Source organism: Psychrobacter sp. YGAH215 (assembly GCF_007280595.1).
GTDB lineage: Bacteria > Pseudomonadota > Gammaproteobacteria > Pseudomonadales > Moraxellaceae > Psychrobacter > Psychrobacter faecalis.
On record NZ_VKLR01000016.1, the window covers coordinates 1 to 97,863 of the forward strand.

Consider the following 97,863-nt stretch of genomic DNA (forward strand, 5'->3'; position numbering starts at 1 on the left):
TGTATTCTTGGTCGAAAACAATAGATTAGTGAGGTGCTCTTCTTTTTTCAATCACTTTCGAAGTTGAGAGTGGGGTTTAATAGGGTTTGCATTAAATATATAAATCAAGATATCTAAGTATTGGTTTTGTTTAAGTAGCCTTATTATAATATTAATAAATATTCAATAAATTTCATATAATATTATAAAAGAGTGTTTTTTCTTCCACAGCGCTATAAATATCCAATATTTTATAAAACCTTGAATTTACACTATAAATAAAATGAACTTTTGTAAAAATATTTCTTTTAGGTCGATAAAAGTATTGAATTTCATTAAATATTGCTTTATTGTACCCGTATCAATTTTACTGAAAATGACAATGCTATAATGTTATAGTCTGACTATTGCACTATAGAATTTTACGTTGACATAAAGGATACGGTTTGGTAATCTGACCGTTAAGCTGATCTCTTGCTACGAGCTGTAGTTGATAGCGAAACACACTATATTGTCTACACCTGAGTAGTTCTTACATTGATACAAGGATATGAACATGAAACAAAAGTATTTAGCAGTAGCTCTGAGTGCTGTTTTTGCAGCAACGGCTCTAACTGGTTGTGGTAGCGATAGCGATAATAGCTACAATAACACTCCTACACCGACTCCAACACCAGCTCCAACTCCAGAGCCTACGCCTGAACCAACTCCAGAGCCTACGCCTGAACCAACTCCAGAGCCTACGCCTGAACCAACTCCAACTCCAGAAGAGCCACCTGTTGTAGGTGATCCAGAAGACAACGTTGGTGAAGCAGCAACTGATCCACAAGCTAATGTACCAACTGTTGGTGGTCAGCAATACGTTCGCGGCGAAACTGCAAAATTTGACCGTGAATTAAACCCTGATAATGCTAACAGTGGTAACGCTACTGTACTAAACAGTAAAACCCTCCAAAACGAAAAGATGGACAACATTGTTGTTGGTCGTGAGACAGTTGAACGTCTAGGCGTAAAAGAATCATTATTACGTTATGTTGGTAAATCAGTTGATGGTTTCTCTGACAAAACAGAAGCTGAAACTACTTCACTACAAGTAACTAATGCTGCTAACGGTATCAATGTTGAGAGTGGTAACTTTACGACTAATGGCTTGGTTAGTATCGATAAAATCGGTGCTACTAATCAGTTTGCAGTAACTGGTCAAGAAGACAGAGTAACTGGTATGCAAACTGCTATTGCTGATGGTTCAACTCTAAGCACGCGTATCTTCGGTAACAAATCTGTTGACCTTAACAATGCTGCTGACAAAAACAGTGCTCGTTTCTTAGGTAAAGCTGATGCAAACGGTAACCTAGATATTACCGGCCTAGACTTAACTCCTGCACAAAATGGAACACGTAATAAGTTTGAAACTACCAAGCTTAACAACGTACAGTATGGTCGTGTAACTTCTAGCATCGATAAACTAGCAGATTCTGAACTTACTGCAGGTACTAAGTACTATCAGTCTGTACTTGTAGACGAAAGAAATCCGGTTAAAGCAGGAAACGGTACTGTAGATACATATTTCTACCGTGGTACCGGTGAGACTACTGTTGCTCAGATGGATGCTTTACAAGCCAAAGGCGGTAAAGTTGAATATGCTGGCCATGCACTAATGTATGGTATCGACAATGCATATCACGGCAACCTAGGTGACCCAGATAGTAACTCATTCGGTGGTACTGATAAGCCTGTAGCAGGTAAAGGTAACTTCGTACAAGCTACGGTTGATATGGGTAACAGAACTGTAGAAGGTAACATCTTTAACGTTTGGGAAGTTACTCCAGCTGAAGGTGCTAACGTCTTTAAACAAGATAAACTTGTAAACTTCAATGGTCAGATCTTTGGTAACACTGCTAAAGGTGAATCACAATTAGCCTATGGTGACAAAGATAAAGGTGCCTTTAAAGGTAGCTTCTACGGTAACCAAGCGCAAGAGTTCGGTGGTTCTGTAAACTCTGTTGAAACAAAGTATGGTGATGCAGCATGGGGCGGTGTATTTGGCGCTAACCAAGTAGTAGCACCAACCATTAATCCAGAAGACGGTAATGCTAACCAAACTGAGTAATAGTTAATTTGTTATACATTAGCTAACAAACAAACGACCACCTAGCGTGGTCGTTTGTGTATCTAAGGATTGACAAATTACCAATTGGAGCATTTATGCAATATTTCCGACACTCTAGTGTTACCAGCACTTTGGCTTTAGTGATAGGGTGTATTTCTATAAACACTCAAGCTGCTGAAGCTCCTTTATCTCCTCAAGACAATTCAATAGAATCTATTAATAAAGAAATTGGCGAAGTGCGTCCTGACGATTTTGAGCGGCTTTCTACTGAGCTACCTTCAGAGGATGGCGGCCCAAAAATGAGTAAAGAAGAAACCATTATTTACCTAAAAGCCCACCCAGATGAGTTTGAAAATTTGTTAGGTAATTTACTAAAACAAGCTAACGCTGATTCTTTAGAAGAGCTATTGCCGTATTATAAGCAAGTACCTAATTACGATCCCTCAGTTGTAGAATGGGGTACTGCAATTATTGAAGCAAAAAAAGGCAATCTAGATGAAGCGGTTAGTATTTATCGCAAAATCAATGCTCAATTACCCGAAGTCAAAGTATTAAGATTTCAGCTTGCTATGGCGTTATTCTACAATCGCCAGTTTGATGCTGCTCAATCTGAATTTGAAAGGTTGCGTGGTGATGCTACTACAGATGCCGATGTTAAGGTAATCAATAAATACTTGGACGCTATCAGTTCACAAGATCGTTGGAGCTTTAATGCTTCAGTTTCTTACCTAAATGATAGTAATATTACTAACTCACCAAAGCCTGGTACAAGTATAGTTAGAGAAGATGGTTCAGTCCTTACTTATACTTCTCCTAGAGAAACGGGTAAAGGTTTGGACTTTAGTGTCTCTGGTGATAGAAAGTGGCTTTATGATAATAAAATGTATACCGCTTTACATCTGAATAGCTATGGCAAGTATTATTGGGATAATAAAGACTATAATGACATTACGGCAGGTGTCGGTGTTGGAGTAGGTTATCAGAATGCGACTACTGAAGTAGAGTTAGTACCATTTTATAACAAACGTTGGTATGCTCAAGGGAAAAGTGGTGATGGTGAATTAAGTAGTTACGCAGATACTACAGGTATAAGGGCGAGTGTTAATCAATGGATTAGTCCAAAAGTACGTTATCAAGCTCTGGCGCGTTATGCGAAATCAGATTATATTGATAAGTATGATTATAATGACGGTGAAGATTGGTTATTAGCTAATACCGCTATTTACTTTCCAAATGGCCAACAATTCTGGACATTTGGGGTAGATTATTCTACTCGCGATTCTGAAGATGATTCATTAGCGTACGATCGTCCAGGTGTTAGAGTAGGCTGGGGACAAACGTGGCCAAAAGGTTATACTACAAGATTAGATCTTGGTTATGCTGAACGTAATTACGATGGGGAAGATTTCTTCGGCATTCAGCGTGAGAACAAAGAGTATACAGCTGGTATTACAGCTTGGAATAGAGGTTTTTCTTTCTTAGGACTGACACCAAGATTAAGTTGGAACTATAGTAAAGTAACCAGTAATTCACCTTTTGAAGAATATGATAAGAACGACGTATCAGTCGAATTGACCAAAGCGTTCTGATTTTTGCTATTAATAGATATAAGAGATATTAACTTATGCGCCGTTCGCTACCCATTTTTATAGGATTGCGCTTCACTCGTTCAGAAAATGCTAATAAGTTTTTATCTTTTATATCATCAGTTTCTATGGCAGGTTTAATACTTGGCGTTGCTGCTTTAATTGTGGTGACGTCAGTCTTAAATGGCTTTGAAGAAGCGCTATCTAAAAAAATATTAGGAATGGTGCCACAAGCTGCCGTTTACTCGTCCTTTCCTTTAGATGACTGGAAGCCGTTTGCGCAAGTGATAGAAAATAATGACAGCAATGTCATAGCCACGGCGCCTTTTGTGCAGGCTCGAGGTATGTTGTCTTTAAATGGAGAAGTCAATAGCACCATCATAAATGGCATTGAGCCAACTTCTCATGCGAACGTATCTATTCTTGAACAAAGTATGGTAGCAGGCGATTTTGACAGTTTAGATTCTGGTGCTAACAGCATTATCTTAGGCAAATATGTCGTTGATAAGTATGCTTTAAAGCTCGGTGATGAAGTCGGTATTATAATCTCTAAACCTTCTAATTCTACAGTCGGTATGACACCTAGCTTTCATACTTATACGCTGACGGGCGTCTTTCATGTCAGTCAAGAGATAGATAAATGGATGAGTTATATCGCCATGGATGATGCTTCCGATGCGGTAGGTTTAAATCATGGTGCAACTGGTGTTCGTCTAAATTTAAAAGATGTTTTCACTTCTCAGAACTCAGCTAAGCAAGCATTAGCTAGTGTCTCTAGTCACGCTTCTACGCTCGAAGGTGTCGAAAAGAGTCTTAGATTTTCTAGTGGAGACTGGACACAAACTCATGGTAGTTTATACACCTCAATCCGTATGCAAAAAACAATGATGTCGTTACTTCTGTTTCTCATCATTTTAGTTGCCGCATTTAATGTTATTTCAACATTAGTCATGAGCGTTACAGAAAAAAGAGCTGATGTGGCGATATTAAAAACTTTTGGCGCGTCATCAAGTCTGATTTCCCGTATATTTATCGTTCAGGGGGCTGTTATTGGCGTATTGGGGGTAATTATTGGTTTAGCCTTAGGTATTGGTCTTTCGCTTATTATTCCTAGTGTATCAGCTTGGATCAATGTCACTTTTGATTTAGGGCTTTTTGATAATTACTTTGTGGAGTCATTACCTTCCAAAATTAAACTCATAGATATACTGCTTATCTTGATATTTTCTTTAGTTGTCGTTTTATTATCTACTCTATATCCGGCATACAGTGCTGCTAAAGTTGAACCTGTACAAGCATTAAAAGGTGAATAATTACCTATAACATTATCTGCTTCTGAATTTAGTTAATATAGTATATGAAAACATTCAGTCTCATACTTTTGCCATCTTCTTTGTCACTTGTAGTTCGAATTCTACATGATATTCGACTTTAATTTACGATAGTAAAATGCGAATCAGTTGCTAAACCTGCTCCATTATTCTCTTCAATCCTCTAAGATTCTTTCAATGCTTTATAAGTCTCACCTCCCGTAAAATCCTCCTTCAAAATCCCCGCTTTTCAGTCATTTTCTCATGACACAATTCTATTATCATGAATTTAACTCATCTTAGATTTAAATAGTATCATTTTTATTCATGATCGCGTTCGGGTATGATTTATCTCATATACAAATTTGGTTTTATCTCACACAATGAGAATAGGGTAGCGGATTATCATGAGTAAACAATTTACATATTCGATCTCGAGCATTCGTTTTGATGAAAACTATCATCCGGCAGATAGCACGCGTCTGACCACGAACTTTGCCAATTTGGCGCGCGGTGAGCAGCGTGAAGAAAATCTGCGTAAAACACTAAGAATGATTAATAATCGTTTTAACGCTTTGGCGCATTGGGATAACCCAACCGCCGACCGTTACTCTGTTGAAGTTGATATTATTTCAGCAGATTTAGATATTGAAGGTAATGGCGATACTTTTCCGGTCATCGAAACGCTAAAAACCACGATCGTCGACCATAAAGACAATACCCGTATCGACGGTATGATTGGTAATAGCTTTTCCTCTTATGTACGCGATTATGACTTTAGCGTTGTCCTATTAGAGCATTTCGATAAAAACCCGTCATCGCCACCGCCGGCAGATTTTGGTGACTTACATGGCAAACTGTTTCAGTATTTATTGAATTCAGAAGCCTATCAAGCCAACTTTACCAAACAGCCGGTCATTTGCCTGAGTGTATCAACCAGTAAGACCTATCATCGTACGATTAACCAGCATCCGGTGTTAGGGGTTGAATACCGACAAGACGAATATTCTTTAACTGACGATTATTTTCATAAAATGGGCTTAACCGTGCGCTATTTTATGCCGGCCGGTAGTGTCGCACCTTTAGCGTTTTATTTTGCTGGTGACTTATTGACTGATTACACTGACCTTGAGCTCATCAGTGCGATTGCAACTATGGAAACTTTCCAAAAGATTTATCGTCCTGAAATCTATAATGCCAACTCGACGGCGGGACAGGTATATCAGCCCAGTTTAAAATATCAAGATTATTCACTGACGCAAATCGTTTATGACCGTGAAGAGCGTAGCCAGATGGCAGTGAAGCAAGGTAAGTTTACGCAAGAGCAGTTTATCAAGCCTTACCAAGCGATTCTTGAAGAATGGGCGGCAAGCTATGAGGTGAATGAGCACGCGGCAGAAGCATGTGCGGATAAAGAGTACGCTGCCTAACTATTTTCAACCTAGATACGTTCAATTTAAATACTATCAATCTAGCCGAAATGAGAACACCAAAAAATAAGAAGACAAATGTTATGACACTGCTATTACCAACACAAAAGTTATTACCGACACAAAGATTATTACCAACCTCAACCGCTGGCAGCTTGCCAAAACCGTCTTGGCTAGCTGAACCGGAAAAAATTTGGTCACCTTGGGCTTTAGAGGGCGAGCAACTGCTCGAAGCCAAACAAGATGCGCTACGGGTGTCATTACAAGAGCAATTGCAGGCAGGGATTGATATTGTCAGTGATGGCGAGCAGACACGTCAGCATTTTGTGACTACCTTTATTGAACATCTTGATGGTGTCGATTTCGAAAAGCGTGAAACGGTTAAAATTCGCAATCGTTATGAGGCAAGTGTTCCGTCAGTTGTGGGTAGCGTAAGTCGTCAAAAAGCTGTGTTTGTTGACGATGCCAAATTTTTACGCTCGCAAACCGATCAACCTATCAAATGGGCGTTGCCCGGCCCAATGACGATGATTGATACCTTATATGATGGTCATTATAAAAGCCGTGAAAAACTGGCTTGGGAATTTGCCAAAATTTTAAATCAAGAAGCGAAAGATTTAGAAGCGGCTGGTGTGGACATCATTCAATTCGATGAACCAGCGTTTAACGTGTTTTTTGATGATGTTAACGACTGGGGTATTGCCACTTTAGAGCGTGCTATCGAAGGGTTAAAGTGTGAGACGGCGGTGCATATTTGCTACGGCTACGGTATCAAAGCCAATACCGATTGGAAAAAAACTTTAGGGACAGAGTGGCGTCAATATGAGCAAGCCTTTCCAAAATTGCAGCAGTCAAATATCGATATTGTCTCGCTGGAGTGTCAAAACTCGCATGTACCGATGGATTTGATTGAACTGATTCGCGGTAAAAAGGTAATGGTCGGCGCCATTGATGTGGCAACCAATAATATCGAAACACCGGAAGAAGTAGCAGATACGTTACGTAAAGCGCTGCAATTTGTCGATGCAGATAAGCTTTATCCTTCGACCAACTGCGGCATGGCACCGTTATCTCGCCAAGTTGCACGCGGCAAATTACAAGCCTTGAGCGCAGGTGCAGCTATTGTACGTAAAGAGCTTAGCGTTTAGCATTTCTTAACAAAGCTTACCTTGTTTAAACCCATGAGTGACCTCAGTTATCAATGTACTTAAAGATTAAAGTACTTAAAGATTAAAATTTAGGAGTTAAGTCATGATTGAAGCAACTGATTTTAGAGATGCCATGTCTCTATTACCGACAGCGGTCAATGTGATCACCACAAAAGGTGACTCTGGCTGTCATGGGTTTACCGCCTCGGCGGTCTGTAGCGTGACCGATACACCGCCAACCTTGCTTGTCTGTATGAATCAGAGCTCGCGCTCACACGAACATTTTCTTGAAAACAAAACGTTAAGTGTCAATGTCTTAGGTACGCAGCACGAACCCATATCTAATGCCTTTGCCTCCAAACTATGCTCAGAAGAGCGTTTTTGTCACGGTGCTTGGACGACATTAACCACAGGTGCCCCTGTTTTAGAGGATGCGCTGGTCAGTTTTGATTGTGAAATTGATGACATTCAACAAGTCGGTACACACAGTATTTTTATGTGCCGCGTGGTCGCTATCAAACAAGGTGTGAGCGATGAAAGTTTGGTGTATTTCAATCGCTCGTACCATCAAGTGGGTCAAACAGAAATCGTTTAACCTACTTTTAAAGCCCTTGTTATTTAACTAAAACTATAGCTAACTGAGAAGTAACTATCCTGTGGAAATACTCATTTTTTTAATAATAGGCGCGCTAGCAGGATTTGCTGCCGGGCTTTTTGGTGTGGGCGGTGGCACGATTATTGTGCCTTTATTGTTTGTCGTTTTTACCCAAATGGATTACAGCCCTGACAGCATTATGCATTTAGCATTAGGGACGTCATTGGCGACTATTATTGTCACCTCTATCAGCTCGCTTATGGCACACAATAAAAAAGGCGCTGTGATGTGGCCGGTGTTTAAAAATCTGGCACCAGGTTTAGCGCTAGGTTGTTTCTTAGGCGCGGGAATCGCAGGGCAGATATCTGGGTTGTATCTTCAGCTGATTGTTGGGGTTTTTTTACTGTGGGTTGCTTATAAGATGTTTTTTGCCGGTAAAAAACCTGTTGCTAATCATTCTAGTGGCGCTAATGATGTCAGTAGCGCCAACTACGCCAATCCAGTACTACCCTCAAAACCTAAGCAATTAGCAGCAGGCGGGGTTATTGGTGTCGCTTCTGCTATCTTTGGTATTGGCGGTGGCAGCTTAACCGTGCCTTATCTCACGCGTTATAATGTGGTGATGCAAAAAGCGGTTGGGACTTCAGCGGCGTGCGGGTTGCCGATTGCTATAGCCGGTGCATTAGGGTTTATGTTTTTTGGCATGCAGCAGCAAGTCGATGTGCCTAATACCATTGGCTTTGTACATATTTATGCCTTTTTAGGCATTAGTATTATGAGCTTTTTTACCGCAAAATTAGGCGCAAAAGTCGCTCATATACTATCGCCAGAACTATTAAAAAAATGCTTTGCGGTATTATTAACGGTGGTGGGATTTTATTTTCTGTATAAAGGGCTGGTTTAATTATTCATGTTTGTATAATAGGGCGTGTTTTCATTTAGAATGAGGATGCGCCCTAATCATATTATTTTGGCTAATTAGGTTCAACAAAGATAATTATGTTCAATAAACTTAAAGCATTGATTCTACTTTTATCTTTTCTCACAGTCATTGCCTGTTCGAATGATAATTCGGTTTTAGCTCGTGATGAAAAGGTTACCACAGCTAGCAATCACGAGCGCGATGTACAGGAGATGTATCATAATATTGATACATTAAAAAGAGAGCTGCCAAGCGTAATTGATGAAGTCACTACGTTAGAAAAGATTGATTTTGATGGAACAACGGTTACTTTCGGTTATCGGCTAAAGATATCTGATTATAATGTTTCTAAAAGAAAAGAGCTTGAAACGGCAATGCGTAATGAACATACTAAGTTAGCCTGTGCAGAAGCAGAAGTTATGCAAGGGATAAATAAGGGATTTGATTATCAGTATAGTTATTACGATTTAGATGATAGTAAGGTGGCTAGTTTTGAGGTCACAAAAGACATTTGCGACAACCTAAATAAGGCTGACTCTGAAATTGAAATAGGGACATAATCAACTCTGGGTTACTTTGCTGCTGCATATAATATTTATACTGAAATATATCCAAATTGTTGAAATTTTTTATGTCCATTATAAAAAAATGCTTTGCTATCTATATGGTACTAGACAGCAAAGCATTTAGTGTTATACAATATTAAGCTAAAAAAGCCTTTAGAATCAAATACTTATCCTACTCGACTGTTACGCTTTTGGCCAAATTTCTAGGCTGATCGACATCCGTACCACGCATCACCGCGACATGATACGACAACAACTGCACCGGTACGCTATAAACGATAGGAGCAAGCGTCTCGCAAACCTCAGGGACATAAACCACGTGCATTCTATCTTCTGCGACCATCTTACTTTCTTCACTAGCAAATACAAACAGCTCACCATGACGCGCATGTACTTCTTGCATGTTTGCTTTTAGCTTATCAAACATACTGTCTTTTGGCGCAAGTACCACGATAGGCATGTCTTTATCGACCAACGCTAATGGGCCGTGTTTTAGCTCACCGGCGGCATAGCCTTCTGCGTGAATATAAGAGATTTCTTTTAGCTTCAATGCGCCTTCTAAGGCGATTGGGAATTGTAAACCGCGACCTAAGAATAAGCAGCTTTTCTTATATTCAAAGTGCTCACTCATGACTTTGATAGGCGCATCGAGTTGTAAGCTGGCATGTAGTTGCCCGCGTAGCGCTTGTAATTTGCCCAGCAAGGTGGTTAATTTTTCACCTGTCATACGCGTTTGTACAACACCCACTTTTAATACCAGTAACATCAACGCGGCAAGCTGAGTGGTAAAGGCTTTGGTAGAAGCAACGCCAATCTCAGGGCCGGCAAGCGTTGGTAAAAAGATATCGGTTTCACGTACCAAAGATGAGGTCGGTACATTACATAAAGCCAAGCTGACGAGGCCTGCTGGCGTATGTTTTTGGATATCGCGTAGCGCCGATAAGGTATCCGCGGTTTCGCCTGATTGCGAGATGCAAATGACCAAGGTGTCATCGACGACCACTGGATTGCGGTAGCGGAACTCACTAGCCACTTCAACCGAACACGGCACGCGAATCAGGCTCTCAAACCAATATTTTGCGACCAAACCTGAATGATAACTGGTGCCACAAGCGATGACTTGAACATTCTTGATACCTTTTAACTGCGCTTCATGACGCTGCAAAAAGTCATCACGCAGCTTAGACGGCTCATCAAAGTCTAACGCCATCTCAATCGTACGGGCAACCGCATCTGGCTGCTCATAGATTTCTTTGAGCATATAATGTTTGAACTCGCCTTTATCAGCATTATGCTGGGCGGCATCAATCTCGTGTATCTGGCGTTTTACTTTTACGCCGTCTGCATAAACTTCAATACTATTACGGGTTAATTTGGCGATATCGCCTTCTTCTAGGTACATAAAGCGATTGGTCACAGGCAAAAGCGCCAATTGATCAGAGGCAATAAAGTTCTCACCGATACCTACACCGATGACCAAAGGCGACCCTAAACGGACGGTAATCAGCTCGTCTGGGCAATCAATATGCACAATGCCAAGGGCAAACGCGCCATGTAATAACGGAATAACTGCGCGTACCGCTTCTAGTAAATCAGGCTTATTTTTGTAGATATCATTGATTAGATGAGCGACGACTTCGGTATCAGTTTGCGAGGTAAACTCGTAGCCTTTAGCAATCAGCTCTTCTTTTAGCTCAGCATAGTTCTCAACGATACCATTGTGTACCACGGCGATTTTGCCAGATACATGTGGATGGGCGTTACGCTGTGCAGGTTCGCCATGCGTGGCCCAGCGCGTATGTGCAATACCGATATGACCGTCGAAAAATTCAGGATTGACGGCGACGGCATCGACCAACGCTTGTACTTTGCCCACTTGGCGCTCGCGATGTAGCTCGCCATTACGGATAACAGTCAGACCAGCAGAGTCATAACCACGGTATTCTAGGCGTTTAAGGCCTTCAAGTAAGATATTGGCAATATTCCGCTCAGCAACTGCTCCAACGATTCCACACATAATTATTCCTTAAATTTTATGTTCTCATACCATGTGATTTTGAAAGTTGCCAACACATGGATAATCATTAATCTGTAAATATAAATAAGCAGCACCACAAATTATTGTCGTACTGCTTTAGTGGTTTTACCATCATTTTATCGAGTCAACTATCAGCGCCGCCTTTATTTTTTAGTTGGACGCTGAAAGTCATTTTTTTGTGTTTGGCGCGCACGGCCAAAGGCTAAGGCGCTATCATCGACGTTTTTGGTAATCACTGAGCCTGCCGCAACCGTAGCGGTATCACCAATGGTAACTGGCGCAACCAAGCTGGCGTTAGAGCCGATAAAGGCATTGTCTTCGATGATGGTTTGCGATTTATTGACGCCGTCGTAATTACAGGTAATCACGCCCGCACCGATATTGACATTTGTTCCAACCGTCGCATCACCCACATAACTTAAATGATTGACCTTGCTACCTTGACCGATAATCGATTTTTTAATCTCGACAAAATTACCTACTTTACTGTTATTAGACAAAATAGTATCAGGGCGCAAATGGGCGAAAGGTCCAATATCGACGCCGTTTCCAATGTGCGCACTGTCAATGACGCAGTACGGCTTTAGGTGACAGGCATTGCCAATGTGCGCATTTTTAATCACACAGCCAGCTTCGATATAAACGTTGTCACCTAAGACACAATCACCCTCAAACACAACGCCCACATCGACGAATACATCTTGGCCTGCGATCAAGCTGCCACGAATATCAACGCGCGTCGGATCGGCAAACTGGACGCCAGCTTCTTGCAGGTCAGCAACCAACTTACCTTGCCACGTACGCTCCAAGCTGGCAAGCTGTTGGCGGTTATTGACGCCTTCAATCTCAAAGCTATGTTCAGGCTCGATGGCGACAATATTAATCCCTTCAGCAACCGCCATCTTAACAATATCGGTGAGATAGTATTCTTGCTGCGCATTGTCGTTAGACAGCTTCGGTAGATATTTATGCAATAATGCATTATCAACGCAGTAAATACCGCTATTAATCTCTTGGATCTTTTGTTCATCGGCGTTGGCATCTTTTTGCTCAACGATGGCTTCAATATTGCCCTCTTTATCGCGTTTGATACGACCAAGACCAAATGGGTTGTCTACTGTTAGCGTCAACATCGACATACCATCAGTATTGGCAGATTTTAAAGCTGTTAACGTCTGGCAGCTGACCAATGGCACATCACCATATAAAATCAGACTTTGGCCTTCTTTTGGTAACTCAGATAGGGTGACTTTTACTGCATGGCCCGTACCTAACTGCTCAGTCTGGGCAATCCACGTAATCGGCAAATGAGCATATTGCTCATTAATGTCTGCTTGCACTTGCTCGCCGCCAAAACCATGGACAATAATGGTGTCATCAACGGTCAATTGATGACAAGTATCAAGCACATGACCCAATAATGACTTGCCAGCCAGTGTCTGTAGCACTTTTGGCTTGGCTGATTGCATACGCGTGCCTTTACCAGCCGCGAGGATAATTACTGAAAGAGGAGCTGTCATAGTATTCCTAAAAAAGAGCCTACAAATGTAACAAAATATAATTCTGAATTATAACGCAAATTACGACTTAACTAAAACGCTATGTCGTGACATCTTTGTAAACTGATTATGACATTAGCTGTCTATAGATATAAATTAAACAGCAGGCGTTCAGAAAATCTAACCGCTAAATAGGTGAGCGATATAAAAGGCGATAAAGTAGAATTATTTATGGTAAAAACATTTATTTGAGGTTTAAAGGACAAACTTAAGATTAAAAGCTAAAAGAGAAGATAAAGGTATAAATAATCACCCAAACGGCTGCCGCCATCACTCCCGCAATAATATCGTCGAGCATAATACCCAGACCGCCCGCGACTTTTTTATCTGCCCAGCCAATCGGCGGCGGCTTAATAATGTCAAAAAAGCGAAATAATATAAAGGCGATAATAATCGCTACGATAGTAGGTATTTGGATGATATTTTGCCAAAAACTGCCGTTAGCGATACCCATATAAGACAGCGGCAGTAGGGTAAGCCACATACCAGCCCACTCATCCCAAACGATGTGCGGATTATCGTGACCGCCCATCAGCTCTGAGGTACGACCGCATATCGCATTACCAAGTAAGCAAGCTAAAATAGTAATCATCAAAAACGGCACAAAGCCTAGGCTTAATAATGGTATCGCAACGATTAAAGCGCCAACCGTACCCCAAGTGCCGGGTGCACGGCGCGGCAGACCGCTACCTAGACCGATACCAAGCCAATAAACCAAACGATCAAACGCGCTGGCATTGGCGGGTAGAGGCGGGCAATCATTGGCTTGTCGGATATCAGGCTTAGATAGGTTGTGATCAATCATGGGTTAACCTGCAAAATGTTGGTAACCCGTCAGATTGGGCCAAGTAGGAAATGGGGCGGGATGCGTCGGTGTGACTGGCTGTCCTTGATAAAAAATCTCGGGTCGTACATTTTTAGCAGCATCTGCCTTATTTACGGCTATGACTTCACCGATACAGGTCACAGGCGTGTCGCTATTATTATCAATCGGTGGCTCGATATGGGCAGGCAAGGTAAAAGCCAGCTCATAATCATCGCCGCCCGCCAACTGACATAATAAGCGTTCAGATAGACCAACGCTTGATAATGCTTTACTGGTAGGCAGCTGCTCAAGGTGAATGCGCATACCAACGGCGCTTTGCTCACAGATATGCCCAAGGTCTTGATACAGACCATCAGAGATATCTATCATCGAAGTTGCGCCAATTGTTGCCACTGCTGCCCCTAAGGCAATACGCGGCGTTGGCATATGCAACCGATGGGCAAGCTCAATACCGATAGCAGTATTAGGATGCTGTAGCGCATAAGCAGCATCGCCAAGCGACCCTGAGACATAGATTTTATCGCCGACTTGCGCGCCTGAGCGGTAGACAGCCGGAATGTTTGCAGCCAGTAATCCTTGCGCGCTGACACTAAGCACTAATCTATCACTGCGCGTGGTATCACCGCCAATAAGCGTGACACTAAATAGCTGGCAGGCGTGAAATAAACCTTTGGCAAATTCAGTCAGCCATTGCTCATTCGCCAAATGCTCAGGTAAGGCCAAGGCCAATAGAATACTATGCGGCGTTGCGCCCATCGCAGCAATGTCTGAGACATTCACTGCGACCGCTTTATAGCCGATTTGAAAGGCTAATTCGTTTACGTCATTCCAATCAGCGCTAAAGTGCCGCCCTTGAACGAGGGTATCAATACAGCTAACCAAGTGTGCACCTGCAGGCAAGCTCATTACCGCCGCATCATCACCAATGCCTTTTTCGATATTGTGTGCTTCGGCAGTGCTGGACAATGACGGTGCAGCTTGTATTTGCGCAAATATACGCTCAATCAGCTCAAATTCGTTCATGGCTAGTCTTTATTGTTTTCATTAGGAGTAACAAGGTTTGAATCATGTAAGCCTACGTCAGCTGCGTCACTATTCTCATCTTTGCTAACCCCATTAGTAGCCCCATTTTTTTCTAAAGAGTTTTCTTCTACAGCGCTTTCTTCTGCAGATTTGTCATTAACGATATTATTTGGCGTTTCATTTTTTGCGGCGTCGTTTTTCTTATTGATCTTATAGTCCATAATATTTGCTAGAGCTTTACTCGCGCTATTGCGTTTAACACTGGCATTATTGGCACTGATACGCGGTTTGTTTGAGGCGGTAGACGTACTATCGACATCAGATTCAGCAGTGCTTTCGCTAGCTTCTTCAACAGCAGTAGATTGAGCTTCAGTCTGCTTAGTATTTGCTTGAGTCGCCGCTTTTTGTGAGGTGCGTAGATTGGCTTTGCTGTCGGCTTCGACTTCAAGCGCGCGCAATTCAATCGCCATTTTATCAAGGACGGCATTAATCAATTTATGCGCGTCAGTAGCGCCGAAATGATTGTTTAGCTTCATCGCTTCATCAAGCACGACTTTATACGGAATCTCTAAGCGGTTTTGTAGCTCATACGCCCCAATCAATAAAATGGCATGTTCGACGGTATCGAGTTTGTCGATGTCACGATCAAGGTGCTGACTGATTAGCGCATCGAGAGCGTCAATCTGCTCTGGAATATCGCGCATCATTTCATGATAGTAGCCGATATGAACGGTATGCATGGCATTGGTCGCGCGCGTACGGGCAGCGATATCATGCGGCGCATTGTCCTTCCAGCCAAGCTTGCCATCGATATCAAAACGGCGATCGGTAACCAACCACTCATATAGGCCTTGCATCGCAAAGCGACGAGCCTTACGCACAGCAGTGTGGCTAGTCTTATAAGTCGTTTCACTCATATCAAAGGTTTGCTCACCCGCGCTGCTGCTCGCGATACGAGTAGCTTCAGCTTGTGCATCATTGGCTTGGGCGGTTTTTGCAGCGCTAATGGCGCGCTTGAGTTGGTCAGTCATAGGGGGTCAATACCTAAATTTTAAATAACTATTATTTTAAACAACTATCTTGGCGCAAATAACAAGCTTGGCAAAGACAGCAAGTTGTAAGAAATAGTATAAAAGTTGTTAAATAGTAGACGACTGGCAGGCTGTGACAGTCAGATATTAAAACGGTGCTTTATAGAACTGTTTATAGTACTTTGTACTATCATATTGGCGCTGCGGTCTATATCAAAAGTGACATCAGTCGCAGCGCCAATTAAATAACGAATAAAGCTTTATAAAATGAAGATTTAATTATGCGTCATCATTATTATCATAGTCATCAGCAATGTCTAACTGTGATAGAACCGCTAGCATCTCAAGCACAACCATCGCTGCTTCTGAGCCTTTATTACCGGCTTTGGTACCAGAGCGCTCAATCGCTTGCTCGATGCTGTCAGTGGTCAATACACCGTTGGCAACAGGGATATTATAATCAATTGCAACGCTGCTTAAACCTTTGGCAGATTCGCTAGCGACAAAGTCAAAATGCGGCGTGCTACCACGGATAATCGCACCTAGAGCAATGATGGCATCAAAGCGATCAGACTCAGCGGCGCGCTGAGCAACGAGTGGCAACTCAAAAGCACCCGGCACGCGAATCACGGTAATGTTGCTACCCAAAACGCCATGGCGAAGTAGGGCATCGATTGCGCCATCTACCAATGACTCAACGACAAAACCGTTAAAACGACCGACGACGATACCAATGCGGGCATCTTCATTTTGATGTAAATTGCCATCGATATGGGTAATATCATTGCGCTGCTGTTGTAAATTTGACATAAGAAAATCCTTTGGGTAAGTAGCGTTTAAAACAAAATTTTTATGTAAAATCTCGATTGTTTTCAATAGTTAACTGAAAAAAATAAATAAGTAGCGCTATGATACCATTTTTTGCATAGGCATTGATATTTTAGCAATCTTAAAGACGCATCTGTATGCCTTGCGCGGCCATATATGCTTTGGCCTCTTGCACGGTATATTCGCCAAAGTGAAAAATGCTGGCCGCAAGTACGGCATCGACGCCGCCTTCTAATACGCCTTCGGCCAAATGTTGCAAGTTACCAACGCCGCCCGAAGCAATGACGGGCACATTCACGCGGCTGGTTATTTGCTGCATTAGAGCCAAATCATAGCCTTTTTTGGTACCGTCACCATCCATTGAGGTGACCAATAATTCGCCAGCGCCGAGAGCAGCCATTTTACTTGCCCAAGCCACGGCATCAATACCGGTTGGCTTACGACCACCGTGGGTGAAAATCTCCCAACGCGGCATGATGATGCCATCAACTTCAATATCTTCAACGCGTTTGGCATCGATAGCCACGACGATACATTGATTACCAAATTTCTGTGCCGCCTCCCCAACGAACTCAGGGGTAAATACCGCCGCAGAATTGATTGCCACTTTATCCGCGCCTGCATTGAGCAAATTACGAATATCAGCGATTTTACGCACACCGCCACCAACTGTTAGTGGTACAAACACGGTTTCAGCCATACGCTCAACGGTATGATAAGTGGTGTCGCGCTCATCATTGGTCGCGGTAATGTCTAAAAAAGTAATCTCATCGGCGCCTTGCTCGTTATAGCGCTTGGCGACTTCAACGGGGTCGCCGGCGTCTTTGATATCGACAAACTGTACGCCTTTGACCACGCGTCCATTATCAACGTCCAAACAAGGGATGATACGCTTTGCTAACATAGGGGTTTTCGCCTTATAATCAATTCATTCTTTTACGCACTAGTCTAGCAAAATCACCGCCATATCAGGCAGCTTTTCGCAAGATTATTATGCTTTTAACCAAAGTTTGCTCATGCGCGGTACAATCACTGTCATTACCGTCGATATTTATCCTATTTACCTTCTTTTAATTGCCATAAGTGAGATGTCATGTCCGTCTATACCCAGTTAACCGATGACCAGTTTGCCGCTTTTTGCCAGCGTTTTGGCGTGTCATTTGCGCGTGCCATTCCGATTACCCAAGGTATCAAAAACTCTAACTGGTTTATTCAGACGACTGACGATGTAGATGGCGCGCACTCTTATGTATTTACTTTATTTGAAGAGCGTCCACCAGAAGACATCGAAAAAATGGCGGTTATCCTTAATCAACTGGATGGTAAATTGCCAGTCGCTGCGCCATTAGCATTGCTTGATTTAGGCGCTGATAGCGCAGAAAAAGGCTATGTCATACGCTATGATAATAAAGCGATTACCCTAGTGCCTTGTTTGGCAGGCGCGCATCCACAGCAAACCACACAAGCGATGTGTTATGAGATTGGCGCCGCTTTGGCCATGCTGCATGAGACTTTGCAAGCACTGCAACCTGCGGAAGAATATGGCGTACCTTTATACCCATGGGCGGAAGTACGCGACCGTGAAATGCAGTTTATGCCCGGTGACGAAGCCAAACTCATGAGCGATATTTGGCGCGCTTACTCAGATTTGCCGCTTGCGACGTTGCCAAGAGGCTTATGCCATTTAGACATGTTCGCCGATAATACCTTATGGGACTTATCGTTAAGTAATAGCCAAAAAGGCGCAGCGCGCTTAACGGGATTATTGGACTTTACCGAAGTCAGCGTCGAGCATTATGTGATGGATATTGCCATTACCATTAATGATTTTTGCACAACGTGGGGCGATGCTGAGCAGGGCGAAACCGTCAATTTTGACCGCAGTAAAATGGCAGCATTTTTGCAAGGCTATGAATCCAAACGTCAGCTTGGCGAGGATGAAAAACGCGCCTTACCAGTGATGCTAGCCAAAGCGGCGGTGATTTTTTGGCTATTGCGTTTAAACGTTATCCACTATAACCGTACCGAAGGTCGCACTGGCGATAATATCATGGTCAAAAACCCTGACCTGATGAAACGCTTAGCGGCTTATCATTGGTCACATGTTGAAAAAGAACAAAATACGGTATTCGTGCTTGAACACGCACGCTGTAAAGACGATGATAAAAACAACGATGTCGAAGACTTTAAATTAATCGGCGTATTTGCGACTGAGCAACAAGCGCAAGCCGCTATCAACCAATTAAAATCACAACCCGGTTTTAAAGAGTACCCAAACGGTTTCCATATTGATGCTTATCCGTTAAATCAAATTAACTGGTCATCAGGTTTTGACTTCTATTAAGTTCATCTGTATTAACAAGATATTTAACTGTTTAAAAGGAATTTACCATGACCGATCAAGTTGATAACTGGCACAAACTGGCACGCTACGATACCAATATGCAAGGCGAGCTGCATGCCAATCTGCTGCGTAACAACGGCATTACGGTGTCACTGCAACCGCTGAGTGCCATGCCCGGTATGAATTCTGGGATTGTGCTGTGGATACAAGATACAGATTTGGCGCATGCGCAGCGTATTTTGGCGAATATCGATACCGATGGGGCAACGCCTTATGAGATGTTTGATGAAATGTCAGAAGCTACTCTAAACCCTACTTTAAATTCTGCAAAAGACAATAACGGCGGTGAAGTATAAATGTGTCAACTCTTAGGAATGAACTGTAATACCCCAACTGATATTGGTTTTAGTTTTGCAGGCTTTCGTCGTCGCGGCGGCATGACCGACAGTCATGAAGATGGCTTTGGTATTGCGTTTTTTGAGCGCAGTGAATGTACCAATAATGATAAAACCGCCAATGCTTCGACTGGTTTGCGACTGTTTCATGACAATCATCCGAGCCATCTATCGCCCGTGGCTGATTTGGTGAATAATTATCCGATTAAAGCCATGAACGTCATCGCCCACATTCGTAAAGCGACCCAAGGGCAGAATTGCTTGGCCAATACCCATCCTTTCGTCCGCGAAGTCTGGGGCGAGCAGTGGGTTTTTGCCCATAACGGACAGATGAATAGCGAATTTATCAAACGCTGTCAGCGCCTGCAAGACAATGGCAATGCCTCACATTGCCAGCCAGTCGGTAATACCGATTCTGAAATGGCGTTTTGTTATCTCGTTAATCGTCTGAAAAGCAGCTTTAAAACCCGCCCAGATGATCAAACGCTGTTTAATTTTTTAACCACCCAATGTCGCTACCTTTCTGCTAATGGTTTGTTTAATTGCCTGATATCAAATGGTCAATGGCAATTGGCGTATGCGGGCAGTTTATTGTTTTATCTCACGCGTAAAGCACCGTTTGGCGAAGCAAAGCTTGCTGATGATGATTTGGCCATTAACTTTGGTGATGTGACTACCGACAGCGATAAAGTTACGATATTGGTCACCGTGCCATTGACTGAAAATGAAAAATGGCAACAGTTGGCAGTCAATGAATGCCTGATATTCCAAGATGGTGATGTCATTTATAAAGACAGCCCAAGTCAGCGTAAGTTTTTAACCATTGAGGAAGGCATTGCGGTAGCACGCGCGGTTGGAGCGAGTGTTTAGGTACCCCAAAGCTATTTTAACTACATAATAATTGAGTGAAAGCTATGTCGATTCCAAAGTTTTTAGAAATGATGCAAAAATATAGTGCTGACAATGTGTTTAACCCGTACCAAGATGTTTGCAATCATTATGATAATATTAATAGTCCAAAATACAGACTTAAAGTATTGAAAGATATGTTACAAGCAGCTGAAAAAAAAGGGGTTGATACAATTTGGTTGGGACGAGACTTAGGTCATAAAGGAGGTAGAAGAACAGGCTTGGCTTTTACGGATGATTTAAATGTTAATAATCATCTCAAAAGGTGGAGTATATTAGATAATCCGTTTTCTAATATAGAGAACCCTATTAAAGAACAGACGGCAACTGTCATTTGGAGTAAGCTACAAGATATACAAGAAAATATATTTCTTTGGAATATATTTCCGTTTCATCCATATATAGAAAATCAGCATTTGACAAATAGATGTCACAATAGAGTAGAGAATTTGGTTGGTAAAAACATTCTATTAGAACTGATAGGAATTTTAAAGCCTAGAAAAATTTTAGCTATAGGTAATGATGCCTATAATTCAGTTGAGCAACTTGATTTAAATATGGAATTAAAGAAAGCAAGGCATCCTAGCTATGGTGGTAAAAAAGACTTTCTAAAAGCTATATATAATGAGTATGGCATATAAAAAGCTAAATAAATCGCCCACAACAGCGCTTAAATTTCTCACCCGAGCCACAAATACAGGGCTGTTTTTGTGTAACGGACATAGAAACAGTCGGGTCGAGGAAATACCAACGCGCATCGTTGTTCGCTTTGTCTATTACTTTTACAAAGGCAGATAGCTCATGATGCGCTTGTAATCCTTCAGGCGTCTTGAAGTAAGCTTTAAACTCAACTTGCGCATGGCGTTTACCTAGCTTTGGCATGTGCGTGACAATTTCTAATCCTGCCCAGTTCGTCTCTTTTGCCCAACTCTCAATAGCCTTTATTTCTAGCAAGTTTTGCTGCGCGGGTAGCGTAGTCTTGACGATGTATTCTGGTTTAATCAAGACAAAGGCGCTATAGCGCGACCGCATAAGACGTTCAGCAGAGTCTGGCTTTACGCCGTCAATTTTATCAGCTTCGTTATTTAAAAGCCCGTCATGATAAGGCTGACAGCAATCTTGATAAAGTAGCGGTGCGCCAATAGCTTCTGAGATTGGGTTAACTTGGCAAGGACAAATTGGTAGGGAAATTGGCATTATTTACTCGAATTATTATTCATTTTTTAACGGTACTATAGCTTTCAATTGAGCCAGTTTTTTATCAATTCTGGCCATAGACCAAGTTTAAGCTTTGCCCAAGGTTCGGGGTCACGCAGCTGCTGCCAAAACTCAGCAAATGGCGGCGCAAAATAGACCAAGAGTGCAAGGATGACGTACAGCAGCAGATACCACCATTTATCTTTATGCTGATAAAACTTCATCGCTGTACCCGATGAGCGCTTCATTTTCATATTGGACAAATTCACACTATATAGCTCATCCAATGCCAAATGTACCATGGCGCCGCCGAATAAAAATAAGCCATAAAACCAACTAACCGTCAACGGTAAGTTTAAAATATCGTAGCTGACGTAGGTCATTCCAAGCCCCATTATCGCCATATAGGGCACCGAATGTATGACGCCACGATGTACGGTCATGTTGGTAAAAATAGAGAATACCACATAACGCATAAAGCCGTAGCCCGCCAGCCATAAAGCTATCAGCGCCAGTAAACTCAGCTCACTGCGCCAATGCATGACCAGACCAAAGGCAAAAATAAACGAGGTAATATTAAACCCAAGCTTAATCGGCGTCGAGTTATCAGAATCCAAATCAGGCAGCAGCCCACCGATAGTGCCGAGTGCCACGCACATCAAAAACCCTGAATCATCAATCAAGCCTGCTTTATAAACCGCAAGACTCATCGTACCACTTGCCATAAATGCAACATTTAAGTGGGTGTTAAAATTTGCCATAAAAACTCATCAATAAATAGCGCGCGAAATCTGTATTTCGAGCGGCTTGTCTAGCCGTAAAAAAGCGCTCCATGATACCATAGCCACGCCAGTCGTCTAATAGAGATAATGAACATGACCGCCACCGATTTACCTGCCAAGCCTTATCGAAATGCTACTTCTGATGCATCTATTAATAAACCATTTGCATGCGCCAGCAAGCTTGATGACAGCTTTGCTGCTATTGACTGGCAAGCGCCATGGCTATATCACTTAAACCAGTTAGGCTATATAAGTAAGTCCATTACACCGCTAAGCGGCTTAAAAAATGACCCTGCTCAGACAGATAAACTCGAACAGACGCCTGATATCATCGCTAAGGTTTTGAATAGCGCATTACAGAAGCATGCTGATGATTTACAACAGCCATTACCGCAAACCAAACCTGCGCTAAACAATCAAGCCCAAACCTTACAATTCGTTTCACAAAAGGCGCTGCCAGAAGGCGAAGCGTACGAGCGCTTTATCGGCACTACCGGTAATATTCCGACCCGTGATAATTTGCATGATTTATTTAACGGTAGTATTTGGCTCACCTTTCCCAAGACTAAAGCCCTGCTGAATTATTATCATATGCTTGAGATTAAGGAGCAAGGTATTGGCGCCAGTCGCGGCCGTGTCCGCGATACCATTACCGTCTTTGATGAAAATGGCGCGATATTGGTCACCGCTGAGTCTAGTATCGGTAAGGCGTTGATTGATTTTAATTGGCAGGAAAGTTTGGTTGCACCGCGTGACAAATGGGACGAGCCAAAGCAACTTAATAAACAAGCTCAAGCAGCAGTTTATATTTTTGGTCATGCACTGTTAGAAAAGCTACTGTACCCACGCAAAGCATTATGCGCCCATAGTATCGTGATAAATGTCACGCAAGAATTTTTTGCCCTATCTCTATCTGAGCGTATCAATCATTTGGATCAAAAAGTGGCCGATTATATGGATGCGCTATTATCAGAGCCAGATGTGTCCCCGCGCAAACTGTCGCCATTGCCCATTTTGGGTGTGCCACACTATTGGGCAGAAAATGCTAATTCGAGCTTTTATGATGATAGCCACGTCTTTCGGAGCGGTCGTCGTAGTCAAAGTTAAAAGATATGGGCACACCTTGTCCGGTAAACGTTGAATTTTAACTGCTAAAGCATTGTCGTGGTTACGATTGTGCCACGATTCAACACCATCTAGTCGTTAACAAAGTGCTGCTTATTTGTTATGGTAAAAAGACGTTACAGTTAAACGCTAAACAGATGCATATATCTTTTGTTAATGGCGATTTTGTTCACCTCACCGTTATCAATAAACATTTATTCAAATAAAAGCACCGTTAACTATTGTACTTAGCACTTGTTAAAAACGAGCGCTTATTAAAAAATAGGTGTCGCCATTCGATTTAAGCACATTCATTTAAATTAAGAAGAAATAAGCCACCAGTTATCAGCATAAATTGCCATGCATTCACAGTCGTATTAATGGCATAAGGATTTATGCTTAGGATCTATAACAACGATAAGGAAGCTACCATGAGTGATATTTTTAATGTAAAAGATACGATTGAAGTCGCTGGCAAGGAGCACGTTTATTATAGCTTGCCAAAGCTGACTGACACTTACGAGAACATCAGCAAATTGCCGTTTTGTATGAAAATCGTCTTAGAAAACCTATTACGTAATGAAGACGACGGTCAATCTGTCGGCAAAAACCACATCGAAGCCGTTGCCAATTGGGACGCTGGCGCAGAAGCGTCAAAAGAAATCGCCTTTATGCCTGCGCGTGTGGTCTTGCAAGATTTCACTGGTGTACCGTCAGTGGTGGATTTGGCAGCGATGCGTGATGCGGTCGTTGAGCTTGGCGGTCGTGCCGAGCAAATTAACCCCTTTATCCCAAGTGAGTTGGTCGTTGACCACTCAGTACAGGTCGACGCTTATGGCCGTGAAGATGCACTAGACTTAAACGAGAAAATTGAATTTAAGCGCAATAACGAGCGTTATGAGTTTTTACATTGGGGCAAAAACGCCTTTAAAAACTTTGTCGTTGTGCCACCAGCAACCGGTATCGTGCATCAGGTTAACTTAGAATATTTAGCGCGTGTAGTAATGGCTGCTGAAGTAGACGGAGAGCTGACCGCGTATCCAGATACGGTATTTGGTACAGACAGTCACACGACGATGATTAATGGTATCGGCGTACTCGGTTGGGGTGTTGGTGGTATCGAAGCGGAAGCGGCGATGCTTGGTCAGCCATCCTCAATGCTCATTCCACAAGTGGTCGGTTTTGAGCTCAAAGGCAAATTGACCGAAGGCGTGACCGCAACGGATTTGGTACTACGCGTGGTTGAGATGTTACGTGCTCACGGTGTGGTAGGTAAATTCGTCGAATTTTACGGCGAAGGTTTACACAGTATGCCACTCGCTGACCGTGCAACCATTGCTAATATGTCACCAGAATACGGTGCGACTTGCGGTATTTTCCCGATTGACCAAATGGCGATTGATTATCTGCGTCTGTCAGGTCGTGAAGAAAGCCAGATTGAGCTGGTTGAAAAATATGCCAAAGCACAAGGTTTATGGCATGATGCCGATACGCCAGCGGCGACGTATTCAAGTAAGCTTGAGCTGGACTTATCATCGGTGAAACCAGCCCTTGCCGGTCCTAACTTGCCACAGCAGCGTATCAATTTATCTGATATGCATGAAAAATTTGGCGAAACGCTAGAGAAAATGACCAAAGACCGTAAGTCAGAAATCGATGGTAAGGTGCGCTTTGACCAAGAAGGTGCGCAGCAAGAGCAAGCCGATAGACTATATGCCAAGCCTAATGTCTTCTCTGACGTTAATATCGATGATAAGAGCCACAAACTGCGTGATGGTTCGGTGGTTATCGCCGCGATTACCTCTTGTACCAACACCTCAAACCCGGCGGTGATGATTGGCGCTGGTTTGGTGGCGAAAAAAGCCGCTGCCAAAGGTTTAAAAGCCAAGCCTTGGGTAAAAACCTCATTGGCACCAGGCTCAAAAGTTGTTACCGATTATCTTGAAAAAACCAAACTGATGGATGAGCTAGAGAAAACAGGCTTCTATTTGGTTGGTTATGGTTGTACCACCTGTATCGGTAACTCAGGCCCACTCTTAGAGTCGATTGAACAAGGTATCAAAGAAAACGATTTGGTTGCCGCTGCGGTGTTATCGGGTAACCGTAACTTTGAAGGGCGTATTCACTCGCACGTCAAGGCCAGTTACTTGGCGTCGCCACCGCTGGTGGTTGCTTATGCGCTGGCAGGGACGGTTGATATTGACTTGACCACCCATCCGCTAGGACAAGACCAAGACGGCAACGATGTGTTCTTAAAAGACATTTGGCCAACGTCCGATGAAATTAATGAACTAATTGCCAATAATATCGACGCCGATATGTTCCGTAAAAACTACGGCGAAGTATTTGACGGTAGTGCTGCATGGAACGCCATTAGCTCAGCCGATAGTCAGCTGTATCCATGGAGCGAAAAGTCTACTTATATCAAAAACCCACCGTTCTTTGATGGCATGACCATGGAGCCAGAAGGTATCCCTGATATCGAAGGCGCGCGTATCTTGGGTTTATTTGGCGATTCAATCACCACTGACCATATCTCGCCAGCTGGTAATATCGATGCTAATTCTCCTGCGGGTAAGTACTTGCAAGAGCGTGGTGTGATGCCAGCCGACTTTAATAGTTATGGCTCACGTCGTGGTAACGATGCGGTCATGACCCGCGGTACTTTTGCCAATATCCGTATCAAAAACCAGATGATGGGCGGTAAAGAAGGCGGCTATACTTACTACTTTAAAGGCGACAACGCGACGTTAAAAGACGGCGAAGAAATGGCCATCTATGACGCGGCAATGAAGTATAAAGAAGATCAGCGCCCACTTGTGGTACTTGGCGGTGCAGAATATGGGTCTGGATCAAGCCGTGACTGGGCAGCGAAGGGTACGATTTTGCTCGGGGTAAAAGCGGTATTGACCAGCTCGTTTGAGCGTATTCACCGCTCAAACTTAGTTGGTATGGGCGTGTTGCCATTAACCTTTAAAGATGGTGAAAACGCCGATACTTATCACCTAGACGGTTCTGAAGTGCTAAGTATCACAGGCCTTGATAATGGTGAGAGTAAAACCGCAACAGTGACGGCGACCCGTGCTGATGGTTCAACTGAAACCTTTGAGGTAAACGTCATGCTACAGACGCCAAAAGAGCGCGAATACGTGCGTCATGGCGGCGTATTGCACTATGTACTACGTCAATTAGCAGCTGAAAGTAAAAACGCAGCGTAATATTTAATTAAAGTGAGAATAAGAAAAGCCCGGTCGTGATGATTGGGCTTTTTTATGCGCAATACTTTTTAATTCGTTATTTTTACCTTTAACCCTTCTCAGTCAATAGCTTAATACCTAAGCCAATAAACACCACTCCACTAATTTTATTTAAAATAGATTCGATAGCTGGATTCTCTCGCAGCTTTTCACTGAATTTTGACGCCAGTAATGCCAAACATAAACACCATATAAAACCAGTGACGGCAAAGGTTAGTCCCAAAAGTAAAAAGGACAAGGTGCTATTCGCATAGTTAGGATTGATAAATTGCGGAAAGAAAGCCAAAAAGAATAGCGCGACTTTTGGATTAAAGGTATTGGTGAGCATACCTTGCTTATATATTTGCCAATAATCTAAAGTCTTAGCAGAAGAAGGTTTTCCGTTTTCTTGTAAACTCGCGCCTATCAAAGGCTGCTGTTTACTCATAAGTATTTTGACGCCTAGATAGCACAAATAGCTAGCACCTATATATTTAACAATCATAAATGCGGTAGGAGAGTTGGCCAGTAAAACGGATAAGCCCAGCGCCGCCAATAACGTATGTACTAAAATCCCTGAGATAATACCAAGCACGGAATAAAACCCCGCCGTTTGCCCCTGTGAAATACTGCGGGTAACGATATACATGCTATCGCTGCCAGGGGTCAGGTTTAACAAGATAGCCGCCAAGACAAACCCTAGGTAATTCTCGATACCAAACATAGCCAATATTTCCTTGTGATAGCATTAAACGTCTATAATAAATCACAGACATAAAAAATCCCAATCACCGTATGATGACTGGGATTTTTTATTGTGCGCTTATTAGTCTAATCTGATGCTTAAAGGCGCTAAGCAAAAGTGCTAATCATTGACGCCGAATAGTGGCGTCCCCAGGGGGATTCGAACCCCCGTTACCGCCGTGAAAGGGCGGTGTCCTAGGCCTCTAGACGATGGGGACGCATAGAGTGTCATAACCACTATTTTACAATAGCATTACAACGGTACTTCACAATATCAGAGTGCTTATCTATTAATAGAGCAAGCCTTGCCTAGGTGCTGATATCGTCCCACTAGCGAGTATTTATCAAAGTGTCAGTAAACTGAACGTTGCGATAAATAGTATGGTGGAGCTAAACGGAGTCGAACCGTTGACCCCTTGCATGCCATGCAAGTGCTCTACCAACTGAGCTATAGCCCCTCGCTAAGAGTGTGCGTATTTTAGGTAAGACCAGCAGTCTTGTCAACCGCTATTTTAAAAATAATGCAAAATAATGCAAAAAAAGTTAGTAAAAGTATTTAAATGGCTAATTATGGGCACTTTAGTACGGAGATGAATATAAAAAAAGGCCAGTAGTAGCCTGACCCTTTTTTATTACTTATGCATTCTACTCTTAATTAACCAGTACAAGGTTATTTAGCAGCCAAACTATTCAGCCGCCAAGAAGTCTGGCAATTCTGCCGCTTGTTTCTCAAGTTTTTTCAGCTTCTTTTTACCAAGGCCACCTAGGACATCAACCGCATGGCGCAAGCGTGTCAGCGTCATATCAGCGCCAATAATCGCCATAGAGTTCATGACAGGCGTCGATGAGGTGCTACCAGCGATAGCGATAAAGAACGGCGCCATAAAGTCACGCATCTTGATATCAAGATGCGCGGCAAGACCTTTTAGGGTGGCATAGATGTTTTCTTCCGTCCACGTCGGCAAGGTTTCTAGCTGCCAAAGCGCCAGTTGTAGCATCTCGGTAATTTGCTCAGGCGTCAGCGATTTATGGGTAAAGCTCTCAGCGGTGATAGCAGGCAGATTTTGGAAATAAAAGCCGCCCCAGTTAACCGCATCAGACAGCAGTTCAATACGTGGTTGAATCGCCGCGGCAATCGCGGTCAGTTTATCGCTGTCACTTGCCCACTCAAGGATTTTGTTTTTAAGCTGTTCAGGGGTAAGCGCACGTAGCCATTCCGCATTTAGCCAGTTGAGTTTTTCGATATCGAAAATAGGGCCACCAAGCGATACACGTTGAATATCAAAGCTGGTAATCATTTCCTCTAAGGTGAATTTCTCCGCTTCATCTGGCATTGAGTAGCCCATACGACCGAGATAATTTAGCAGGGCTCCAGGTAGCACGCCAGCATCACGATAGTAAGTGATAGAGGTTGGGTTTTTACGTTTTGACAGCTTTGATTTATCAGGGTTACGCAGTAGCGGCATATGGCAAAGAACGGGCATCTCCCAACCAAAATACTCATAAAGCAGCTGATGCTTCGGTGCCGAGTTGAGCCATTCTTCACCGCGCATAACATGACTGATTTCCATCAAATGGTCGTCGACGACGTTGGCGAGATGATAAGTTGGCATGCCATCAGTTTTTAGCAGCACTTGCATATCGACTTGCGTCCAAGGAATCTCAACCGTACCGCGTAGCATGTCATGTATCTGGCAGACGCCTTCGGTTGGCACGCGCATACGAATGACGTGTGGTAAGCCTGATGCAGCAAGCGCAGTAGTTTTTTCAGGAGCAAGGTGTGCGCAGCGACCGTCATAGCGCGGCGTTTCGCCATTGGCCATTTGCTCAGCGCGCATGGTATCAAGCTCTTCAGGGGTACAAAAACAGCGGAACGCATGGTCATTTTCTATCAGCTGCTCGGCATGTTTTTTATAAATATCACTACGTTCACTCTGACGATAAGGTGCGTGCGGACCGCCGATATCTGGTCCTTCCGCCCAGTCAAGACCGACCCAACGCAGCGCATCCAAAATCATTTGTTCAGATTGCTCGGTTGAGCGTGTTTGATCGGTGTCCTCAATACGCAAAATAAACTCGCCGCCATGGGCTTTGGCAAAGGCTAAATTAAATAGGGCGATATAAGCGGTGCCGACATGCGGAAAACCAGTTGGAGATGGCGCAATACGCGTACGAATAGGGCGCTTGCTATCAAGGTTGGCTTGGGATAATGTTTGGGTCATAAAAATCTCAGAATATGCTGGTGAATGAATAAAATGGCGAGAAAAGTTAAAGTTCAAGGCGAATAGAGAAATTGAGTCAAAATACGGGTGAAACAGTCGCCGTCACGGTAGAAAAATAGCGTAAAATATAGCGCTAGTATAACAGAGAGCTGAGATATTTTTAACGAAAAGCCTCTCTAGCGCTTGACTCGCCGTATATCCTTGCGATAATAATGCTAGGTGAGTCATAACTTGTTTATTTTCATCTGATTTTTTACTATTACTGGCCAAAAAGGTCATCATCTACTGAGTCGTTTGTGTCCATATCGAATCCAAAGTCAAAAAACACGTTAAATTCTAAAGAACCCCCTTCTTCAGTCATTGATAGTTCTGAGTCAGAGGTCAATTCGTCTATTGTTGAAAACGATTCTGCTCAAGAGCCCGTCATACAGCAAGCGGGTTCTAATGAATTAAGTTTTGTCCATGACGCCGTGCTACTACAAGAAACGGTGTCGGCGGTATTGGGTGTCAAAACGCTGCCCAAACAAACAGATGACAGCCGTCAAAACAGCTTACAAAAAAGTGGCATTTATGTGGATGCAACTTTTGGGCGCGGTGGGCATAGCCGCCTGCTATTAAGTCAGCTTGCTGATGATGCAACCTTAATTGTGTTTGATAAAGACCCAACAGCCATTAGCGTTGCGCAAGAATTGGCAAAATCTGATAGCCGCGTCAAAGTGGTGCATGATAGCTTTGCAACCTTGACCGATAGCCTAGCGGCGATGGGTATCACGAAAGTGGACGGTCTGATGGCGGATTTGGGTATTTCCTCGCCGCAGATTGATGACGGTAGGCGTGGTTTTAGTTTTATGCGCGATGGCGCGGTCGATATGCGCATGGATACCAGTCGCGGGCAGTCGGTTGCCGAGTGGCTCGAGACAGTCGACGATGAAACCTTGGCCGATGTGCTTTATGAGTTTGGCGAAGAGCGTCACAGCCGCCGTATTGCCCGTGCGATTAAGCAGATGGACAGCTATGAGTCCACGCTTGCGCTGGCAGAAGTGATAAAAGCAGCGCATCCAAATTGGCAGCGTGGTAAGCACCCAGCGACGCAAAGTTTTCAGGCCATGCGTATTTTTATCAATAATGAGCTTGGCGATGTCGATGACTTTTTGGAACAAAGTATTCCGATTTTAAAGTCGGGCGGTCAGCTGGCAGTGATTAGCTTTCATTCGTTAGAAGATCGCCGTATCAAGCAATTTTTGCAGCGCCATAGTAAAGGTCAGTATCCAGAAGATGAAAGCTTACCGATGCCGCCCAAGCGTCCGCGTTATTTTAGTAAGCCAAAACGCGTCGGCCCCAGTCAGGCTGAAATAAGCAATAATCCGCGCGCGCGTAGTGCGTGGCTGCGTATGGCGACCCGGAGCGATACGGATTATAAAGCAGATGATAATTCTTAAGCTAAGTCTTAAAACTTGCTATTCAGTTATGTGGGTAAAATATGACTGAATGTTTTAATGATTACGCGGCTGTTAAAAAGCTGTAAACATTCTCTGCTAGGCTCAGCAGTTACTTTTTGCTTGGTTATGTGTTTATTGATAGTTATTTTTATTGATGGTGCTGATGGCTCATGAGGGTGTGTTCACTCGCAAATCTTAGCGCTTTTTTTATTTTGAAGTTCACTTTTTTGAGATCGTCATGGCAATATCTGACAAACCTGTAAACCGCCGCGCCGCAATGCCTCCTAATCCTGATGTTGGCGAATTATTCGTGCGCCGATTTAACGTGGTCAGTATTTACGTGGTCATATTAGTGTTACTGGCAGCGGCTATTGTCTGGAGCGGCATCAAGACGGCAGAAGGCGTGCAGCAATATCATCAGGATTATAAAACCTTGCAAGATATGAAAAAACAAGAGCGCAAGCTACAGGTAGAACACCAGCGTTTGCTTATCGAGCAGCAAACCTTTAGTGCGACCCCGCAAATTGCCAGTCGCGCCGTTGCTGAATTGGGTATGTTTTCGCCAACCCTTAAAGACAAGCTGATTATTCAGCCGGGAGCGGCAGTTGCCGTCGCGCCAGTGCTCGAGGACGATGGCACAGATGCTGCCGCTGCCAATGAAACAGATTTTTTTGAGGCGGATGCTAACGCTGCGGAGGCAGGACGATGACTGATAAAAAGCCCACCGCCAAAAACGATAAAGCCGCCAAAAATAACAGCAAAAAATCCGCCAGCGGCAAAGTCACTAAGCCGCTACGCCGTGCCAGTGTTGCCAAATCTGGACAAACAAGCGGCAAAGCTGACATTAAAGCGGCCGATAACCGCAAAGCTAAGCTATTTAGCCGCCTAAAAAAGAACGAAGAGCAGGGCGCTTATACCAGTGTAAAAACCCAAAAAAGCAAAAGAGCCTTTTTGGGTAAAGCCTCTGGGGCGTCGTCGCGCGGCGGTGTTGAGCTGGACAAAAACCGCTTTCGCACGATTTGGGCAATATCGTTAGTCATTTTAGGCTTATTAATTGGCCGTGCTTATTATATACAAGTCGCCAATGCGCAGTTTTATCAAGATAAAGGCAATGAGCTGATTACCAGCGTGCGTACGCAAAAATCCTATCGCGGTATGATTACCGATCGTAATGATTTGCCTTTAGCTGTCAGTGCGCCGCTTGCGACCGTGTCGTTTAGCCCGCACGATTATGCGCGCGAATATTATGAGCTGAAGCGTATTATCTTGACCAACCCTGATAGTCCTCAGCTTGTCGCGCGTATGCAAAAGCGTTTAGATAATATGGATTTAACCACGCTTGCAGCAGCGGCCAACATCTCAGTCACTGAGCTGAAAAAAGTCACGGCTATCGATGACAGTATTGATGTCACCGATGAAGAAGCGGTGAAAGCGGCGCTACCATCGGGCGCAGGTTCACATTATCTGCCGCTTCTTAATAAAGTCACGCCTGAGATCGCCCAAAGTGTCAGCTCGCTTGATTTTCCGGGTGTCTATGAGAAAAACTTCTTTCAGCGCTATTATCCGCAGCCGCAACCAAACTCACAGTTATTAGGGTTCATGGGGCAAAACGCCAATGATCCTGAAGGCGGTTATGAAGGCCGTGCTGGTATTGAGCGTCAGTATGAAACGGCGCTGGCGGGTGAAGACGGTAAGGTGCTGGTATTAAAAGATGCCAAGCAAAATAGCTTAAAAGAAATCAAGCAAGTCGAGCCAGAAGTACCGGGTAAAGATGTCGCTTTAACGATTGATTCGCGCTTACAGTATCTGCTCTATAAAGAGCTTGAAAAAGCCGGTCGCCTGCAAAAAGCGCGCTGGTCGACTGGTATGATTGTTGATGTACAAACGGGCGAAGTGCTAGCGCTATCGACGTGGCCATCCTTTAACTCTAATAATCTGAACGAGATGACGGGTGAAAACCAGCGTAACCGTGCGCTGCTCGACGTCTTTGAGCCGGGTTCGGTCATGAAGCCATTTACCGTGGCAGCAGCATTGGATTCAGGTAAATATACCACCACGTCTTTGATTGATACCAATCCTGGCTCTATTCGTGTGCGCGGTTATACCATTCGCGACCACAATAATCTGGGACGCATTACGCTTGCGACATTACTACAAAAATCTAGTAACGTCGCCTCAACCAAGATTGCGTTATCCTTGCCGCCTGATGCCATTACCAATATGCAAAGACAGTTTGGCTTTGGGGCAAAAACTCCGCTGCAATTCCCCGGCGAGGGCAGTGGTCTTGTCGTTACGCCAAAAGAAAAAGAAACGTCAAGACGAGCAACGGTCAGTTATGGTTATGGCCTACAAGTCACCTTAGCTCAGGTCGCACAGGCGTATTCGGCGCTTGCCGCTGGTGGGGTAATGCACCCATTAACCTTAATTAAAGACGACAAAAAACAGCCTAGCAAACGTATCATGGCGCACGAACAAGCCATGTCTATCGTACAGATGCTAGAAAGCGTTACAGAACCAGGTGGTACGGCAAAGGCTGCTGCGATTGATGGCTATCGTGTGGCCGGTAAAACAGGTACCTCACGCCGTATTAACCCCAAAGGTGGTTACTATAGCGACCAGTACCGAAACGTCTTTGCCGGTATGGCGCCCGCGTCCAATCCTAAGCTGGTCGGGGTGATGCTTATCGAAGACCCGCGTGGTCAGATTTATGCTGGCTTAACGGTAGCCCCTGTCTTTCATAATGTTATGAAAGAGGCGCTACGTTTATATAATGTGCCGTTAGATAAACCATTGAAAACTGAAGAGCCGTAGCTAAAAAAGTAAATTCCATGCTTGAGTTTTATGACCAATTTTCATGATCAAGTTTCATGACTAAGCTCCATGTTTCAGCTGTTAACTATTTGATGCGTTTTAACCGTTTAGGATTTGCCAATGTCTCTGTCTACCTCGCCAAAAAGCAATACCGCAGTCACCTTACAACAGCTGATTGAAACCAGTAGCAACGATAGAGATAGGCAAAGCCATAGCTTAACGCAAGCATTAACAACGCTGATAAGCACATATAGCAGTCAACTACCGAAAGCAAAAACTTCGATTGCTCATATTCTCTTTGAGCAGTTCCGTCTAGACAGCCGTCAGTTAGTAGCAAACGATGTCTTTGTGTTATTAAAAAGTCAGACACCAAATTGCCAAAAAAGTCGCGACTACTTATATCAAGCCGCTGAGCAGGCGGCGTTTATCCTGTCGGAAATTGATCCAATCGCTTTGCTGTCTACAGCTAATGTGCCGCCACACGCCAATATTTCCTTCACAAACGATAGTGATCGCTCTAAAGCGCAGCAGCAATTAGCAGCACTGCCTTGTCCAGTAGTATACGTACCCCATATTCGTGATTTTTTAGGTGACTTGATTCAAGCGCGCTTACAGCATCAGCAGCCTGTGACCTTACCGACGGTCGTTGCGGTGACTGGTACCAATGGCAAAACCACCATCAGCCAATTGGTGGCGCAATTAACGCAATTGACGGGTATGAGTAGCGCCGTGATGGGCACGGCAGGTAACGGTAGGCTTGGCGCGCTGGTGCAAGCCAGCCATACCACCGGCGATGCCTTAGCGGTACAGCAGTTCTTATATCAAATGGGTCTCGAGAAGGCGCAATTATTGGCCTTAGAAGCGAGCTCGCACGGTCTCGATCAGCAGCGTTTACAAGGTATGCCGGTGTCGGTGGCGATTTATACCAATTTGAGCCGTGACCACCTCGATTATCATGCTGATATGGCAGAATATGCGGCGGCAAAAGCCAAGCTGTTTGATAAAGCGCATTTCCCCGAGTTAACCCACGCCATTATCAATATCGATGACGAGCATGCCCAGATTATGTTCGACACGGCGCATGCCAGTGGTTTGACCGTTTGGAGCTATAGTTTAGACCCAGCGAAATCTGCAACCTTTGTTGCCGCTGATATCAAGCCAAGCTTGCAAGGGGTTGAGATTGCACTGCGTACGGATTTTAAAAATAAAGAAACCAAGAGCATTAATATCATTAGCCCATTACTCGGGCGTTTTAACGTTGCCAATTTACTGGCTGCTATCGCCACTGCTGTAGCTTTAGGAATTAGCCTTGAGCGTATTGCTAATGTTATCCCGCAGCTACAAGGCGCGGTAGGGCGCATGCAGCGTGTGCCATCTGCTAATGGCTGTTTTATCGTCGATTATGCCCATACGCCTGATGCATTAAGCCAAGTACTTGCCAGTCTAAAAACCCATTGTAAAGGTCAGCTGTGGGCAGTATTTGGTTGTGGCGGTGATCGTGATGCCGGCAAACGTCCATTAATGGCGCAAGCGGGATTGGCGGGCGCTGATAAGGTTGTACTGACGGCGGACAATCCGCGTACCGAAGACCCGAACTTAATCTTGCAAGATATGCAAGCGGGCATGACCCGCGCACAGTACGAGCGTACCCATATCGAGCCTGCGCGCCAAACTGCCATCGAATACGCGGTCAAGCAAGCAGCGCCTGCTGATATCGTTGTTATCGCGGGCAAAGGTCATGAAACCTATCAAGAGATTAACCATGTGCGTTATGATTTTGACGACAGCGTTATTTTGCAACATGCCCTTAAGCAAGCCGGACGTTTATAGTATTTATAGCTAAGTAATAGCGCCTGCCATTCATTTTTTGTACGTTTTAAAAAACGTACGCTGAAAAATATCAAAGATAAGTAGTCATCATATATAAGGTAATCATTATGACAGCCGACAACGATAACAGCATTCAGTCGCAAGGGCTGTATGTTTGGCAAGCAGACAATCTGCTTGCGGCAACCAAAGTAGTGGGTGGCCATTGGCAATTTGGGACAGTATCTGTAGAGTCCAACAATGACGCAAACAAACCCATTAGTAGTAGTACGCGTATCGCTACCGATACGCGTACTATAAAAACCGGTGATATCTTTTTAGCCTTAACGGGTGATAATTTTGACGGACATGATTATCTGGATATTGCTATAGAAAAAGGTGCGGTTGCGGCTATCGTTTCACGTCCGATTGCTGCTGATATTGCGCAATTGGTTGTCGATGATACGCGTTTGGCGCTCGGTCAATTGGCGGCCTATCGTCGGCAGCAGCACGACAATTTAACCGTCATTGCCATTACAGGCTCGAGCGGCAAAACCACCTGTAAAGAGATGCTCGGTAGTATCTTTGGACGCTTGGCCCCAACACTGATTACCCGTGGCAACCTAAATAATGACTTAGGCGTGCCGATGATGCTACTCGAATTATCTGATCATCATCGCTATGCCATTTTGGAGCTGGGCGCAAACCATCTCGGTGAGATTGCTTATACCACTGAGATTGTGCAGCCTGATGTGGCATGTATCTTAAATATTGGTACCGCGCATTTGGGAGAATTTGGCAGCCGCGAAGGCATTTGCCAAACCAAAGCTGAAATTTACCATACCTTACATGATAACCAATTTGCCATAGTTCCTGATAAAGATGATTTTACCAATCAATTGCGCCGTATCGCTGAAAAGCATACCCCAAACGTTATAGGCTTTGGCAATACTGATGTCAGTGCCAGTCATTTAGATGTCGAGCCTGAGCGCAGTGAGTTTAAGCTGCATATTGGTAGCGAAGTCCATGATATTAATTTGCCATTAGCGGGCGAGCATAATGTCAATAATGCGTTGGCTGCTGCTGCTTGTGCCCATGCGTTAAATATCGATATTAGCGATATTGTCGTCGGGCTTGAAAACGCCCGTCCTGCAAAAGGACGCTTAAACAGCCAGCTCCTTGGTCTGCATCGCTTGATTGATGATACTTATAACGCCAATCCGCATTCGGTGCGCGCAGCTGCTAAAGTGCTGGCGGCGCAAACGGGTACGCAGGTGATGGTACTTGGCGATATCGGCGAGCTAGGAGAGGCGGCGATCAGTGAGCATCAAAGCTTAGGTCGTACCATTGCGACCACTGGCATCAATGTGCTGCTGTGCGTTGGTGAATATGCGCCCTATACGGTGGCGGGCGCGCAAGAGATTTCTGCTATCAATGCCCATGCCTTTGCTGATAAAGACAGTTTATTGGCCTATTTGCAGTCTTATTTACAAGCACAGCAGGCGCAGCCTTGTACGGTGCTGTTTAAAGGCTCACGTTCCATGGAAATGGAAACCCTTATCAATGCGCTAGTCGAGGAGTAGGCGGTGTTAGTTTGGTTGTTTGGCTGGCTTGGTCAGTATTATACGCCGTTTTCTGCGTTTTCTTCGTTGACGCTACGGGCGTTGTTGGCGGTTATTACTGCGCTGGCGTTCAGTATGGTGTTTGGCAGTCGCGTCATCAATCGCCTGCGTGCGCTCAAGTACGGTCAGGCGATTCGCAATGATGGTCCGCAGTCGCATTTGGTCAAAACCGGTACACCAACCATGGGCGGCGTGCTGATTTTAAGCGCAATTGGGGTATCGACTTTACTGTGGGCGCGATTAAACAATCCCTATGTGTGGATTTTGCTTATCGTCATGATTATCTTTGGCTCGGTTGGCTGGGCGGATGATTGGCTTAAAATTAAGTATAAAGACCCCAAAGGTCTGATCGCCCGCAAAAAATACTTTTGGCTGTCGATGGGGGCGTTATTCGTCGGGATTTCTTTATATTATATTGCTACCTTGCAGCCAAATATAGCGACCACGCGTGAGATGCAGGACTTGCTATTACCGATTTTTAAAGATTGGATGATTCCTTTTTCGGCAGTGCCCTTTGGAATTGGCTTTATTATCTTTACCTATTTTGTGATTAATGGTGCCTCAAACGCCGTTAACTTAACTGATGGCTTAGATGGTTTGGCGATTTTGCCCGTGGTCTTGGTGGCGGCAGGTCTAGGCGCCATGGCTTATGTGTCGGGCGACGTACGCTTTGCTGATTATTTGCATGTGCCTTATATTGCTTATAACTCAGAAGTGATTATTGTTTGCGGTGCGATGATTGGCGCAGGGTTAGGTTTTTTATGGTTTAACGCTCATCCAGCGCAAGTATTTATGGGTGATGTTGGGGCGCTAGCATTGGGCGCGATGCTCGGTACAATTGCGGTTATGACCCGTCAAGAGATTGCCTTTGCCATTATGGGCGGTTTATTTGTCGCCGAAGCCTTGTCTGTGATGCTACAAGTTGGCTCGTATAAGCTGCGTAAAAAACGCGTCTTTCGTATGGCGCCACTGCATCATCACTTTGAAGAGATTGGCTGGAAAGAAACCCAAGTAGTAGCACGATTTTGGATTATTGCCATTATCCTTGTGATTCTTGGGCTGATGACCTTAAAACTGCGTTAAGTTATCAAACAGCTTCAAATCAGAAAATTTTAAATCAAAAGCCATCTTAAAATTTAAGATGGCTTTTTTATATCCTACGCTACTTACTTTTTTGTTGCGGCATTTATCCCTTACTTAGCCGGAACTTTGTTAAAATGGCAGCCATATTGCGCTAACGTTGAGATACTTGTGAGCTTATTTATTTGTCCCCTTTGCCAATCACCTCTGCAGCCCGCCGATGATACGTGGCGCTGTGATGGCAGTTTGAACCCTAAGCAAACGGCTCATCCATTTGATGTGGCGCGTCAGGGTTATATCAACCTATTACCGGTGCAACAAAAAAAATCCAAAGCACCGGGCGACAGTCAGCAATCCATTGAGGCGCGTAAACGGTTTTTAAATGCCGGGCATTATCAGCCACTAAATGACTTAATTTGCCAAAAGATGACAGCGTTATTGATGGCAAAAAAAGCCAGTCTTAAGCAAAAAAATAAACCCATTAATTGGCTGGATATTGGCTGCGGAGAGGGCTATTACACGCAGGCAATGGCGCAAACAGGTATGGATATGCTTATCGCTGCCGATATCAGTAAACCTGCTGTTGTAGAGCTGGCGAGAACCAGTAAGGCTTTAGGTCGTCTTTGGTATCAAGGGGCTGAGGAGGCTAAGGAAGATGGGACTTATGCAGCAGCTATTTACCCGCTGGTGACTAGCGCGGCGCATTTGCCGCTACGCGCGCATAGTATCGATGGTATTAGCAGTATCTTTAGTCCCATTTTGCCAGAAGCATTTAATGAAGTGTTAAGCGACGAGGGCTATTTGATCATTGCCAAGCCCGATATCGGGCATTTGGCAACGATGCGTGAGGCGTTATTTGATGACGTCCGTGAGCATGATTCTGATAAGTTTTTGGACGAATTAGCGCCTTATTTTCAGTTGTTAGAGACCCATCATGTCAGTAGTAAGCTCAGTTTAGCGGCAGAGGCATTGGCAGATTTAATGACCATGACCCCTTATGCCTATCGGGCCCGTAGCGAAAAAAGGCAGCGGCTACTAGCAGAGGGGGCAGTACAACCTTTTGCAACAGAAGCTAAGTTTGTTGTCTATGTTTTACAAAAAAAGCCCACTCATTAATGGGCGGCAATTGGCTGCATCGGCTAAAGGTCGACTTATAAAATCGGTCCCATGGTGGCGACGATATTATTCCAAATCCGATACGGTAACGGCCAGTTGTTAACCTCTTCAAGCGTTACTTCATCAGAATCAGCGATATACTGATATTGGCGCTCCATAATATCGGCGGTCAGTTTGTTATCACTAAAGACGATATTGTTTTCATAATTTAAATGAAAACTGCGCAAATCCAAATTGGTTGAACCAATCAAGCTGATTTCACCATCGACAGTCAGGGTTTTGGCGTGTAGCAGCCCCGGCTTATACTCGTAGATTTTTACGCCAGCCTCAAGCAATTCCCAATAATAACTGTGACTGGTGGCGGCAACGATAAAGGAGTCGTTTTTCTTTGGAAAAACCATCGTCACTTCAACCCCGCGATAGGCGGTTGCACATAGGATACTCACCAGCGAATAATCAGGCACGAAATAAGGCGTAGAAATGATGAGTGTGTGCTGGGCTTGGCTAATTAAGGCACCCAAAAACTGCGGCGTGTTGCCTTGACGCTGGGTCGGGCCATCAGAAAAAACTTGCGCAGCAAAATCATTGGGCGGCAGATTTGGCTGCAAATCGGTGCTGTACGGAAAGCTGTCGAGCGGCGTATTAGGGTTTTCATTTAGCCAATCACTGGCAAATAGCATCTGATTTTGCGCAACGATGGGCCCTTCGATACGCAGCATAATATCAACCCAGGGAGCGTATTTTGGCTTTACACGAAACTCAGGGTCGGCGCAGTTACGGCTACCAAAATAGCCAACCTTACCGTCAATCACGGTAATTTTGCGGTGGTTACGCAAGTCAATACGGCTAAAGAGCATAACCTTTATGATATTGGTTAACGGTAGCGCCACACTGAGCTGCACACCCGCGTCCTTCATCTCTTGCCATAACTTTGAGCCGACCATCTTGCGCGAGCCCATGCCATCGACCATCGCTCGGCAGGTGACGCCGCGCTTTGCTGCCCGAATTAGGGCTTCTGCGGTAGCCGTACCCATGCCATCGACCAGCCAAATATAATACAGCACATGGATATGGTCTGTTGCCGCATCAAAGTCGTCAATCATACGTGTGCGCGTCTCATTGGCATCTGCCATTAGCTCAGCGCGATTGCCAACTGTCGTCTGAAAGCCGGTGGCTTTTGCTGAATAAGCAAAGGCTGCGCGGTACTCAGGCTTAACGGCATGTAATAACGCCATATCGCTACCAAGTACCTCTGGGCGATGACGATGCAATTTATCGATGATTTTCTGACGTTCGCGTGTGAAGTTGCGCCCTAAATGCACCTCACCAAACATCCAATAAACCAAGACGCCAAAATAAGGTAAGAGAAATAAAATCACCAACCAAGCCAAACGCGCCGGCGCCGTTAAGTCATGGCGCGCAAGGACGCGCAACGATATTAGCACCAGCAGTATAAAGTGAATGGTTAATAAAATATCGACGAGCATAGCGGAATCCGTTGTTATTATATTTATGAAGGTTATGGTTGCTCTTGGTTATATTTCAGGACTAAATTATTGGCCGAGTTGCCTTATTGATGGCTTTTATCATTAATATTCACCAAACAGCCAACCACTGACAAAGGCAAAATACTCACGAAACCACGCATTGTAGCGAATCGATAGCGGCGTTGGACTGGCGAGCAAAATAGGTCGCTGATAACCTTGATGCTTGGCAATGGCAGCCGCGCGAATGGTATGAAAATCACTGGTCACAATGGCAATAGGCGCCGTGATAGGCACTTCTTTTGCTGCCAAAATTACTTGGCTATAGATTAAGTTTTCGGCGGTACTGGTGCTTTTGCCCTCTTGTAAGATGTGCTCAAAGGCAATGCCATGTGTCTCATGTAAATAAGTCGCCATAATACTGGCTTCACTGCGCGTCTGCCCCATACCTATACCGCCACTGGTCAGCGCTAGCGCCTCTGGCTGTGCTTTAATCAGCGGGGCGGCCGTATCTAAACGCTGAGCAAGCGTCGGTGTTGGCTTGCCTGCGATAGTACCTGAACCTAATACAATAATCGCCGCGACCTCAGGCACAGGTTGTGCGCTGCGCTTGATCTGCTGCTGCAACGAGAAAATAAATAAGCCAAAGCTTATCAGCCAAATAAAAAACAGCAGCCATAGCGCATACCAAAGACGATTGCGAAATGGGTTTTGCCTAGTAAATTTGCGGATAGCATGCCAAAATATCCCATGGGTGACAAACACGCTGCCCAATAAGAATGGTACGACAGTGCCAAAGTTGATTTTTCCGACCGTCATTAACACGGCACAATCAACCATGATAACGGCACCGATAGCCACCAATCCAACTCGCGCTATAATGAGTAATTTTTTTGCCATAGTTTTAAATTTATTATGTTTAGGTAAAGCTGCTGTAGTTTAGGGTTTATTCAATCAAGTGCTTATTTGTCTATTTAATTATACGTTGTTTTAATTGCATGGCGGTTTGGTCATATCAAGACATACCAAATCCAATCCCTTTAACGTAAAAAGGAGAACCTTATGACGCCAATAATTTTTCATAATCCAAAATGCGGCACTTCTCGTAATACCCTTGCCATTATGCAGGCCTCAGGTGAGACGCCAGATGTGGTGGAATATCTAAAAACACCGCCATCTCGTGAGTACTTGATTGAGTTGTTGGCATTGATGCAGAATACTCCGCGCGAGCTTTTACGCAGTAAAGAGAGTATTTATACCGAGCTTGGTTTAGACAATCCAGCATTGACGGACGCGCAACTGATTGATGCCATGATAGCGCACCCTATTTTAATCAATCGTCCTATTGTTGTTACCGATAAAGGCGCGGCGCTGTGCCGACCGGCAGAGCGAGTGTTTGAATTACTGGAAAATCCGGTCAGTAGTTTCACAAAAGAGAATGGGGAAGTGGTGAAGCATGTTACAGAATAAAAAGACAGAAGTCTTAATAGTAGACGGTCTTAGTAATAAAAGTACTAGTAATATTGACGCTACTGATTTGCCCGCTGCTGATTCACTTAATAACGATTTACCCAATGTTGATTTTGATCAAATACAAGCCATTGATATTGAGTCTTTGGTCGGTAAAGATGACCCACGCCATGCGCCAAGAATATTGGTGTTATATGGCTCCCTGCGAGCGCGCTCATTTTCTAGATTGGCCGCTGAGGAAGCAAGCCGTCTATTGCGTTGGTATGGCTGTGAGGTGCGCATGTTTAATCCATCAGGTTTGCCACTGCCAGATGACGCAGATAGCGACCACCCAAAGGTGCAAGAGTTACGCGAGCTGGCACAGTGGTCAGAGGGCATGCTGTGGGTCAGTCCCGAGCGCCATGGCAGCATTACCAGTATTATGAAAGCGCAAATTGACTGGATTCCATTGGCGCTCGGCGGCGTACGTCCGACCCAAGGTAAAACTCTCGCTATCATGCAAGTCAGTGGCGGCAGCCAAAGTTTTAATACCGTCAATCAATTACGTATTCTTGGGCGCTGGATGCGGATGATTACCATCCCCAATCAATCTTCTATCCCTAAAGCATTTTTGGAATTTGACGATAATGACCGCATGAAAATGTCCCCACTTTATCTGCGTGTGGTTGACGTTTGCGAAGAATTGGTCAAATTTACCTGGCTTACCCGAGGTCGTTCGGTGTATCTGACTGATCGCTATTCAGAACGGGTTGAAAGCGCTGCGGAAGTCTCACAACGCGTCAATCAAAAATCGCTCTAACGTTGTTATTTTATTATTGCCTTTATTAATATTTCATTGCTTCAATTGGCTCATTAAGGTTACTTCATGCTCGCATTCGCTATTTTTATCGTAACTTTGGTCTTGGTCATCTGGCAGCCGAAAGGGCTTGGCATTGGTTGGAGTGCGATGGGCGGCGCTTTGGTTGCCTTAGTATTTGGTGTGGTGCACTGGTCTGACGTTGGTATCGTTTGGGATATCGTTTGGGACGCCACTTTTACTTTTGTGGCATTGATTATCATCTCCCTTATTTTAGATGAAGCGGGATTTTTTGGCTGGGCGGCATTACACGTCGCTCGGCTGGGCAATGGGCGCGGGCGTTTGCTATTTCCGATGATTGTGCTGCTAGGAGCGTTTATCTCCGCCTTCTTTGCCAATGATGGGGCGGCCTTACTGCTGACGCCAATTGTGATTGCTATTCTACTGCGCCTTGATTTTCCCCCCAAATCTGCTTTAGCTTTTATTATTGCCACTGGTTTTATTGCTGATACCGCAAGCTTGCCATTAGTGACTTCTAATTTGGTTAATATCGTCAGTGCCAATTATTTTGATATTGGTTTTGGTCGCTATGCGGCGGTGATGGTACCGGTAAATATCGTCTCTGTTCTAGCGACGCTATCGGTATTGTGGCTTGCTTATGCGCGGTACATTCCGAGGCACTACTCAACGGCAAATCTTAGCGCACCTCAATCGGCTATCAAAGATCCTCTGGTATTTCGGGCGGCTTTTCCACTATTAGCATCATTATTAGTGGCGTATTTCGCGACTGAATCGCTCGGGCTAGTTATCTCTGTAGTAACAGGTGCAGCGGCGCTTCTCCTAATGGCCATAGCTGGACGCTGGTGGCAAGGCGGGCGTGATGCTAAGTTTTCTATCGTCAATATTCTTAAAAAAGCACCGTGGCAAATTGTATTGTTTTCAATCGGTATGTATTTGGTGGTTTATGGTTTGGGCAATGCAGGGCTTACCGCCTATGGCGCACGAATACTTAATTGGCTAGGTCAACAAGGCGCGCTCGTTGCGACGGTCGGCACAGGGTTCTTGTCCGCCATCGTAGCGTCTGTGATGAATAATATGCCGTCGACGCTGATAGGCGCGCTGGCGATTGATAGTGCCCAAGTGCCCGCTGCTACACGAGAGTTGATGATTTATGCCAATGTCATCGGCAATGACTTGGGACCAAAATTCACGCCTATTGGTAGTTTGGCGACGCTATTGTGGTTACACGTATTGGCTGAAAAGGATTATAAAATCAGCTGGGGGCAATATATGAAGGTCGGACTGCTGATAACGCCGCCGGTATTATTAGCCACGCTATTGGCGTTGGTATTTTGGCTGCCTAAATTGCCGAGTGTTTAGGGAGTTTGTGAAAGAGTAGAAAAAAATAGGAAAACTGCAGTCTTTGATTAAGCAATATAGGATTGGCGGTGAAGGAGGAAGTCGCACTTGTAATTTAAGTAATTGATTTTAAATGATTTTTTATAAATATTAATAGGTATAGACCAACAATTAGACCAACATCTTTCAAGTATCGGATGGAAAGCGAATAACAGAATTTACCCTTTGATAGATTGTAACTAAATATTTCTAAGATACTATTTAGTCTCAAATATATATTATCACTAAAAATGTAAAATTACTTATTTCAATGATATAAGTAGATAATAAAGAAAAAACGGTGAACTAATTTTATTATGCATCTTTCATCTCGAATATAGCCAGTTACTGGATTGGGGAAGCTGCTTGACAAGCATTGCAATCCCCTCCGATTCTACTATCTAAAATACATCAATAAATCAAACTAATATCACTTTGCCTTCGAGAGTGCTAACCGCTACAATCTTATCCCATATTCCCCTTTCCTTGATTTACTTACATAGACTATCTAGCCTTATGAATAAACAACAATTAGCCAATAAAATTTGGCAGTCTGCCAATCAAATGCGTTCTAAAATCGAAGCCAACGAATATAAAGATTATATTATAGGCTTTGTGTTTTATAAGTTTTTATCAGACAAAGAAGTTCGCTTTTTAAAAGAAAATGATTTTACGGAACAGGATATCGCTAATCTCACTGAAGCGGATACTGAGACGGTAGATTTTATCAAAAAGGGCGTGGGCTATTTTATTGCCTATCCTCATTTGTTTTCCACATGGATAGATAAGGGCAGTGACTTTGATATCGCTGATGTACGTGATGCCTTGTCAGCGTTTTCACGCAATATTGAACATAAGAAAGTATTCGAGGGAATTTTTGATACCTTACAAACAGGTTTAAGTAAGCTTGGTGAGAATACTGGGTCACAAAGTAAAGCTGCCAGTAGTCTCATTCATCTTATAAAAAACATACCAATGGATGGTAAGCAAGACTACGATGTGCTTGGCTTCATTTATGAATACTTACTGGGTATGTTCGCCGCGAACGCTGGAAAAAAAGCAGGTGAGTTCTACACGCCACATGAGGTGTCACTGCTGATGTCGGAAATAGTGGCTCATCATCTAAGAGATCGTGACAAGATTGAAATTTATGACCCAACCAGTGGTTCGGGCTCATTATTGATTAACATTGGTCAATCAGTTGCTAGACACATTGACGATAGTAATAATATTAAATATTACGCTCAAGAACTTAAACAAAACACTTATAACTTAACCCGCATGAACCTTATTATGCGTGGGGTTTTACCAGCCAATATCGTGACTCGTAATGCTGATACGCTAGAGGATGACTGGCCCTATTTTAATGATGCAGATCCTATAAATAGCTATGAGACTTTATATGTCGATGCTGTGGTATCGAATCCACCATACTCGCAAGAGTGGGAACCCAAAAATAAAGAATCTGACCCTCGCTATGCTCGTTTTGGGCTAGCTCCAAAAGGCAAAGCAGATTTTGCTTTTTTACTCCATGATTTATATCATCTAAAGCCTGATGGTATCATGACTATCGTATTGCCTCACGGTGTCCTGTTTCGTGGTGGTGAAGAAGAAACTATCCGCAAGAACCTAATTGAAGCCAATCATATCGATGCGATTATTGGACTACCTGCCAATATCTTCTTTGGTACAGGCATCCCTACTGTCATCATGGTGCTCAAACAAAAACGTGCTGATACCGATATTCTGATTATCGATGCTTCAAAGGGCTTTATAAAGGTAGGTAAAGACAACCAGCTACAAGCCTCAGACATCAAAAAAATTACTGATGCAGTCATTAACCGAGAGAACATAGATAAATACGCGTCCGTCGTGAGCCAGAAAAAGGTACGCGAGCAAAACTATAATTTAAATATACCTCGCTATGTAGATTCTTCTGATGATGCGCAGACGTGGGATATTTATGCCACGATGTTTGGCGGTATTCCACAACACGAAATCGAGTCGTTACGACAATATTGGCAGGCTTTCCCTAGCTTAAAAGACAGTCTATTTACGCAAACCGATAATACGCCTTATTTTGGGTTAACGACTAAAGAGATTGAAACTCGTATCTATGATAACGAAGATATAAAGGCGTTTTTTGATCACTATCATTCAACATTCGTAAGCTTTAGCGATTATCTACGGGCTGAATTGATCGACAATTCAACTACGCTCAAGATCTCTAGGCAAGAAAATGTGTTAGCAAATAATATATTTGAGCGCTTACAGCACTTCAAACTAATTGATAAATATGCTGCCTATCAATCTCTTGATGACTTGTGGCAACAGATAATGACAGATTTAGAAATCATTCAAACCGAGAGCTTTGCCGCGACCAAAAAGGTCAATCCGAATATGGTAATAAAAAAAGTCAACGGTAAGGATAAAGAAGTACAAGAAGGCTGGGTCGGGCATATATTGCCCTTTGAGCTAGTCCAGCAGCAGCTATTAGCCGATGATTTAAAGCAACTAAAGGATAAAGAAAGCCGTCTAGGCGCAGTAGCTAGCGAGCTAGAGGCTTTGATAGATGAGCTGGATGAGGAGCAAAAAGAGAGTTTGCTTAATGATAGCAATAGCAGCTTTTTAGTTAATGAGGTCAATAAAGCCCTCAAGTCAGCCTATGCTGACATTGAGACCCCTGAAGTCGTAGCGTTAAATGCTTACCTAGCATTTTTGGATGAAAAGCCCAACAAGCTTGAAAAGCTCGAATTCATTGCTAACAATACCATTGTTAATTGGCAAGATGTCGATGCCAACAAAGACGGTACTTATGGCAAATCCAAAATAAATGCTTATCTCAAGACCTTACAAGCCTCGCACCAGTTTGCTGATGACAGTGATGAGGCTAGACTAGTGCAGATAAGCGATTTATTAGATGAAGAAAAAACACTAAAGTCGGAGATTAAAGAAGACACAGAAGCTTTGCATCAAAAAACTAAATTGACGATTGAGGCGCTGACTGATGAAAAGGTGAATGATCTACTAAATCATAAATGGATATTACCATTAGTACAAGCAATGGCACAGTTAGCAAATGATGTAGTAAGCCACCTAACGCTGCAAGTGCAGGCATTGGCTGATAAATATGCTGATACCTATACGGATACCATTAGCCAATTGAATACGGCTGAAAATGAGCTGGCAGATTTGCTTGATGAGCTGACTGGTAATGAGTTTGATATGGCCGGATTACAAGCATTTCAGACGTTGTTGAAAGAATAAAGCTTATACATAGTGAGTCATTCTTATCACATACGCTTTATATATTTAAAATAAGAGAGAAATTATGGATAACAAATTTTTGCTCTATACAACCGCCAGCGGTAATGTTGATGTTAGTGTTTATCTTGAAGATGAAACATTATGGCTAACGCAAAAAGAAATCACTATATTATTTGGCGTGTCAAAATCAACCATTAGTGAACACTTCAAAAATATCTTTGAAAGTGGTGAGTTGGAAGAGATTCGAACTGTTCGGAAATTCCGAACGGTTCGTCAAGAGGGGGAAAGGCAGGTAACGAGAGAGCTAGAGCATTACAATCTTGATGCCATCATTTCCGTCGGCTATCGGGTCAACTCTGCTCAAGCAACGCAGTTTCGTATTTGGGCGACCCAGATACTAAAAGAGTTTATACAAAAAGGCTTTGTGTTAGATGATGAGCGTCTCAAGCAAGGCAAAGCTGTATTCGGACAAGATTACTTTCGTGAATTACTGGAACGCGTACGCTCAATCCGTGCCAGTGAGCGTAGGGTATGGCAGCAAATCACCGATATATTTAGAGAGTGTAGCATCGACTATGATAAACACTCATCCATTACCCGTCAGTTCTATGCCAATGTACAAAATAAATTTCATTATGCGATTACAGGGCAGACAGCTGCTGAGATAGTTTATACCAGTGCTAATAAAAATTCTGAAAATATGGGGCTTACCACATGGAAATCTTCACCAGAGGGTAGGGTGCTTTTGAGCGATACTTTTACGGCTAAAAATTATTTGACTGAAAAACAAATTCGTCAGTTAGAGAGAGCAGTAACGAGCTATTTTGATTATATAGAGAGTCTAATCGAACGCGGTGACAAAGATCAGTTTACGATGGAGAAGTTGGCAGATAGTGTGAACCGCTTTTTAAGTTTTAATGAGTATCAGGTGTTAGATGGCTATGGTCAAGTGTCAGCCGAGCAAGCAAAAGAAAAAGCGCGAGTAGAATATGCTGCGTTCAATAAAGAACAGAAAATAATCTCTGACTTTGATAAAAAAATTAAGCAGTTAGCGGAGCGATCAGATGATAACTAAAAAATATATTCCGCAAATTCGCTTTAAAGGCTTTGATGAGGATTGGGCTGTACAATCAATGGAGGGTTTCGGTTCATCAGTGGGTGGAACGTCACTAGAAAGTGAGTTTACAACGACTGGTAAGTACAAGGTAATAAGCATTGGCTCGTATTCAAAAAATAGCACTTACACAGATCAAGGTATCCGAGTACCAGAAAATGAAAAAACCCGTAAAAAGATTTTAAATAAGAATGATCTCGCTATGGTTCTGAATGATAAAACATTAGCAGGGAATATCATAGGAAGAGCTCTACTAATCGATGAAGACGAAAAATACGTTTTTAATCAGAGAACACAGCGACTGATATTAAATCAGCAAAAGTATTATCCTAAATTTATTTATCAAATGCTCAATGCTAATAACATACGTGAAAAGATTGTAAAGTCCTCACAAGGGAATACACAAATCTATGTTAATTGGTCAGGTGTTAAAAGCTTAACATATTCATTACCGAATTCATTGCAAGAACAAACTGCTATCGGCAACCTTTTTCAAAATATTGACCAAACCATTGCGTTACAGCGTCGTCAGTATGAGCAAACGCAAACACTAAAGAAATCGTTGCTAGGTAAAATGTTTCCACAAGCAAATCAAAGTCAGCCTGATATACGTCTAAAAAGTTTTAGTGGTGATTGGGTTGAATACAGACTTGGAGACATTGCAAATCTTATTAATGGAAGAGCATATAAACAAGATGAGCTCTTAGATAGTGGAAAATATCCAGTTTTAAGAGTAGGTAATTTTAATACAAATACACATTGGTATTACTCTGACCTTGAACTTGATGACAAGTTCTACGTAAACCAAGGTGATTTGCTTTATACGTGGGCTACTATCTTTGCTCCATATCTTTGGAGTGGGAACAAGGCTATTTATCATTACCATATATGGAAGTTAGATTTAACTTGTAGTCTTGATAAGCTGTTCACGTTTCATTTGCTAAAAGCTGAAGAAGTTTCTTTAACGAGTAATACTAATGGCTCAACTATGATTCATGTAACAAAAGGAGAAATGGAAAATAAAAAGATTAAAATACCATCAATCGAAGAACAAAAAGCCATAGGTAAACTTCTTAAGCAATTAGATGACACCCTAACTTTACAGACTAAACAACTTAAAACCTTAGAAAATCTTAAAAAAGCCTTATTGGCAAAAATGTTTGTTTGACTCTACCTTTTAAGGCTAGCACATGAGCTTTGCATCAGAAACTAAGTTTGAAGACGCCCTTATCCAGCTTCTCATTGATAAAGGTTGGCATGAAAATGTTATTAATCGTCCTACCGAGCAAGACCTAATCGATAATTGGGCAGAGATTCTATTTCAAAATAACCGTGGTATAGACCGTCTAAATAATGAGCCACTTACCGATGGTGAAATGCAGCAGCTAATTGAGCAGATAAATAGCTTAAAGACACCACTTAAGCTCAATGGCTTTATTAATGGCAAAACCGTCTCTATTACCCGTGATAATCCAGCAGATCCATTACACCTTGGTAAAGAGATCAGCTTAAAGATATATGATCGTCATGAGATTGCAGCAGGACAGAGCCGCTATCAGATTGTTAAGCAGCCTCAATTTCCTACCCAGTCACCAATATTGAGAGATCGACGTGGTGACCTCATGCTACTTATTAACGGTATGCCTGTCTTTCATATCGAACTAAAGCGTAGTGGTGTTTCTGTCAGTCAAGCTTGCAACCAAATAGAAAAGTATGCCGAAGCCAAAATCTTTACAGGATTATTTAGTTTAGTCCAGATATTTATTGCAATGACTCCTGAAGAGTCCGTTTATTTTGCCAATCCAGACGGTAATTTCAATGCTGATTACTACTTTCATTGGGGAGATGTTAACAACGAGCCAAAACTTGGTTATAAAGACTTTGTGGGCTCCCTGCTCAATATTCCAGTAGCACATCAAATGATAGGATTTTATACCGTAGCGGATGCCGCTGATGGAGTGCTAAAGGTCATGCGTAGCTATCAGTATTATGCTGCTCATGCCATCTCTGACAAAGTATCTAAAACCAATTGGCAAGATACTAACAGACAACTAGGCGGCTATATCTGGCATACCACAGGCTCTGGTAAAACCATGACTAGCTTTAAATCGGCACAATTAATAGCAAGCTCAAAAGATGCTGATAAAGTGCTGTTTCTGATGGATAGAATTGAGTTGGGTACACAGTCTCTTGAAGCATATGAAGGCTTTGCTGAAGAGAGTCTAAGTATACAAGCCACTGAAAATACTAACGAGCTGATTACTAAAATAAAAAGTAGTGATCCAAAAAATACTTTGATCGTTACCTCTATTCAAAAAATGAGTAATATTGAAGAAAGTAGCAACGGTATGAACGCTCATGACCTTGAGCTCATGCAAGACAAGCGCTTGGTGTTTATTATCGATGAAGCACATCGTTCTACTTTTGGCGATATGTTGCAGACTATCAAACTGACTTTTCCCAAGGCCATATTTTTTGGCTTTACAGGTACGCCTATTCACGATGAAAATCAGCGAAAAATGAATACTACCGCTGATATATTTGGTGATGAGTTACATCGATATAGCATAGCTGATGGTATCCGTGATAGAAATGTGCTGGGCTTCGACTTATATAGAGTAGGAACATTTAAAGATAAAGAAGTGCGTAAAGCCGTTGCCTTACAGCAAGCGAAAGCCAGTACAGAGTCAGAAGCTTTAGCGGATGATAAAAAGAAAAAGAAGTATTATGAGTTTATGAATGATGTGGAAATGGCAGGTTATCGTCAAGCTGACGGTAAGTATATAAAGGGTATCGAAGATCATCTACCTAAAGAGCAATACCTGACGGATGAGCATCAAAATATGGTGGTTGCTGATATTTTAGATAACTTTCCTACACTGAGCCGAGGTAACAAGTTTCATGCGATATTTGCTACCAGTAGCATTATTGAGGCTATTACTTACTATCGATTATTCAAAGATCAAATAGCTGCACAAGATCTAGATCTAAAAATCAGTGCTTTGTTTGATGCTAATGAAGGCAATGAGACGACCTCGTTTTTTAAAGAAAGGGGTATGGCAGAGATTATCGAAGACTATAATACTCAGTATGAAAAGGATTATAGAATTGCCACTCACAGTAAATTCAAAAAAGACATTGCCAATCGGCTAGCGCATAAAAAGCCGTATAACTTGATTGAGCGTACGCCAGATAAGCAGTTAGATATTCTTATAGTAGTGGAACAAATGCTTACAGGCTTTGATTCTAAGTGGGTCAATACCTTATATATAGATAAGCTCATACGCTACGAGAGCATCATCCAAGCCTTCTCTCGCACGAATCGATTATTCGGGCATGAAAAGCCTTTTGGTACAGTACGCTATTACCGTAAGCCTTATACGATGGAGCGTAATATCGAAGCTGCTATTAAGTTATATTCTGGTGATAAGCCAATAGGCTTATTCGTAGATAAACTTGAAAGCAATCTGCAAAAAATGAACGAGGTTTTTTCTGAGATAGTAGATGTTTTCAAAGTGGCAGGTGTACAGAACTTTGAATCCTTACCAAGCGCAGAAGCCAGCCAAGCTAAATTTGCTAAATTATTTAAGCAGTTTAATGACCATCTAGAAGCTGCTGAAATTCAAGGTTTTATATGGGACATATTAGATTATGACTGCGGCGACAGTAACGTTAAGCTAACTTTTAATGAGCAATTATATCTTGTTCTAGCAATGCGCTACAGAGAGTTATTTCAGGGTGGTTCTGGTGGTGGAGAAGGTGAAGTACCTTTTGATATTAGTGGCTATTTGACAGAAATTAATACCGATAGAATTGATACTGAATATCTGAATGAGCGTTTTGATAAGTATTTAGAATCACTAGAATCTGGTGATGCAGAACAGGCATTAAACGAATTACACAAAGCCTTCCCTACGCTTAGCCAAGAAGAACAAAAATATGCCAACATATTTTTGCGCGATGTACAGCGTGGGAAAGTAAAAGTTGAAGCTAATACTACTTTCAAAGATTATATCGTCGATTATAAAGTGAAGGCTCAAAACGATAATATCAGGCAGTTTTCTGATAGTTTAGGGCTAGATGAAACTAAGCTACGTGAGCTTATGAGTAAGCAAATTACTGAAACGACTATCAATGAATTTGGTCGCTTTGATGAACTAAAAGATACAGTGGACAAGCAGAAAGCCAAAGCGTACTTTGAATCTATAGAAGGCATTAGTATTCCTCCATTTAAGGTCAACATAAAAACTGCCTCAGCGCTGCGAGAGTTTATTTTGAGTGAGGGTGGATCAGAGTAGCAGGTGTCTACATAGGCGTCTTTAACTGTCATTTTTTCATAGCTTCGAGAGCTTCTTGTCGTTTGGTTCTTTCGAGGCTTCTTTTAGTTAAATCGGAACTAAAGCTTGTAATCTCATCATATATTACATATCCAAAAAACAGACTAATTCCCCACAACGGTATACAGGAAAGAGCAATTGATGTAGCAAGTGCATCAGCAGCTGGTATTAGCTTTAAGGAAAAAGCAATATTACTAGCAACCCCAAAAAAAAGATGAAGAAATATTAGTTTCATCACAGGCCTGGAATATTCTTTAACTAAGTCGGCAATACGATTTAACTCACTAACACTAGCATTCGATATGTATTTAGTGTCTTGCAGCTTAAAGTATATTTGTGCAAGTAAGGCAGATGTAATAGCTGCTAATGTAAAAAACCATCTGAAGTTAATCAGTATATAGTTAGAATCATTCTTAAAAAGGATGAAAAGAATAGTAGAAATTACTGCCATGAGAGTAATATTCAGAATAAGAGGGTGTCTCATCATCAAGCCAATAAATATAATTTTCATGGCGACCTCGTCTTGTTATTCTATACTCTGATGCAGAAAGGTATGAATCTCTTCAACTAATCTATTTCTATCGAAACTATTGTTATCTAACATCTGCTGCTTGATTACTCCTTTCACTCTTAAATTACCTTGCTTATAATCTGAGCCATCAGCAAAGTTAATTTCTATATAACTGTCATCAAGTGTAGCCAATGATAAGGTTATGTCGTCTAAAACTTTCTGACCTTCAGTAGAGGTATTCCTTAGGTAGTCAATAGTTACATTCACTCGTAAGTTAGAGTCATCCATTGCAGAGCTAAACCCTAAACTTTTTCCAACTGTATCGCTAATTTTACTTAACAATGATTTGTCTTTTAACTCAAATGGTTTGCTGTTACTTTTGCTAGATTGTTGTGTTAAAACCCCTTGTCCAATCTTGACGTTACTTACATGGGTGTTTTTTAACTTTTCTCTAAGAGGTTTTGGATAAACGTCTTTAATTAGTAAAACCTTAGCATGTTCAGGGTCTTTCCAATAATAAGTATTAAGTAAGAAATTGAAATAGCTGACGAATCTCTGAAGTCCAAGAGTTGAAATATGGATGGCTAAATGATCATCTGACAATCCAAATATAATACGTGAATTAACAAATTCACTAGTACTGTTTTTAAGCTCTGCTTCGTCGGCAGCAACATCTTTAGTCGTTATTGACCTCTCCAAAAGGTTGTTTTCTTTTACAGCATCATGAATAATACTTTGAACCTTGTCTGTTTCGAAACAGACAATTTCTCCGTAATATACGCCTTGGTAGTCCATTACATTGTTAAGTAGATAGGTCTTTTTACCTTCCACAAATTTTCTTTGATCTGGACTTAAGTTATTTAAACTTTCAAGTATTTGCTGAAAAGTAATATCATCGTCTAACTTGATAGTTTTATAATAGAAGGTTAGGTTTCTTGATTTACTAGCCATTTCGTCCTCTAATTTTAAAGCAAATGATAATTTCTACAATTAAGTTAATACGATATACGTCAATTAGTGTCGCATACTTCTTTGTAAACTATAGTTCTGCTAATCATACACTGCTTTTGTATAATTGATAGAGTACAATGAGTGGAAAAGAATAATTCATGACCAACTATTTTCAATAATCTCACTATGACTAACCACTACCAAGGCCTTATCCTGAGCCTAACTCAGCAGCCAACTGAACAAGAATGGCTTGAGTTTAAGCATAACTTTCATAGCCCTGATGAGATCGGTAAGCGGATATCCGCGCTTGCCAATGGCGCGTGCTTGGCTGGCAAGAAATTTGGCTATTTAGTGTTTGGCGTAGAGGACGGCACACACAACATCGTTGGTACAAGCTTTAGCCCAAGGACAAAAAAAGCCAAAGGTAACGAGGACTTAGAGCATTGGCTGGTCAGCCGTCTAAGTCCTAAGATTCATTTTACCATTCATGAACTACAGATCGATGGTAAAGCAGTGGTGCTGTTTGAGATTCCAGCAGCGACCGATACGCCTATTAGTTTTTTGCATGAGCATTATATTCGCATTGGTAGCGTCACAAAACCTCTAAAGCACTATCCCGATCAAAGCCGTAAGCTCTGGCAAAATCAAGCCGATGACTGGAGTGCCGAGATTTGCCACGAGGCAACGCTTGAAGACCTTGACCCTAAAGCTATCGCAGTTGCTAGACAAGTCTTTGCGGATAAAAACAAGCGGTTGGCTGAAGATGTTAGAGAATGGGATGACATCACTTTTTTGAATAAAGCCAAAATTACCATTCGTGGTCAGATCACCAATACAGCGATTATTTTATTAGGGCGTTATGAATCCACAAGTTTTTTAAGCCCAGCGCAAGCGCATATCACTTGGATTTTAAAGGGCGTTGATGGCATTGAAAAAGATTATGAGCATTTCGAACCACCGTTTTTATTAGTCTTAGATGAGGTGTATAACAAGATCCGTAATCTCAATTATCGCTACATGGCGTCAGGTACGCTGTTTCCTGAAGAGGTGCAGCAATACGATCCTTATATCATTCGTGAAGCGTTAAGCAATGCCATTGGTCATCAAGACTACCGACTAGGTGGACGTATCATAGTAGTTGAAAAAGAAGACTCAACGCTATTGTTTCAAAACAGCGGTGCGTTTATTCCTAAGACCATTGAAAATGTCTTGCTACAAGATGCGCCTGAAGCGAGTTACCGCAATCCGTTCTTGGTCAATGCCATGGTCAATCTAAATATGATGGACACCATCGGTAGCGGCATCAAAAAAATGTATCAGATTCAGTCTAAGCGCTTTTTCCCATTGCCAGATTATGACTTAACCCGTGAAAGAGTAGGCGTGAAGTTTACAGGTAAAGTACTTGATCAAGAGTACGCCAAGCAGTTAGCAACCGTCGATAATCTCACACTGCATGACATTATAGCGCTTGATAAAGTCCAGAAAGGGCAAAGCGTTACTGAAGAAGAAGCCGACGCGTTACGCAAAAAGTCATTGATAGAAGGACGTAAAAATAGCTATATCATCGCCGCTGATGTTGCTAAGCATACTGAGCAGCAGGCGGAGTATATGCAAATGCGTGGCTTAGATGATATGCATTATCAAAGTTTGATCGTAGAATACCTCAAGACGTTTGAACGAGGTAGACTAGCTGATTTTGATAAAATGCTGGCTAATAAATTACCGCAAGTACTGGATGATAAACAGCGTAAGAACAAGGTGCGTAATCTATTGCAGAAAATGCGCCGAGATGGTTTAGTCGTTTCGGAGGGTTGGTCTTGGTCTCTTCCAAATAGCTAAGGATAGCTAAAAACAGCTAAGCCTAGCTAGGTTTAGCTATTTAAAGTGTTTTAAAAAGAGCCTAGTAGCTGTCTGAGTCTGACGTTTTGCCAGTGATCGATTTATTTGTAAATAAATCTATTCATGATGTGCCTTTCTATATTGTCTATATAGAAGTAATGAGTTTTGATCAGCTAGTAAAAATTGTTGCAGAGAGAAAAAGTGGTTTTGTCTCTTAGTTAAGAATACCTAGTTTATTAAGCATGAAATTAGTACAAAAAAAAGACTTGAAATAGTTATTTAGTCGCCTAATACTAATCACTCTAACATTTAGTATAAGGAAGGTACGATGGATAGTCCATACGGTGATGATCATATAGAAAATATTGTTGACTTTGATAAGCTTACATTAGAAGACCAACAGCTTGAAGATGAAGAGCTTACACCAGAAGAGCAACAGCTTGAAGATGATATTACTGAACAAATGGCAAAGCAGGGTTTAGCGCACGATGACTTTGAAGGTGACGTGCCTGTTGGGGCTTTCATTGATATAAATCGATAAGTTGCTCTGATGCTATTAAAGAAAAAAATAAGCTGCGTAACGCAGCTTATTTTTTTATAGCGTATCAATGAACTCGAGTCGCTATCTTACTTTCAATCCACTTAGCAACTTCGCTTTCGACCCATGCCACACGTCCCTTGGTTAGCTTAACCTGAACGGGGAAGGTGGGATCGTGACGGTCTGATCTTTTATCGAGCATGTCGTAAATCGTAGTGCTGCTAAGCCCTGTATAATGTACGACTTGCTTTAGCGGTAGCATGCGAGGTATTTGCGGCATGCTTCGTGTTGATACGTTTTGTTGAGTGCCTGTGTTTAAAATTTCCATGAATATCTCCTTATTAGTTAATGAGAGCGTCATCTCTCATACAGTGAGGGAGTCCCATATTTTTTTACGGCATCCTATACAGTCCGTTCTCTAGTCTTGGGTTGAAGTAATAAAAAAGGAGCAGAATGAATCCGCTCCTTTTTATGTCACCTATCTGCTTTGAATGCGTTAGCTCACCGCTGTAACACTTTGCCGTAATCCTTGCTCAATGCTAGTCACGTTATGAGTCGCTAACCTGTTTTGATAATTCCCTTGCTGAACACTACTGACATCATCAGTCTCTACTGGATAAAATTCTTCGACCACATCAAGTAGACTATCGCTATCAATCTCAAAGCACGAATTCACATAGCCAAGCTTCGCGGCTTCCTCTAATGCCGCTTGATCAAAGCCGTGTTCACTTAGCTCGGTATCAATCGCTCTGGCATGTTGTACTGCATCTTTAAGTGTCACACCATCACGCAAGGTTAAATCCACAAAGTAAATCGGCGTTCGATAGCTTTGTGTGGTGCTTTTGCCTCGTAGGGTTAATTGAAGGGGCAAGCATGAAAGCTTATTGCCTGATACTGCTGCAAAATAGCTCAGCCGTGCTGCAAGCGTTCTAATGCTATTAAAGCCTGTGGTGCGAAAGATAAACGTGCCTAACTCGTCGTCTTCACTGAGATTAACGTACAAGCGACCATATGGTTTACACGCGCCGCCTTGCGCGAGTGGACAGCGATCAGGTGATAGGCATGGCAGTGTTTCCACGCCATTGCTTGTGCGGCGCTGACACTGCTCACCGTCACCCACGCATAACGGTCTGCCCGTTTGCCGATCAAATAGCGTGTACTCAGCTCGTAGGTTTAGTGTCGGATCATTGAATAACATACGAACGGGAATTTGCCTCAATTTACCGTCATTATTTGCACGTAGCTTTTCGTCTAGTGGATGATTGATCCAGCCGTCTTTATTTTGAACTTGGCTGGTAATGGTGAATTGATCGTCTTTAGCAGGAAGACGTTTGCCGTCTTTTTGAACGACACGTCCAATGCTGATGCGACCTAAAACTGGTGGAGTAATCGTTAGACCTTTAATCATAGTGATATTCCTCATATGTTTTAGTTAGCCATAAAAAGCCCACCTGTGCTAGGTGGGCTGTTATGTGCTTACTTTAATTGATTATCTTTGATCGGTTGATGAATGTATTGATGGTTATTAATAAGTGATTGATGGCTTAATCGTTTAAGACCACAAAGCGACGACTACCTTGACGAGTTTTGCCAAATTTAGCTAATAGCTCAGGATGGGCTTTGATAACGGCTTTACTATCCAAGCCAATACTGTCTTTCGAGCGTTTCCAAGAAATTGCGCCCATCGAAAATACCGCAATCTCATTATCTTGGATTAAGCTTTGCAGCTGATGCTTCACTTGATCATGACGCTGCTCTAGTTCCTGCATGTAATCACGGTAGCTAAGCAACTGCTCGAACAACTTGTTCGCACCATCGTCATCTCGTAGATCAACCTTGCTTGATGGTTTAGGGTTTGGATACAGCTGTTTTAATGCCCGAGCTGCCGATTCAGAATGGTCAGGGGTTGGTGGTGTGTCGGTTGCTACGTATTGCCAGAACAGGCGCTCCTGCTCGATGATGGATTCAATCAATCGCTCATCACGCTCAACCTTATAAATTTTCGCCTCATGACCGCAAAGCAGCACACAGATATGCGCTGCAGTTTTGCCAGTGACCGCTAATTGATGTTGAACTTGGCACGTGACATAGAGCGGTACGCCATGCTTCCATAGCTTGGCACCATGTTCACCAGCGGTCTTGCACTCTAAAATCTGTACCTCATCACTACCAGTGATTGCGTAATCTAAATTAGCCAGCATAAAGTGCTTGTCAGGATCAGGATGCTGCAAGATCGCGTTCACACGGCGTACCTTATTGCCTGTATGCTCTTGATAGTATTTAGCCACCATCGGCTCTAACGTATTGCCCCAGTACAGTGGTGAGTAGCCCTCTAAGCTCTCATCAATGCTTGATTCCATACGTCCTGTCTTAATCATCCATAACTCCAGCATGGATAGATAAGGATGTATACCACAAGCAGCTGCGGCATCAGAGCTGCCAATACCTTGCTTGCGAACAGCTAGCCACTCTTCACGACTTAACGATTTGGTATTAACCAAACGCTTAGCCGTGCTTGATTGATTAACAGATGATTTAACGGTTTTATTTTCAGCCTTAGGCTTTGGCATCTCTGCGCTATTGTTCCGGGCTTTTAGTGGAACCTTACCCTTAACGGTTGCACGCTTAACTCTTGGCTGAGTAGTTGTATTTAATGCGATCATGTTCATAATGAATTCCTTCGTTAGATTTATTATTAATAAGTAATGCGGTACTTTGTTTGATTGACGGCATAAAAAAACCACGCTCAAAGGCGTGGTTGATTCATTAGTTAAATACAGTGTCTATGCGATTAGGCGACTAGGCAATTAAGCGCAGCGCTTCATCCAAGCTTTTATCTTTGAGCTTCGCCCCTGCACCAAACCAAGCTGAATCAAGGCGATGGTCTTGCGACATGGCACGGCGTTCATGATCGACAAACTCAGTCATAGCAGACAGCAATCCATAAGCGGTATCTTTAGCAGAATCTAGATCAGCACCGCGACCTTGTCCGTTGAACATAGTCATTACCTGATTCATCGCACGGGCATTCGGCACCGCTTCTTTCTCCTTCTTAGCGGTATTAAATAAAATAAGGCCATCGTCTTTGACATCGTTAAACACACGGTTTAAGTAATTGGCGGCTTCTGCTTGCGTCACTCGTCTATTGGTAAGCTGCTTCATCTCATAATTAAAGTCATCCCACTGACTGACAGAAACGCCTAGTTGCTGTTTGACTTTGTCGGCATCAAAGGTGGTACTGTGCGGTACTTTCACCACACCGCCACTACCATCAGCCAAGCTGATTGCTAAGGTGTTATTACACACCACACGGATATTGGTGAACTGCGCTGTGGTGGCAAGCGTACCATCACAAGCGGTTGCTAGCAGCAAATAGCCATGACTGACATCACCACCTTTGAGTGTTGCGGATTGTCCAGTACGAGCCAATGCCCAGAACTTACGGCCCCCTTTTAATACCCCTGCTGTCTCAAGCTCAAAGTCTGCTTGTTCCGTCAGATCACGATAGAATTCTAGAATCTCACTCGGTTGTACTTCTTGATAGCGCTGACTGACCACTGATAATGGTTCTAGGTTATCTGATCGATACAACACTTTATTGCTGTCAAAAGGCATGATCAGGTTTTGGCCTTTATCATTGGTTGCCATGTAGCTGACGTCTGAGGACTCAATACGCCAATCCATACCAGCCTCACGGGCCCAGACTTCAATAGGCTGCTTTGGAGATAATTCACTGCCTAAGCCATGCCAAGGGGTTTCGCCAACATAAGCCATATTTTCGAGTAAATGTGCCATGATTAATTTCCTTTTATTGTTTAATAAAATAAGTGGTTTGACCGATTCAATGCTTTAAGGCATGAATCATCGAGTAATTAAATAAATGAGAGCGTTAGATGCTAAAGCTATGCTGACAGGTACTGCATAAATAGCGCGGCAGGACAGCCGCTCTAATGAGTGGCGGCTGCATCAGCCTTTGTTGTGCCAGATTAATAACGGTGGCAATGGCGCTGCCTGCGACCATACCAATCACAGGGTTAATCTTGTAGTACTTGCAGACACCAACGCCAAGACTGACTAACAGCTTTGGTGACAGCACATGCTCTGAAATACTTTGCATACTGGTATCTATATTTTCGATGACATGAGAAGAGTGACAGTTGGGACAGATAGGTTTCATAGTACCTCCTTGATAATGGCGCATAAAAAAGGCCTGCTATAAAGCAGGCCTTGATGATACGTTTAGGGTTAGATTGATAAGGCAACGATGACATCGATGCTCATCTCATGGAAATACTATATATCTGAAATTATTTTGCTATGAGATTATGCCTCTACGTTTTGGGGTTCTATAAATACCGTGACCAAAGGTGCGCATGTTTGGCACCCACAATTTAAGCTGCTGCTCATGCTTGCTTGGTTTGGTTAGGTATAAAGCTGACGTTACCGCGTTTTCAACTTTCTTAGCATTATCACGATAGATCATGCCAATACCCAATTTGCCATTTTTCTCATACTTCTGCTTAGTCTCTGTATCGTGATAGTTATAGTACTCACCTAAACCACCTGTCATCATTTTCCATTTTTCACCTACCTCTTTTGCTAGATACCAGTCATTTTGTCTTTCTGAGCCATCGTATATTAGGAGTAAATGACAGTGCAGTCCGCCCTCAATACCACCTTGTTCAAGAGCCCATGCATAGCCTTGCAGATGCTCAAAGCATGTTTTCTTATTACCGATAAGATCTCTAAATTTTCTCATGTGACAGTCAAAATCTTCAATAGATACATGGTGGCTGGTTTCTTTTACGTATTTTAGGTCGATACGGATAAAGAGCAGTCGTGAGTAATGATTAATCAGGCTGTGTACATAGTTCTTTAATTCCCTTTTATTGTACGATTCTTGATAAATGAACGCCTGACGTTCATTCTCAATATCATTTTTATAGCATGACAGTATGTTGATAAAACGCTTTGTTTTATCATGATCCCAAATCACATTTTCTGGATAGGTATCACCAACGATCGCTTGAGTGCTACTAAAAAATGCTAAGACTGGCTGTGTATAAAATAACTCAGTATTGAGATGATTCATGAACGGGTAATACAACCCGTTCAGTTTATCCATAGTCTCATTAAAGCTGATGGTGTTCGCCAGTATGTCCGTAACCAGACTGTGAACATTAGCGACAACTAGAGGTTGATTAAGATGTGAATACGGCATGGTAGTGCTCCTATGAAGTTGGTTTCATAGGGTAAGGTCAGTCTGTATTTTTATAATATTAACTGCTGAGAGTTGCGCTCTCAGCACTAGAATAAATGATAGTGGTATTATTAATAATATAAATAACCCACTAAGGATGAGCTGCCAAAGAGCAGCTTTTTGCTTGTGTGCTTAGGGTTTTTTTATCGAGATTGAGGACGGATTGCTGTCTACGTTGTAGATTTTGTTAAGATGGAGTTAGCTAAACGCTAGTGAAATAATATAGGACAAATGTTTTTTAAAATAGCCACATACGAGTTAGAAATTAATTTATACGATCATAATATGAGTTCATGATTAGGAATGTAATTGCTATGCTATTGCTATGCTATTGCTCAGGTATCACACCATTAGCTAAAGCTAGCTGACAAGTATTTAGCTAGTTTTTTTACTAAACAGCTAGGTCTGCCTAACTCAAAATACAAGCGATTTGCAGTTGCTGTTGGTAAACCTTGCAAGTACCTTATAAAATTTATTATAAAAAAACCTATACTTACATATGAAATAGGCCTATATTAGAAATATAAAGCTATTAGCATTAGTATCAGTGTCTATCTGGATTTATTGCTAGAAATAAACTAGGTTTTTCATAGTGAGGGATTACTAATATACTAATAGTTTATTAGTTTTATACTATGGTTTTTTATAGGGAGTTTGCATAGTGAGTGGAGAAGTAACGGTATTACATACCAGTCAAGACTGTCATCTTGATGAAGGATCTATGAGATATCTTAATTCGCAGATGTTAAGAACAATGTCAGATTTATATAGGAAAGACATATTATCTGGAGTAAAGCGTATAGAAGATTTCTATATAGAACTGAGAAAAGTAAGCGTTACGGATGCAAGATCACTACTATATATGCATAGAAATATAACGGGCAGAAGTTGGGAAAATATAAATTATGATGATGATGACTATAGAAATTTGTTGATTAAAGAATTGAGATCTTGGCCATCTCCTATTGATAAATTTAATGAACTAATAGAAATTAAAATAGAATATGTTTTGCCAAAAAGTTATCTTGATTGGTTTAAAAGCGATTTGAGATGCTCGCTTTTTCTGTTGAGCCTAATTCATAATATAGTTAGTTATAACGCCTATAAAGGTAAGGATGAAGCTATTGCTAAAATCACCAGTTTCTTGATTGACAATATTATGGATTTCAATAGCAATGCTAATAATAGTTTTGGATATAAAGAAATAATACGTATAGACGAAGACTGGAAAACTGCAAACCTACAGTCTATAAAATCAACCTACTTGAAAGGTCGTACTGACTATAAAGAAATAAAATGGCTTGATTCTTCTAATCACGAACAAGTCGAATGGGCATATAACTATCTTGATGATGTTCAAAATAAACCTATTATTCTGAAAGGTGTGTTTTTCCCCGAAACTATTGAAGAAAAATATGAGCTTATACTAGCTCACTTAGATAGGCTAAGTAATATTGAAAGTCATGAAGTAGGAACTAAGCAGAAAAAAGGTTTCTCTCCACGAAGCTATACTTTGTATAGTATGAAAAAGGCATGGAACGGTCTAAAGAGCTATAGTTCTAAGAGCAAAGTTAGCGATGGTAATGTAAATATATATAAGAAGAATCAAGCAAAACTAGAAGCACTCGCAGAGCTTAATAAAACTTCAGTTAATAAATTAATGAATAAATATGTTGAAAGTTTATATGAGAGCTCTTTTTTAGATCACGAGAATAGTGAAAAAACTATTGATCAAAACGATTGTGCTGAAAGTGTAAATGATCAAGATGATTACAAGACATCAGTACCTGATTTAGAATTGGGGTCAATCTCTAATGAACCATTTTCTAATGATAATGTTACCAAACCTAGTTGTGAATTCAAAAAAGTGAATCCTCATGAATGTAGTTTTAATTCAGATAAAAAGCGCATAAGTCTCAAGATTAAAAGTTCACCAACCAGGGCTAGATTAACGTGCAAAAAGGGTATTAATAAAGCAAGGTAACTGCATTAGCTCTGTTTTTTAATCAACATTGAAAGTATATCGTCAATGCTTAAGCCTTTATCTTTCAACGCCTGTATTAAAACATCACTATTTATGTTTGATAGTGATACTTGATTCTGCTCCGTCAATGACCTTTCAATCTGCTGCCTCGCTGTCTGAAAGTCCACAACCTCGCCTGTGTCTCTGAGCAGGTCTAAAAAGTCAGCCCAAACTTGCATGATTTTACGACGCTCCTCTAAATGCTGCGCGTGGTTATAAACCGCGCGAATGCTGCTTTTTTTATCATGCGCCATCTGCTTTTCAATCGCGTCGCCCATATAGCCAAGCTCGTTTAGGTTGGTTGAGGCAATGTGACGAAAGCCGTGCCCTGTTTGTTTGCCAGCGTAACCTAAGATATCAAGCGCGTTATTAATAAACTCTTCGCTATACGGCTGATGCATGCCTTTATGATAAAAAACGTATTCATACTGTCCTGTAATGGCTTTCATCTCTTCTAGCACTGCGAGCATCTGATCTGATAGCGGTACGACATGCTTACGCGCAATTTTAAGGTTATCAATATCAACACGCCATAAGCGATTGGCAAAATCGATATGACTCCACTTCATCATACGCAGCTCGATGGTACGACAGAATGAATAGGCTAAGAATTTCATACCTAATCGGGTTTGGTCGTGACCATGATAGCCTTCGATAGCTTGGAGTAGGGCAGGCAGCTCATTGATATCTACATGCTTCATGTGCTGACTTTTGGCTTTAGGATAGAGTGCTTTTAGATCATCGATTGGGTTTTGGTCGATGATGCGTTCGCGTTTGGCACGTCTTAAAACATTAGCAACCAGATCAATAGTGCGTCTAGTGACCTCACGTGGCGGCTCACCTTTTGTGTTCACACGCGTTTCGATCTCATCTGCCATCGATCGACAATCCTCAAAGCTTACATCTTTTATTGCAATGCCTTCGAAATGAGGCAACACGTCTTTATGCATCCGGTTATAGTCTTGCTGATAGGTACGCGGCTTAACGTTGCGCTTGCGCTCAGCGAGCCAGTCTAAGGCGTAGTCATTGAACTTTTGCGCGTGGATGTTAGCAAGCTTGTCTTGACGCTTTTTATTTTTTGGGTCGATACCATCAGCGAGCAGCGCTTTAATCTCAGTATTGGCTTGTCTAGCTTCAGCAAGCGACATGATGGGGTAAGTACCGAGTGTGAGGCGTGTCTGCTTACTATCAAAGCGATAGGCGCTTATCCATGTCTTTGTGCCAGTATTGCGTACTAATAGCTGTAAGCCTTGCTGATCACTGTATTTGTCAGGACGTGAAGGTGTGCATTTCTCACTAGGTTTAAGCTTGCGGATCTTACTATCGCTTAGCATGTTGGTCTATTCCCTATGGCTTAAAGCTATATGAATCAAGAAATACAACAAGTACGTTGGTCTAATGCTGAATCATAAAGCCTAAATGTTGGTCTTTTTGAGGTCTAATGAAATAATAGACCAACGAATAGACCAACACAAGCCGCGGGATAGGTGGGTTATGTTCGGATAGATTGGGAAAGTAGTAGGCATAAAAAAAACGCTAGAAGCGTTATTTATAAAGGGCTGCAAAGGTATATGGGAGCGTTTGGGACAAGGTGGGAAAAGTAGGATATTATAAGATTGGCGGTGAAGGAGGGATTCGAACCCTCGATACGCTATGAACGTATACACACTTTCCAGGCGTGCGGTTTCAGCCACTCACCCACTTCACCGTTTTTTGCAAGACCAAGATTTTTGGCTGCCTAAGTATAGCGGATAGCATTTAAAATGTCACGGCCTGCGCAGCATCTTTCTTTATTACTAACGGCCTGCTAGGATAGCGCATACGTAATGGCAGGCATAGATGGTTGGAAGTGGCATGATAAGTTTTTTTAAAGATAAAGCACGGGTCAAAAATAACACCATAATGACCGTATTCACGGTCTTAATAGGAATATCGGCTGCACAAGCGGATGATCTTAGCCAGTGTAGCCAATCGTTTTATGGTGGCGTCTATCCTGAATTCACCAATCCTAAGCTCAGTAACAACACCCAAGCGCTATGCATGGACGGTTTTGCCGTTATGTACTCAGGCGTATCACGTACCCCGCTGTGGTCAGCAGAATATCTCGACCGTAAGCGCTTGCAGCAAGCCAAACAGATTGATCGTGAAGACAGCTTTCATGAAGAAAGCCGCCTGCCAAAATCCATGCGCGCCAAACTGTCCGATTACTCAGGCTCAGGTTATGATCGCGGGCATTTAGCGCCCAATGGTAATATGGCCAATCGCAGTCAGCAATACGATAGCTTTAGCCTTGCCAACATCGCGCCGCAATCGCCGCGCAATAACCGCTATATTTGGCGTAATATCGAGTCAGCCACGCGCTATTTGACCCAGCAATACGGTGAAGTTTATACCATTACTGGGGTGGCGTTTACGAATAAAAAGACCAAACAACTGGCGGATCGTGTGCTGGTGCCCAGTCATTTTTTTAAAGCGGTCTATATTCCAGCGAGCAACCAAGCAGGCGTGTATTATGCGCCCAATGATGAATCAGAGCGTATAGAAGTGATTAGTCTGGATCAATTAACCGCCAAGATTGGCATCGACGTGTTGCCCGTATTAGATGCTCAAACCAAATCGCGCGCGTTTGCTCTGCCGTTAAAAGCAGGTGACAGCTCAGATTTACCCGAAGACTCACCACAAGAGCCTACTTGGATGTTATTTGTGCTGGCTATTATCGATTGGCTCATGGCACAATTAAAAGCATAAGGCGTCTAAATATCACCATATTCTCACAGTATTGCAAAATCACGTAAATTGCTGTTAAGGTAGAGGAAGCTCAAATGATTGAACCCTTTATGAATAATCATGAAAGTATGCAAATTGGCGATTTAGTCATCGAAAACCAAGAAGATAAAATCATTATTTATGGCGACATTAATCTAGTATTTGACGAAGGTGGATATGAGCAAGCACAGCAGTTACACGAGCTTACCAGTAAAATTATGCTGGCATTTAAAAACCGAAACCAATATAGCAATAGTAAGGATAAGTCAAAACAAAAAGATGACCAATCGGGTAAAATTATAGACAATCCGTTCCTGTAACTGTTTGATATGCTTTTGATTTTAGAGAAATAATAAACTACAAAAAAATTACTAGGCAAAATCTAAAAATTGCTTATAATGGGTCAAGACATCGCTTATGCCGATCAAAACTTTTATGGAAAGCTACTCATTAATTGAGTATTAATGTCGGTGACTAACTTGAAATTAGAATAGAACCGCAGTGCTTGCATTAAAAGATTGTTGATAAAAGGATAAGCGAAGACATTAGAAACACACCGTTTCTAGTAATCATTAAATGAAGGGAGTCAATTTATGAAATTATTCACAAAAACCACTTTAGCAGTTGCTGGTATCAGTATGGCAAGCATGGCATTTGCCGCTGACCCATTACACAACACTACTTGGCAGACTTTTGATGAAGGTAAGCCAAAAGGCGTGGTTAAAATCACTGAGTCTAACGGCGTCCTAACGGGTAAGCTTATCAGCACGACTTCAGAAAAAGGTAAGAAGCACGTTGGTATGACTATTATTTCTGGTTTAAAAGCTGACGGCGGTGGTAAATATAGTGGCGGTACAATCACCGACCCTGAAAAGAACAAGACTTATAAATTGACTGCTAACTTAAGCGGCAGCAACTTGGCTCTAAAAGGTCACTTAGGTCCATTCTCACGTAGCCAAACGTGGAAAAAGAAATAAGCCAATATAATCTTACTCTATAAAGTTCAGTTGTTAGACTGGGCATTATAAAAAGACAAACTGTTAAAGAATAAATAATCCCGCAAGACTGAAAGGTTTTGCGGGATTTTTGATGGGATAGGTTTTTAATAAAAGGGTTTTATCGATGATTAGCAAATCAACAATAAAACCCTCTTAAATACTTGTTACCTTATAAACTCTGGATAGGCTTCCATACCACATTCAGCGATGTCTGCTCCTTGATATTCTTCTTCTTCAGAGATACGCAGACCTATGACAAATTTAATGATGCTCCAGACTATCAGACTACTGATAAACACCCAAGTAAAGATGGTTGCTGCACCAGCAATTTGACCGAGCAAAGTAGCATTTGAGTTGGTCAATGGCACTAGCATCAGACCGAACAAGCCGCACACCCCATGTACAGAGATAGCACCGACTGGGTCATCGATTTTCATTTTATCTAATGCAAGGATTGATATGACCACAATAACGCCTGCTGTCATGCCAAATAACGTTGCTTGCAGCGCCGACGGGGTGGACGGTTCGGCAGTAATGGCGACCAGACCCGCTAATGCACCATTTAAGAGCATGGTCAAATCTGCCTTACCAAAGATAACGCGCGCGATAATAAGGGCGCCGATGGCTCCACCGGCAGCAGCGGCATTGGTATTTAAAAACACTACCGCAACTGCATTGGCACTGGTGATATCGCCAAGTTTGAGCACGGAGCCGCCGTTAAACCCAAGCCAACCCATCCATAAGATAAGCGTACCAAGCGCTGCTAAAGGTAAATTGGCACCCGGAATTGCACGTATCTCACCGTTAGGTCCATATTTACCTTTACGCGCCCCTAACAGCAAGACCCCTGATAGCGCGGCAGCGGCTCCTGCCATATGGACGATACCTGAGCCCGCAAAATCAGAAAATCCCAAATCGCCAAGGCTAAATAGGCCAAACACGGCTTTACCGCCCCACGTCCAGCTGCCTTCTAATGGGTAAATAACTCCGGTCATAACAACGGCAAACAGCAAAAAAGACCATAACTTCATGCGTTCAGCTACGGCACCTGAAACGATTGACATACAGGTGGCGACAAAAACCACTTGGAAGAAGAAATCAGAGGCGGCCGAATATACGGCATCGCCAGCAAAGCCATTTTCAGCTGAGGTCGCTAATGCATCTGCTACTAAAGTTTCAGTGCCAGCAATACCACTCAAAAACAGATTGCCATCATACATAATGGCATAACCGCATATCATATACATGGTACAGGCGGTGGCAAAGAGGGCGATATTTTTGGTGAGGATTTCGACGGTGTTTTTTGAGCGTACCAGTCCAGCTTCTAACATGGTGAAGCCGGCGGCCATCCACATGACTAGCGCGCCACAGATTAAAAAATAAAATGTATCTAGCGCGTACTGGAGCTCAAAGATTTGGTTTTGCATATTAATTCCCCCTTGAATAGATGCAATACAGTGATCGAGATAACCTATAAATCAGTGTTTATAGGTGGTCTGTCGCTTAATTATTAAATAGCGTCAGGACCTGTCTCACCCGTACGAATACGAATGACTTGCTCAAGATTGGTCACAAAGATCTTGCCGTCACCGATTTTGCCAGTACTGGCGATACGCGTAATGGCTTCGATAGCAGGTTCGACCATCTCATCCATCACTGCTACCTCAACTTTCACTTTAGGTAAAAAGTCCACCACGTATTCAGCGCCGCGATAGAGCTCGGTATGACCTTTTTGACGACCAAAACCCTTGACCTCGGTGACGGTGACACCCTTTACACCGATGTCAGAAAGCGCTTCGCGCACATCATCGAGCTTAAATGGTTTTAAGATCGCAGTGATTAGCTTCATAAAAAAATCCTTATATAGATGATGTCGCAGGTTAATAGAGACCGTTTGCTGGTTCGTATTATTGTCAGGCTCATGGTAAATAGTTCAAGAATTGTGCCAAACCTACTCAAGGGGGTTGGTAGGGTTGCGCGCATTTGCTTAAAAATAACCATGATAATGACAAAAACTCTTGCCTATATCGCAACAATAACTATGCTTTTAGGGATATAAGTTGGAGTTATCAACCTTTAACGTTGGGAGAATAAACACTTTATTATAACCAACTTTTTAAGCCCTTGGGGAGGCTATCACTTTATTTCATGTGACGATTTGATAAGAGGTTTGATAAGAAAAATGGGAAGAGATAGGAGAAAAGTAAGCGCGTAAGCATTGTAAAAACGTCGATTATTAAAAACGCCATTATGAATAATAGCGTTTAAAATCAAAAGTTTATACATAAAAAGAAGGTTTTAAGCTTTGGGGAAGAGTAAATACGGGGTTTTGGTACTGCCAAGTAGTTTTTTGGTTTCACTACCTTTTAGCAGCTCAAGCAGACGCGGTTGCCCAAAGGCGCCGGTCATCAGCAGCCCAATATCATTTTTGCTTTGATAGTAATTTAAGGCAGCGGTCACATCACGGCAGTCGAGCAAGGCTTTTTTACACTTGATACCCGCTTGTTTAAGGCGCGCATAGGCTTCCCGCAGTGCATCGCAGTTTTCTGAGTTTTCTTTAGCAACCATGACAATATGTACGGTCAACGCACGAATAAGCGGCGTTTTACACAGCCAATTGAGCAGCTTATGCGAAGTTGGACTGTTATCAAAAGCAAATAACGCCGTCGTTGGGGGCAAAAATGGTGCATGCGTCACCAAAATGGGGCAGTGGCTCAAACGTATCAGCTGACTCAAGGTTGATTTGCAAGTCACATGATGACCGATGACCATTAATTGTGCTTTGTCATCGACGTAATCAATACTGTCACTCAGACTTTCATGCCGATGTAAGGTATAAGTTTTAAGCTTGTGACTTTGTTGCTCACAATAAGTGCTGGCCTGATGCAGCAGCAGTTTACCTTGGGCTTTTAGCTCGCTATTGCTCAAATGCTCTTGTGTGGTGAATTGGTCTAGCAAGACATTTTCATCGTCAATATTGAGACAACCAGAATAATCAACGGCAGCTTTTTGTTGCAAACTTGGTACAGAATGCAGCAGACCAATGGGTGCTTGCAGACGAATAGAGGCCCACATACTAGCATCCAATACCGCTTGCACATGATTGGGACAGTCCAAGCAAGCAATCACACTATCTGGCTTCAAATTACTCATAAGGGCACCACATATCTCAATAATAAAATCAGGCTCACGGTTTAAAGGAGTGCCTTTAAGCCGCGAGCCTGATTTTATATACCAATATAATTGCTGAACAATAAAGACACTATTGCGCTCAGCTTGATAACAGCAATACCGTTTTGTTTAATCTAACAGTCCAATATCTCGGCGATCGTGAATCGAAAAGCGATCGATAAGGGTACGGCTGGCGCTGTTGAGTCCAACCACTTTGACATCAATACCTTCGCGCTGCAAACGCATGACCAGTTTGTCCAAGGTATCGACGGCACTCACGTCCCAAAAGTGGGCGTGGCTAACATCGATTTGTACGCTGTCCAACGCTTCTTTGGTATCAAAGCTCTGCAAAAACTGCGTCGTTGAGGCAAAGAAGACCTGTCCTTGCACGTAGTAATAACGGGTATTGCTACTGTCGTCATACTCACTAAAGACCGTTAAGAATTGCCCGATCTTATTGGCAAACGCCAATGCTGAAAGTAGCACACCAACGCCGACGCCGTACGCGAGATTATGGGTAAAAACAGTGGTTATCACGGTCGCCAGCATCACGATATTAAAGGACAGTGGGTGGGTTTTAAATTCTCGAATAGATTGCCAATTAAAGGTACCGATAGAAACCATAATCATCACCGCTACCAATGCTGCCATCGGAATTTGGCTGACCCACTCACTTAAAAATACCACCAGGATGAGTAGCACCACGCCAGCAATAAGTGTTGATAAACGCGTACGGCCGCCAGATTTGACGTTAATCATTGATTGCCCAATCATCGCGCAGCCTGCCATACCGCCAAAGAAGCCTGACACGACGTTGGCCATGCCTTGACCACGGCACTCACGGTTTTTATCACTTGGCGTATCAGTCAATTCATCGACGATGGTCGCGGTCATCATAGATTCTAATAAACCTACGATGGCAAGCGCGATAGAATAAGGCGCGATAACGATTAGGGTCTCAAAGTTCAGCGGAATGTCAGGCAATAAAAACACCGGTAAAGAATCGGGCAAATCGCCCATGCTACCGACGTTACGAATATCAAGATTCATATACATGGCAACCGCAGTCAAACCAACGATACAAATCAGCGGTGAGGGAATCACGCGTCCGATTTTAGGAAGCAGCGGAAATAAGTAAATAATCGCAAGGCCTGCCGCCGTCATGATATAAACCGTCATGCCGACGCGCTCAGTCATCGGGTTCAGCTCAGGCAGCTGGGCGGCAAAGATTAAAATCGCCAGCGCATTGACAAAACCGATGACCACCGAGCGCGACACAAAGCGCATCAAGTTACCAAGTTTTAAAATACCCATGATGATTTGAATGACGCCGCAAAGTAACGTAGCGGCAAGCAAGTACTGCAGCCCGTGCTCGGCGACCAAATCAACCATCACCAGTGCCATTGCGCCAGTCGCCGCCGAAATCATTCCTGGACGTCCACCGACAAAACTAATGACCACGGCGATGCAAAATGAAGCATATAAACCGACTTTTGGGTCGACACCAGCGATAATAGAAAAGGCAATCGCTTCTGGAATCAAGGCTAGTGCGACCACTAAACCTGATAACGTATCACCGCGAATATTGGAAAACCACTCTTCACGCAAACTGCCAAAAAAAGATGTCATAAGTAAACTGTATAGTAGGGTTAGAGGCAAAAAAAACAACCATTTATGATCGAGCAATAAAGCGTCACCCTAAAATGATTGTATCGAGACTAACGGTTATCGACCTTTATAGCTGTATCGCACAAACCGTTACCCTTAATCAGTAGGATAACAGCTCTTAAAAACATGAATAAGTGTTTACCGTGAAATACGGTGGAAGAAGATACGTCTCTTGTCAGACAAAACGCCAAAATATGGGGCAGCGGTTGCCTGTCATATCCACCTCAGCATAAAAAACATAACTGCAGGACGATGACAATGGCGCGATAAAGGTGACAACATGCTAAACTAAAATGCTAAATTAAAGATTTGGTTAAAGAGCGCTTACTATCGTAGCGCTTCTTATTAAGGCGGCTATTATAGCATTAGCGGCGCAATATAAAAACAGGCGCATAATAACACAAAGCCTCAAAAAACCAGTACCGAAATTGCGGCAATGGCTTTATGATGCTCATCATCCACAGCAGCTTACTCATACTGGTTCAAGCTGGTTCAGACTTGCTAAAACTGGCTGAGATTAGTTGTAGCCCTGACGTTTAGCGTAAAGCCCACTATAAAAAGCCATTATCAATACTATTGATAAAGCCAAGATGCTTGATACAATTTTGTTCGTCCAATAGATAAAAGGAATAGATATGACCACTAACACCGCAACAGAAGCCTTACTTCATAAGGGCAGTGGTTTACAAGTCGTGGTCGGTTTGGGGCAGTCGGGGCTGTCGGTTGCGCAGTATTTGACCAAGCAAGGTTACCAAGTCGCTGTCACCGACAATCAAGTCAATCCCATTTTAGCAGAGCAATTACCTGCTGCTGTTGAGATTCGCCAGTTTGGCGCGATAGATGCCGATTTATTGCAGCGAGCGGCTCGTATTATCATCAGTCCAGGTATCTCTTTAAAAACCCCAGCGGTTGCTGCGGCGCGAGAGGCGAATATTGCCGTTGTCAGTGACATTCAGCTATTTTGTGAAGCGTGCCGCGTACCGATTGTTGCGATTACAGGCTCTAACGCTAAAAGTACCGTCACCACCTTGGTTGGACAAATGGCCGCCGATGCTGGGGTCAATGTTGGCGTAGGCGGCAATATTGGCGTGCCAGCACTGACGTTATTGTCCAATACCGAGATGGAATTGGCAGTTCTCGAGCTATCAAGTTTCCAGTTAGAAACGGTGACCAATTTAGGCGCACAAGTGGCAACGGTACTTAACATGTCTCCTGACCACCTAGACCGCCATGGCGATATGCTCGGCTACCATCAAGCCAAGCATCGTATTTTTCAAGGCGCCAAGTCTGTAGTGATAAATCGCGAAGATGCCTTGACGCGGCCGCTAGTGGCGGATAATTTGCCACGCTTAAGCACGGGCATTCACGCCCCTGACAAAGGTCAATATGGACTGATTACCGACTCAGAAGGGCAGACGTATTTGGCCCGCGGGACCGGGCGTTTGCTGTCGGCAGACAAACTGCGTATCAAAGGCCGGCATAATTTACTCAATGCGCAAGCAGCTTTAGCACTTGGCGAGCTTGCCGGTTTACCGCTTGATAGTATGCTCGCCACCTTGCAGAATTTTACAGGACTTGAGCATCGCTGCGAATATGTGGCTACGGTCGATGGCATTGATTATTTTAATGATTCTAAGGGTACTAATATTGGCTCAACCATGGCGGCAGTCGAGGGCTTAGGAGCGGTATATGCGCCTAAAGACGGTAAGCTACTATTAATTTTAGGTGGGCAGGGTAAAGGTCAGCAATTTGGCGAATTAACGCCATTTATCAATCAATACGTCAGCCAAGTGTTGTTTATTGGCGAAGATAGCCAGCAGATTGAGCAACATTTACGCGCCGCTGGTATCAACGACGATGATGTCTATATGCATCAATGTCAAACGCTAGAAGGCGCTTTTGCGACGATACAGCAAGTCACAAAAAGCAGTTTATCGCAGGTACAAGCGGTGCTCTTATCACCAGCTTGTGCCAGTTTCGATCAGTTTAGTGGTTTTGCGGAACGCGGCAAGTACTTTAGTCAGCTGGTCAACCAGTTAGACAAGGCTTCATAAAGCATCTTGACGCTTTATCATACGTTTTGGCTTGAAGTAGTATCAGCGTTAGGTTTTAAGTGGTTTGGCTTAGCGTTATAAAATGGCAGGCGTTTTTTGATAAATGATTGTTTTGCTTATAAATTGCTGCTACTGTCAACTAGGTAATAAAGCGGGCGATAAACGATTTGCAAACCATCGTTGCTATTCATGTTGCTAACCACTGTACCATTAATACTGACAAGCTAAACGATTAACAATCGGGGTTTGTCGCCGCTTTGCTGTCTGCTATTATCTATTGGATAAAATTGATTTCATTTTTTTAAACGGTGGCGTTTTATAACGCCGTGTTTTCTCGTTTGCTAGTGTATACAAAATTATGGCGCTCTCTTCTTTTTTTCGATCAAACTCTCAATCGCCGCGAGCTACTGGCTCAGATGGCGTTCTCTCCATGCCCTCAGCGCGCGCCATTTTATTAGCAAGCGTTGGCTGTATGTTGGTGCTCAGCTTATTGATGGTAGCTTCTGCTTCTATCCCGTTTGCCCTTAGTCGCGGCATGAGCGAGCTGCATTTCTTTTATAATCAGCTTTTATACATGGCGATTGGGCTGGTTATCGCTGGTATTTCTTATAAAGCAGTAACGCTAAAAAGGCTTTATAAAACCGAAACCCAGTTTATGCTCTTGGCCATCACAGGGTTATTGTTATTTGCCACTTTATTTAGTACGCCTATTAATGGCTCGAAGCGTTGGCTCACGCTCGGTAGTTTTAATTTTCAGGTCGCAGAGCTTGCCAAATTGGTGATGATTATCTTTGTCTCAGACTTCGTTGTACGGCGCTCATTTGAGGTACGTAACGGTTGGGATGGGTTTTTACGCATAGCCATCGTGGTTGGATTAATCACCGTTCTGTTGCTCGCGCAACCAGATTTTGGCTCGTTTGTGGTTATTATTGGGACGGTCTTTGCCATCTTTTATATTGCTGGTGCGCCTTATAAACAATTTATCGCGCTCGGCGCTGTGGCCGTTGGCGGTGCTGTATTAATGGTGGCGACCGTACAATACCGACTGGTACGGGTAATGTCGTTTTTGGACCCTTTTGATGATGTACAAGATACCGATTATCAGCTAGCCCGTAGCTTAATTGCCTTTGGTCGCGGTCAGTTTACTGGCGTCGGCTATGGCGAAAGCGTGCAAAAACTGTCGCATTTACCAGAGGCGCATACCGATTTTCTACTAGCCATTACTGGTGAGGAGTTGGGCTTCGTTGGGGTGACCATGATTCTCATCTTTGAGGCGCTGATTATCGGAAGTGCGATGCGCATCAGTTATAATGCCCTAAAACGCCGGCAAATGCGTATGAGCTATACCGCCTTTGGTATCGCGGTGGTGTTTATTGCGCAGACAATTATTAATGCGGCGATGAATATGGGCGCGATTCCCACCAAAGGGTTGACCATGCCGTTTTTCAGTTATGGCGGCTCATCGATGCTGATTAGCTTAGTAATGGTCGCAGTATTGCTAAGGATTTATAAAGAAAGCCCTGAGATTGAAAAGAGCCAGTGCCGTTATTACTAAGTCGTGTAATGATTAGAGTGTTTACGGCAATCCAGTTATTGATGATAAAGAAGCGTCGCTTATAGCGGCGTTTTTTGTTAAATGTCGCTTGTATTAAAAGTCTGCATATTTTGTAATGGCGAGTTGTCCCATTGCGCAATTGCTTGGGTAAGCATGTTTGTCGGCGTGTCTCTATCAACGGCAGGTTGCTGTAATAGCTGCAAAGCATGGGCAATTAGACGACTTGGGTCACGGGTATCAATTGGCTGGGCAAGGTTTTGTTTAGAGAGCTTTTGACCATCAGGACTGCATATCAATGGTAAATGGTACCAATGATCGATAGCTGGCAAATGCGCCGCATGCATGATGCTAATTTGCGCGGTGGTCATCGGTAAAATGTCCAAGCCACGCATAATATGCGTCACACCTTGCAAGCCATCATCGAGGCTAGCAGCCAAAATATAGTTGATCATGCCGTCTTGGCGACGCACCACCATATCTCCCAAGCTTTGCTGCGGATTGCTCCATTGCACACCTTGAATACCATCTTTAAAGCCAATACGGTAATCTGGTAGCTGTATACGCAGTTTGTTTTTTTCTTTATCAAGATTGGCATTTAGACAACAGCGCGGATAGCGTTGCCTGTTCAGTAGTTTTTCCTGTGCCTGCTCTGCGTCCATGCTTTCTTCCATCGCTTTTTGCTGCCAATAACGCTCAAGGCTTTTACGCGAGCATTGACAGCCGTAAGTCAGCGGATATAGGCTTGAAGATAAGTAATCGTTATAAATATCAAGGCGCTCAGATTGGTAGACGACATCGCCATCCCAGTGCAGCCCAAGCACTTCTAAATCAATCAAAATCTGCTCGGTAAACTGTCGATCACAGCGCTCGGTATCAGTGTTTTCGATACGTAGTAGCCACTTACCACCAAGAGATTTGATCTGACAAAAGCTGGCAAGTGCGGTGGTTAAGGAACCAAGATGCAGCTCACCGGTTGGTGATGGCGCAAAACGGCCAATAGGTTGGGGCAGAGTAGGAGTAATAGGCGTGTTTGCCATAGAGGTAGCAGATGTTTTCAAAATAGACACTTAGCGAAAGTGGAAATAGATAGAATAAATAAATCGATGCCAAAAAGATATTTGCTAAATATGCGTATTTTGTTGGTGCCGTGTCAACCACTAAAAGCTATTTAATAAAAAATAACGCCGTAAAACGCAACGAGCGACCAATGAATGGTCGCTCGTATTTGTATTTAAATGATTAATGACTATTAAAATAACTGGATTTAAGCGCCTTGGTTTTGACGCTCTTTAATCTCAGATAGAGTTTTACAGTCAATGCACTGGGTCGCGGTTGGACGGGCTTCAAGACGACGCAGGCCAATCTCGACGCCACAAGTTTCACAAAATCCATAATCCTCGTTTTCAATTTCAGCGATAGATTTATCAATTTTGCGAATCAGCTTACGTTCACGATCACGCGTTCGCAAGGTTAGGGCAAACTCTTCTTCTTGAGTGGCGCGGTCATTGATATCAGGCATGGCACTGGACTCATCTTGGATATAAGTCTTGGTACGATCTGCTTCGCCAATCAATTGATGCTTCCAATCTAATAAAATGGCTTTAAAGTGCGCCAATTGTTCATCCGACATGTATTCTTCGTTTTCGGCAGGCGCATAAGGGGTAAACTTTACATCACTTGGATTTGGGTTTGGGGTCAGGGTGCTCATATGGGTATCCTACTTTTTCAAATTAATTCAATAAAACGACCTATCGACAGACAAGGCGTTATCAATTTATCAAACGCTATAAATGGTTTCTTTTATAAGCGTTTTACCACTTAGTGACACAAGTAACACAGCTGATCTAAACATACGGTTATTTCGATATGCTGCTAGCGATCTATCGATTATCAATGGTCAGGTATATTGTTATGAATCTTTTTATTTAAATGCTAGCCGTTAAATAAAGATACAAATCACTGACTGTGGAAACTTAGCTTGCGGTCAATTTAGCCGTCCTAGCTATTATAATTTTGTCTAAATGTAGACCGTTCTCATTTTTTACATTATTTATGATATAACTTATTTATCATTTTTAGCTTTACGGTTAGGTTACTAGTATTAGCAATCACGCTGTAGCTGTCTATAACCAGTAATTTTAGCTAGCCCTATAACATACACACTCTGGCGGTATTATACTAGCTAAATACTAGCCAAATTTCTGCCAATAAAACTGGTTGTCAAGTATCTAGTCTTTCGACCCAGCTTGCAACCTCTCCATTGTTGGCTAATTGCAACCAGCGATAGCCGGGAAGGGCGCTTTTATCATAAGCGAAATCATCTTCAAAAGGCTTAAACTGATAGCAGGTAGAGGGCGTACTATAGACCGTTACCCCATGCCGATGGCGGACTTGCTCTTGGTGGGTATGGCCGCTGATAATGACTTTGAGATGCTCAAATGTTGCCAGCCGTTGCCAAAAAATATCGGCGTTTTCGACCATATGCTGATCAATCCAATCTGAATCGACCGCTATCACATGATGGTGCAGCGCAATAAGCGCAGGCTTAGCGCATGTCTCTAGCTGCTTACAGAGCCAATCAATGTCGCTTAGCGCCACTTCTCCTTCTACCTTGCCTGTCATCGAAGAATCTATTAACAACAACTGCCAATGGTCGGTTTCGATAACATGACGGTTCAATAAGCGTCTGTCCGCGGGTCTGGCAATCAGTTCACGCTGAAAAAATGGCAGCTCGCTGTTGTTTTCATCGGTAACGTCATGGTTACCGGCGATACAAGCAAAAGGAATGCCCGTTGCTTGTAGTACGTCAAAAATATGATCGTAAATCTCTGCTTGTACTTTATCGACCAAATCGCCTGTCACGAGAATCAAATCGCAGCGCCGCTCTGCGCTCAACGCTTGCTTGATAATCGCCTCAAAATTGTATTGGCAAACCGCTACTTCACTACTGGTTTCGTCAGCCGCCGCAGGCACGTGGGAGGATAAGTGCAAATCGGTAATTTGCAAAACATTGACTTGTCCGTCGGGCGTGTTGACTGCGCTGGCGGGGTAGCTAAGCATGGGGGTTAGTCCCTTATCAAGCAAAACGATAATAAATTAAAATATGATGAAACGAAAACGTTCGTTAAAAAAACATCTTAAATTGGTGTACCGAGTATTTATTAACTCAAAAATTCGCCAACTATCGCATTGATAGTATTCAGGAAAGTTTATAACATAATGGGCATTAAAGCTCTAGCAATATTGATGAAATAAAGTTCGACAAAGGCCAAGTAAATATCAAAATCACGACCTAAATGTCATGGCTGAGGTACGTGGTAATTTGGTGCTACATGTAAATAACGCTAACGGCGTGGGGACCAGAATTTTGCTAATATGGATTCGGACCCTGATTTTTTGCTTATTAGCTTTGAGATAATGAGCGCCACAAAAAATAAAATAGCCAGTACCAAAACGATAGCAAGCCCCGTTTGGATATCTAGCCAAATACTTCCCCAAACGCCAAGCGTAACGCCGAGCTGGGCAATGATTAAAGAGATAACAACCATTTGTTTTGGTGAGGCCGACCATAAACGCGCTGTTAATGCTGGCAACACCAATAGCCCGCTGATTAATAAACTCCCAACCGCTTGCAAAGCAATAGCACAAAACCCAGCTAATACGCCCATAAAAAACAAACGCTGGCGCATCGGATTAATCCCTTGAATCCGTGCCAAAGCCTCATGAGTCGCAAGCTTGATTTGTGCTGGCCAGATATAAATCAGTAATCCTAAGCCTACCAAAACACTTACTGCAATCAACGGCAAATCTGCCCAGTCAAGCTCGAGCAAATTGCCAAATAAAAAACCTAAAACATTGGCTTGTTGATCGGTAAGCTGCGTCAAAGTTAATAACCCTAAACACAGCAGCGATACCGCAACCACCGCCAGCACCGCATCGACCGGCAGACGCTCATCGTCGATGAATACTAGGCCCAGTACCACCAAAATACTGACGATGCCAATGCCAATGCCCATCGGTAATTGCCACAAAACTGCCAACGCCACACCAAGTAACGTGCCATGTGCCAAGGCATCGGCAAAAAATGCCATGCGCCGCCATAAGACTAGGCAGCCTAAAGGCGCAGAAAGTAGCGCTAAAATGCTACCAGCAATCCAAGCAGGAGCTATGATGGCTAACCAAGCGGTCATAATAGATATCCGTAACGTTTTTATAAAAGGAACAAGGCAATTTGCCTAAAAAGCTTGGTTTTTTAATTATATCTCGCTTGGGGCATGGTGCTCACAAGCGTGCGGTTGATGCACATAAGGCTGCTCATAATGATGGCCAAAAAGCTTCTGAAACTCCGAACTAATCGCAAGCTCGCTTGGTTGCCCTTCGCAGCAAATGTGCTTATTTAAACAAATGACACGCCTGCTACCTTTCATGACCCAATGCAAATCATGCGACACCACCAGCATGGCACAGCGCAAAAACTCCGGCAGCTCATCGATAAACTGATACAGCCAAACCTCGGTATCAGGGTCTAGTCCTTGCATCGGCTCATCTAAAATTAATAAATTGGGCTTGTCTAATAAGGCATGCGCCAATAATACTCGCTGGGTTTCACCGCCTGATAAATGCAGCATTTGCCGCGACAATAAATGCGTCAACGACAAATTATCAAAGATAAATTGCCGCTGCTCAGCCGTTAAGCGTTTTTTATCGGCTTGCGCCAATAAATCGCAAACGCGTAACGGTAAAATAGGCGGCACGGCAAAGCGCTGCGGCACATAGCCAAGTTGCAAGTTTTGGTGCGACGTTATCTGGCCACTGGTCGGTTCGATTAAACCTAAAATTAGTTTAACTAAGGTGGATTTACCCGCGCCATTGGGTCCGATCAGACTAACCGTTTCATTAACAGCGATATCAATATCGATATGCGAGAGGATACGTTGCTGCCCGATATGGTAACTGATATTACTTAAGCTCAGCAGTTTAGCCGCGTTAGGCATGGATTTATCACTTGTATTCATAGCAGATGGCTTGGTTGGTAAAATTGCTAGGCTCATAGGATAGTACTGATGTATTAATGACAATTAAGAAATGGCAGAATAATGATTCAGCATGAAAGCGTAAACCTAAAATTCAGGTTAAAAATATAAGCAAACCGTTATTTTACTGACACGCTTGGCAACGACCGCTCAATTCAATGACGCTACGCTCGACCGTAAAGCCAACGTCTTGCTCTGCAAAGCTCATCATTTCTTGTACTGGCAAACTGCTGCATTCTTGTACCCGCTCACACTGGGCACAGATTAAAAACGCCGCTGTATGTTGGGCGCGTGGGTGACAACAAGGCACATAAGCATTAATCGAGGTTAGCTGGTGAATCAAGCCCTCGCTCAATAAAAACTCCAAGCTGCGATAAACCGTCGGCGGCGCGACATTTTTTGGCGTTTGAGTATTTGCTTGATGGCTCGAGCTATCACTTACTGCTTCAGGCTCGGCAAGGCGCATCTGCTGCAATTGAGTGATTAGATCATAAGCGCCCACTGGTTTATTGGCTTCTAGCACCAACTGGTAGATTTGCTGACGCAGCGGCGTAAAGCGCGCGCCGCTTGAGCGACATTGCTCTTTGGCTGCTAGTAAACGCTCATTGACATCGGACGCTGTAAAATCTTGCACATCATGGACATGAGCGCAAACAGATGAATGAGTAGACATGCAGCAAGCTCCTAAAGACGGTTTAGCGGTGTGATGAACAGTATTTTTAGTTAATGGATATTTTATAATGGTTTTTTATATTGTTATAGTATAACATACTAAAATGTAAAACAGAGAGGTCCTTTGCATTTATTCACAGGTCTGCTGTTTTATAACTAGAATAACGTTGCAAAATATTTATAACTATCTTTGTCATTTATCCTTGAACCTTAAAAGCCGCCATTATGATTCCATTATTTAAAAACTTTATGCATTTACCTCTGCGCTTACAGCGATTGTTCATAACTGGCGTGCTTATATTTGCCTCGTTCATGATGAGCGCGCAAGCAGCAACGGTGAGCGTCAGTAACTATCCGCTGTTTTTATTAAGCCAAGCGGTGACGGAAGGCGCGCCATCAGCCAAGCAATTATTGCAAGCAGGGGAGGTCGGACATCACGGCAGTATCAGTCCCGGCGATATCAAGGCCATTCAAAATAGTAAGTTTGTGGTTTGGTTTGGCGAGCCGCTAGAAAACAACCTAGCCACCACGCTCAATAGCGCGCCTAATGCGATTACGTTATTTAAGTTCGACGCCTTTAATCGTCATCCGCTGCGTGATGTTAAAGGCAAAGCCATTGCTGGTACGCTCGATCCGCATATTTGGCTCGATCCTGAAAACGCTAAAGCCATTACGCGAGCGCTTGCTGTCATTCACAGTCATGCCAATCCGCAATATAAAAAGCTCTATCATGCCAATGCGCAAAAATTTGCCCAGCGCATGAATAAAGCCGTGGCGTCAGCTCATGCAAACCACACGCAAAAACCTTTGCCGTATTGGGCCTATCATGATGCTTATCAATATATGGAAGACAGCGCCAAGTTCCAATTAATTGGCAGCTTAAGTACTGACCATCATTTAGCGCCAAAAGCCAGTCAGTTGCGCTGGTTAAATGAGCAGCGCCCAGCAAAACAAATGTGCTTGGTTAGTCCAAGTCAGCCTGCTAAAGGTTTGCTTACAAAGTTACAGCCAGTTAAAAGTACCGTGCAAGCGGAAGACATGAGCAACAGTAAAGATTTTGTTAGCGGCTGGCAGACAATGGCACAGCAAATCCGTCAGTGTATTTCCTAAATATCGGTAACCCTAATAGCAAGCTGAGCTTTTAGGCTATTTGAAATGATGCAAGTTAAATTAACGGTAGAATAGATGGATTTAGAGGTTATTAGTGCTACTTTATTGACTCTGTAGAGAGATTTTCAGCGCTAAATAACTAAATGCTTGATAAAAGGCATATTTCACTTGCTTAAAATCTGCTTGCTCCCTATAATAAGTGGCGTTTTATTTTGGTTAAAAGATAACGTCTGTAGAGTGAGCCATTCACGGATAATATTGTCGCAACGGTGCGGCGTTGTCCCCACGTTATAGAGCTATAGAAATATCAATGACCAAGCCTGCCAAACGCACCCAAAGAGATAAGATTGCTATTTATCTAAAACGCCAAGCATGGATTTTATTTATCCTGATTGTGCTCGGTTGGATAGTAGATGTTACTTGGTTGGGTAATAACGGCAATACGCTTGTTATCGCAAAGAGTAACGCTATTGGTGCGCTACTTAGTTTTGCCACCCAAGCGGTCTTTGCTGGATTTATCTTTTGGTATACCGGATATCGCGCGCGCAGACATATTGTCAGCCAGCTATATCGGGGTCAAATGGTCAAATGGCTACTGACCGTATGTGGTTTTGCACTAATTTTTATTACCATACAACCTCTATCAGCGCCTGCGCTATTCGTCGGTTTTATGGTAATGCAGATTAGTTACAGTTGGATGTTGTGGCAGATACGCTAACTTTATAAGCTATTATAATTTTAATAGCTCAATAATACAGCACATACATTTGTCATCCTGCGGTCCAGCTTCTCTAAGATTACTGTTATAAAGTCATCAATCAATGATTAAGTGACTGAAAACTGTTTTTACAATAAAAGTATGAATAAAGACGCTTAATTAGAGCTAAGCGTAAAAATCGCGATAAGTAACCCTCTTTTTAAATAGGGTGTTCAAATACAATTGAATTATCGGCTTTGATGGATAGACGCAAAGCCATAGTAGCGAACGTTAACAGCGGTTAACGTATTCATACCGTAAATAAAAAAGTCATAATTGACTTTACACGATTACAACGCTGCATTAATATAGACAGCTAACTGTCTTGCTGCTAAGCACCGAATTGAGCGATAGCTACAAAAATGTGGCAGTAAGCAAGCACATATATAATAATTTTGCGTCTACATGCAAGGGCTATTACTGAATTATCATAAGCCCTTTTTTGATAACTAAAATTTATCTTAAGCTGTTAGATGTAGTATTAGTAATAGAATTATGGGTTGGATGTTGTTGGTTAAATGAGTGCGTTAGTGTGATTTATTTGCCTGCTTGTTACCAAGATAAATAGACATTGCTAAACCTCATCAGATGACAACCATATTTTTGGTAGTTGATTAAATCGTTGATTAATAAGAAGCTTACATTATGGCAGCCGAGCAAACATCATCAGAATATATCTCTCACCATTTAACGCATTGGACGTACGGTTATTTGCCGGGCGAAGGTTGGAAAGTTGCTTATACTGCTGAAGAAGCAGGGTTGATGGGTTTTAAAGCTATCCATCTTGATTCCATGTTATGGTCAATCGGTCTGGGTATTTTATTTTGTGCCATCTTTTGGATGGTTGCCAAAAAAGTTACTTCAGGCGTTCCTAGCAAAACTCAAGCAGCAGTTGAGATGATCGTTGAGTTTGTTGATAACAACGTTCGCGAGTCTTATAGCGGTACTTCAAAGCTAATAGCACCTCTAGCGTTAACCATCTTCGTCTGGATTTGGTTAATGAACTTGATGGATTTAATGCCTATCGACTTCATACCAGGTTTGGCCGGTCAAATTGGAGCGGCGATGGGACACGATCCCCATCACGTATTCTTCAAGATCGTACCGACCACTGACCCTAACATTACCTTGGGCATGGCATTTTCGGTCTTTGCATTGATTATCGCTTATAGCATTAAAGAAAAAGGCGTTGGCGGCTTCATCAGTGAGCTGACCTTGCATCCTTTTAGTGCAGATAATATTGTTTTGAAAATTATATTAATCCCAGTCAACTTCATCTTAGAAGTCGTGACTTTGATTGCAAAACCAGTATCACTTGGCTTACGTTTGTTTGGTAACATGTATGCCGGTGAATTGGTATTTATTTTGATTGCCTTGATGCCGTTCTGGATTCAGTGGGCACTATCAGTACCATGGGCAATATTCCACATCTTGATTATCACCCTTCAAGCGTTCATTTTCATGATGCTGACGATAATTTACTTATCATTAGCCTCGTCAACTGAACATTAATTAGACACTTCATCAATAAATAGGTAAAGAGGATACATCAATGGATCCAGTATTAGGTGGTTACACAGTTATCGCAGTTGCATTACTTATTGGCGCAGGCGCCCTTGCAACAGGTATTGGCTTTGCCCTGTTAGGTGGCAAATTCCTAGAAAGTGTTGCACGTCAGCCAGAGCTTGGTTCACAGCTGCAAACTCGTATGTTTATCGTAGCAGGTCTTTTGGATGCGATTCCAATGATTGGTGTTGGTATTGCGATGCTATTGTTATTCGCAAACCCTCTAGCAGGTTAATCAGAAAGCTCAGTTGTCAAAGTTTGGTTGTCAAAGTTTGTCTATTACGCTCGTCAAAGACAGTCAGTCAAAATTTGGCGATCAAACCCAAACAATGAAACTGATTTTTCATTAACAAAGAGGTGATCACGTGAATATCAATTTTACCATCATCGGTCAAGCCATTGCTTTTGCAATATTTGTGGTTTTTTGCATGAAGTTCGTGTGGCCACCACTTATCGGCGCAATCAACGATCGTCAGCGTAAAATCGCTGAAGGCTTAAATGCAGCAGAAAAAGCAAAAGCAGACTTGGCGACCGCGGAGCGAGACGTTCAGCAGGAGCTTGATCTAGCTAAGACCAAAGCTGCTGCTCTGATTGAGCAAGCGAACAAAAGCGCCATTCAACTTGTTGAAGAGGCAAAATCGCAAGCACAAGCGGAAGGCGAGCGCATTCGTCAGCAAGCACAAGCGGCAATCGACCAAGAAATCAATCAAGCACGTGAGTCATTACGTGCCCAAGTCGCTGAACTGGCTGTTCTTGGCGCTGAAAAGATTTTGCAAGACAAAGTCGATGTGCAAAAACATGCCAGTATGTTAGACCAACTGGCGGCGAAGCTGTAATTGTGAGGATATCATGGCTGACTTATCAACCTTAGCACGACCGTACGCTAAAGCCGCGTTTGACTATGCCAATGAAAACGAGGTAGTAAATGAGTGGGAAAACTTCTTATTTATTGCCGCTACCGTTGTCAATGACAAGTCGTTCAGTACTTGGCTAGACAATCCAGCTGTTTCTGCTGAGCATAAGTCAGCTGCTTTGGTCGATCTTTATGATACGCAAGTAGCTAGCGCGAATGATTCTGCTTTTAAGCAGTTATTAGGTGAGACCCAAGGGGCTCGTCATGACCAAAACGCCAGCTATCCTAAAGTATCAGTAGCACTTAGTAACTTCGTTAAACAGTTATCAGAACAAGAGCGTCTGGCGCTGCTTCCTGAAGTTTATGAGCATTATCGCCGTCACAAGGCAATAAGCTTAAAGCAGCTTGACGCTTATGTGACCTCTGCTTATCCATTAACCGATGCTCAGCGTCAGACGCTGCAAACGCGTCTTGCTGACTCGCTCAATGCGAGCGTGGTGATTCACGAGTCGGTTGATCCAAATCTATTGGCGGGCGCTACGATTAAAGTCGGTGACAAAGTTATCGATGATTCGATGCGTGGCAAGTTACAACAGTTAAAAACACAGCTAACGGCCTAATGCCAATCATCCGTGCAGCTTAATAAAGCTTGCGTGATATAAGAGCATTTAAGTCACTGGCGGGTTATCATAAATTAAAGGAAACAAGGCAATGCAACAATTGAATCCAGCGGAAATCAGTAATCTGATTAAGCAGCGTATTCAAGACCTTGATGCGGGTGCAACTGCAAAGAATGAAGGCACGATTGTCAAAGTATCTGACGGTATCGTGCAGATTCATGGTCTTGAAGATGCCATGTACGGCGAAATGATTGAGTTTGAAGGTGAAATCTACGGAATGGCGCTTAACTTAGAGCGTGATTCTGTTGGTGCAGTAGTATTAGGCGACTTCCTAAAACTACAAGAAGGTCAAAAAGCCTATTGTACTGGTCGCATTTTGGAAGTACCCGTAGGTCCTGAGTTGCTAGGCCGTGTTGTTGATGCTTTGGGTAACCCTATTGATGGCAAAGGTCCTATCGATGCCAAGATGACTGATAAAGTCGAAAAAATCGCCCCAGGCGTTATCGACCGTCAATCAGTTGATCAACCAGTCATGACTGGTTATAAAGCCGTTGATACCATGATTCCAATCGGTCGTGGTCAGCGTGAGCTTATCATTGGTGACCGTCAGACGGGTAAAACCGCCATGGCTATCGATGCGATCATTGCCCAAAAAGCCTCTGGTATTAAGTGTGTCTACGTGGCAATCGGTCAAAAACGTTCTACCATTGCTAACGTGGTACGTAAGCTTGAGCAAACTGGTGCGCTTGAATATACCACTGTGGTTGTCGCTTCAGCGTCAGAGCCAGCAGCACTTCAATATATCGCACCGTACTCAGGTTGTACGATGGGCGAATACTTCCGTGACCGCGGCGAAGATGCACTGATTGTATTTGATGACTTATCAAAACAAGCCGTTGCTTATCGTCAAATCTCACTATTGCTACGTCGTCCGCCAGGTCGTGAAGCCTATCCTGGTGATGTATTCTACTTACACTCACGTTTACTTGAGCGTGCATCACGCGTAAACGCGGCATACGTAGAAAAATTCACCAATGGTGAAGTGGTTGGTAAAACTGGTTCTTTAACCGCGCTACCTATCATTGAAACTCAAGCTGGTGACGTTTCTGCATTCGTACCAACCAACGTGATTTCAATCACTGATGGTCAGATTTTCTTAGAGTCTAGCCTATTTAACTCAGGTATCCGTCCAGCAGTCAACGCTGGTATCTCGGTATCGCGTGTTGGTGGTGCTGCTCAGACGAAGATTATCAAAAAGCTATCTGGTGGTATCCGTACTGCATTAGCTCAGTATCGTGAATTGGCAGCATTTGCTCAGTTTGCATCAGACCTTGATGATGCGACTCGCGAACAGCTTGATCATGGTGAGCGCGTGACTGAATTGATGAAGCAAAAACAATATCAGCCAATGTCTATCTCTGAGCAAGCGGCAGTTATTTATGCATCGAACGAAGGCTTCTTAGCAGACGTTCCTGTTGAAAAAATTGGTTCTTTTGAAGAAGCTTACTTACGCTATATGCATGATGAGCAGAGTGAATTGATGCGTGAGATTGATGGCACTGCGAATTATAATGATGATATCGCAGGTCGTTTAAAGTCATCTTTAGAGACCTTTAAACAAAATCACAGTTATTAATTTAACGGGTTAAACCTGAAGTGGTTAGCGCTCTGCTTTATAGCGCAAAAAGTGGCGCATTATTTAAGAAAATTTTTAAATCTAAAAGACTTTCCTTTAAGATAATCGCGCCGCTGTTTTAACCAATGAAGGTCTAAGATTGCGTCATGCCACAAGATGTAAAGACATTATTTCGATAAGTTCAGTGTTTTATATTAAACGATTGTTGCATACGCCCATGCTTTTTAACCCTCTTATATTGGAATCATTATGGCAAGCTTAAAAGAGATACGTGCCAAAGTCACCAGTATTAAAAGTACCCAAAAAATTACTCGCGCTATGCAAATGGTAGCCGCTAGTAAAATGCGCCGTGCCCAAGAGCGCATGGAAGTGGGTCGCCCGTATGCTGATAGTATGCGCCGGGTTATTTCGCATTTGGTGCATGCCTCATCAGATTACAAACACCCATATATGGTCTCGCGTCCGGTTGATAAAGTTGGCTATATTGTCATCACATCAGATCGCGGCCTAGCGGGTGGTTTGAATATTAACCTATTCAAAGCTTTATCTAAAAGCATTCAGCAGTATCAAGACCAGTCCGTACAAGCCGAGTTTGCCGTTATTGGTGCTAAAGGCGTGAGTTTCTTTAAAAACTTCGGTGGTAAAGTCACTTCAGCCGTTACTGACTATGGTGATAAACCGACGTTTGAGCAATTAAACGCGCCGGTGCAAGCGATGTTAGAAGACTATAGCAACGGTAAATTAGACCGTATTTATGTGGTCTATAATCAGTTTGTCAACGCTATGACCCAAAAGCCGATTGTCAACCAATTGGTACCTTTACCAGAGGGTTCATTTGGTGATGAAGAAAATGGCATACAAACAGAGCTGAGCTGGGATTATATCTACGAGCCTGACATTAAAACCTTGATTGATGAATTACTTGGTCGCTATATCGAGTCGATTGTCTATCAAGCGGTAATGGAAAACATTGCCTCTGAGCAGTCTTCACGTATGGTTGCGATGAAAGCGGCAACAGATAATGCTGGTGACCTAATTAACGATTTACAGTTGGTTTATAATAAGCTGCGTCAAGCGGCGATTACCCGAGAAATCTCGGAAATCGTTGGCGGTGCTGCTGCTGTTTCATAATTGAAACCCTTTATAAAACCCACTATATACAGAAGTTCAAGGAGAACGCAATGAGTAGCGGTCGTATTGTACAGATTATTGGCGCGGTTCTTGACGTTGAGTTTGACCGTAACGAAGTTCCTCAAATTTTTGATGCCTTGCAAGTAGACGGCACTGAGACCACCCTAGAAGTCCAGCAACAGCTAGGTGACGGTATCGTACGTACTATTGCGATGGGTTCAACCGAAGGTTTAAAGCGTAACCTACCAGTGACCAACACAGGCGCACCTATTTCTGTACCAGTCGGTATGGGTACATTAGGTCGCATCATGGATGTTCTTGGTCGTCCTATCGATGAAGAAGGTCCAGTTGCTGCTGAAGAAAAATGGTCCATCCACCGTGAAGCCCCAAGCTATGCAGAACAGTCAAACAGTACTGAGCTGTTAGAGACAGGTATTAAAGTTATTGATCTGCTTTGCCCATTTGCTAAAGGTGGTAAAGTTGGTCTGTTTGGCGGTGCTGGTGTTGGTAAAACCGTCAACATGATGGAATTGATCAACAACATCGCCCTTAAACACGAAGGTCTATCCGTGTTTGCTGGTGTTGGTGAGCGTACTCGTGAAGGTAACGACTTCTATCACGAAATGCAAGAAGCGGGAGTTGTCAACGTTGAAGACTTTAGCAAATCTAAAGTTGCGATGGTATATGGTCAGATGAATGAGCCACCAGGTAACCGTTTACGTGTTGCACTGTCTGGTTTGACCATGGCTGAGTACTTCCGTGATACCAAAGATCCTGCTACTGGCAAAGGTCGTGACGTATTATTGTTCGTTGATAACATCTATCGTTATACGCTAGCGGGTACTGAAGTATCAGCACTGCTAGGCCGTATGCCATCAGCGGTTGGTTATCAGCCAACGCTCGCTGAAGAAATGGGTATGCTGCAAGAGCGTATTACTTCAACGCAATCAGGTTCAATTACTTCTGTACAAGCGGTATATGTACCTGCGGATGACTTGACAGATCCATCACCAGCAACGACGTTTGCTCACTTGGATGCGACAGTGGTACTAAGCCGTGATATCGCTTCACAAGGTATCTATCCTGCGGTTGATCCACTAGATTCAACCTCACGTCAGCTTGATCCATTGGTTATCGGTGAAGAGCATTACAACGTTGCTCGCGGCGTGCAGGAAGTTCTTCAGCGTTATAAAGAGCTTAAAGACATTATCGCCATTCTAGGTATGGATGAGTTGTCAGAAGAAGATAAACTAGTCGTTTATCGTGCGCGTAAGATCCAGCGTTTCTTGTCACAGCCATTCCACGTAGCGGAAGTATTTACCGGTGCTCCTGGTAAATATGTTGCATTACGCGATACCATTGCTAGCTTTAAAGCAATCATCGCGGGTGAATACGATGACCTACCAGAGCAAGCTTTCTATATGGCAGGCGGCATCGACGAAGTTGTTGCTAAAGCAGAAAAAATGAAGTCTTCTGCAGCGTAAGTTTATAAGTATGGGCTAACGAGTAGGTATAATATAACCTTTATATCTACTCCTCAGTAACGCATCGCAGTTTTTACTGTTTTTTGATCGCGCTTTGATGGTAAGGAATTAAGTATGGCAACGTTACAATGTCGCGTCGTAAGTGCTCGTGAAGAGTTGTATTCAGGCGAAATTAGCATGTTAATAGCTAGTGGTACCGAAGGCGAAATTGGTATATTGCCAGGTCACACCCCGCTTATTACTTTGCTAAAACCCGGTCCGATGCGCGTACAAACGCCTAACGGTGAAGAAGAAGTTATTTATGTATCTGGCGGTGTTTTAGAAGTACAACCAAAAATGGTCACCATACTTGCTGATACTGCGATGCGTGCGCACAATCTTGACGAAAGTAAAATCGTTGAAGCACGTAAGAAAGCTGAGCAAATGCTGGTCAACCAATCTGATACTGTACAAACCAATGCGGCATTAGCGTCATTGGCTGAATCAGTCGCCCAGCTGCAGACTATTCGTAAATATAAAAACCGCGCCTAGCACATTGTTACGCTTTAGTTTTTGTTATAAACATAAAAACAGTCCATGAGGGGCTGTTTTTTTATGCTTGTTCTTCTAATAGTTAGCTTTCTAGTAGTTAGCGTTTAATATTTGCCATAGCTCAGACATTTACTATAGTGAGTGAAAAGTAATATCAATACAGTACGCACTGCTGATATCAGTTTTTCTTGCTTGCTGTGCCTGCGCAGACAGAGGCTACAAAAAATTGATATCAGCAATACCGTCACGTTTTTAGGATATTTTGACTATATTTGAAAATCTCCTAGGTGATGCAATATTTATCAAAAACTAAACTGATTTTCATGAAATGATGGAAAAGTGACTAGCGGCAACGCTGATATATGGTTATATTAGAGAGTAGCAACCACATTTTTTATTTTAAAAGTCCAGCAGTTATTTGGCGTCATTCAATAACATTTAATGTTTGAGCTTTTAAAGCGTTGGTTCGATATAAGACCAGTAGAATGATTAAATAAAATTTATCCTATGCCTTTTAAACTTAATAAAAGGTATAATTTTTGGACGCAAACTAACGTTTTAAATGACGTAGTTTATAGGTTTTGTTACTAACTATAAGCTATAGTATAGGAAGCTGTGTGTTTAATAGTATACTGTGCTACCAAGTTTGTAACCGTGTTACGGTCACTGCCTGTATTGGATTACAAATTGATTGAGTTACGGTGCTATTAATTTACCGCTCTTATTTTCACCGCTTTTAAATAAGATGTATTAGAGGATATAACAATGACAACGAATGAAGAAGACAACACCCCCCGAATCTTGATTGTTGAGGATGACGAGCGCTTAGCCATGTTGACCCAAGATTACTTGGTTAAAAATGGTTTAGAAGTGGCAATTGAAACCGATGGTAATCGCGCCATTCGCCGTATTGTCAATGAACAACCAGATTTGGTCGTACTTGATGTCATGCTTCCTGGTAGCGATGGCTTGACGGTATGTCGTGAAGTACGTCCACACTATCAAAATCCTATTTTGATGCTGACCGCGCGCACAGAAGATATGGATCAGGTTTTGGGTCTTGAAATGGGCGCTGATGACTATGTCGCTAAGCCTGCACAGCCACGCGTATTGCTTGCCCGTATCCGTGCTTTACTACGCCGCTCAGAAAATGCGCCATCGGAAGATGTGCCGCAGCGTCTTGAGTTTGGTGAGTTGGTTATCGACAATGGCGGTCGCTCAGTGAACTTGGGTGACGAATTGGTTGATTTCACCAGTGCCGAATATGACTTATTATGGTTACTCGCGTCTAACGCTGGTCGTATCTTGTCACGCGAAGATATTTTTGAGCGTCTACGCGGTATCGAATATGACGGTCAAGATCGCTCAATCGACGTACGTATCTCACGTATCCGTCCAAAAATTGGTGATGATCCAGAAAATCCTAAACGCATCAAAACCGTGCGTAGTAAAGGTTATTTGTTCGTTAAAGAAGGCAATTAACAGCGAATTGTTAATACAATTCTCTTTGCTAAAATACTTTTTAATAAAAAACCAGCTTTACGCTGGTTTTTTTATGGTCTAAATTTTAATTTTTAAACTTAAATGCTGCGTTATGTGGTTTAATTGAGCGATAATTATGGACGCTAGATTAATAGTATAGTGAGTGAAAAGTAATATCGATACATCACGCACTGCTAATATCAATTTTTCTTGCTTGCTGTGCCTGCGCAGACAGAGGCTACAAAAAATTGATATCAGCAACACCGTAGCGTTTTTAGGATATTTTGATTATATGAGATAAACTGCGCTGCAAGAATTTCTCTTCTTCCTTTATCAATAATTTTTTATTAGGTTGGTCACGGCACGTATGTCATTAGTTTCTTCTCTTAAACACAGTATATTTGTTCGTATTTATGCTGGACTGCTCATTGTCTGTTTGTGTGTGGCATTATTTGCCCAGCTGTTGATGGATACGATCAATAAAGAACGCGTCCAATCTTACCGCGAAAACATGGCCACGGGTGCTTTTCATATCGTTGCTGAAGGCATTGCCCATCAAGAAAGCGAATCGCAGCGTGAATATTGGCTGTCTGATGCCAGTAGTTTATTTGGCGCAGAATTTAACATTGTGCCTATTAACGAGGTCGATTTTAATGCCAGTGAGCTGCGCCGTTTTGAAAAAGGTAATACCGTCGTTCGCTATGTTGCCCAGCCTATTTATGCCGATGTTTATTACCGCTTACCGGACAACGAGAGCGTTTTAACCGCACGTATCTCGCAAGTAACCGAGCAGCAAGTACGTGCCATCGCGGTATTTTTGCTTGATGATTTGTCTTATTATGCGACTTTATCCGATAAGCGTGCGCGTTTAGCTCAATTGGAAGAGAAGTTTTCTTTCCCATTAGAGTTTAGAGCGATCAATACTCTTAATTTAGACCCCGATCAAATGGCACGCTTGCGCCGCGATGAGGTTGTCATCTTATTACAAGATACCAATACCAGTAAAAGTAATTCGTCGATTAAAGTGGTCGTGCCGTCTGAAATCAATGATATGGCGATTTTAATCGGGCCGGTACCTTTGTTTAACTGGTTCCCGCTCAATCTGATTGTCAGTATGATTTTGATCAGTATGTTCCTAATCAGCTTAGGCGTGTATGCGCTTATTTTCCCGCTAGAGCGCAAGCTGCAACTGATTCAAGTGGGCGTTAACGAAGTCAGTAAAGGCAATCTTGATATCAAAGTGCAGGTTATCGGACAAGATGAAATTGCGCGTCTATCGGCGACATTTAATGCGATGACGGCGCATATTAAGCGTTTGATTGAATCGCAGCGCGAGCTGACGCGGGCAGTATCGCACGAACTGCGAACGCCGGTTGCACGTATTCGTTTCGCTGTCGATATGCTGGCAGATACCGATGATGAAGATTCGCGCTTTATGCAGCGTGATTTTATTGATGAAGATATCGAAGCTCTAAATGGTTTGATTGATGAGATTCTAACGTACGCCAAACTTGAAGAAGGCTCACCAAAACTGGATTTAGAACCGGTCAATCTGCGCGAGTTACTGGAGCAAATTGAGCGTGAAACCAATGCTTTAGGCAAACCCATTAAGATAGTAACCAAGCTGCCAAATGCAAAAGTAACAGCGGTTGCGGATAGACGTTACCTGCACCGGGTGATTCAGAACTTAGCCGGGAATGCTTTACGTTATGCTGAGAGTACGATTATCATTAGTGCGGGAGTGGAAAAAGGTAATGCTTTTGTCAGCGTAGAAGATGATGGGCACGGTATCCCTGAAGCCGACCGTGAAAAAGTCTTTATACCGTTTGCGCGCTTAGACGATAGTCGTACACGTGCCTCAGGTGGTTATGGTTTGGGCTTGTCTATCGTATCGCGTATCGCTTTTTGGTTTAATGGCAATATGAAAGTGGACGAGAGCCGTGAGCTTGGCGGCGCACGCTTTGTCATGACTTGGCCGATTAAACCATTGACCCAAGTCCTTGCTGCCGATGAATTGACACAAGAAAAAAGTGAACGCGATTTCGATGCTTAACCTTTTATAATGACGGATAAATTGATATTGATGATGTATTAAAATGATTGAAATGAGCTTATTAATAGTAGAGGAGGGCAAGGGATGCCGTATTTGTTTGGTGGTTTAGTGGTATTGAACGCAGCAGCGCTTGGATATTATTTATTTTTACAGCAGCCAACCAGCACTGAGACGCTAAAGGCTGCGCAGCAAGAAATAACCCAACCTTTAACTTTTAGTAATAGCGCCGAGTACATTCCTCCAGTGATTGGTACTAAAAAGTAGGGTTATTAAAGTCGCTAATAACGATCAGTTATTAGCAATTCTTTGATGTTGCCTGCTACTTTTATTTAACGACCATCTATTTTATTGGTCGTCTATATTGCTAGCAGCGTTAGTTATTTTGTCATTGTCAGAAGCCAATGGCGGCTCTCCGGCAACTTTAGAGATAAGTGGAATACGGACACAGACTTGTAGGCCGCCATCTGGATGATTGATGGCCTCGACCGTCCCATGATGCAGGCGCGCGATACGATCGACAATCGCTAGACCAAGCCCGCTACCCTGAGTAGTACGTGCTGACTCCCCGCGCTCAAACGGTTGCATAATACGCTCTAATTGGTCTTCTGCGACGCCCTCACCGCAGTCGCGCACACATATCAATAACTGCTCTTTTGCTTCTTTATTGACCTCATTTTCAGTCACTACATCGCTGTCTTCTACCACCGTTTTTTCTATGAATGTCGGCACCACAGTCGCGGATAAATAAATGGGCGGTTTGCCGTAACGCTTGGCGTTATTAACCAAGTTAATCACCAAGCGTTTGATAGACATTGGGCGCACGGGCACCATTTTTTGACATTCCGATTGATAAATAAATTCCAGCGGCGCAAATTGCACCATGATTTCATTAAATATGGTGTCCAAATTGGTCAGGCGCACTGGCTCATCGGAACCGTCTTTCATAAAGGAGATAAACTGCTCCAAAATCGCATCCATGTCTTCGATATCGTAAATCAAACCTTCACGGAAAAATTCATCAGGCAGCATCTCAGCGGTTAAACGCATACGGGTCAGCGGCGTGCGCAAGTCGTGCGAGATACCCGCCAGCATAATCGTCCGCTCTTTTTGTGCCTGATTGAGGGTAGTAAATAAGCGATTAAATGCCATATTAACTTGGCGAATCTCAGTAGGGCCATTATGGGTCGGTAAGGTAGTAGCGTGACCCAAGCGAATATAGTTAGTCGCTGCGCGCTGTAAATAGCGTAGCGGACGATTTAATTGCCGCGCTAATAAAATGATAGTCAGTAAGGTTAAAATCGGTAAGCCAACTAAAAACAATACTAATAAAGCGGGACTGTACTGTGAGTAATATACCACCGGTTCACGAATCCAAAAGCTGTTATCGCGACTGTCTTGCACCCATAGCTGCGGCGTTGGTTTAAACTTAAAGTAGACCTCTACGGGACGACCCAATTGCGCGCCGATTTCGCGCTGTAATACATCGGTAAAGACGCCAACAAACGCCTTATCCTCTATCACCGGAAAATCGCTAGGATTATTGACCACCACCACATGTGAATGTTGATAAATCCATTGCCGTACAGCCGGCTCATTCTTCCAGTCTTTATTAACACTGTTCATCAAGCGTAATTCGCTGGTCAGATAGCGCGCATGATTTTTAAGCTCTGGCAAATATAGACTGCGCCAAAAAAACGAAATCGATACCCCGACACTGATAATGACAATAAAAGCGACCATCAAGGTGGTGAGCCAACTGTTAGAGTAGGAGCGGGCAAGCCGTCCTTTGCGCCGAGGCTGTGATTTTGCGGTGGTCATATATATCCAAAAAATTAATCAAAATATGGGTAAAGTGATTTTCTTTAAAATGGCAGGTAAAGCAGTTAAATAAGGTATTTTTAACCCCACTCTCAACTTCGAAAGTGATTGAAAAAAGAAGAGCACCTCACTAATCTATTGTTTTCGACCAAGAATACA

General features: G+C 42.9%; 82 protein-coding genes and 3 tRNA genes. 49 read left to right on the forward strand and 36 right to left on the reverse strand.

Annotated features, from left to right (window positions below; genetic code table 11):
• Positions 1–535 precede the first annotated feature (535 nt).
• From FOR85_RS12645 to FOR85_RS07805, 8 genes are all read left to right on the forward strand, one after another.
• Positions 536–2,089 carry a transferrin-binding protein-like solute binding protein gene (locus FOR85_RS12645; protein WP_190295525.1) on the forward strand — a complete coding sequence of 518 codons (1,554 nt, stop codon included), beginning with the start codon at positions 536–538 and terminating at the stop codon, positions 2,087–2,089.
• Positions 2,090–2,184: 95 nt separating this feature from the next.
• Positions 2,185–3,678, forward strand: a complete 1,494-nt coding sequence (locus FOR85_RS07775; RefSeq protein WP_144297451.1) for a surface lipoprotein assembly modifier — start codon at positions 2,185–2,187, stop codon at positions 3,676–3,678.
• Between the two features lie 35 nt (positions 3,679–3,713).
• Entirely contained in the window at positions 3,714–4,988 is a 1,275-nt protein-coding gene (locus FOR85_RS07780; protein WP_144297452.1) for a lipoprotein-releasing ABC transporter permease subunit, read from the forward strand.
• Positions 4,989–5,392: 404 nt separating this feature from the next.
• Positions 5,393–6,415: a DUF1852 domain-containing protein gene (locus FOR85_RS07785; protein WP_144297453.1), complete on the forward strand. Its 1,023-nt coding sequence runs from the start codon at positions 5,393–5,395 to the stop codon at positions 6,413–6,415.
• 83 nt (positions 6,416–6,498) lie between these two features.
• Positions 6,499–7,563, forward strand: a complete 1,065-nt coding sequence (locus FOR85_RS07790; protein WP_144297454.1) for a methionine synthase — start codon at positions 6,499–6,501, stop codon at positions 7,561–7,563.
• A 103-nt stretch (positions 7,564–7,666) separates the two neighbouring features.
• Positions 7,667–8,158 carry a flavin reductase gene (locus FOR85_RS07795; RefSeq protein WP_068406101.1) on the forward strand — a complete coding sequence of 164 codons (492 nt, stop codon included), beginning with the start codon at positions 7,667–7,669 and terminating at the stop codon, positions 8,156–8,158.
• A 61-nt stretch (positions 8,159–8,219) separates the two neighbouring features.
• Complete coding sequence (locus FOR85_RS07800) at positions 8,220–9,062, forward strand: sulfite exporter TauE/SafE family protein (RefSeq protein ID WP_144297455.1); 843 nt, start codon at positions 8,220–8,222, stop codon at positions 9,060–9,062.
• A 95-nt stretch (positions 9,063–9,157) separates the two neighbouring features.
• Positions 9,158–9,640 carry a hypothetical protein gene (locus FOR85_RS07805; RefSeq protein ID WP_144297456.1) on the forward strand — a complete coding sequence of 161 codons (483 nt, stop codon included), beginning with the start codon at positions 9,158–9,160 and terminating at the stop codon, positions 9,638–9,640.
• Positions 9,641–9,818: 178 nt separating this feature from the next.
• Here the strand turns inward: FOR85_RS07805 and glmS are convergent, their stop codons facing one another.
• The 7 genes from glmS to hisF all read right to left on the reverse strand — a co-directional run bounded on the left by glmS (position 9,819) and on the right by hisF (position 17,855).
• Positions 9,819–11,663 (reverse strand): glutamine--fructose-6-phosphate transaminase (isomerizing), encoded by a 1,845-nt coding sequence (glmS, locus tag FOR85_RS07810; RefSeq protein ID WP_144297457.1) that lies wholly within the window; start codon positions 11,661–11,663, stop codon positions 9,819–9,821.
• A gap of 164 nt (positions 11,664–11,827) precedes the next feature.
• Positions 11,828–13,204 (reverse strand): bifunctional UDP-N-acetylglucosamine diphosphorylase/glucosamine-1-phosphate N-acetyltransferase GlmU, encoded by a 1,377-nt coding sequence (gene glmU, locus FOR85_RS07815; RefSeq protein ID WP_144297458.1) that lies wholly within the window; start codon positions 13,202–13,204, stop codon positions 11,828–11,830.
• A gap of 253 nt (positions 13,205–13,457) precedes the next feature.
• Positions 13,458–14,048: a phosphatidylglycerophosphatase A gene (locus FOR85_RS07820; RefSeq protein ID WP_144297459.1), complete on the reverse strand. Its 591-nt coding sequence runs from the start codon at positions 14,046–14,048 to the stop codon at positions 13,458–13,460.
• Positions 14,049–14,051: 3 nt separating this feature from the next.
• On the reverse strand, positions 14,052–15,092 hold the full coding sequence (gene thiL, locus FOR85_RS07825; RefSeq protein WP_144297460.1) for a thiamine-phosphate kinase: 1,041 nt from the start codon (positions 15,090–15,092) through the stop codon (positions 14,052–14,054).
• A 2-nt stretch (positions 15,093–15,094) separates the two neighbouring features.
• Positions 15,095–16,123: a transcription antitermination factor NusB gene (gene nusB / locus FOR85_RS07830; protein WP_144297461.1), complete on the reverse strand. Its 1,029-nt coding sequence runs from the start codon at positions 16,121–16,123 to the stop codon at positions 15,095–15,097.
• A gap of 279 nt (positions 16,124–16,402) precedes the next feature.
• Positions 16,403–16,933: a 6,7-dimethyl-8-ribityllumazine synthase gene (gene ribE, locus FOR85_RS07835; RefSeq protein ID WP_102077446.1), complete on the reverse strand. Its 531-nt coding sequence runs from the start codon at positions 16,931–16,933 to the stop codon at positions 16,403–16,405.
• A 139-nt stretch (positions 16,934–17,072) separates the two neighbouring features.
• On the reverse strand, positions 17,073–17,855 hold the full coding sequence (gene hisF / locus FOR85_RS07840; protein WP_144297462.1) for an imidazole glycerol phosphate synthase subunit HisF: 783 nt from the start codon (positions 17,853–17,855) through the stop codon (positions 17,073–17,075).
• Positions 17,856–18,044: 189 nt separating this feature from the next.
• Between hisF and FOR85_RS07845 the strand changes: the two genes are divergently transcribed.
• The 4 genes from FOR85_RS07845 to FOR85_RS07860 are packed head-to-tail and all read left to right on the forward strand — an operon-like array spanning position 18,045 to position 21,240.
• Complete coding sequence (locus FOR85_RS07845; RefSeq protein WP_144297463.1) at positions 18,045–19,295, forward strand: homoserine kinase; 1,251 nt, start codon at positions 18,045–18,047, stop codon at positions 19,293–19,295.
• A 47-nt stretch (positions 19,296–19,342) separates the two neighbouring features.
• The gene (locus tag FOR85_RS07850) at positions 19,343–19,651 is read left to right on the forward strand and encodes a hypothetical protein (RefSeq protein ID WP_223808572.1); all 309 of its coding nucleotides are present in this window, start codon (positions 19,343–19,345) and stop codon (positions 19,649–19,651) included.
• The gene (locus FOR85_RS07855; protein ID WP_144297464.1) at positions 19,652–20,560 is read left to right on the forward strand and encodes a class II glutamine amidotransferase; all 909 of its coding nucleotides are present in this window, start codon (positions 19,652–19,654) and stop codon (positions 20,558–20,560) included.
• A gap of 44 nt (positions 20,561–20,604) precedes the next feature.
• Positions 20,605–21,240 (forward strand): uracil-DNA glycosylase, encoded by a 636-nt coding sequence (locus tag FOR85_RS07860; RefSeq protein WP_144297465.1) that lies wholly within the window; start codon positions 20,605–20,607, stop codon positions 21,238–21,240.
• A 4-nt stretch (positions 21,241–21,244) separates the two neighbouring features.
• On the opposite strand, the gene FOR85_RS07865 is transcribed toward FOR85_RS07860, so the two are convergent.
• A complete protein-coding gene (locus FOR85_RS07865; RefSeq protein ID WP_144297466.1) occupies positions 21,245–21,796 on the reverse strand; it encodes a YchJ family protein in 552 nt (183 codons plus the stop codon).
• 44 nt (positions 21,797–21,840) lie between these two features.
• Positions 21,841–22,557, reverse strand: coding sequence for a metal-dependent hydrolase (locus FOR85_RS07870; RefSeq protein ID WP_144297467.1), 717 nt, complete (start codon positions 22,555–22,557; stop codon positions 21,841–21,843).
• Positions 22,558–22,671: 114 nt separating this feature from the next.
• Here FOR85_RS07870 and FOR85_RS07875 point away from each other — a divergent pair, with 114 nt between their 5' ends.
• Positions 22,672–23,685 carry a DUF3025 domain-containing protein gene (locus FOR85_RS07875; RefSeq protein ID WP_144297468.1) on the forward strand — a complete coding sequence of 338 codons (1,014 nt, stop codon included), beginning with the start codon at positions 22,672–22,674 and terminating at the stop codon, positions 23,683–23,685.
• 428 nt (positions 23,686–24,113) lie between these two features.
• Entirely contained in the window at positions 24,114–26,900 is a 2,787-nt protein-coding gene (acnA, locus tag FOR85_RS07880) for an aconitate hydratase AcnA (RefSeq protein ID WP_144297469.1), read from the forward strand.
• A gap of 88 nt (positions 26,901–26,988) precedes the next feature.
• On the opposite strand, the gene FOR85_RS07885 is transcribed toward acnA, so the two are convergent.
• The 4 genes from FOR85_RS07885 to gltX all read right to left on the reverse strand — a co-directional run bounded on the left by FOR85_RS07885 (position 26,989) and on the right by gltX (position 29,884).
• Complete coding sequence (locus tag FOR85_RS07885) at positions 26,989–27,642, reverse strand: LysE family translocator (protein WP_144297470.1); 654 nt, start codon at positions 27,640–27,642, stop codon at positions 26,989–26,991.
• A gap of 162 nt (positions 27,643–27,804) precedes the next feature.
• Positions 27,805–27,880 (reverse strand) — tRNA-Glu (locus FOR85_RS07890).
• Between the two features lie 164 nt (positions 27,881–28,044).
• Positions 28,045–28,120, reverse strand: a tRNA-Ala gene (locus tag FOR85_RS07895).
• Between the two features lie 228 nt (positions 28,121–28,348).
• The gene (gltX, locus tag FOR85_RS07900) at positions 28,349–29,884 is read right to left on the reverse strand and encodes a glutamate--tRNA ligase (RefSeq protein WP_144297471.1); all 1,536 of its coding nucleotides are present in this window, start codon (positions 29,882–29,884) and stop codon (positions 28,349–28,351) included.
• Between the two features lie 425 nt (positions 29,885–30,309).
• Here gltX and rsmH point away from each other — a divergent pair, with 425 nt between their 5' ends.
• The 7 genes from rsmH (at position 30,310) to FOR85_RS07935 (ending at position 39,758) form a co-directional block, all read left to right on the forward strand.
• A complete protein-coding gene (gene rsmH / locus FOR85_RS07905; RefSeq protein ID WP_223808576.1) occupies positions 30,310–31,323 on the forward strand; it encodes a 16S rRNA (cytosine(1402)-N(4))-methyltransferase RsmH in 1,014 nt (337 codons plus the stop codon).
• 238 nt (positions 31,324–31,561) lie between these two features.
• Positions 31,562–32,032: a cell division protein FtsL gene (locus FOR85_RS07910; RefSeq protein WP_144297473.1), complete on the forward strand. Its 471-nt coding sequence runs from the start codon at positions 31,562–31,564 to the stop codon at positions 32,030–32,032.
• Positions 32,029–34,134 (forward strand): penicillin-binding protein 2, encoded by a 2,106-nt coding sequence (locus tag FOR85_RS07915; protein WP_144297474.1) that lies wholly within the window; start codon positions 32,029–32,031, stop codon positions 34,132–34,134. Before FOR85_RS07910 ends, FOR85_RS07915 begins: the two co-directional genes overlap by 4 nt.
• Positions 34,135–34,254: 120 nt before the next feature.
• Positions 34,255–35,964 carry a UDP-N-acetylmuramoyl-L-alanyl-D-glutamate--2,6-diaminopimelate ligase gene (locus FOR85_RS07920; protein WP_144297475.1) on the forward strand — a complete coding sequence of 570 codons (1,710 nt, stop codon included), beginning with the start codon at positions 34,255–34,257 and terminating at the stop codon, positions 35,962–35,964.
• Between the two features lie 107 nt (positions 35,965–36,071).
• Positions 36,072–37,523 (forward strand): UDP-N-acetylmuramoyl-tripeptide--D-alanyl-D-alanine ligase, encoded by a 1,452-nt coding sequence (gene murF, locus FOR85_RS07925; protein WP_144297476.1) that lies wholly within the window; start codon positions 36,072–36,074, stop codon positions 37,521–37,523.
• Between the two features lie 3 nt (positions 37,524–37,526).
• The gene (gene mraY, locus FOR85_RS07930) at positions 37,527–38,645 is read left to right on the forward strand and encodes a phospho-N-acetylmuramoyl-pentapeptide-transferase (RefSeq protein WP_144297477.1); all 1,119 of its coding nucleotides are present in this window, start codon (positions 37,527–37,529) and stop codon (positions 38,643–38,645) included.
• Between the two features lie 168 nt (positions 38,646–38,813).
• Complete coding sequence (locus tag FOR85_RS07935; RefSeq protein WP_306767972.1) at positions 38,814–39,758, forward strand: putative RNA methyltransferase; 945 nt, start codon at positions 38,814–38,816, stop codon at positions 39,756–39,758.
• 35 nt (positions 39,759–39,793) lie between these two features.
• Here the strand turns inward: FOR85_RS07935 and cls are convergent, their stop codons facing one another.
• Both cls and FOR85_RS07945 read right to left on the reverse strand, forming a co-directional pair.
• Positions 39,794–41,245, reverse strand: coding sequence for a cardiolipin synthase (gene cls / locus FOR85_RS07940; protein ID WP_144297478.1), 1,452 nt, complete (start codon positions 41,243–41,245; stop codon positions 39,794–39,796).
• A 102-nt stretch (positions 41,246–41,347) separates the two neighbouring features.
• Complete coding sequence (locus FOR85_RS07945; RefSeq protein WP_144297479.1) at positions 41,348–42,142, reverse strand: YdcF family protein; 795 nt, start codon at positions 42,140–42,142, stop codon at positions 41,348–41,350.
• Between the two features lie 162 nt (positions 42,143–42,304).
• Here FOR85_RS07945 and arsC point away from each other — a divergent pair, with 162 nt between their 5' ends.
• From arsC to FOR85_RS07980, 7 genes are all read left to right on the forward strand, one after another.
• Complete coding sequence (arsC, locus tag FOR85_RS07950) at positions 42,305–42,712, forward strand: arsenate reductase (glutaredoxin) (protein ID WP_144297480.1); 408 nt, start codon at positions 42,305–42,307, stop codon at positions 42,710–42,712.
• Positions 42,699–43,511, forward strand: coding sequence for an arsenical resistance protein ArsH (gene arsH, locus FOR85_RS07955; RefSeq protein ID WP_223808573.1), 813 nt, complete (start codon positions 42,699–42,701; stop codon positions 43,509–43,511). The genes arsC and arsH overlap by 14 nt, the downstream gene beginning before the upstream one ends.
• A gap of 66 nt (positions 43,512–43,577) precedes the next feature.
• Positions 43,578–44,888, forward strand: a complete 1,311-nt coding sequence (locus FOR85_RS07960; RefSeq protein WP_144297481.1) for an arsenic transporter — start codon at positions 43,578–43,580, stop codon at positions 44,886–44,888.
• A 534-nt stretch (positions 44,889–45,422) separates the two neighbouring features.
• On the forward strand, positions 45,423–48,173 hold the full coding sequence (locus tag FOR85_RS07965; protein ID WP_060491994.1) for a type I restriction-modification system subunit M: 2,751 nt from the start codon (positions 45,423–45,425) through the stop codon (positions 48,171–48,173).
• Positions 48,174–48,237: 64 nt separating this feature from the next.
• Entirely contained in the window at positions 48,238–49,248 is a 1,011-nt protein-coding gene (locus FOR85_RS07970) for a virulence RhuM family protein (protein WP_060491993.1), read from the forward strand.
• Positions 49,238–50,455: a restriction endonuclease subunit S gene (locus FOR85_RS07975; protein ID WP_144297482.1), complete on the forward strand. Its 1,218-nt coding sequence runs from the start codon at positions 49,238–49,240 to the stop codon at positions 50,453–50,455. The genes FOR85_RS07970 and FOR85_RS07975 overlap by 11 nt, the downstream gene beginning before the upstream one ends.
• Before the next feature lie 22 nt (positions 50,456–50,477).
• Positions 50,478–53,585: a type I restriction endonuclease subunit R gene (locus tag FOR85_RS07980; RefSeq protein ID WP_144297483.1), complete on the forward strand. Its 3,108-nt coding sequence runs from the start codon at positions 50,478–50,480 to the stop codon at positions 53,583–53,585.
• 28 nt (positions 53,586–53,613) lie between these two features.
• Here the strand turns inward: FOR85_RS07980 and FOR85_RS07985 are convergent, their stop codons facing one another.
• Together FOR85_RS07985 and FOR85_RS07990 are read right to left on the reverse strand one after the other, a co-directional pair.
• Positions 53,614–54,135, reverse strand: a complete 522-nt coding sequence (locus FOR85_RS07985; RefSeq protein WP_060491991.1) for a hypothetical protein — start codon at positions 54,133–54,135, stop codon at positions 53,614–53,616.
• Between the two features lie 15 nt (positions 54,136–54,150).
• Positions 54,151–55,086, reverse strand: coding sequence for a hypothetical protein (locus FOR85_RS07990; protein WP_060491990.1), 936 nt, complete (start codon positions 55,084–55,086; stop codon positions 54,151–54,153).
• A gap of 186 nt (positions 55,087–55,272) precedes the next feature.
• Here FOR85_RS07990 and FOR85_RS07995 point away from each other — a divergent pair, with 186 nt between their 5' ends.
• Together FOR85_RS07995 and FOR85_RS08000 are read left to right on the forward strand one after the other, a co-directional pair.
• Positions 55,273–56,925: an RNA-binding domain-containing protein gene (locus tag FOR85_RS07995; RefSeq protein WP_144297484.1), complete on the forward strand. Its 1,653-nt coding sequence runs from the start codon at positions 55,273–55,275 to the stop codon at positions 56,923–56,925.
• A 328-nt stretch (positions 56,926–57,253) separates the two neighbouring features.
• Positions 57,254–57,466 (forward strand): hypothetical protein, encoded by a 213-nt coding sequence (locus FOR85_RS08000; RefSeq protein ID WP_144297485.1) that lies wholly within the window; start codon positions 57,254–57,256, stop codon positions 57,464–57,466.
• Between the two features lie 64 nt (positions 57,467–57,530).
• Here the strand turns inward: FOR85_RS08000 and FOR85_RS08005 are convergent, their stop codons facing one another.
• From FOR85_RS08005 to FOR85_RS08030, 6 genes are all read right to left on the reverse strand, one after another.
• Positions 57,531–57,791: an AlpA family transcriptional regulator gene (locus FOR85_RS08005; RefSeq protein ID WP_223808574.1), complete on the reverse strand. Its 261-nt coding sequence runs from the start codon at positions 57,789–57,791 to the stop codon at positions 57,531–57,533.
• Between the two features lie 168 nt (positions 57,792–57,959).
• The gene (locus tag FOR85_RS08010) at positions 57,960–58,871 is read right to left on the reverse strand and encodes a hydrolase or metal-binding protein (RefSeq protein ID WP_144297486.1); all 912 of its coding nucleotides are present in this window, start codon (positions 58,869–58,871) and stop codon (positions 57,960–57,962) included.
• Positions 58,872–59,007: 136 nt separating this feature from the next.
• Positions 59,008–60,033, reverse strand: coding sequence for a YqaJ viral recombinase family protein (locus FOR85_RS08015; RefSeq protein ID WP_223808577.1), 1,026 nt, complete (start codon positions 60,031–60,033; stop codon positions 59,008–59,010).
• Positions 60,034–60,262: 229 nt separating this feature from the next.
• The gene (locus FOR85_RS08020) at positions 60,263–61,258 is read right to left on the reverse strand and encodes a DUF932 domain-containing protein (protein WP_144297488.1); all 996 of its coding nucleotides are present in this window, start codon (positions 61,256–61,258) and stop codon (positions 60,263–60,265) included.
• Between the two features lie 94 nt (positions 61,259–61,352).
• Positions 61,353–61,640, reverse strand: coding sequence for a hypothetical protein (locus FOR85_RS08025; RefSeq protein WP_105244338.1), 288 nt, complete (start codon positions 61,638–61,640; stop codon positions 61,353–61,355).
• A 138-nt stretch (positions 61,641–61,778) separates the two neighbouring features.
• Positions 61,779–62,684: an inovirus-type Gp2 protein gene (locus FOR85_RS08030; protein WP_144297489.1), complete on the reverse strand. Its 906-nt coding sequence runs from the start codon at positions 62,682–62,684 to the stop codon at positions 61,779–61,781.
• A 700-nt stretch (positions 62,685–63,384) separates the two neighbouring features.
• Here FOR85_RS08030 and FOR85_RS08035 point away from each other — a divergent pair.
• Positions 63,385–64,707 (forward strand): hypothetical protein, encoded by a 1,323-nt coding sequence (locus tag FOR85_RS08035; protein ID WP_144297490.1) that lies wholly within the window; start codon positions 63,385–63,387, stop codon positions 64,705–64,707.
• A gap of 5 nt (positions 64,708–64,712) precedes the next feature.
• Here the strand turns inward: FOR85_RS08035 and FOR85_RS08040 are convergent, their stop codons facing one another.
• Together FOR85_RS08040 and FOR85_RS08045 are read right to left on the reverse strand one after the other, a co-directional pair.
• Entirely contained in the window at positions 64,713–66,080 is a 1,368-nt protein-coding gene (locus FOR85_RS08040; protein WP_144297491.1) for an integrase arm-type DNA-binding domain-containing protein, read from the reverse strand.
• A 283-nt stretch (positions 66,081–66,363) separates the two neighbouring features.
• Positions 66,364–66,454 (reverse strand) — tRNA-Ser (locus FOR85_RS08045).
• A gap of 146 nt (positions 66,455–66,600) precedes the next feature.
• Here FOR85_RS08045 and FOR85_RS08050 point away from each other — a divergent pair.
• From FOR85_RS08050 to FOR85_RS08060, 3 genes are all read left to right on the forward strand, one after another.
• Positions 66,601–67,494, forward strand: coding sequence for a DNA/RNA non-specific endonuclease (locus FOR85_RS08050; protein ID WP_223808575.1), 894 nt, complete (start codon positions 66,601–66,603; stop codon positions 67,492–67,494).
• A 74-nt stretch (positions 67,495–67,568) separates the two neighbouring features.
• Entirely contained in the window at positions 67,569–67,832 is a 264-nt protein-coding gene (locus FOR85_RS08055) for a hypothetical protein (protein WP_144297493.1), read from the forward strand.
• A 273-nt stretch (positions 67,833–68,105) separates the two neighbouring features.
• Positions 68,106–68,489: a DUF2147 domain-containing protein gene (locus FOR85_RS08060; RefSeq protein WP_144297494.1), complete on the forward strand. Its 384-nt coding sequence runs from the start codon at positions 68,106–68,108 to the stop codon at positions 68,487–68,489.
• Positions 68,490–68,674: 185 nt separating this feature from the next.
• Here FOR85_RS08060 and FOR85_RS08065 read toward each other — a convergent pair whose 3' ends face one another.
• From FOR85_RS08065 to FOR85_RS08080, 4 genes are all read right to left on the reverse strand, one after another.
• Positions 68,675–69,937, reverse strand: coding sequence for an ammonium transporter (locus FOR85_RS08065; RefSeq protein ID WP_144297495.1), 1,263 nt, complete (start codon positions 69,935–69,937; stop codon positions 68,675–68,677).
• An 83-nt stretch (positions 69,938–70,020) separates the two neighbouring features.
• Positions 70,021–70,359 (reverse strand): P-II family nitrogen regulator, encoded by a 339-nt coding sequence (locus FOR85_RS08070; protein ID WP_011514651.1) that lies wholly within the window; start codon positions 70,357–70,359, stop codon positions 70,021–70,023.
• Positions 70,360–70,808: 449 nt separating this feature from the next.
• Positions 70,809–71,663: a universal stress protein gene (locus FOR85_RS08075; protein ID WP_144297496.1), complete on the reverse strand. Its 855-nt coding sequence runs from the start codon at positions 71,661–71,663 to the stop codon at positions 70,809–70,811.
• Positions 71,664–71,810: 147 nt separating this feature from the next.
• Positions 71,811–73,310, reverse strand: coding sequence for a SulP family inorganic anion transporter (locus tag FOR85_RS08080; protein WP_144297497.1), 1,500 nt, complete (start codon positions 73,308–73,310; stop codon positions 71,811–71,813).
• Positions 73,311–73,984: 674 nt separating this feature from the next.
• Here FOR85_RS08080 and murD point away from each other — a divergent pair.
• A complete protein-coding gene (gene murD / locus FOR85_RS08085) occupies positions 73,985–75,403 on the forward strand; it encodes a UDP-N-acetylmuramoyl-L-alanine--D-glutamate ligase (RefSeq protein ID WP_144297498.1) in 1,419 nt (472 codons plus the stop codon).
• A 430-nt stretch (positions 75,404–75,833) separates the two neighbouring features.
• Positions 75,834–76,958, forward strand: coding sequence for an FtsW/RodA/SpoVE family cell cycle protein (locus FOR85_RS08090; protein ID WP_144297499.1), 1,125 nt, complete (start codon positions 75,834–75,836; stop codon positions 76,956–76,958).
• A gap of 77 nt (positions 76,959–77,035) precedes the next feature.
• Here FOR85_RS08090 and gluQRS read toward each other — a convergent pair whose 3' ends face one another.
• The 6 genes from gluQRS to FOR85_RS08120 form a co-directional block, all read right to left on the reverse strand.
• The gene (gluQRS, locus tag FOR85_RS08095) at positions 77,036–77,995 is read right to left on the reverse strand and encodes a tRNA glutamyl-Q(34) synthetase GluQRS (RefSeq protein ID WP_144297517.1); all 960 of its coding nucleotides are present in this window, start codon (positions 77,993–77,995) and stop codon (positions 77,036–77,038) included.
• 227 nt (positions 77,996–78,222) lie between these two features.
• Entirely contained in the window at positions 78,223–78,666 is a 444-nt protein-coding gene (gene dksA / locus FOR85_RS08100; RefSeq protein WP_068404274.1) for an RNA polymerase-binding protein DksA, read from the reverse strand.
• A gap of 512 nt (positions 78,667–79,178) precedes the next feature.
• Positions 79,179–80,018 carry a metallophosphoesterase gene (locus tag FOR85_RS08105; RefSeq protein WP_144297500.1) on the reverse strand — a complete coding sequence of 280 codons (840 nt, stop codon included), beginning with the start codon at positions 80,016–80,018 and terminating at the stop codon, positions 79,179–79,181.
• Positions 80,019–80,302: 284 nt separating this feature from the next.
• Positions 80,303–81,148, reverse strand: a complete 846-nt coding sequence (locus tag FOR85_RS08110) for a metal ABC transporter permease (RefSeq protein ID WP_144297501.1) — start codon at positions 81,146–81,148, stop codon at positions 80,303–80,305.
• A gap of 66 nt (positions 81,149–81,214) precedes the next feature.
• On the reverse strand, positions 81,215–81,952 hold the full coding sequence (locus FOR85_RS08115; protein ID WP_144297518.1) for a metal ABC transporter ATP-binding protein: 738 nt from the start codon (positions 81,950–81,952) through the stop codon (positions 81,215–81,217).
• A 163-nt stretch (positions 81,953–82,115) separates the two neighbouring features.
• On the reverse strand, positions 82,116–82,664 hold the full coding sequence (locus FOR85_RS08120) for a transcriptional repressor (RefSeq protein ID WP_144297502.1): 549 nt from the start codon (positions 82,662–82,664) through the stop codon (positions 82,116–82,118).
• Positions 82,665–82,888: 224 nt separating this feature from the next.
• Here FOR85_RS08120 and FOR85_RS08125 point away from each other — a divergent pair, with 224 nt between their 5' ends.
• From FOR85_RS08125 to FOR85_RS08185, 13 genes are all read left to right on the forward strand, one after another.
• Positions 82,889–83,773, forward strand: a complete 885-nt coding sequence (locus tag FOR85_RS08125) for a metal ABC transporter substrate-binding protein (protein WP_144297503.1) — start codon at positions 82,889–82,891, stop codon at positions 83,771–83,773.
• 310 nt (positions 83,774–84,083) lie between these two features.
• Positions 84,084–84,491 carry an ATP synthase subunit I gene (locus tag FOR85_RS08130; RefSeq protein ID WP_144297504.1) on the forward strand — a complete coding sequence of 136 codons (408 nt, stop codon included), beginning with the start codon at positions 84,084–84,086 and terminating at the stop codon, positions 84,489–84,491.
• Between the two features lie 684 nt (positions 84,492–85,175).
• Positions 85,176–86,042: a F0F1 ATP synthase subunit A gene (gene atpB, locus FOR85_RS08135; RefSeq protein WP_144297505.1), complete on the forward strand. Its 867-nt coding sequence runs from the start codon at positions 85,176–85,178 to the stop codon at positions 86,040–86,042.
• A gap of 40 nt (positions 86,043–86,082) precedes the next feature.
• Positions 86,083–86,331, forward strand: a complete 249-nt coding sequence (atpE, locus tag FOR85_RS08140) for a F0F1 ATP synthase subunit C (RefSeq protein ID WP_105244316.1) — start codon at positions 86,083–86,085, stop codon at positions 86,329–86,331.
• A 130-nt stretch (positions 86,332–86,461) separates the two neighbouring features.
• A complete protein-coding gene (locus FOR85_RS08145) occupies positions 86,462–86,932 on the forward strand; it encodes a F0F1 ATP synthase subunit B (protein ID WP_144297506.1) in 471 nt (156 codons plus the stop codon).
• A gap of 13 nt (positions 86,933–86,945) precedes the next feature.
• Positions 86,946–87,569, forward strand: a complete 624-nt coding sequence (locus FOR85_RS08150; RefSeq protein ID WP_144297507.1) for a F0F1 ATP synthase subunit delta — start codon at positions 86,946–86,948, stop codon at positions 87,567–87,569.
• 91 nt (positions 87,570–87,660) lie between these two features.
• Positions 87,661–89,205, forward strand: coding sequence for a F0F1 ATP synthase subunit alpha (gene atpA, locus FOR85_RS08155; RefSeq protein ID WP_144297508.1), 1,545 nt, complete (start codon positions 87,661–87,663; stop codon positions 89,203–89,205).
• 249 nt (positions 89,206–89,454) lie between these two features.
• Positions 89,455–90,336: a F0F1 ATP synthase subunit gamma gene (atpG, locus tag FOR85_RS08160; RefSeq protein ID WP_144297509.1), complete on the forward strand. Its 882-nt coding sequence runs from the start codon at positions 89,455–89,457 to the stop codon at positions 90,334–90,336.
• A 50-nt stretch (positions 90,337–90,386) separates the two neighbouring features.
• Complete coding sequence (gene atpD / locus FOR85_RS08165) at positions 90,387–91,820, forward strand: F0F1 ATP synthase subunit beta (protein WP_144297510.1); 1,434 nt, start codon at positions 90,387–90,389, stop codon at positions 91,818–91,820.
• Positions 91,821–91,934: 114 nt separating this feature from the next.
• Positions 91,935–92,351 (forward strand): F0F1 ATP synthase subunit epsilon, encoded by a 417-nt coding sequence (locus tag FOR85_RS08170; protein ID WP_144297511.1) that lies wholly within the window; start codon positions 91,935–91,937, stop codon positions 92,349–92,351.
• A 765-nt stretch (positions 92,352–93,116) separates the two neighbouring features.
• The gene (locus FOR85_RS08175) at positions 93,117–93,833 is read left to right on the forward strand and encodes a response regulator (RefSeq protein WP_021812806.1); all 717 of its coding nucleotides are present in this window, start codon (positions 93,117–93,119) and stop codon (positions 93,831–93,833) included.
• A 367-nt stretch (positions 93,834–94,200) separates the two neighbouring features.
• The gene (locus FOR85_RS08180; protein ID WP_144297512.1) at positions 94,201–95,886 is read left to right on the forward strand and encodes an ATP-binding protein; all 1,686 of its coding nucleotides are present in this window, start codon (positions 94,201–94,203) and stop codon (positions 95,884–95,886) included.
• 84 nt (positions 95,887–95,970) lie between these two features.
• Positions 95,971–96,150, forward strand: a complete 180-nt coding sequence (locus tag FOR85_RS08185; RefSeq protein ID WP_068404248.1) for a hypothetical protein — start codon at positions 95,971–95,973, stop codon at positions 96,148–96,150.
• Positions 96,151–96,231: 81 nt separating this feature from the next.
• On the opposite strand, the gene FOR85_RS08190 is transcribed toward FOR85_RS08185, so the two are convergent.
• Positions 96,232–97,704, reverse strand: coding sequence for an ATP-binding protein (locus FOR85_RS08190; RefSeq protein ID WP_144297513.1), 1,473 nt, complete (start codon positions 97,702–97,704; stop codon positions 96,232–96,234).
• Positions 97,705–97,863 lie beyond the last annotated feature (159 nt).

Excerpts from the sequence above, each read along its gene's own strand:
- FOR85_RS12645 (WP_190295525.1), top strand. The coding sequence starts at position 536 with ATGAAACAAAAGTATTTAGCAGTAGCTCTGAGTGCTGTTTTTGCAGCA.
- FOR85_RS07775 (WP_144297451.1), top strand. The coding sequence starts at position 2,185 with ATGCAATATTTCCGACACTCTAGTGTTACCAGCACTTTGGCTTTAGTG.
- FOR85_RS07780 (WP_144297452.1), top strand. The coding sequence starts at position 3,714 with ATGCGCCGTTCGCTACCCATTTTTATAGGATTGCGCTTCACTCGTTCA.
- FOR85_RS07785 (WP_144297453.1), top strand. The coding sequence starts at position 5,393 with ATGAGTAAACAATTTACATATTCGATCTCGAGCATTCGTTTTGATGAA.
- FOR85_RS07790 (WP_144297454.1), top strand. The coding sequence starts at position 6,499 with ATGACACTGCTATTACCAACACAAAAGTTATTACCGACACAAAGATTA.
- FOR85_RS07795 (WP_068406101.1), top strand. The coding sequence starts at position 7,667 with ATGATTGAAGCAACTGATTTTAGAGATGCCATGTCTCTATTACCGACA.
- FOR85_RS07805 (WP_144297456.1), top strand. The coding sequence starts at position 9,158 with ATGTTCAATAAACTTAAAGCATTGATTCTACTTTTATCTTTTCTCACA.
- glmS (WP_144297457.1), bottom strand. The coding sequence starts at position 11,663 with ATGTGTGGAATCGTTGGAGCAGTTGCTGAGCGGAATATTGCCAATATC.
- glmU (WP_144297458.1), bottom strand. The coding sequence starts at position 13,204 with ATGACAGCTCCTCTTTCAGTAATTATCCTCGCGGCTGGTAAAGGCACG.
- FOR85_RS07820 (WP_144297459.1), bottom strand. The coding sequence starts at position 14,048 with ATGATTGATCACAACCTATCTAAGCCTGATATCCGACAAGCCAATGAT.
- thiL (WP_144297460.1), bottom strand. The coding sequence starts at position 15,092 with ATGAACGAATTTGAGCTGATTGAGCGTATATTTGCGCAAATACAAGCT.
- nusB (WP_144297461.1), bottom strand. The coding sequence starts at position 16,123 with ATGACTGACCAACTCAAGCGCGCCATTAGCGCTGCAAAAACCGCCCAA.
- ribE (WP_102077446.1), bottom strand. The coding sequence starts at position 16,933 with ATGTCAAATTTACAACAGCAGCGCAATGATATTACCCATATCGATGGC.
- hisF (WP_144297462.1), bottom strand. The coding sequence starts at position 17,855 with ATGTTAGCAAAGCGTATCATCCCTTGTTTGGACGTTGATAATGGACGC.
- FOR85_RS07845 (WP_144297463.1), top strand. The coding sequence starts at position 18,045 with ATGTCCGTCTATACCCAGTTAACCGATGACCAGTTTGCCGCTTTTTGC.
- FOR85_RS07850 (WP_223808572.1), top strand. The coding sequence starts at position 19,343 with ATGACCGATCAAGTTGATAACTGGCACAAACTGGCACGCTACGATACC.
- FOR85_RS07855 (WP_144297464.1), top strand. The coding sequence starts at position 19,652 with ATGTGTCAACTCTTAGGAATGAACTGTAATACCCCAACTGATATTGGT.
- FOR85_RS07860 (WP_144297465.1), top strand. The coding sequence starts at position 20,605 with ATGTCGATTCCAAAGTTTTTAGAAATGATGCAAAAATATAGTGCTGAC.
- FOR85_RS07865 (WP_144297466.1), bottom strand. The coding sequence starts at position 21,796 with ATGCCAATTTCCCTACCAATTTGTCCTTGCCAAGTTAACCCAATCTCA.
- FOR85_RS07870 (WP_144297467.1), bottom strand. The coding sequence starts at position 22,557 with ATGGCAAATTTTAACACCCACTTAAATGTTGCATTTATGGCAAGTGGT.
- FOR85_RS07875 (WP_144297468.1), top strand. The coding sequence starts at position 22,672 with ATGACCGCCACCGATTTACCTGCCAAGCCTTATCGAAATGCTACTTCT.
- acnA (WP_144297469.1), top strand. The coding sequence starts at position 24,114 with ATGAGTGATATTTTTAATGTAAAAGATACGATTGAAGTCGCTGGCAAG.
- FOR85_RS07885 (WP_144297470.1), bottom strand. The coding sequence starts at position 27,642 with ATGTTTGGTATCGAGAATTACCTAGGGTTTGTCTTGGCGGCTATCTTG.
- gltX (WP_144297471.1), bottom strand. The coding sequence starts at position 29,884 with ATGACCCAAACATTATCCCAAGCCAACCTTGATAGCAAGCGCCCTATT.
- FOR85_RS07910 (WP_144297473.1), top strand. The coding sequence starts at position 31,562 with ATGGCAATATCTGACAAACCTGTAAACCGCCGCGCCGCAATGCCTCCT.
- FOR85_RS07915 (WP_144297474.1), top strand. The coding sequence starts at position 32,029 with ATGACTGATAAAAAGCCCACCGCCAAAAACGATAAAGCCGCCAAAAAT.
- FOR85_RS07920 (WP_144297475.1), top strand. The coding sequence starts at position 34,255 with ATGTCTCTGTCTACCTCGCCAAAAAGCAATACCGCAGTCACCTTACAA.
- murF (WP_144297476.1), top strand. The coding sequence starts at position 36,072 with ATGACAGCCGACAACGATAACAGCATTCAGTCGCAAGGGCTGTATGTT.
- cls (WP_144297478.1), bottom strand. The coding sequence starts at position 41,245 with ATGCTCGTCGATATTTTATTAACCATTCACTTTATACTGCTGGTGCTA.
- FOR85_RS07945 (WP_144297479.1), bottom strand. The coding sequence starts at position 42,142 with ATGGCAAAAAAATTACTCATTATAGCGCGAGTTGGATTGGTGGCTATC.
- arsC (WP_144297480.1), top strand. The coding sequence starts at position 42,305 with ATGACGCCAATAATTTTTCATAATCCAAAATGCGGCACTTCTCGTAAT.
- arsH (WP_223808573.1), top strand. The coding sequence starts at position 42,699 with ATGTTACAGAATAAAAAGACAGAAGTCTTAATAGTAGACGGTCTTAGT.
- FOR85_RS07960 (WP_144297481.1), top strand. The coding sequence starts at position 43,578 with ATGCTCGCATTCGCTATTTTTATCGTAACTTTGGTCTTGGTCATCTGG.
- FOR85_RS07965 (WP_060491994.1), top strand. The coding sequence starts at position 45,423 with ATGAATAAACAACAATTAGCCAATAAAATTTGGCAGTCTGCCAATCAA.
- FOR85_RS07970 (WP_060491993.1), top strand. The coding sequence starts at position 48,238 with ATGGATAACAAATTTTTGCTCTATACAACCGCCAGCGGTAATGTTGAT.
- FOR85_RS07975 (WP_144297482.1), top strand. The coding sequence starts at position 49,238 with ATGATAACTAAAAAATATATTCCGCAAATTCGCTTTAAAGGCTTTGAT.
- FOR85_RS07980 (WP_144297483.1), top strand. The coding sequence starts at position 50,478 with ATGAGCTTTGCATCAGAAACTAAGTTTGAAGACGCCCTTATCCAGCTT.
- FOR85_RS07985 (WP_060491991.1), bottom strand. The coding sequence starts at position 54,135 with ATGAAAATTATATTTATTGGCTTGATGATGAGACACCCTCTTATTCTG.
- FOR85_RS07990 (WP_060491990.1), bottom strand. The coding sequence starts at position 55,086 with ATGGCTAGTAAATCAAGAAACCTAACCTTCTATTATAAAACTATCAAG.
- FOR85_RS07995 (WP_144297484.1), top strand. The coding sequence starts at position 55,273 with ATGACTAACCACTACCAAGGCCTTATCCTGAGCCTAACTCAGCAGCCA.
- FOR85_RS08000 (WP_144297485.1), top strand. The coding sequence starts at position 57,254 with ATGGATAGTCCATACGGTGATGATCATATAGAAAATATTGTTGACTTT.
- FOR85_RS08005 (WP_223808574.1), bottom strand. The coding sequence starts at position 57,791 with ATGGAAATTTTAAACACAGGCACTCAACAAAACGTATCAACACGAAGC.
- FOR85_RS08010 (WP_144297486.1), bottom strand. The coding sequence starts at position 58,871 with ATGATTAAAGGTCTAACGATTACTCCACCAGTTTTAGGTCGCATCAGC.
- FOR85_RS08015 (WP_223808577.1), bottom strand. The coding sequence starts at position 60,033 with ATGCCAAAGCCTAAGGCTGAAAATAAAACCGTTAAATCATCTGTTAAT.
- FOR85_RS08020 (WP_144297488.1), bottom strand. The coding sequence starts at position 61,258 with ATGGCACATTTACTCGAAAATATGGCTTATGTTGGCGAAACCCCTTGG.
- FOR85_RS08025 (WP_105244338.1), bottom strand. The coding sequence starts at position 61,640 with ATGAAACCTATCTGTCCCAACTGTCACTCTTCTCATGTCATCGAAAAT.
- FOR85_RS08030 (WP_144297489.1), bottom strand. The coding sequence starts at position 62,684 with ATGCCGTATTCACATCTTAATCAACCTCTAGTTGTCGCTAATGTTCAC.
- FOR85_RS08040 (WP_144297491.1), bottom strand. The coding sequence starts at position 66,080 with ATGCTAAGCGATAGTAAGATCCGCAAGCTTAAACCTAGTGAGAAATGC.
- FOR85_RS08050 (WP_223808575.1), top strand. The coding sequence starts at position 66,601 with ATGATAAGTTTTTTTAAAGATAAAGCACGGGTCAAAAATAACACCATA.
- FOR85_RS08055 (WP_144297493.1), top strand. The coding sequence starts at position 67,569 with ATGATTGAACCCTTTATGAATAATCATGAAAGTATGCAAATTGGCGAT.
- FOR85_RS08060 (WP_144297494.1), top strand. The coding sequence starts at position 68,106 with ATGAAATTATTCACAAAAACCACTTTAGCAGTTGCTGGTATCAGTATG.
- FOR85_RS08065 (WP_144297495.1), bottom strand. The coding sequence starts at position 69,937 with ATGCAAAACCAAATCTTTGAGCTCCAGTACGCGCTAGATACATTTTAT.
- FOR85_RS08070 (WP_011514651.1), bottom strand. The coding sequence starts at position 70,359 with ATGAAGCTAATCACTGCGATCTTAAAACCATTTAAGCTCGATGATGTG.
- FOR85_RS08075 (WP_144297496.1), bottom strand. The coding sequence starts at position 71,663 with ATGAGTAATTTGAAGCCAGATAGTGTGATTGCTTGCTTGGACTGTCCC.
- FOR85_RS08080 (WP_144297497.1), bottom strand. The coding sequence starts at position 73,310 with ATGACATCTTTTTTTGGCAGTTTGCGTGAAGAGTGGTTTTCCAATATT.
- murD (WP_144297498.1), top strand. The coding sequence starts at position 73,985 with ATGACCACTAACACCGCAACAGAAGCCTTACTTCATAAGGGCAGTGGT.
- FOR85_RS08090 (WP_144297499.1), top strand. The coding sequence starts at position 75,834 with ATGCCCTCAGCGCGCGCCATTTTATTAGCAAGCGTTGGCTGTATGTTG.
- gluQRS (WP_144297517.1), bottom strand. The coding sequence starts at position 77,995 with ATGGCAAACACGCCTATTACTCCTACTCTGCCCCAACCTATTGGCCGT.
- dksA (WP_068404274.1), bottom strand. The coding sequence starts at position 78,666 with ATGAGCACCCTGACCCCAAACCCAAATCCAAGTGATGTAAAGTTTACC.
- FOR85_RS08105 (WP_144297500.1), bottom strand. The coding sequence starts at position 80,018 with ATGCTTAGCTACCCCGCCAGCGCAGTCAACACGCCCGACGGACAAGTC.
- FOR85_RS08110 (WP_144297501.1), bottom strand. The coding sequence starts at position 81,148 with ATGACCGCTTGGTTAGCCATCATAGCTCCTGCTTGGATTGCTGGTAGC.
- FOR85_RS08115 (WP_144297518.1), bottom strand. The coding sequence starts at position 81,952 with ATGCCTAACGCGGCTAAACTGCTGAGCTTAAGTAATATCAGTTACCAT.
- FOR85_RS08120 (WP_144297502.1), bottom strand. The coding sequence starts at position 82,664 with ATGTCTACTCATTCATCTGTTTGCGCTCATGTCCATGATGTGCAAGAT.
- FOR85_RS08125 (WP_144297503.1), top strand. The coding sequence starts at position 82,889 with ATGATTCCATTATTTAAAAACTTTATGCATTTACCTCTGCGCTTACAG.
- FOR85_RS08130 (WP_144297504.1), top strand. The coding sequence starts at position 84,084 with ATGACCAAGCCTGCCAAACGCACCCAAAGAGATAAGATTGCTATTTAT.
- atpB (WP_144297505.1), top strand. The coding sequence starts at position 85,176 with ATGGCAGCCGAGCAAACATCATCAGAATATATCTCTCACCATTTAACG.
- atpE (WP_105244316.1), top strand. The coding sequence starts at position 86,083 with ATGGATCCAGTATTAGGTGGTTACACAGTTATCGCAGTTGCATTACTT.
- FOR85_RS08150 (WP_144297507.1), top strand. The coding sequence starts at position 86,946 with ATGGCTGACTTATCAACCTTAGCACGACCGTACGCTAAAGCCGCGTTT.
- atpA (WP_144297508.1), top strand. The coding sequence starts at position 87,661 with ATGCAACAATTGAATCCAGCGGAAATCAGTAATCTGATTAAGCAGCGT.
- atpG (WP_144297509.1), top strand. The coding sequence starts at position 89,455 with ATGGCAAGCTTAAAAGAGATACGTGCCAAAGTCACCAGTATTAAAAGT.
- atpD (WP_144297510.1), top strand. The coding sequence starts at position 90,387 with ATGAGTAGCGGTCGTATTGTACAGATTATTGGCGCGGTTCTTGACGTT.
- FOR85_RS08170 (WP_144297511.1), top strand. The coding sequence starts at position 91,935 with ATGGCAACGTTACAATGTCGCGTCGTAAGTGCTCGTGAAGAGTTGTAT.
- FOR85_RS08175 (WP_021812806.1), top strand. The coding sequence starts at position 93,117 with ATGACAACGAATGAAGAAGACAACACCCCCCGAATCTTGATTGTTGAG.
- FOR85_RS08180 (WP_144297512.1), top strand. The coding sequence starts at position 94,201 with ATGTCATTAGTTTCTTCTCTTAAACACAGTATATTTGTTCGTATTTAT.
- FOR85_RS08185 (WP_068404248.1), top strand. The coding sequence starts at position 95,971 with ATGCCGTATTTGTTTGGTGGTTTAGTGGTATTGAACGCAGCAGCGCTT.
- FOR85_RS08190 (WP_144297513.1), bottom strand. The coding sequence starts at position 97,704 with ATGACCACCGCAAAATCACAGCCTCGGCGCAAAGGACGGCTTGCCCGC.